Genomic DNA, 115,343 nt, shown 5'->3' on the forward strand with positions numbered 1-115,343 from the left:
CCCGAAGAGCTGACACCGCGCGAGGTCGAGGTGCTCGAGGCCATGGCGTACGGGCTGTCGAATTCGGAGATCGCCGCAAAATTCCACGTCTCCGAAACGACAGTGAAAACCCATGTCGGACGGGTTCTTTCGAAGACTCATTCACGTGATCGTGTGCAGGCCGTCGTCTTTGCCTTCCAGATCGGACTTGTCCGGCGCGCAGATCTCCTCGGCACCGAGGGCTGACGCGCAGCCCTGTTCAGTCCTACCCCGGGATGACACCGGGCTCTCCAAGATCGCCCCGCGCTCCGACGCGGAGACCACTTGCGCTGCAATAACGTCGATTCCGTCATAGCGAGAAGCTTTACGGAGGGCAAAAAATGCATGCGCACACCACGACGGAACCAGCCGCAGTGCCGGCGATCACTGCCCGCGGTGTCACCAAGGTGTACGGCACCGGTGAGACCACGGTTCACGCGCTCGGCGGGGTCGACGTGGACTTCGGTCGTGAGCGGTTCACCGCGATCATGGGCCCGTCCGGCTCCGGAAAGTCGACGCTCATGCACTGTCTGGCCGGGCTCGACACGGTTTCGGGCGGACAGGTTTTCCTGGGCGACACCGAAGTCACGAAACTCGGCGACACGGAACTCACCGAACTTCGACGCGAGCGAATCGGATTCGTCTTCCAAGCGTTCAACCTGCTACCGGTGCTCACTGCTCGGGAGAACATGCTGCTGCCGATGAAGCTGGCGGGTAGTGAACCCTCGCCCGAGTGGATGGACGAGGTGATCGGGAAACTGGGCCTGTCGAAGCGCCTCGACCACCTGCCGCACGAGTTGTCCGGTGGTCAGCAGCAGCGTGTAGCTGTCGCCCGCGCACTACTGCCGCAGCCCGACGTGATTTTTGCCGACGAGCCCACGGGAAATTTGGATTCCCGTTCCGGGACCGAGGTTCTGGGCCTCTTGCGCACCAGTGTTCGGGAGACCGGTCAGACGGTTGTCATGGTGACACACGATCCGGTGGCGGCGTCGTATGCGGACCGAGTCGTGTTGATCGCAGACGGGCGTATTGCCGGAGAGATCGACCATCCCACCGTCGACTCGGTGATCGGTGCCATGCGAGCACTCGGTGCCGACGACCTGGCTGATGTTCCTGCAGTTTCGGGTGCACTGCGATGAGGGGTCTGGCTTTTGCCCAGGCGCGGGCACATGCCGGGCGCTATGTGGCTTCGATACTCGCCGTGGTGATCGCAGTCGGATACATCGTCGCGACTTTGACATTGAGCTCGACGGTCGATGCGAGTGTGAGTAAATCACTTGCGACGCAATACGAAACCACGGATGTCGTCGCCTCCGGTCCAGGCGTGACGGAAGCACTGCTGAGTGCGGTGCCGGGCGTCTCGGCAGTCGCCGACGACGTGTCGACGTATGTTCGTGTCGACTCCGAGGCAAAGGGCGCGTCCTACGGGGATGCTCTCTCGATCGCCGACAATCCCGAATTGCGTTGGGAGAACTTGTCGGAGGGTTCGCTTCCGGCCGGTCTGGGGCAGGTGTTGGTGAGCGTGGACTCCGGGATACCGACGGGTGCCCGAATCACTGTCACGGCAAGGGATTCGACGGTCGGTGCCGCTGCGCCCACCGCGCAGGTGGTCGGACTGGTCGATCTCTCCGGTTCGGCGCAACGACTGGGCGGGATCAAGATATTCACCACCGCCGAGCAGGTGAGCGCGTGGGCCGGGGACAGCGCCAAACGTGAGTTCCGTGTCGCCGGTGACGGTTCGCGCTCTCAGCAACAACTCGTGGATTCGATCGCGAGCGCGTTGCCCGCGGACTCCACCGTGTTGACAGGAGAAGAAGCAACCGACAACGCGGCTGCGGAATACATGGGTGGCACCAAGATCCTCAGCACGGTGTTGCTCGCCTTCGGTGCCATCGCCGTTGTTGTTGCCGCGCTGGTGATCGCCAACACGTTTGCCGTTCTGCTCGCCGCGCGCACTCAGGAACTCGCGTTGCTGCGATGCGTCGGCGCCACGGCCAAACAGGTTCGCCGGAGCATTCGCAGCGAAGCTGCTGCGGTCGGCGTGATCGCCTCGGTGATCGGCGTCGGACTCGGTGTCGGACTTGCCTGGGCGATCGGTCGCGTAGCAACGGCCGCAGATGTGCCGGTGCCTCTTTCGTCACTGAGCGTCACCCCGGTGACCGTGCTGGTCGGTCTTGCCGTTGGCATCGTGATGACGATGCTCGCTGCATCTGCGCCCGGGCGGGCGGCAACGAGGCTCTCCCCGCTCGCGGCACTGCAGCCGATGGAGTCCAAGCCCGAGAGCGTTCAGGTATCGGTCGTGCGCCGGGTTCTGGGCGTCGTGATACTGCTCGCGGGCATCGCGATGACCGTCCTGGGAGTGACGAATCAGCAGGTGCCGGCGGCGACTGCCGGTGGACTCTTTTCGTTCCTGGGGATCGCAGCACTGTCCGGGCGAATCGTGCCCGCGCTGATCAATGCCGCCGGCGGAGTGCTGGCGAGACTGATCGGTCCGGTGGGAAGCCTGGCAGCAGGCAACGCCGGTCGGAACCCACGCCGGACCTCGGCGACAGCCACGGCCCTGTTGATCGGTGTGGCCTTGACGAGCACGCTCGTCGTGGGAATCGCGACGGTCAAGGAAGCCGCACCCGCGGCGATGGACAGTCAATTCCCCGTCGACGTCATGGTGAGCAGTTCCGGTTCGGCACCGCTTCCCGCAGGGTTGGGCACAGACATCGCCGCGGTCAACGGCGTCGGCGCGGTGAGCGGTCTGGACAAGGCCGAACTGACGATCGACGGGCGCGGTTCGTTGACCGGGTTCGGTGTCGACGCTGCTCGGGTGAAAGATGTTCTGCGTACCGAGATCTCGGTACCCGCGGCCGGTCAGTTGGTGCTCTCGCCCGCTGACCTGACCGAATACAAACTCTCGGCGGGTGAGACGGCGACGGTGCGTGGGGATCGCGGTGCCGTGAACGTCAGCGTGGTCGAGGGTGTGAAAGGTCAACCAGCGCTGTTGGATCGAGGCGATCTGGGTGCAGCGGCCACCACGCCGACCACCGATTCCTACTGGGTCAGGTTGGGGACTGACACCGACGAAGAGGCGCTCGCTGCCACCGACCGCATCACCGAACTGGCACGCCAGGAAGCTCCGGGCAGCGATGTTCAAGGAATGACCGAGATGCGCTCGGCGCTCGATTCGATCCTCGACACCATGCTCATGGTGGTTGCCGGGTTGCTGTCGGTAGCGGTGTTGATCGCTCTGATCGGGGTGGGAAACACCATGGCACTGTCGGTTCTCGAACGGCGCCGCGAATCCGGACTGCTTCGCGCACTCGGACTGACCAAGAAGGGAATTCGAGCCATGTTGATCTGGGAAGCACTGCTGGTGGCAGGGGTTGCATCGGTGATCGGCGTGCTGTTCGGGATGGTGTTCGGTGTAGCCGGTACCGCCTCGGTGTTCGGGATCGAGGACGTCGCCCTCAGCGCAGTGCCGTGGGCGCAATTGGTAGCCATCGTGTTGATCGGCGGAATCTGCGGTGTGATCGCGTCACTGCTCCCCGCTAGGAGGGCGGGGCTGGTGTCACCGGTGACAGCTCTCGCGAGCTAGCGTTCAGAACTGCTTCGTGACCTTCTCGGTGCCCACTCGGCGCGCGGTAGCTTCCGCGTCCGGGTGGGCTACCTGCACGAGTGAGGCGCCCGCGGCGAGAACGGCCAGAAGCCCGTCGATCAATTCGTCTGCCGTGTCCCACGTGCGGTTGGAGAGGACACGATCCGTCGACGCCAATTCGACGTTCTTCGCCGATGCCCGTGCGGCGTCGATCGTGTCCGCTACGGACCGGCCTTCCAGCGCCGAACCGGCTCCGGCGCTACGGAACTGGTCCCCGTGGACACGAATGGAGGTTGCGTAGTCGGCGACGCCGAGCGGAAGATCGCTCAAACCTTTGCCGAACGCGTCGAGTGAGAGTGCGGCTACTTCCGGTACGTCCGCAACATCGTCCAGACGGTCGGCAGTGACAAAAGCCAGTTCGGCGTCGGCGTCGGGGGAGAGGACGACCTCACCGCCTGCCCACCACACACCCAGCAAGACGGCGACGCTCTGCCAGTGCGCGGGAAGCAGCACGGCAACTTTGCCGCCGGGCTCGAGGGCGAACTCGTCCCGAACCATGTTCGCTGTCTTTGCCGCCCAGTTGGCCAGAGTGCTCGCAGACAATTCGATGCGCTCGCCGGTGGCGTCGTCGTAGTAGGTCACGCGAGGGCCGGCCGGGTCGGCAGCCAGGATCGGTCCGAGGAGGGCGTCGGTCAGGTTGTCTACAGGCGAAGGCACGTAATCAGCTTACGCAGCCGTTCAGTTCGCACCGCTTTCAGTTGACACAGTTTTCAGTTGACACAGCGCGGGCCGTTGGAGGCTGCGTCGATCGGCGGACCGGGAGGGGCAGGGGTGGGACTGGTCTCGGTGGTGCTCGCCGATTCAGTCGTGCTTGTCGCGCCTTCGGACGGGGATACCGCGTCCGCGGATTGCGGTCCGCTGTAGTCCTCGGCAATGACAACCCGAACCTTGCCCGAGGACAATGACGAATCCGCCTTGACCGTCAGACCGCCGAGTGCCTCGGCCACCGCGAGTGCAGCGTCGTCGTCCGCGGACTTTGCGAACACCGTCGATTCGGAGACGTCGGAGCCGGTGTTGTTGCCGACCTGACCCTCCTTGTACCCGAGGGCACTCAACGCCTCGGAAACCCCGCTGGCCAACCCCGCGATGTCGCTGGCGTTAGCGACGTCGACCGTGATCGAGGATGCATTCACGGTGGTCGGTGCCTCGGAGGTCTCCTCCGAGTCCTCGCTGTCGGCGCCGACCAATCCGGCGATGTACTTCTTGACGGCCTTGGGATCGACCTTGACGATGGACTCGCCGTAATCGGTCATGCCGTTGATGTCGAGAACGGGAATGGTCTCGAATTGCACCTTTCCGCCGGCCAGATTCTGCAACTGCTTGGCGAATTCGATGATGTCCCAGTCGTCGTCGATGACGACGGAGCGCTGAACGGCCGAGGTCAACTGACTGAGCTTGCCCGGGTCGCTGAGGGTTTTTGCGCTGAGCACCTTACTGACGAGGGACGCCATGAACACCTGCTGGCGAACGATCCGGTCCAGGTCGCCGCGAGGAAGGTCGTGTCGTTGTCGCACGAAGCTCAGCGCGTCGGCGCCGTCGAGTGTCTGTTTCCCGGCTGCGAAGTTGGCTCCGGACATCGGTTCGTCGACTGGCGCGTTGAGACAGACGTCGACTCCGCCCACTGCGTTGGTCAGCAGGACGAATCCGAGTAGACCGACTTCGGCGTAGTGATCGACGGTGATGCCGGTCAGATTCCCTACCGCTCCGATGAGCGCGGTCCGGCCGGCTTCCGTCGACTTCTTGTCTGCGTCGCTGTCGGACGACCCGTTGTTGACCAACTTCAGTCGCTCGGTTTCCTTGGTGGCACCGAACGCGGCGTTGATCTTCGACATACCGATACCGGGGACGTTGACGTACGCGTCTCGGGGAATCGAGATCGCGGTTGCCGAACTTCCGTCGTTGGGGACGCGGATCAAGATGATGGTGTCGGTGTTGGACGCAACTTCCTCACCAGCGCGCAACGAGTCGAGCTCGCTTTGTGAGAGCGGGTTGCCGTGTGCGTCGGTGCGACTGTCGGTTCCCACCATCAGAATGTCGATGGCTCCGTCCTTGCCCCCACCGAGGCCGAGTCCGCTTGCAGTGGCAAGGCTGTTTCTCAACGAGTCCACACCCCGCCATGCGAACCCGGTGACCAGCAGTACGAGCACGGAGAGCACCGCGACCGCTATGCGAGCCGGGCTCGTCTTGGTCCGAATCGGCGCAGGTCGTGGACGCGCGCGGCGCTGCGGTTGCTGGTGGGACACCCCTTCAGGTTACTGGTCCGATGCTCGGCCGCGGGTACCTCGACGCGGCGTGCCAGACTCAACCATGTGACGAATATCCTGCTCACCGGCGCCCGAGGGCAGCTCGGGACACGTATCGATGCTCTCGCAACGTCGGCGGGTCACACTGTGACGGCCGTCGGTTCCCGCGAGCTCGACATCACAGACAGCCGCGCGGTCGACGACTTCGTCTCGCCCGATTCGGTGCTGATCAACTGCGCTGCGTACACGGCAGTCGACGCCGCCGAGACCGACCAGGAGGCAGCGAGGGCGGTCAACGAGATCGGACCGCTGAATCTCGCGCGAGCGTGTGCGCGGGCCGGTTCGCGGTTGATCCACGTTTCGACGGACTACGTCTTTCCGGGTGACGCGAGCACTCCATACGACGTCGATGCACCGACCGGTCCCGCGACGGTCTACGGCCGAACCAAGCTGGACGGCGAGATCGCAGTACGAGAGTCGGGCGCCGACGTGGCCGTTGTCCGTACCGCGTGGGTGTATTCGGGTGTCGGTACGGATTTTGTCGCCACGATGCGCAGGCTCGAAGCCGAACGAGAATTCGTGAACGTCGTGGACGACCAGATCGGGTCACCCACGTACAGCGTCGATCTGGCCGGCGGCATCGTCGAACTCGCGCTGCGGGACTTCACGGGTGCGTCGACGTTCCACCTGACCAACGGCGGGCAAGCCAGTTGGTACGAGTTGGCGCGAGCGGTGTTCGAGGAGATCGGAGCAGACCCGGCGCGGGTGCGCCCGTGCAGCAGCGCGGACTTCGTGCGCCCTGCGCCCCGCCCGGCATATTCGGTTTTGTCCGAGCGCGCGTGGGTTACCGCGGGAATGACGCCGCTGCGTCCGTGGCGAGAGGCTCTGCACGCCGCTCTGGCGTGAGCATTGTTCGGGGCAGTGCCCGTGGGCGGCTAGGCTGACCGGCGTGAGTCCCAAGCTGGCCGTGGTAACGGTGACGTACTCCCCAGGCGAGCATCTCGAGAATTTCTTGAGCACGCTCGCCGCGGCGACGACAGAAAAACCCCAGGTCATCATGGCCGACAACGGGTCGACCGATGGTGCGCCGGAGGCGGCGGATGCCAAGTACGAGCATGTTCGTCTGCTTCGTACAGGGGGAAACATCGGCTACGGCGGAGCGATAAATCGGGCTGTGGCGGAGATCGATTCGTCGATCGAATTTGTCGTGATTTCCAATCCTGACGTCCAATGGGCACCCGGTTCACTCGACGAATTGGTCGCTGCGGCAAATCGGTGGCCAAGGGCCGGTGCACTGGGGCCGAAGGTCCTCGAACCGGACGGCAGCGTCTATCCGTCGGCACGAACGGTGCCCGACATCACCTCGGGCGTCGGGCACGCGTTGCTCGGCACCGTGTGGCCGAAGAACCCGTGGACTGCCCGTTACCGTCAGGAGAACGAGGCCGTCACCGAGCGCTCCGTCGGTTGGCTTTCCGGGTCGTGCCTGTTGGTCCGACGTGATGCCTTCGACGCCATCTCCGGGTTCGACTCGCGATACTTCATGTACATGGAGGACGTCGATTTCGGTGATCGCCTCGGAAAAGCCGGGTGGCTCAATGTCTTTGTTCCCTCCGCTGTCGTGACCCATGCCAAAGGCCATGCGGCAGGCCGGCATCCGGAACTGATGCTGCCCGCTCATCATCGCAGCGCATACCAGTTCCAGGCTGATCGTCATCCGCACTGGTGGCAGGCTCCGCTGCGACTTGCCTTGCGCGGTGGCCTGGCCGTGCGGTCCAAGATCGCCGTAGCTTCTGCTGTTCGCGAGCGCGCTCGCACCGACGACTCGACCGACAACCCATCAGTTTCGAACCACGGGGGAAAATGATGTCCGATCCGAATCCGACCGACGCCGTAATCCTGGTAGGCGGCAAGGGCACTCGGCTGCGTCCGTTGACGCTGTCGGCGCCCAAGCCGATGCTTCCTACCGCCGGCCTTCCGTTCCTGACGCATCTGCTTGCCAGGATCGAGGCTGCCGGTATCAAGCACGTGGTGCTCGGAACATCTTTCAAGGCAGAGGTATTCGAGGACTACTTCGGCGACGGCTCCAAGATGGGGCTCGAGATCGACTACGTCTTCGAGACCGAGCCGCTGGGCACCGGTGGCGGAATCCGCAACGTACTCCCGAAGTTGCGCGGCGACAACGTCATGGTGTTCAACGGTGACGTGCTCGGTGGCACCGACCTGAACGCCATTCTCGAGACCCACGAGAAGACGGACGCCGACGTGACCCTTCACCTGGTTCGTGTGGGAGACCCGCGTGCATTCGGTTGTGTTCCGACCGACGAGGACGGACGAGTCTCGGCATTCCTGGAGAAGACCCAGGATCCGCCGACGGATCAGATCAACGCCGGCTGCTACGTCTTCAAGCGCGAGATCATCGAACAGATCCCGGAGGGACGACCGGTATCGGTCGAGCGCGAGGTGTTCCCGAATCTCCTGGCCGAGGGCAAGCGGGTGTTCGGCCACGTCGACTCGTCGTACTGGCGCGACATGGGAACCCCCGAGGACTTCGTTCGCGGTTCCGCCGACCTGGTGCGGGGCATCGCGCCTTCGCCCGCTCTCGAAGGTCCGCGCGGCGAGTCGCTCGTTCACCCCGGGGCGGGAATTGCACCTGGCGCCGTCCTGATCGGCGGCACGGTTGTCGGCCGTGGCGCAGAAGTCGGCGCAGGTGCGCGCCTTGACGGTGCGATTCTCTTCGACGGCGCCGTTGTGGAAGCCGGTGCGGTAGTCGAACGATCGATCCTCGGATTCGGCGTCCGTATCGGACCACGAGCACTGGTCCGCGACGCCGTCATCGGAGACGGCGCGGACATCGGTGCGCGGTGCGAATTGTTGCGCGGCGCACGTGTGTGGCCGGGGGTGACGCTGCCGGACGGTGGCGTGCGCTTCAGCACAGATGTGTGATCGTTAGCTGACCTACTGGAATACTGGCGGGTATGACTTCTCTTCCGAGCCGTTACGTTGCCCTCGGTGACTCGTTCACCGAGGGCGTCGGCGACGCCGACGAACGATTCCCCAACGGTCTGCGCGGGTGGGCAGACCGAGTGGCCGAGCAGCTGGCGGTGAACAACCCCGAGTTCCGCTATGCCAACCTGGCGATTCGTGGTCGCTTACTCGGGCCGATCATCGACGAGCAGTTGGAACCCGCTCTGGCGTTGAAGCCCGATCTGGTGACCGTCTACGCCGGCGGAAACGACATGATGCGTCCGAAGCTCGACATCGACGCGATGGTCGCCCGCTACGATTCGGCAATCGGCCAGCTCACTGCTTCCGGTGCGCGGGTTCTCATGTTCACCGCGTACGACACCGGATGGTCCGCCTTCTTCGGCAAGCTCCGCGGACGCCTGGCGATTTACAACGAGCTCGTTCGCGAGGTAGCGGACCGCCACGGCGCGACCCTCGTCGACTTCTGGCGATTCTCCGAATATCAGGACCTACGGATGTGGGACTGGGATCGCCTCCACATGTCGCCCGCCGGGCACGAGAACATGGCGACGCGGGTGCTCGACGTACTGGGCGTCGACCACGGATTGATCGCGCCCGACCTCGGGCCTGCGCCGGTTCTCACGAAAGCGGAAACTCGTCGCGAGGATCGTCAATGGGCGCGAGAGTTCTTGGTGCCGTGGGTAGCTCGGCGCGTGAAGGGAACATCTTCGGGCGACGGCGTGAGCGCCAAGCAACCCGAGCTGTCTCCGATTCAGTCCTGATTCTTGCGCTGATGGGCGAGCGCTACCAGGTGGTCGATGGTCTCGCGTTCGGCAGTCGGCGGTAGCGCGTCCACCGGCCACCACCGGAGGTCGGTGGACTCCGCGCTGCGGACGATATGTGAATTGTCCGGCGCCACAACAAGAAACCGTAGATCGAGATGTCTGGTCGGGACCCCGAGCGAGCACGTGATCGGATGTGTGTGGGCGGAGAGTAGGTCCGCGTCTATCCGAACGTCGTGAATTCCGGACTCCTCACGAGCCTCCCGCAATGCCGCATCGACTACCGTCTCGTCGTCGGGCTCGCAGTGACCTCCGAGCTGAATCCACCTGCCCACCTTGGGATGCAGGGTCAGTAAGACGTGGCAGCCACTCTCGTCGAGAACCAGAGACGACGCGGTGATGTGTCCTGGGGCATGGCGACGAAGGCAGCCGTCCGGAGCCGAATCGAGGAACGCGAGCATCGTGTGCCGCAGTGACTCGTCCGCTTCGGAGGACGTCGACCAGCCCTCCAGGACGCCCTTGGCGGAGGCGTGCAGCGATTCGGCTGACATGACCTACAGCTCCACCAACGCGTCCCCGGGGGCGGAGACCGTGCGCGGAGTCAGTGGTTCGAGGGGGTACCCGATTGCGACTGCGCCGAGTGGCTGCCAATCGGCCGGGAGATCGAGTTGTTCGCGTACGAGGTCGGCGGCGAAGATCGTCGATCCGATCCAGCAGCTTCCCACGCCGCGTGTGGCCAGCGAGACCAGCAGTCCCTGCACTGCCGCGCCGGCAGCGACGGTGAACATCGTGGACTCCGCCGCGGTACGTCGGGCATCCGGATAACTGTGTGCGCCGTCGGGCACGCAGAAGGGAATGACGACCTCGGGGGCATCGAACAGGATGTTTCCGCGGGCAACCCGCGCGTCGACGGATTCGTCGCTACGACCGTCCGCACGCAGATCGGCGGCCCACTTCTCACGCATCTGCTCGAGGAGCGACGTGCGGACCGACGCGGTCCGCAGCCACACGAATCGAACAGGCCTCGTGTGGTGGGGTGCTGGAGCGGTGAGTGCCTCGGCGATCGAGCTGCGAATGATCTCCGCGTCGACGGGATCACCTGCGAACTGCCGAACCGACCGACGCAACAGCAGCGCCTGGCCGCGGCCCATCGCCGTAGCCTCCTCGGTTCCCAGCCAGAACAGATCGTCCGGGCCGCGACGGATCAGATCCTGGCCACTCGAACCGTCGTCCTCGAATCGGAGTCCTCGCACGACGGCGACGGGAACGCCGCCGAGCTTGCCCTTGACCAGATCGCCCGCAGCGGCGATCTCGTCCGCGATCGCGATCTCGGTGACGATCAGATCGTTGCCCTGGCTGTCCTGTGCCCCGAGGTAGCCGTGCAGGACCGGAATGCCGGAGGAACCGATCGCGGCATCGGTCTGCCCGTTGCGCCACGCACGACCCATCGTGTCGGTCACGACGACGGCGACGGACTTGCCCGTGCTCTCGAGAATTCGGGCACGCAGCCCCGCTGCGCTCGCATCGGGATCCACGGGGAGCAGGGCGAGTTCGGCACCGTCGACGTTGGAGCCGTCGATGCCCGATGCGGCCTGCACGATGCCGAGTTTGTTCTCGGTGATCAGAGTGCGGCCCTTGCGGGCCACGACGCGGACGGCTTCCTGATCCACCAGGAGGCGTCGTGCTGCGTCGCGCTCTTCCGGATCGGTCGGCGAGGAAACGATGCGACCCTCGACTTTTGAGAACACCTTGCTCGTGACGACAACGACGTCGCCGTTCTCGAGCCACGGTGTCGCGTCGACGACAGCGGCGGCCAAGTCGTCTCCGGGTCGGAACTCGGGAAGGCCGAGCACGGGAATGACTTCGATTGCGGCGCCGGGGGAGTGATCGCCGGGGGAGTGATTTCTGTCGCGGCTTGCTTCGGTTCCGGGCTCGGTCACAGTTCGACTCCGGCGATTTCGAAAGCCGTTCGAACCATTTTTGCGGTCTCTTCGGGGGACGTCATCAAGAGTGGGATGCTTCGCACGTCCACCCCGTCGATGTCGGCCGTGTCACCTTCGTCGACGAGCCAGCCGTCGAGAATGCCGTTGATCGAGCGAGCTCCGTAGTGGCGACCGATCGCCTCGGAAGTCGTCTCGACCCCGATCACTTCGAGGCACTCGTCAGCCATGCCGCGCAACGGTTTTCCACCGATGACGGGGGAGAGGCCGACAACCCTGGCCGCGGTGGTCCGCAGGGCTCCGCGAATGCCGGGCACCGCGAGGATCGCGCCGACGCTCACGACGGGATTGGACGGTGCGATCAGCACGATGTCGGCACCGTCGATCGCCTCGACCACCCCTGGCGCGGGCTTGGCCTGCTCGGCGCCGACGTGAGCGAAGCTGTGAGTTTCCACCTGTGCTCGATGGCGTACCCACCACTCCTGGAAATGAATCGCCTTCTGTTCACCGTCTTCCGGATCGGTGATCACAACGTGTGTTTCGCTGCGGTCGTCGCTCACGGGAAGCAGTGCGACACCCGGATTCCAGCGATTGCACAACGCTTCGGTGATCGCGGACAACGGATATCCCGTGCGGAGCATCTGGCTGCGAATCAAATGCGTTGCGATATCGCGATCTCCGAGGCCGAACCAGTCCGGCTTCGCTCCGTATGCCGCGAGTTCTTCTTTCGCATTCCAGGTTTCGCCGGCGTGCCCCCACCCGCGTTCGGTGTCGATACCGCCGCCGAGTGTGTACATACAAGTGTCCAGATCGGGGCAGATGCGCAGACCGTGCATCCAGACGTCGTCTCCGACGTTGACGACGGCCGTGATGCGATGTGGGCCTTCGTATTTCTCGAGGGATTCACCACCGGCGATTCCGAGCGCATTTTGCACACCTTGAAGGAAACGGGCCCCGCCGACGCCGCCAACCAATACAGTCACGTTCACGACAACAGAGCCTAGGCGGTCGGCGCGTCGTCGTGTCTGGCGGGCAGAAGGTCCCGTCAATTGGGGGCCGGAATACTAATGGATTCATCTCGTTTAGCTTGACCGCGACACGCTGGACGTGTGTAATCTCAAATGTGTCATTCCAACCGCTACTTGTGAGTTCACTTGCAGCGGGGCCGGTTTCGAACACAGTTTCGAACGGTCGACGGGGTGGGGTTGAAGATGGAGTGAAAATTCTGCGCTATTACAGGTGAGGAGGCGGAACGATGCCCAATGAAAATGTCGAGATCAGTTCTCTCGCAATGACAGTAAGCGACGAACCGCAGACCGATTCCCGAGCAGGCGCAGCAGAAGGTGCCTGCAGCAGTGAGTTCGACGGTATGAGTACTCGGCCAGTGCTGAGTCTCGTCACCGGCTTCGAAGAATTGTTCGACACCATCGAGGATCAGTGGCAGGAGCGTGCTCTCTGCGCGCAGACCGATCCCGAAGCGTTCTTCCCTGAAAAGGGTGGATCGACGAGGGAAGCAAAACGGATCTGCCTCGGTTGTGAAGTTCGTGACGAGTGCCTCGAGTACGCGCTCGCGAACGACGAACGGTTCGGAATCTGGGGAGGGTTGTCCGAGCGCGAGCGTCGGCGACTCAAGCGGGGGATCATCTGATCTGCTGCTGAATCGGTTCTGTCAGCGTCGGGGCTGACGGGCGGTCTTCGAAAGTCTGACCTGCAACGGGGAATTGCAGGTCAAGCAACGACTGTTTTGTTCTTCGTGTGGATTTACTTCTTCGTGTGACATCAGTTTTTTCGTCTGACGGTGCGTCAGTCCTCGTCGGGCAGTATCAGTGCTCGTCCGGCAGTATCAGTCCTCGTCGGGCAGTGTGGGGTCGATGACCTGTGGGTCGACGCCCAGATACGTGCCGACTTGATGGACCAACACGTCGTGCACCAGATCCGTGAGTTCTTCCGGATCCTTCGCGCGCTGCTCCAACGGGCGGCGAAACAGCACAATTCTTGCGCGAGTCGTATTTCCGTGACGGTCGATTCCGGCGGGTATCAGTCGTGACAGTGGAACCGGGCCGTCTGCGATGACCTCCGGCGGCCATGTGACCGACTCCGGATCGTGCGCGTGAATCTTCGGAACTTCGTCCACCGCGATGTCGAGTTTCGTCAACCGGTCGTGCCACGCGAGGTCGACGGGCGAGAAGGCGTCGAGCACCAGGAGATCGAACTTCTCGGCCCGGGTACGCCTGGCCGGCACCTCCGGGGGAAGTAGTGGTCCGCGCAGGCCACGGCCGTGTCGCTCGATGGAACGAGTGGTGACCGAGCGTCGGCGGCGGGCTTGTGGCATGGCGCCCAGATTACGACAGAAGAAACTGCTCGGTGTGTCCGAGTAGGTTCCGGACGTGGGGAGGGCTAGGCTCCGTACCTGTGAGATCTCTGCGTCGCTGCTGCCGCCCCGGGTGCAAGAACCCCGCCGTCGCGACGCTTACGTATGTCTACTCGGACTCCACTGCGGTTGTCGGGCCGCTGGCAACCGTCGCCGAGCCCCATTCATGGGATTTGTGTGACACTCACGGCTCTCGAATCACCGCCCCCAAGGGCTGGGAACTCGTCCGCCACGAAGGCGGATTCGCGTCGAGCACTCCCGACGAAGACGATCTGACCGCTTTGGCCGAAGCTGTACGTGAAGCCGGTCTCGGAGATCGCAACAAGTCCAACGTCGACGCAGATGAGGACATACGTCCCGCGGTTCCGAGTACTGCCCGTACAGGGCGTCGTGGACACCTCCGCGTACTGCCCGACCCATCCAACTGACGCGAGATTCGTCGCCGCAGACGCTAGGCTCGACCGAGTACTTCCACACCCGAGTACTGCGAATCTCCGGACGCCATGCGCCCGGACGTTCCCGTCTGTGAGGGTGCATGCACAAGGAGAGTTTTCAGTGGGGCGAACAGCCGAGTCGGTTGCTGCAATCATCAAGGCGTACGACGTGCGCGGCGTGGTCGGTGAGCAGATCGACGAAGATTTTGTCCGCGACGTGGGAGCGTCGTTCGCCCGTCTGGTCCGTGACGAGGCCGGCGCAGCCACGACGGTTGTGATCGGCTACGACATGCGTGCATCGTCGCCCACACTGTCTTCTGCTTTCGGTGACGGCGTGCTCGCTCAAGGACTCGACGTCGTCTACATCGGATTGGCGTCGACCGACGAGCTCTACTTTGCATCCGGTTTGCTGAACTGCCCGGGCGCGATGTTCACGGCGAGCCACAATCCGGCCAAGTACAACGGCATCAAGATGTGCCGGGCCGGCGCCAAGCCCGTCGGTCAGGACACCGGCCTGGCAGTCATCTCCGCCGAGGTCGTCTCGGGTGTTCCCGCGTACGACGGACCGGTAGGTACCGCCAGCACGAAGGACGTCCTCGAGGAATACGCGAGCTACCTCCGCGGATTGGTCGACCTGGCTGCGTTGCGCCCGATGAAGGTCGCAGTCGATGCAGGAAACGGCATGGGCGGCCATACCGCGCCGGCCGTATTCGGGCCGATGCCTCTCGAAGTCCTCCCGCTCTACTTCGAGCTCGACGGCACGTTCCCCAACCACGAAGCCAATCCGCTCGATCCGGCCAACCTCGTCGACCTGCAGGCCTACGTGCGTGAGACCGGAGCAGACATCGGCTTGGCTTTCGACGGTGACGCGGACCGTTGCTTCGTCGTCGACGAGAAGGGCGACCCCGTCTCTCCGTCCGCGGTGACGGCACTTGTCGCCAAGCGCGAACTCGCGAAGGAACCGGGCGCGTCGATCATCCACAATCTGATCACGTCGCGGGCAGTGCCCGAACTGGTCGAAGAACTCGGCGGCGTCGCGATCCGTACCCGAGTCGGCCACTCGTTCATCAAGCAGGAGATGGCCGAGACCGGTGCCGTCTTCGGCGGCGAGCACTCAGCTCACTACTACTTCCGCGATTTCTGGGGCGCCGACTCCGGCATGCTCGCGGCGTTGCACGTACTCGCCGCACTGGGCGAGCAGGACCGTCCGCTCTCCGAGTTGATGGCGGAGTACACCCGCTACGCGGCCTCGGGTGAGATCAACTCCACGGTGGCTGACGCGGCCGATCGCACTGCCGCTGTGCTGGCAGCATTCGCGGACCGCACCGAGTCGGTTGATCGCCTCGACGGTGTCACAGTCAGTCTCGAGGGAAATGCCTGGTTCAACTTGCGCGCGTCCAATACCGAGCCTTTGCTGCGACTCAACGTCGAAGCACCCACGTCCGCCGATGTCGACGCATTGGTGAACGAAATTCTGGCGATCGTCCGGGCTTGAATCCGAGTCTGATCGGTTTGTCGGTGAGCCGAAGCCCTGGGATAGTTGGGGGACTATCTCGGGAACGACTGCCTCGGGAACGAGGGCTTTGCCACCACGGACCGCGTAGAGCTGGAATGCTGGATGGTGCGGGAACTGCTAACGGAGAAGGGGGTGCGGTGAGATGACAGCGCCGATGCCGCTTCTCGACCTCGACGACAGCGAGGGTTTGTCGGCTGCCGATTCGGAAGGGCTACTGCGGTCTGTGGCCATGGGGGGCGCACAGATTCGGGCCACCGCATCGGCCGTCGGCGAGGGCGTGATCTCTCGGCTGGCCGGCCTGCGCCCGCGCAGCGTCGTGCTGATTGCCGGTGCCGGTGGCGCTCGGCACGGAGCCAGGATCGCGCTTGCTCTCGTCGGAGATTCGGTCGGTTGTCCGCTCCTCGTACTCGACCGGACGCCGTCGTGGGCCGGACCGTTGGACGTGATCGTCGTTGCCGGTGACGATGCCGGTGATCCGCGCCTGGTCGAATCCGTCGACAGTGCAGTTCGCCGTGGCGCCGAAGTTGTTGTCGCCGTTCCGGACGAGGGGCCCATGCGGGCTGTGGCGGCCGGGCGCACCATGTCGTTGCCGCCGCGGCTCTACGCCTCGCCGAGGCACACGATGACGCGGTTCCTCGCCGTCTTCCTCGCCGTTGCCGCCGAAATCGAGGGCAAGGGATCGATCGAGGACCGTTCGGCGGTGCTCGGTCGGATCGCCGACGCCGTTGATGCGGAGGCGCTGCGGGACGGGCCGGCCAACGAGGTATTCCACAACCCGGCCAAGTCGTTGGCCACCAGAATGAGCGGCCGGCGAGTCGTTCTGTGTGGGAGTGGTTCCGTGACAACAGCACTCGCAGAGTTCTCGAGCGTTTCGCTGATGAGCTCGGGCCTGAATGCCGCTGCCGCCGAGATGTCGGAGGTGATTCGTTCGGCACGAGCTCTGTTCGCGCCGGACGCAGCTTCGCGTGATTCGGTGTTCCACGACCCGTTCTTTCACGATCCGCAACTGGACGGCGCACTGCCGACCCCGCCGGCGCGGGCGTTCGTCTTCGCGACCGAATCCACGCGCGGGGAGGCGAGACGCCGGATGGACGCACTGGCCGACGCCGATCTGGTGGTGGCGGCAGACGAAGACCAGACCAACGTGGTGATATCGGAGATGGAGCAGGTATTCGTGTTGGCGTCTCGAGTAGACATGGCCGCGGCGTACGTGCAGTTGACGGGCGGTGCGAAGTAAGTGCGTGAACTCGAAGGTGCACTTCGTTCTTACGCGTGGGGCTCGCGAACGGCAATTGCCGAACTACGCGGTCTTGCGACCCCGTCGAATCATCCCGAAGCGGAGTTGTGGTTGGGCGCGCACCCGGGTGACCCGGCGCGCGTGATCACCGAATCCGGAAGCGAGTCGTTGCTCGAGGTTCTGCACCGCGAACCCGAGCGAGAACTCGGCCGTGAGAACCTCGATGCATTCGGTGAGCGACTCCCATTCCTGCTCAAGTTGCTTGCGGCGGAAGAGCCGCTGTCGCTTCAGGCGCATCCCAGCGCCGTTCAAGCCGACGAGGGTTTTCGTCGTGAGAACGCACTCGGCGTTCCCATGGAATCGCCGATTCGCAACTACAAGGACGGCAGCCACAAGCCCGAACTCGTTGTCGCGCTGAGCAGATTCGAAGCGCTTGCCGGATTCCGCGAGCCGACGCGGACTGTCAAACTGCTGCGCGCTCTGGCCGTCGACGAGTTGGAGCCGTACATCGGTCTGCTCGAAGGCCAACCCGATTCCGACGGACTCCGGGCGTTGTTCACGACATGGATCACGCTGCCGTCCACGGTGCTCGGGACGTTGCTCCCTGCCGTGCTTGCCGGGTGCATCACCTACGTCGCGCACCACGACGCCGAATTCGTGACCGAGATCCGTACCGCGCTGGAATTGAGCGAGGCGTACCCCGGCGACGCCGGCGTTCTGGCGGCACTACTGCTCAACCGCGTCACACTCGAGCCCGGCCAAGGACTGTTTCTCGCTGCGGGAAATCTCCACGCGTATCTCCATGGACTCGCGGTCGAGATCATGGCCAACTCCGACAACGTGCTGCGCGGCGGGCTGACGCCCAAACACGTCGACGTGCCCGAACTGTTGAGGGTTCTGGACTTCGTCGGGGCCGATATCGACGTGCTCGATCCGGCCCCGTCGCCAGGATCAGGTCAGTCAGGATCAGGTCAGTCAGGGGCAGGCAGATACGAGTACGTCACGCCTGCGCCCGAATTTCGTTTGACGCGTCTGGAGTTCGACTCGAATGCCACCGACCTCGTTGTCGAAGCCGGCGGCCCGCGGATCCTGATCTGCACCGACGGCGCGGTCACTGCGACGTGCGGTGCCGACACTCTCGACCTCGATCGGGGCCGAGCCGCGTGGATTGCTGCCGACGAGCCCGTAGTTCACCTGACCACACGAACCCCGACTGCGCAGGTTTTCAGCGCAGTGGTCGGTCGATAGGAATCTCGGTCGATAGCGAGGAGACATTGTGTCGGCTCATGGTGGCAAGAAGGCAATTCTGGCGGCCCTCGGAGCCAATGCCGGAATTGCCGTAGCCAAGTTCGCCGGATTCTTGATCACCGGATCGTCGTCGATGCTCGCCGAATCGGTGCACTCGGTGGCCGACACGTCCAATCAGGGTTTGCTGCTCCTGGGGCAGAAGAAGGCAGAACGTGAGGCCGATCAACTGCACCCGTTCGGTTACGGGCGCAACCGGTACTTCTATTCGTTCGTCGTTGCACTGGTGCTCTTCACCCTCGGTTCGCTGTTCGCGATCTACGAAGGTATTCACAAGATTCAGCATCCGGAAGAACTCAATTCGGCTTTCGTGGCAATCGCGATCCTGTTCATCGCGATCTGCCTGGAGGGCTACAGCTTCCGGACCGCAGCGAAGGAATCACGACCGCTCAAGGGAAATGTGTCGTGGTGGAACTTCATCCGAACCTCTCGTAGCCCGGAACTCCCGGTTGTGCTGCTCGAGGACACCGGCGCATTGATCGGTCTCGTCCTTGCACTCGGCGGCGTCGGCCTCACGATGGTGACCGGAAATCCGGTCTTCGACGGCATCGGAACTCTGTGCATCGGTGTCCTGCTCGGCGTCATCGCGGTCATTCTGATCATCGAAATGCAGTCGCTGCTGATCGGTGAGGGCGCAACGGCGGTGGAGACCGAACTGATCCTCAACGCACTGGTCGACGGAACTCGTATCGAACGCGTCATTCATTGCAAGACGCAGTACCTCGGTCCCGAGGAGATCCTTGTTGCTGCCAAGGTTGCGGTGCCGGTCGGATCGACGATCTCGGATGTGGCGACGGCGATCGACGAGGCCGAGTCTCGCGTGCGCGCTGCAGTGCCTGCGGCGCGGGTGATCTACCTCGAGCCGGACCTGGATCGTCTCAGCGCAGGAGATCGCCCTGAAACAGATCTACAGGCTCCCGACAAACCCTGAACAAAGCCGCGCCTGCGGGCTTAGGCTGATGCCATCTCTCTACTTGCCCATGGTGGGACCTGCTGGTCCCCAGCAAGGAGGCGGCAATGGCTGTCAAGGACGAGCAGGCCGGATCTGGACGGTCGAAGCTGTTTCGAACCAAATCGATCGAGCAGTCCATCAAGGACACCGACGAGCCGGAGACCAAACTCCGGAAAGAGCTGAACTCGTGGGATCTCACGGTGTTCGGTGTCGCAGTGGTCATCGGTGCGGGCATCTTCACACTCACGGCTCGGACGGCGGGAAACGTCGCCGGGCCGTCGGTTTCGCTGGCTTTTGTCATCGCGGCAATCGCCTGCGGACTGGCAGCGCTGTGTTACGCCGAGTTCGCGTCGACGGTCCCGGTCGCCGGTAGCGCGTACACGTTCTCGTACGCGACGTTCGGTGAATTCGTCGCCTGGATCATCGGCTGGGATCTCATCCTCGAATTCGCTTTGGCGTCTTCGGTGGTGGCAAAAGGCTGGTCGCTGTACCTCGGCGAAGTGATGGGTTCACGCAGCCCGATCGTCGAGTTGGGGCCGATCTCGTTCGACTGGGGTGCGGTGCTGGTGATCGCCGTCATCACGATCCTGCTCGCGACCGGCACAAAACTCTCTTCGAGGGTGTCACTGGTGATCACGGCGATCAAGGTCGCGGTGGTGTTGCTGGTGATCATCGTCGGTCTGTTCTACATCGACACCGACAACTACTCGCCGTACATTCCGCCGTCGGAGCCGGGCTCGACGGGAGAGGGCATCCACCAGTCGTTGTTCTCGTACGTGACCGGGGCCGGTGGCAGCACATTCGGGTGGTACGGATTGCTCGCGGCAGCCAGTCTGGTGTTCTTCGCGTTCATCGGCTTCGACGTCGTCGCCACGACTGCGGAGGAGGCGAAGGAGCCGCAGAAGGCGTTGCCACGCGGCATCCTGGGCTCGCTCTTGATCGTCACGGTTCTGTACGTGGCAGTGACACTCGTGTTGACCGGGATGGTGAAGTACACCGAACTCGAGGGCGATACTTCCAACCTGGCAACGGCATTCGCCTTCCACGACATCACGTGGGCGAAAAACGTCATCTCGTTCGGCGCGTTGGCCGGTCTCACGACCGTGGTGATGGTGCTGATGCTCGGGCAGACCAGGGTGCTCTTCGCGATGGCACGCGACGGTCTGATGCCACGACGCCTGGCGCCGACCGGCAAGCACGGAACTCCCGTGCGGATCACGATCTTGGTCGGCGTTGTGGTCGCGGTGCTCGCCGGAGTGTTCCCGATCGGCACCCTCGAGGAAATGGTCAATATCGGCACGTTGTTCGCGTTTGTTCTCGTGTCGTTGGGGGTTCTCGTGCTTCGTCGGACGCGGCCGGACCTACCCCGCGGGTTCAGGGTGCCACTGGTCCCGCTTATCCCGATCCTGGCTGTCCTCGCGTGTCTCTGGTTGATGTTCAACCTGTCGGTGGAGACCTGGATGAGGTTCGTGGTCTGGATGGCCCTCGGTGTTGTCATCTACTTCGCCTACAGCAGGCAGCATTCGTTGATCGGGAAGCGTGAACGCGGCGAAATCGAGTAAATGTACAAAGATTATGATTTGTCTATCACTTGTACAAATAGCGTAGTACTGTCGACCTCAGGGTGAACTGACTCACAGTTGTCGAGTCGGTCCGAATCGAGGAGGTAGACCGTGTCGACGCACGTGAACTCGCAGTCCGGGCAGACACTCCCGCCCGAGCAGTGGCGTGACAAGAAGAGATATCTTTGGCTGCTCGGCCTGGTGCCGCCGACGGCGGTCTTCATTGCCGTCGGATTGGTCGCGTTGTTCAACAGTCTCGGGTGGAACGCGGTCTCGCCGGTGTGGTGGTGGATCGGGCCGTTGCTCGTCTACATCCTGCTCCCGATCCTCGACATCTTCTTCGGTCCGGACGGCGAGAATCCGCCGGACGAGGTGATGGAGCGCCTCGAGAACGACAAGTACTACCGGTACTGCACCTACATCTACATACCGTTCCAGTTGGCCAGCCTGGTCCTGGCCTGCTATCTCTGGTCGGCGACCGACCTGTCCTGGCTCGGAATCGACGGGGGACTGGGGCTGATCTCCAAGATCGGTCTGGCGATCAGTATCGGTTGCGTCGCAGGAATCGGGATCAACACCGCACACGAACTAGGTCACAAGAAGGACGATCTCGAGCGCTGGTTGTCGAAGATCACTCTGGCGCAGTCGTTTTACGGCCACTTCTACATCGAGCACAATCGTGGACACCACGTGCGGGTCGCCACGCCCGAGGATCCGGCGTCGTCTCGCTTCGGCGAGAGCTTCTGGACCTTCCTGCCGCGCAGTGTGTGGGGATCTCTGCGCTCGTCGTGGTCCCTGGAGAAAGCCAGGCTCGATCGACTGGGTAAGAAGCCGTGGACAATTCGCAACGACGTCCTGCATTCGTGGTTGATGTCCGTCGTACTCTTCGGTGTCCTCGTCGCCGTCTTCGGGCTCTCGGTGCTGCCGTTCCTGGTGCTGCAGGCCGTCTTCGGATTCTGCCTGCTCGAAACCGTCAACTACCTCGAACATTACGGACTGAAGCGTCGCCGTCTGGACAGTGGGCGGTACGAGCGCGCCGCACCGGAGCACAGTTGGAACAGCGATCACATCTGCACCAACATCTTCCTGTATCACCTCCAGCGTCACAGTGACCATCATGCGAACCCGACACGTCGTTATCAGACGCTTCGAAGCATGGACGGTGCACCCAACCTGCCCAGTGGATACGCGAGCATGATCATGCTCGCCTACGTTCCGCCGCTGTGGCGAAAAGTAATGGATCCCAAGGTCCTTGCGCACTACGGCGGCGACATCACCCGCGTCAACGTTCAGCCGTCCAAGCGTGATCGCATCCTTGCTCGGTACGGAGCAGCGTGATGAGCAGCTATCGATGCCCGGTGTGTGAATACGTCTACGACGAATCGAAGGGTGCACCACGAGAAGGGTTTCCGGCGGGCACGCCGTGGGATGCCGTGCCGGACGACTGGTGCTGTCCGGACTGCGGCGTGAGGGAAAAGCTGGACTTCGAGCCGATGCCGGCAACGGCAGGGAGTGAATCATGAACGACTACAAGCTGTATCAGTGCGCGCAATGCGGCTTCGAGTACGACGAGGCAGTCGGCTGGCCGGAGGACGGTATCGAACCGGGAACTCGCTGGGACGACATTCCCGAAGACTGGAGTTGCCCGGACTGCGGCGCGGCGAAGAGCGACTTCTTCATGGTGGAGGTCGAGCGGCGGTGAGTTGCGTCGGCGTCGAACGGACCTGAGCGCGGCGGTAGTGTCGTCACCATGACTTCGACGCCAACTCGTCTGCCGCAGAAAGAAGCGTCGCGCCTGCTGCTGCGTACGTCGGTGCTCGATTCGATGCGTGAGTTGTTGACCGAGCGTGACTGGTCCGAGGTGACGCTGACAGTTCTGGCCAAGCATGCCGGTGTGAGTCGTCAGACGCTCTACAACGAGTTCGGTTCGAGGCAAGGGCTTGCCGAGGCATACGCGCTTCGCCTTGCCGACGGATTCGTCGATGCGGTGGACGAGGCCATGGTGGCGAACGACGGACGTGCAGTCGAGGCACTGACGGCGGGCTTCGGATCGTTTTTCGCCTCCAGCGCAACCGACCCGTTGGTGATCTCTCTGCTCACCGGTGAGGCCAAGCCGGACCTTCTTCGCCTGATCACCACTGACAGCGCGGTCATCATCGAACGCGCGTCGTCGCGGCTTGCGGAGAGCTTCCAGCGAGGGTGGATTCAGGCGTCACCCGCCGATGCCGGGATTCTGGCCAGGGCGATTGCGCGTCTCGGGCTCAGCTACATTTCGATGCCGCCGGAGTCCGAGGTTTCGGTGGCGGAGGATCTGGGCACATTGCTCGGGCCATTCATCGACGTGGCGCGAGAGGGTCGCGCAGTAGAGGGGCGGGCGGGAGAGGGCGTCTAACCGATAGCCTGGTACACCGATAGGCTTGTGCATAGTTTGCACGTCAACCAGGAGAGGCAGATGACGACCTCAGTTTCAACAACGCCCGTGGCCGAGAGCCGTAACGGCATCGACTTCAAAGTTGCAGATCTTTCGCTCGCGGAGTTCGGTCGCAAGGAAATCCGTCTGGCAGAGCACGAGATGCCCGGCCTCATGGCGCTTCGTCGCGAATACGCAGAGGTGTTGCCGCTCAAGGGCGCTCGCGTTTCCGGCTCGCTGCACATGACCATTCAGACCGCGGTTCTGATCGAGACGCTGACGGCGCTCGGCGCCGAGGTCCGCTGGGCTTCGTGCAACATCTTCTCCACGCAGGATCATGCTGCCGCCGCCATCGTCGTCGGTCCGCACGGCACCCCGGAAGAGCCCAAGGGCGTTCCGGTTTTCGCCTGGAAGGGTGAAACCCTCGAAGAGTACTGGTGGGCAGCGGAGCAGATGCTGACCTGGCCGGGCGAGCCCGCCAACATGATTCTCGACGATGGCGGCGACGCCACCATGCTGGTGCTCAAGGGCGCACAGTTCGAGAAGGCCGGCGTCGTGCCGCCGACGGACGACGACCAGGATTCCGACGAGTACAAGGTCTTCCTTGCGCTTCTGCGTCAGTCGCTCGCCGCTGACAAGGGCAAGTGGACTGCGATCGCCGAGTCCGTCCAGGGTGTCACCGAGGAGACCACCACGGGCGTTCTGCGTCTGTACCAGGTTGCCGCTGCCGGCGAACTCACGTTCCCCGCGATCAACGTCAACGACTCGGTCACCAAGAGCAAGTTCGACAACAAGTACGGCACACGCCACTCGCTGCTCGACGGCATCAACCGCGGCACCGACGTTCTGATCGGCGGCAAGGCTGCGCTGGTCTGTGGTTACGGAGACGTCGGCAAGGGTTGTGCCGAGGCACTTCGTGGCCAGGGCGCTCGCGTCGCGGTCACCGAGGTCGACCCCATCAACGCCCTTCAGGCGCTCATGGACGGCTTCGAGGTCAAGACAGTCGAGCAGGCCATCGGCTGGGCCGACATCGTGATCACGTCCACAGGTAACAAGGACATCATCACGTTCGAGCACATGAAGGCCATGAAGCACCAGGCCATCCTGGGCAACATCGGTCACTTCGACAACGAGATCGACATGGCAGGCCTCGAGAAGTCCGGCGACGTCACGCGGATCAACATCAAGCCGCAGGTCGACGAGTTCACCTTCGCCGACGGCCACTCGATCATCGTGCTGTCCGAAGGCCGCCTGCTCAACCTCGGCAACGCGACGGGCCACCCGTCGTTCGTGATGAGCAACAGCTTCTCCAACCAGGTCATCGCACAGATCGAACTGTGGACGAAGCCGGACGAGTACGACAACGAGGTCTACCGCCTCCCGAAGCACCTCGACGAGAAGGTCGCCAAGATCCACGTCGAGGCACTCGGTGGCACGCTGACCAAGCTCACGAAGGATCAGGCAGAGTACATCGGCGTCGACGTCGAAGGCCCGTACAAGCCGGAGCACTACCGCTACTGACCCGGCGATTCGTCGCTGAGAATGGCCGTCCCCCGGTCTGCGCAAGCAGGCCGGGGGATAGGCTTGTCCGCCGTGGGAACACTGGTGGCATTGGAAGGCCTCGACGGAGCTGGAAAGCGAACGTTGATCGGCAAAGTGGAGACCGAACTCCGCCGCGGCGGCACGTCGATCGCGACTCTGGATTTTCCGCGGTACGGAAAGTCGATCCACGCGGATCTTGCTGCCGAGGCGCTCAAAGGATCACACGGAGACCTGGCCGAATCCGTGAACGCGATGGCGGTCCTGTTCGCCTTGGACCGCGCTGGTGCTGCGGATCGGATCTCGGAACTGTTGTCCGCCAACGACATTGTTCTCCTCGACCGCTACGTTGCCTCCAACGCTGCCTACAACGCGGCGCGCGTGCATCAGGGCGTGGACGGCGAGATGGTCGCCTGGATCCGTGAATTGGAGTTGGGTCGACTCGCTCTCCCCGCTCCCGATCTGCAGCTGTACCTCGACGTACCGGTAGCTCTGGCCGAGCAGCGCGCCCGCTCCCGTGAGGCCCAGGACGCGTCGCGTCAGCTCGACGCCTACGAGCGCGACGGCGGTCTGCAGGCCAGAACCGGTGAGCTCTACAAGCAGTTGGCAGCGACGAACTGGGCCTCACCCTGGTGGATCGTGGGGCCGGAGACGGACCCGGCCAATCTGGCACGCAGGCTCGCGGATTTCGCGTGATCGGTCACCCTGGCAGCCGGGATTCGAACTTTCCGGCACAGTAGAGGGAAAGACGCGGCACGCCGCACGGCCTCGTAACGGTCTGATTCATCGCTCCGAGATGCAACGATAGGGATATGAAACCAAGGATTCTGGTTGTCGACGACGACACGGCACTCGCCGAGATGCTCACGATCGTGCTGCGTGGTGAGGGTTTTGATCCCTACGTGGTAGGCGACGGAACCCTGGCGCTCGCGGCAGTGCGTGAGACGCGCCCCGATCTCGTCCTGCTCGATCTCATGCTTCCCGGAATGAACGGGATCGACGTATGCCGGGTTCTGCGTGCGGATTCCGGTGTGCCCATCGTGATGTTGACGGCCAAGACCGACACCGTCGACGTCGTGCTCGGCCTCGAATCCGGTGCGGACGACTACATCATGAAGCCGTTCAAGCCGAAGGAATTGGTGGCGCGAGTTCGCGCTCGCCTGCGCCGCACCGAAGAGGAACCGGCCGAGCTGCTGAGCATCGCCGACATCGTGATCGACGTTCCGGCGCACAAGGTCAGCCGCGGCAGCGAGCAGATCTCGCTCACACCACTCGAATTCGACCTGCTGGTCGCATTGGCGCGCAAGCCGCGCCAGGTGTTCACCCGTGAAGTCCTTCTCGAGCAGGTGTGGGGATACCGCCACGCCGCCGATACCCGTCTGGTGAACGTGCACGTTCAGCGTTTGCGCGCCAAGGTCGAAACTGATCCCGAGAATCCCGAAGTGGTTCTGACGGTCAGGGGGGTCGGCTACAAGGCCGGACCGCCGTGAGCGGAGTTTCCAGGTGGCGTCGTCGTCTCAATCGACGGCTGACGCCATTTCTGCGGTGGTGTCACTCGATGAGCAACACCCTCGCGCACACGTGGCGACGCTCGCTCCAGTTGCGAGTGGTCGTCTCGACTTTGACGTTGTCCTTGATCGTCATCGTCATTCTCGGTGTCGTGCTGACCAGTCAGATCACCGATCGACTGTTGGAAACGAAGATCACCGCGGCGACCGAAGAAATGGACCGTGCCCGCGGCATCGTCGAAGACCAACTCGCGGGTGTCGACGATTCGACGGCGCTCAACGTTCAATTGGAAAGCGCTGCATCCGGACTGACGAGCCGTCGAAACCAGACCTCGGGCCAGGCCTCCGGGTCGGCCGGCACCTTCGATCCGGTGCTCATCGTGCCCGGGGACGGGCCGCGCCAGCCGACGAGTTCGGGACCGGTCGATCAGATCCCCGACAACCTGCGCGAGTTCGTCAAACGCGGCCAGATCAGCTACCAATTCGCGACGGTGTCCAACCCGAACGGTTACTCCGGTCCCGCGCTGATCATCGGTAGCCCCACCGCGTCGTCGATATCGGGACTCGAGCTGTACCTGATCTTCCCGCTCGCAAGCGAAGACCGGAGTCTGTCGCTTGTTCGAAGCACCCTGCTGATCGGTGGAGCCGTGTTGCTGGTGCTCCTGGCTGCGATTTCGCTGTTGGTTGCCAGGCAGGTCGTGCTTCCCATCCGATCGGCCTCACGAATCGCGGTGCGTTTCGCAGACGGCCGACTCAAGGAACGAATGCCGGTCCGCGGCGAGGACGACATGGCGCGCTTGGCCATGTCCTTCAACGAGATGGCCGAGAGTCTGTCCAAACAGATCACCCAGTTGGAGGAGTTCGGCAGTCTCCAGAAACGCTTCACCTCCGATGTCAGCCATGAACTCCGCACACCTCTGACCACGGTCCGCATGGCCGCCGACCTGATCTACGACGGCAGCGAGAACCTCGATCCGATGCTGCGTCGGTCGTCGGAACTGCTTGTCGCCGAGCTGGACAGGTTCGAGGGGCTTCTGGCGGACCTCCTCGAGATCTCCCGCCACGACGCCGGTGTCGCGGAACTCGCATCCGAACAACTCGACGTGCGTATGTGTGCGCGAGCGGCCGTTTCCACGGTTCGCCATCTCGCCCGCGAATCCGGCACCGAACTGATCGTGGACATGCCCGACGAGCCCGTCATGGCAGATGTCGATCCGCGCCGCGTCGAACGCATCCTGCGAAATCTCCTGGCCAACGCCATCGACCACGGTGAGGGGAAGCCGATTCTGCTTCGCCTTCGCGCCGACGACAATGCCCTCGCCTTCATCGTCCGCGACAGTGGCGTCGGGTTGCGTCCGGGCGAGGAGAAGTTGGTCTTCAACCGGTTCTGGCGATCGGACCCGTCCCGCGTGCGCCGCAGTGGCGGCACCGGACTCGGCCTCGCGATCAGCGTCGAGGACGCGAATCTGCACGACGGCAAGCTCGAGGCCTGGGGCGAACCGGGAGTCGGCGCCTGCTTCCGGCTGACGCTCTCGCGCACCCGTGGCAAGAAAGTCGTGTCGAGCCCACTGCCTCTCAAGCCGACGACCACAAAGTTCGTCCGCACCCCGAGCGAAGCCGATATCGTCGCCGATACCGTCGGCGAGGTCACGTCGTCCCTGCCGACTCCGCGCGAATCGGACTCGCGGAACGAGTCCAACGGTGGGGATCGATCATGATCGGAACCCGCCGCCGTCTGGCACTTCTCGCAACAACGCTCAGCGTGCTGTTGCTGACCGGCGCGTGCGCGAGTCTGCCGGAATCCTCCTCGCCGCAGGCAATCGGAACTCTGGCAACAGCCGTGCCCGGAACCTCCGTCGAATCACCGGCATCGGGGCGAGAGCCGGACTTGCTGGTACGTGACTTCGTCAAGGCGAGTACCGATCCGTCCAACCGGCATGCTGCAGCCCGCCAGTACCTCACCAAAGACGCCTCGGCGCGCTGGGACGACGCGGCCAGTGCCGTCATCGTCGACAAGATCGACACCCTGTCGGCGTCGCGAACCAGTTCCGAAGCGGTGTACACGATTCGTGTGAACAAGGTCGGTCGCCTCGACCCCGGCGGGCTGTACGTCCCCGAAGAGGGCAGCTTCGAAGCGAAGATGACGCTGACGTTGACCGATGGCGAATGGCGTATCAGCGATCTGCCACCCGGTGTGATCATGGAGCGCCCGCAGTTCCTCGGCGCATATCAGCGGAAGTCGTTGTTCTTCCTCGACCCGACCAGCCAGACAGTCGTCCCCGACCTTCGCTGGATCTCCGGCGGACAGGACCAGGTGGCAGCTCAGCTGATCGGCCTGATGATCGACGGACCGAAGGCAGCGCTGGCGCCGGCTGTACGAAACGAACTCGGCAATGGCGTGTCGGTGATCGGTCCGATCACCAAGGCCGACGGCAAGCCGGGACAGGTCGGAGTCGGTCTCGGCGGTGTGCGCATCAACTTCCGTCTGGACAACCCGATGGATGCTGCGACGCGCGGTTTGTTTGCAGCGCAAGTCATCTGGACGCTCGCCAATGCCGATGTCGCGGGGCCGTACGTTCTGGAGATCGACGGCGAACCGCTGGACGCTGCTCATGCGGAAGGCTGGACCACCGCCGACGTCGCGTCGACCAACCCGCTGGCCACCACGAGTGCGACCGTCGGACTGCACGCACTGCGCAACGGTTCACTGGTGAGCGTCAGCGAGCAGGAGGCGACTCCGGTGCCCGGTTTCGCGGGCAATGCGGGCAACCTCACGGCGGCTGCTCTCTCGCGGGACGGCAAGTTGGTCGCAGCCGTCGCAGACACCGCTCGGCCGGATCCAGCCACCCGGTTCGACTTGTCGCTCGGTACATACGGCGATGGTTCCGCTCCGGTGCTCGAAGGCAGCGCCATCACCCGACCTTCGTGGGAGCTGGACAACAATGCTGTCTGGGCGGCGGTGAACGGCAATACCGTCGTTCGGGTCGTCCGCGAACCAGGAACCGGTCGGGTGTCGGTCACCAACGTCGATGTCGGGGCGTTGACGTCGGTCGGCTCCACGATCTCGGAATTGCGTCTCTCTCGCGACGGCGTGCGAGCCGCGATGATCATCGACGGCAAGGTCTACCTGGCCGTGGTCGTGCGCACACCCAGCGGGGTCTACGCCCTGACGAGTCCGCGTGCGGTGGCGTCCGGCTTGGGCAGTACCGCGCTCTCACTCGACTGGAGCAACAGCGACACCATCGTGATCGCGCGCAGTGGAGCCGACATACCGGTCGTCCAGGTCGCGATAGACGGTTCACGAATGGACGCGCTGCCGAGTGGAAACCTGACCGCTCCCGTCACCTCCGTGGATGCGTCGCCGACCACCGAGTACGTCGCCGACGCGCGTGCGGTGTTCCAACTGAACAACAACGACCCCGCCGGGGATCGACGCTGGCGTGAAGTGACTGTGCTGACCGGACAGAAGGCGATTCCGGTTCTACCCGGCTGACGTCTCTGTGCTCTGATGCGTGTCGGTGCTCTGATTCATGATTCGGCCATGGGGGACAAGAAATTCGGTGCCGGATTGCTCGATCTGCTGTTGCCACGCGAGTGTGGTGGGTGTGGCCGCACGGGGACGCTGTGGTGCGGTGAGTGCGCGGAACTGCTGCGTGACCATCCGGTTCAACTGAGTCCGCGCGTAGACCCGGGCGTGCCGGTCTGGGCACTCGGCCGCTACGACGGCCCCAGGCGGCGCAGTGTGATCGAGATGAAGGAACGGGGTCGTCGGGACCTCGCGACGCCTCTGGGGATCGCTGTGGCCGGTGCATTGGGCACTCTGGAACGGTGGGGCGAGGTCGGCGGCGGGGGTCGTACGCCGATCATGCTGGTGCCGGCTCCCACACGCGCCCGAGCGGCGCGATCTCGCGGGGGTGATCCGGTTCGCCGGATAGCCGAGAGTGTGCGCGAAAAGCGGGAAGTTGGTTCCGTCGAGGGGCGTCCGGTACGTGTCTGTCCGATTCTCCGGATGACGCGAGGCGTACGTGACTCGGTCGGACTGTCCGCGGCCGACCGGGTGACCAATGTGAACGGTCATGTGTCTCTCGACACCACTGCAGTCTCTTCGATTGTCGGGGACGGCGACATCGTCCTGCTCGACGACGTCCTGACCACGGGAGCGACTGCGGCAGAGTCGGTTCGGGCTCTCGCGCTCAGTGGGATTCGGACAACTCTCGTGCTTGTTCTTGCAGGGGCTTAGATGAATTTCGTTGGAACAGTGGCACTCGCGCGCGTTACGTACTAGCGTCGGCGGCACACCCGAAAATACTGGTAGGAGGTGGTACTTCGATACTGGTGCCGGGCGGATCCCCTCTCGGTACTTGCAGAATTTGCCGCCGCCCACCGTGGGGCGGGGCCGTAATTGGGAGGTACGAGTGACGACCCCTTCGCAAGCCTCGTTTTTCATCGAGGACGCCACCATCGAGCGTTCCGAGAATGCCGCAGCTCCGAGATCCGACGTCGTAGTCAAGGGACGAAATGTCGAGATCCCCGATCACTTCCGAATCTACGTTTCGGAAAAGCTGGCGCGACTCGAACACTTCGACCCCTCCATATTCCACTTCGACGTGGAACTTCAACATGAACGCAACCGACGACAGGCCAAGAGTTGCCAGCGCGTCGAGATCACCGCTCGAGGTAAAGGCCCGGTGGCCCGAGCCGAAGCGTCCGCAGACAGCTTCTACGCCGCCTTCGAATCGGTGATCGACAAGCTCGAAAGCCGCCTCCGTCGAACCAAGGACCGCAAGAAGGTCCATTACGGCGACAAGCGACCGGTGTCCGTCGCGGAGGCAACCGCCTCCCTCGTCGACGCAGACTCACTCGGAGTCACACCGGACATTTCGCCGAACGGCCAAGAGCCGGACGAGTACGACGGCCCGGGACGCGTGGTCCGCACGAAGGATCACCCGGCCGAGCCGATGACCATCGACGACGCTCTGTACGAGATGGAACTGGTCGGACACGACTTCTTTCTCTTCCATGACAAGGAGTCGGACAAGCCGTCCGTCGTCTACCGTCGTCACGCTTTCGACTACGGATTGATCCGCCTGACATGACCCAATCGGTGGTGGGTTTGCTCGCTCGCCGCCGGTAGCGCCTACCATGGAATCCGGCCGGAGTTTTCGGACCCCGGCCGGATTTTCAGTGTGTGACCCCTGTCGCCGAAGATTGAGGACGAAGAAGACTGTGCCGTCGCTGTCGCTATCGAAGCTGCTCCGTGTTGGTGAAGGTCGCATGGTCAAGCGGCTCAAGCACATCGCCGAGCATGTGGAATCTCTGTCGCCCGATGTCGAAGGCCTGACAGACGAGCAACTCAAAGCCAAGACCACCGAGTTCCGTGAGCGCTACGCCGCCGGGGAAACCCTCGACGAGTTGCTGCCCGAGGCATTCTCGGTGGCCCGCGAGGCGTCGTGGCGCGTGATCGACCAGAAGCACTTCCACGTGCAGATCATGGGCGGCGCGGCCCTGCACTTCGGCAACGTCGCCGAGATGAAGACCGGTGAGGGCAAGACCCTGACCTGTGTTCTTCCGGCCTATCTCAACGCGATCGCCGGTGACGGCGTCCATGTGGTCACGGTCAACGACTACCTCGCCAAGCGTGACTCCGAGTGGATGGGTCGCGTTCACCGCGCCCTCGGCCTCGAGACCAGTGTGATTCTCTCGGGCATGACCCCGGCTGAGCGCCGCGTCGCCTACGCAGCCGACATCACGTACGGCACCAACAACGAGTTCGGCTTCGACTACCTGCGCGACAACATGACGCATTCGCTGGACGACCTGGTCCAGCGTGGCCACGCGTTTGCCATCGTCGACGAGGTCGACTCGATCCTCATCGACGAAGCCCGAACCCCGCTCATCATCTCGGGCCCGGCCGACGGCTCCAGCAAGTGGTACAGCGAGTTCGCTCGCATCGCGCCGCTGCTGAAGAAGGACGTCCACTACGAGGTCGACATCCGCAAGCGCACCATCGGTGTGCACGAGGCGGGCGTCGAACTGGTCGAGGACCAGCTCGGTATCGACAACCTGTACGAAGCCGCGAATTCTCCGCTGGTGAGCTACTTGAACAACGCGATCAAGGCCAAGGAGCTCTACACCAAGGACAAGGACTACATCGTCCGCGACGGTGAGGTCATCATCGTCGACGAGTTCACCGGCCGCGTGCTGGTCGGCCGCCGCTACAACGAGGGCATGCACCAGGCGATCGAGGCCAAGGAGAAGGTGGAGATCAAGGCCGAGAATCAGACTCTCGCCACCATCACCCTGCAGAACTACTTCCGTCTGTACGACAAGTTGTCCGGCATGACGGGTACCGCCGAGACGGAAGCTGCCGAGCTTCACCAGACCTACACCCTCGGTGTGATCCCCATCCCGACCAACCGCCCGATGGTCCGAGTCGACAACGGCGACCTCATCTACAAGACCGAGGAAGCCAAGTTCGACGCGGTGGTCGACGACGTCGTCGAGCGTCACGAGAACGGCCAGCCCGTCCTGATCGGTACCACCAGCGTCGAGCGCTCGGAGTACCTGTCCAAGCAGTTCACCAAGCGCGGCGTTGCACACAACGTCCTCAATGCGAAGTTCCACGAGAAGGAAGCGACCATCATCGCCGAGGCCGGTCGCTCCGGTGCGGTCACCGTCGCGACCAACATGGCCGGCCGCGGTACCGACGTCGTTCTCGGTGGTAACCCGGACATCATCGCGGACATCGCGCTGCGCAAGAAGGGCCTCGATCCGGTCACGACGCCGGACGAGTACGAAGCAGCCTGGGACGCAGTCCTGGACGAGGTCAAGGCTGAGGTCAAGGCAGACGCGGAGAAGGTCCGCGACGCCGGCGGCCTGTACGTTCTGGGCACCGAGCGTCACGAATCGCGTCGTATCGACAACCAGTTGCGCGGTCGTTCCGGACGTCAGGGTGATCCCGGCGAATCGCGGTTCTACCTCTCGCTCGGTGACGAGCTCATGCGCCGCTTCAACGGTTCGGCACTCGAGTCGATCATGACGCGCCTCAACCTTCCCGACGACGTCCCGATCGAAGCCAAGATGGTCTCGAAGGCCATCAAGAGCGCTCAGACTCAGGTCGAGCAGCAGAACTTCGAAATTCGCAAGAATGTCCTCAAGTACGACGAGGTCATGAACCAGCAGCGAACGGTCATCTACAAGGAGCGCCGCCAGATCCTCGAGGGTGAGGACATGGAGGGCCAGGTCGAGCAGATGATCACTGACGTGGTCACCGCCTACGTCGACGGTGCCACCGCCGAGGGATACGTCGAGGACTGGGATCTCGAGCAGCTGTGGACCGCGCTCAAGACGCTCTACCCGGTCGGCATCGATCACAAGACGTTGGCAGGGGAGGACGGCGCAGGCATCAACAGTGACCTGAGCCGTGACGACCTGCGAACCGCTTTGCTCGAAGACGCCCACGCGGCGTACAAGAAGCGCGAAGCCGAGATCGATGCGATCGCCGGCGAAAACGGTATGCGTGAACTCGAGCGTCGTGTCTTCCTCTCGGTCCTGGACCGCAAGTGGCGTGAGCATCTCTACGAGATGGATTACCTCAAGGAGGGAATCGGTCTGCGTGCGATGGCCCAGCGCGATCCGCTGGTCGAGTACCAGCGCGAGGGTTACGACATGTTCATCGGCATGCTCGACGGATTGAAGGAAGAGTCCGTCGGATTCCTCTTCAACCTGCAGGTCGAGGCAGCTCCGGCGCAGCCCGCGAGCGGAATTTCCGTCACGGCCGGCTCGGCCGCTGCGGCGTCCGCCACGGCGCCCAAGCCGCTCCCGACGCAGGAAGCCGCAGCCAGGACAACCGGAACTGCTGCCCCGACGGCGTTGCGCGCCAAGGGACTTGACGACGAAGGTCCGTCGCGATTGACGTACACCGGCCCGGACGAGGACGGTAAGGCGAAGGCAACCCGCGACTCGGCCGCCGACTCCGGTGACGGGGCCGCCTCGCGCCGCGAACGTCGTGAAGCAGCACGGACGCAGTCGAAGAGCAATCGAGCTCCGAAGTCCAAGCGCAAGCGCTGAGGTTCAGTACAGCTGAGCTACCAGCGCAGTTAGTACTCAGCAGGCTGGACGGTCACACCACGTGTAGTGCGGTGACCGTCCAGCCTGTTCCGTCTGTATGGTCGATCCGACCCGCGACGGCAAATGTCTGCGTGCCTCGTGTGTACGTCGCACAGACTTCGGCGGTACTCTTCGACACTGCTTGAACGTGGGTGCGGTGAACGGCCGCGCCGCCCAGCTTCCGGGCCGAAAATTCCGAAGTATAAAGTCGCGCAACAACTTCCAGGACGGACGGCGTCAATACGCCCTTGAGTTGCCGCGGATTTCGTCGCCGGTCGACGGTTTCGAGAACCAGGCGAAGTGATCGGTTCCAGAAGATGTCGGCACCCGCCAACTGCGGTTCCAGCACGTGAGTGAAACCGGCACTGGACGACGTCCCGTTGTGTGGTGTCTTTCGTGGGCGACGCAGCATTCGGTCGGTTCGGCACTGCGCTCGGTCGGGTCGGCACTGCGGCCGCGTAAGCGCGACGGTATGCGCGTGAGGCTCGAATTGTGGTGCCGGCTCGAGAATGATTGTGCAGTCCTGCTCCATGACATCCCCCCGGATGATCGTGCGTCCGAGATGGTCGTCTCGGACTTCGCTCCCCCGAGCGATGGTGAGAAGCATGACACGAAACGCTCGAGATGTCGCCGTGATCACCATCGCGACTTAGGGTGATGGCGTGCGGGGACTTCTGTTGGATGTCGGTGGCGTGCTGTTCGGTCCGGGATCGGATCTCGACGGCTTGAGCGCGGTCGTGCGCGCGGTGAAGGCCCGCGGAATCGTGACGGGAATCGTCAGCAACGATCCCGGCGGTGCCAATGCTCAGTGGTTGCGGGATCTCGGAGACGGGGTCTTGGTCGACGACGTGATCTTGTCCGGTGATGTCGAGATGGCGAAGCCCGACGCCGAGATCTATCTGTTGGCGGCGAGTCGTTTGGGCGTCGAGCCGGAGGACTTCGTTTTCGTGGATGATCTCGAAATCAACGTCCGGGCGGCGGTGGCAGTCGGGATGGTCGGGGTCCACCACGTCGGCTCGGAATCGACCATCGAGGAGTTGTCGATTCTGTTCGATCTCGGCGAAGGAGGGGACACGAAGCCATGGTGAACAGACTGACGACTCAGGATGCTGCTTTCTACTTCCTCGAAGCCGGGACGACGCCGATGCATGTCGGCTCGTTGGGGATCTTCCGGCAACTGCGAAACGGGATCGATCACGAGGAATTGCTTCGTCTGGTCGAAGAGCGGCTCGGATCGGTTCCGCGTTACCGCCAGCGAGTGCGTGAGGTGGCGTTCGGCCTGGCCCGCCCCGTCTGGGTGGACGACTCGGATTTCGACATCACCTATCACGTACGCCGATCGGCTCTGCCCAAACCAGGTTCCGACGAACAGCTGATGGATCTGATCGCGCGGCTGACGTCGAGACCCCTCGACAGCACGAGGCCGTTGTGGGAGATGTACCTGGTCGAGGGGCTGAGCAGAAACAGATTTGCCATCTTCACGAAGTCTCATTCGTCGTTGGTGGACGGCGAGGCGGCTCCAGAGATCAGTCAGGTGATCTTCGATCCGGAGAAGAATCGAGCGCCAGGCCCCGAAGAATTGTGGATGCCCGCCAGGCCGCCGAGCGATACCAGCCTGTTGGTCAGTGCAATGGCAGATCTCGTGACGAGCCCGGGGGAGGGGATCGCACGGGCGCGTGCAGCGTTCAACGACGTGACCACATCCGTCACCGAGGCTGTGAGTGCACTCGGGAAACTCGCGGAAGTGGTTCGAACGGCGACCCAGGTGGCCCCGTCGAGCCCGCTCAACGCCACCATCTCGCGCAATCGACGCCTTGCGGTGGCCAAGACGTCTCTCGAGGACTATCGACGTATTCGCGCGCGGTACGGGTGCGAGATCAATGACGTGATTCTCACCGTCATCGCAGGTGCGATGCGGAACTGGCTGCTCTCGCGTGGTGAGCCGGTGACCGAGGCGACCATCGTGCGGGCGATGGTGCCCATGTCGGTGTACACGGACGGCCCCGAGAGTCCCGACGTCGACGATCCGCAGGCGCCGGGCCATGTTTCCTCGTTCCTCATCGACCTGCCTGTCGGTGAACCCAACGCGGTTGTTCGGCTCTCTCACGTGGCGCATGCGACGGAGGCATTCGCGCGTCAGGGTCGGCGGGTCACCGCGCAGACGATGGTGCGAATGTCCGGGTTTGCGCCGGCGACGCTGCATGCGATGAGCTCCCGTGCGGCCAGTAGTCTGTCGCAGCGAATGTTCAACTTGATGATCACCAATGCGCCAGGGCCACAGTTCCCGCTCTACCTCGGTGGGGCTCGGATGCTGGAGATGTATCCGGTGTCGCCACTGCTCAAGAATCAGACACTCAGCATCGCCCTGACGTCGTACGACGGAAATGTCTACTACGGTTTGAATGCCGACCGTGACGCGATGTCGGACGTCGACGTCGTTCGTTCGCTGATCTTCGAGTCACTCGAGGAATTGACGGATGCGAGTCGGTGACGAACGAGCATGAAGGTGGTCTCATGAGGGTGTACGTACCGGCGACGGTCGAGATTTTGCAGAAGTTGGTCGCAGATCAGGAGTTCGACCCGATGAGCCGGACGGCTTTTGCGGTCACCCCGACTCTGCGTGAGTCGTACGCGGCGGGCGATGACGACGAGTTGGCCGAGGTCGCCATGGGTGAGGCTGCGCGTGCGTCGCTGCGGCTGATCGCCGGAACGGAGGGTGACGTCACCTTCCGGCGTGCTGTCGTTGCCGCCGACGTCGACGATGCAGATGTGAAGTTGCGTCCCGATCTCGACGATTCTGTAGTTCGATTGGCGGGTCCTGTGACGATGGCTCAGGTTGCATCTGTGCATGTCGACCTCGAACAGGCAGAATCGGACATCGAGCGCGCTGCTGGCATAGTCGACGCGGCGGATCTCGGTGACGCCGATGCCGAGTTCACGCTCGGCGACGCGGAGGACCACGAGTTGGCGTGGTACGCCGCGCAGGAGTTGCCGTTCTTGCTCGACCTGCTGTGAATGTGCTTACCGTGAAGTAACCTACGGTACCGTAACCTGATAACCTACGGTACCGTAGGCAGTGGGTTCGGAAGGTGAGAGGTGGAGGTCTGATGGGTCTGAAGGACTGGATCGAGGCACCGGCAGCGTCGGTAGTTCCGGCAGCGCGGTCGAAGCTCAATCTGCTTCGTGGTGCGGCGGCTCGGCTGACCACACCATTGCTTCCCGACGACTATCTGCACCTCGCAAATCCGTTGTGGTCCGCCCGCGAACTGCGTGGTCAGATCGTCGAAGTCCGGCCTGAGACCACGGATTCGGCGACCATCGTCATCAAGCCGGGTTGGGGATTCGACTTCAACTACCAGCCGGGGCAGTACATCGGCATCGGTCTGCATATCGACGGCCGGTGGCATTGGCGGTCGTACTCACTTACTTCGCCTCCCAACTGGGAGAACAAGCGCATTTCCATCGCGGTCAAGGCCATGCCAGAGGGCTTTCTCTCGAGCCACCTCGTCAGCGGGGCCGTGCCGTCGGGAACCATCGTTCGACTGGCCACGCCTTCGGGTAACTTCGCGTTGCCGGATCCGCCGCCGGAGAAGATCCTGTTCATCACCGCCGGCAGTGGCATCACTCCGGTCATGGGCATGTTGCGGACGATGAACCGGCGCGGTCAATTGCCCGACGTCATGCACATCCACTCGGCTCCGACGGAATCCGACGTGATGTTCGCCGACGAACTCACGGCACTGCACGCCGAGCACGAGGACTTCGTGAGTCACGTTCAGCTCACTCGCCGCGACGGAAAATTCAAACTCAGTTCTCTCGACACGGTCTGCCCCGACTGGCGTGAGCGCCACACCTGGGCGTGCGGACCCCTTCCGTTGCTCGACGAGCTCGAAGACGTCTGGAAGGCGGAAGGCATCGAGGATCGACTCCATATGGAGCGATTCGCGGTTTCACGCATCGACGCCTCGGCGGACGGCGGCACGGTCACGTTCGAGAAGTCGGGTAAGACGATCACCGTCGACGGCGCGACGACGCTTCTGGAAGCCGGCGAGCAGTCCGGCGCCTTGATGCCCTTCGGTTGCCGCATGGGCATCTGCCAGACGTGTGTCGTGCCTCTCGTCGCCGGCCACGCAATCGACCTACGCTCGGGAAAACAGCACGCGGAGGGCGAGCGCATTCAGACGTGCATCTCCGCTGCCGCCGGCGACTGTACGCTGGACGCATAGCTTCTAGGCACACGGAGGACCACGGTGGCCATCACCGATATCAAAGAGTTTTCGCACCTCACCGAGGCCGATGTCGAAGCTCTCGGACGTGAACTCGATCAGATTCGACTCGACATCGAAGACTCTCGTGGAATCCGGGACGCCCGCTACATTCGTCGCGTCATTCGCGTCCAGCGGGCGTTGGAGCTCGGTGGGCGTATCGCGCTGTTCGGCAGTCGGTACCGACCGGCATGGCTGGTCGGCACGACCCTGCTGAGCCTGTCGAAGATCATCGAGAACATGGAGCTCGGGCATAACGTCATGCACGGGCAATGGGACTGGATGAACGATCCCGAGATTCACTCCGTCTCGTGGGAGTGGGATCAGACCGGTCCTTCCGAGCACTGGAAGCGTGCGCACAACTACCAGCACCACACGTACACCAACGTCGTCGGGATGGACGAGGACCTCGGTTTCGGGATCCTGCGTATGACGCGTGACGAGCCGTGGAAGCCGATCAACCTCTTCCAGCCGATCGCCAACGTGATCTTGGCGGCCACGTTCGAGTGGGGCATCGCGCTGCATGACCTCACGGCGGCAGCCGAGTTGGAGGGCGCGGAAAAGGGGCAACTGAACTCGCAGGCGAACAAAGACTTCGCGCGCAAGATCTTTCGTCAGGTGGGCAAGGACTTCATCTTGTTCCCCGCGCTGACGGGGCCGGCGTGGAAGTCGACCATGACGGCCAATGCCACCGCGAATCTCGTGCGCAACCTGTGGGCGTACGTCGTCATCTTCTGTGGTCACTTCCCGGACGGCGCCGAGAAGTTCACCGTTGCCGAATTCGAGCAGGAGACTCGTCACGAGTGGTACCTGCGCCAGATGCTCGGTAGCGCGAACTTCAATTCGGGCAAGCTCATGGGACTCATGAGTGGCAACCTGAGCTACCAGATCGAGCACCACGTCTTCCCTGATCTGCCGAGCAACCGCTACCCAGAAATTGCTGTGAAGATGCGTGCATTGTGCGAGAAGTTCGATCTCCCGTACACCACCGGTTCGCTCTTCAAGCAGTATCTCCTGGCGCTGCGCACGATCCACAAGCTGGCCTTGCCGGACAAGTGGCTGACTGCGACCTCGGATAATGCTCCGGAAACGTCCTCGGAACTACGGTTCCGTGACTCAGGGTTCCGGGACGCAGCCATGGCGATGGTCGAGGACCTGCGTACCGATCCGGTCACCGGCAAGCGCCTCGGATTGTTGACCGCACTCAAGTCGCAGGCGCGTTCTCGCATGCCGAAGCGCCGGAAGTGATATAGGTTACATCGGGAAAAACCTAACCTACGGTGCCGTAAGTTACGCTACAGTAGGTGCAGTTGATCTGAACGATTCGAAGTCATGATCGTTCTGCACTTACTACTTTGCGCCTAACTCACTGCTAGGAGGCTTTCCATGGCGATTGCAGATGTCAAGGAATATGCACATCTCACGGACGCCGACATCGAGGCGCTCGGCCGCGAACTCGACGCGATTCGTCGCGACATCGAGGAGTCGCGCGGCGAAAAGGACGCGCGCTACGTGCGCAACGTCATTCGCCTGCAGCGTTCACTCGAAATCGGCGGCCGCGCAGTGCTTTTCGCCAGCCGTCGCCGTCCGGCGTGGCTCGCCGGAGTTGGCCTGCTGACGCTCTCGAAGATCATCGAGAACATGGAACTCGGGCACAACGTGATGCACGGTCAGTGGGACTGGATGAACGACCCGGAGATCCACTCCACCTCGTGGGAGTGGGACGTCACCGGCCCGTCTGCGCACTGGAAGCAGACCCACAACTACCTGCATCACAAGTACACCAACGTCCTCGGAATGGACGACGACGTCGGATACGGACTCCTGCGCGTCACCCGCGATCAGCGATGGAAGCCCTTCAACGCCGGCAATCTGGTCTACAACACGCTGCTCGCGCTGTTCTTCGAGTACGGCATCGCCGCACAGCACCTCGAGCTCGGCAAGGTGGCCAAGGGCCGCGCCGACAAGGAAGAGACCCAGCGCAAGCTCCGCGAGGTCGGCGAGAAGATCGGCAAGCAGGTCCTGCGCGACTACGTCATCTACCCGGCCATCACCGGCCCGGCGTGGAAGAGCACGTTGTCGGCCAACTTCACCGCCAACACCCTGCGGAACGTGTGGACCAACGCGGTCATCTTCTGCGGTCACTTCCCGGACGGTGCCGAGAAGTTCACCAAGGAAGACATCGACAAGGAAACGCAGGCCCAGTGGTACCTGCGTCAGATGCTCGGTAGCGCCAACATCGAGGGCAGCGCGCTCATGGACTTCATGACGGGCAACCTGAGCTACCAGATCGAGCATCACCTGTTCCCCGATCTGCCCAGCAACCGCTACAAGGACATCGCGGTCACGGTGCGTCAGCTCGCGGACAAGTACGACCTGCCGTACACGACGGGCCCACTTGCCGTGCAGTACGCCAAGTCCTGGCGCACCATCGCCAAGCTGTCGCTGCCCAACAAGTACCTCAAGGACACCGTCGACAATGCGCCCGAGACGGCGTCGGAGCGGATGTTCGACGGCGAACTGACGTCGACTGTCGATCCCGTGACCGGGCGTCGTAACGGTCTCAAGAGCGCCATCGCACGTAAGCGCAAGAGTGGAAAGCTGCGCAGCCTCCTCGGCCTGCGCTGATTTCCCGCCTGCGCTGACCAGACGCAACAAGCGGCCCGACACCATTCGACATGGTGCCGGGCCGCTTTGCTGTTCTAGCCAAGGGGCGTCGCTCAGTACTGATCGTTGGACTTGATCGCTTCCAGCAGTTGTCGCACAGCGACGACGCGTCGAGCGGATTTGCCCTCCAGCAGGTCGAGCTTGCATTCGGGGTCTGCCGGCGGCCCGAGGTGCGTGCATCCGCGCGGGCAATCCTCGATCGCCGCAGCGAGATCCGAGAATGCAGCCACCACGTTCTCGGGCGAGATGTGCGCCAGACCGAACGAACGGATGCCAGGGGTGTCGATCACCCAACCGCCACCGGCGAGGGGGAGTGCCACCGATTGCGTCGATGTGTGCCGGCCCTTGCCGACGCCGGATACGATGCCGACCGCTCGATTGGCATCGGGGACAAGGCGATTGACCAATGTCGATTTTCCGACGCCGGAATGTCCGATCAGGGCGGTCAACTTGTGCTCGAGGATCTGCGTCAGTTCGTCCAGGGGATCGTCGCGACCGGCGACGACCACTTGGATGTCGAGGTCGGCGAAAGTGCTCGCGAATTCCTCGGGTGGTTCGAGGTCGCTCTTGGTCAGGCAGACGATCGGTGTGAGGCCACCCACGTAGGCGGCGACCAGTGCGCGCTCGACAAAACCGGTGCGCGGTGGGGGATCGGCGAGTGCCACGACGATGAGCAACTGCTCCGCGTTCGCGACGACGATGCGTTCGAAGGGATCGGTGTCGTCGGCCGTCCGTCGCAGAACCGTTGAACGCTCGGAGACCCGGACAATGCGGGCGAGGGTGTCGGTTTTGCCGGACAGATCGCCGACGATGTCCACCTGATCGCCGACGACTATGGGGGTTCGGCCAAGTTCGCGGGCACGCATCGTGACGATCAGTCGGTCGGGATCGCCGCCGAGGACGCAACCCCAACGGCCACGATCCTTCGACACCACCATCCCCGATTCGGCCGAGAGATGTTCGGGCCGAGTCTTCGTACGGGGGCGGGATCCGCGGCCGGGACGTACCCGGACGTCGGACTCGTCGTACTGCCGCGGACTCAGAAGCTTGCCTTCGGTGTCGCCGGCGAACTCTCGAGCATGTCGATCCACATGTTCTCGAAGCCGGGCAGTGTCTTGGCTGTGGTTCCGACATCGTCGACGTCGACGCCGTCGACGACCAGGCCGATGATGGCGCCGGCTGTTGCCATGCGGTGGTCGGCATACGAGAGCCATTGTCCGCCATGGAGTTCCGCGGGAACGATCGTCAGGCCGTCGTCGGTTTCGGTGACGGAGCCGCCGAGCTTGTTGATCTCGTCGGCGAGGGCGGCCAGGCGGTCGGTCTCGTGCCCGCGCAGGTGTGCAATACCTCGTAGATGCGAGGTGCCCTCGGCGAGAGCGGCCAGGGCCGCGACGGTGGGGGTCAGCTCTCCCACGTCGTGGAGGTCGATGTCGATGCCGCGCAGTTTCTCCGGGCCGCGAACGGTCAGCACGCCGTCGGCAAGAGTGACGTCGGCGCCCATCGAGGCGAGGATCCCGCGGATCGCGTCGCCGGGCTGCGTCGTCGACGACGGCCACATCGGGACGCTGACGGTTCCGCCGGTAACAGCGGCTGCGGCCAGGAACGGTGTGGCGTTGGAGAGATCGGGTTCGATCGCCCAGTCCACGGCGCGCACCGGCCCCGGTGCCACCCGCCACGTGTCTGCGTCTCCGCCCGTGGCTGGTGTCGTCACGGAGACTCCGGCTTGGCGGAGCATCTCGACGGTCATGTCGATGTGTGGCATGGACGGGACGGGCTTGCCGTCGTGGTGGACGGTGACACCCTCTTCGAAGGCGGCAGCCGAGAGCAGCAGACCGGAGACGAACTGCGACGAACCGGATGCGTCGATGGTGACCGTTCCTCCGCGTAGGGATCCGGTTCCGGTGACGGTGAACGGGAGTGCGTCACCCTCGATCCGAGCGCCGAGACCGCGCAGTGCCTCCAAGATGGTGCCGAGGGGGCGGGTGCGTGCTTGCTCGTCGCCGTCGAAACGGACGATGCCGTCGGCCATCGCGGCGAGCGGCGGCAGGAAGCGCATCACGGTGCCGGCCAGGCCGCAGTCGACCTCGCCGCCGCGCAGGGGCCCAGGGGTGATGCGAAGCGTGGTCGGATCGCCGGCTTCCTCGACGCCGATGCCGAGGTCACGCAGAGCTGCGATCATCAGGTCGGCGTCACGGCTGCGAAGTGCACCGGTGATCGTGGACGGGCCATCCGCAAGTGCGGCAAGAATCAGAGCTCGATTGGTGATGGACTTGGATCCGGGCAGCGTCACCACTGCATCGACGGGTGCTTGGGCCCTCGGGGCGCTCCACAGACTCAGACTCACATGGTCCATCTTCTCTCATCGGTGGGGGAATGGTCGAAACCGTGCCACCCTGGGTGTCATGTGCGGAAGGTATGCGACCACAGCGGACCCGGCCACCCTGGCGGTGGAACTCGATGCGCTCGACGAGACGGACCACTCGGCGCCCGTCGAAGCCGACTACAACGTGGCCCCCACGACCGAGGTGTTGACCGTCGTCGAACGCCACGATCGGGAAAATCCCGACAGCGATCCGACCAAGAGGATTCGGCGGATGCGGTGGGGATTGGTGCCGTCGTGGACCAAGGAGCTGGGCAAAGGCCCGGTCCTGTTCAACGCCCGCGCCGACTCGCTGGCGGAGAAGCCGGCGTTTCGGACCGCCTTCAAGTTCAAGCGTTGCCTGGTCCCCATGGACGGGTGGTACGAGTGGCAGACCGAGGCCACCGGCGGGAAAAAGGCAGCGAAGATTCCTTACTACATGCACCCCGACGACGGATCACGGCTGTTCATGGCGGGCGTGTGGTCTGCCTGGCGGGACCCGAGGGTCGAGAACACGAGCCCCGTCCTGAGCTGCTCGATCGTCACAGTCGACTCTCTCGGTCACCTCGAGCAGGTTCACGACCGCATGCCCCTCGCCCTGCCTCGTGACCGCTGGGAGGCGTGGCTCGACCCCGACAACACCGTCGATTCGGCTCTGCTCGAACCGGTACCGGACCTCTTCGAGCGGATCGACGTCGATCGAGTCCGGCCGCTGGTCAACAGTGTCAAGAACAACGGGCACGAGTTGATCGAGCCGGACGTCGACCGTGCCGGCGAGCAGATCAGCCTGCTCTAGTGGTCAGCCGAGAGCCCAGGTAACGGTCACCTCGAACGAGACCTGCTGGGTTCCCGGGGCGAGAACCATGTCGGACATCGAGGCGTCGGGAGCGCGCATGGTCTGACCGCCACTCGTGTCGTGTGCCTCGGTGATGGTCACGACGTTCTCGAGCGACGTACCGGACAGATCCGCGTACTGCTCGGCACGGTTCTTCGCGTCCTCGAAGGCCCGGGTGCGAGCGTCGGCCAGAAGCTGAGAGTCGTCGTCGATGGCGAAGGCGACGTTGCCGAGCCGTGCCGCGTTTCCGCCCGCCGCGATGCCGGCGTCCAGGACAGAAGAGGCCTTGTCGAGATCGCGCACGACGATTCGTACCGAGTTGGTTGCCCGGTAGCCGGTCACGTTGCCGCCGACGAACGGTCCGCCGCTGGCGTCGTACTGCGGCTGGACGGACAGATCGCTTGTCTGCACGTCCTCGGGGGCCACACCGGCGGCGACTATCGCGTCGATCATCTGACGAGCCTTGTCATTCGCCTCCGAGACCGCTCCCGATACATCCGGGGCAACCACCTCGATGCCGATGTCGGCATTGAGGATGTCCGGCGCCCCGCGGACCTGCCCTGATCCGACTACCGTGACTTCCTTGGCGGCATTGTCCGAACTCCCGCAGGCCGTCAGCGAGACCGTGAGGGCTGCCGCTGCAGCGGTCAGTGCAAGAGTTTTCAGGTGTGGTCGCATGGTGAGACCGTAGCGACCGGATACTCAGCCCGCCGTGATTTGCGCCGTGACCGCGCCACTCAACTGCGCGAGGTCTGTCGGAGCCAGCTCGATCTCGAGCCCGCGTCGACCGGCGCTGCAGAGAATGCGGTCCCAGTCGAGCGCCGACGCATCGATCACGGTCGGCAGTTTCTTGCGTTGGCCGAGCGGTGAGATACCGCCGAAGACGTAGCCGCTCGAGCGCTCGGCTTCGGCGCGATCGGCCATGACGGCTTTGCTTGCACCGAGGGCAGCGGCTGCGGCTTTGAGCGAGAGCTTGTTCGGGACCGGCAGGACCGCGACGGCGAGCTTGCCGGTGTCGAGTTTGACGACCAAGGTCTTGAAGATCTGTGCGGCCTCGACGCCTGTCGACTCTGCCAGTGCAGTGACCGCCTCGTCGCCGAAAGATTCGGCGCGAGGATCGTGGTCGTAGCTGTGAACGCGGTGCGGTGTCTTCGACTTGTCGAGAAGTACGGTCGCAGGGGTCGCTGTTCCGGCCATGAGGAACACCCTATGTGGATCGCCGACAGGTACATCCGACCAGGCCGGGAACAGAGTCGCAGACTCCCGTGTTGGTACCAGTTGATGAAACTTGTCCCGAGAAGCGAAGGAGCGACCGTGCTGGCTGTGTGTGAGCCACCACCGGCCCGTGGGTCGGATCTTCAGTTGGCGGTAACCTTGATCCCTACGGCTAGTGAAGGGATCAGAGTGCTGGAACACGACCGGCCCAAGGACGAACCGTCAGGGGTAACTGAACCTATCGACGGCGCTGTGTCCGAAACGCCCGAAACTGCGGATGAGTTGATTGCCCGGTTCGAGCGCGACGCGCTCCCGCTGCTCGACCAGTTGTACGGCGCTGCCCTGCGCATGACGCGGAATCCGGCTGATGCCGAGGATCTCGTGCAGGAGACGTACGTCAAGGCGTACACCGCTTTCCGTTCGTTCCGTGCCGGTACCAACCTGAAAGCCTGGCTGTACCGGATTCTCACGAACACCTACATCAACTCGTACCGCAAGAAGCAGCGCCAACCCGCGCAGTATCCGACGGACGAGATCACCGACTGGCAGTTGGCTGCCACCGCCGAGCACACCTCGACGGGGCTGCGATCGGCCGAGGTGGAGGCGCTCGACGCGTTGCCTGACGACGACATCAAGGCGGCGCTGCAGTCGCTTCCCGAGGAATTCCGTATGGCCGTGTACTACGCCGATGTCGAAGGATTCCCGTACAAGGAGATCGCGGAGATCATGGGCACACCCATCGGAACGGTGATGTCGCGACTGCACCGTGGTCGCAAGCAATTGCGTGGTCTTTTGGCCGATGTCGCAAAAGACCGGGGATTCAATCGGGACGGCGCGGTCGACACAGCCACAGTCGCAGCCACCGAGACGGAAGGTGTCACACGATGAGTGAGCAGGACGAATTCGAAAGGCTCGACTGCTCGGCAGTCATCGCCGACGTCTGGTTGATGCTCGACGGTGAATGCGACGATTCAAGTCGTGCTCGCTTGCAGCGTCATATCGACGATTGCGGATCGTGCCTCGAGGCCTACGGGATCGAGGAGAAGGTCAAGAGCCTGATCAACCGTAAGTGCGGTGGAGACCACGCGCCGGAAAGCCTGCGTCAGCGGCTCACCGTCGAGTTGCGTCGGACCATCGTCATAACGACTACCGAAACCGACAGCTAGCCCGTCAGCGAAGATCTGAGCGGCAGCAGTCGGAAGGCAGTAACGCCGAGGGGCGGGGAAGCAATGCTTCCCCGCCCCTCGGACGTTTTGTTGCGCTACATGTCAGGCGTTTGGACGCTTGCCATGGTTAGCGGCGTTGCCCTTACGGCTGCGCTTCTTACGACCACGCTTACCCATGATTGGTCTCCCTTCTGTTTCTTTCGCGTCATTGTTTCACGCCGATGCCGGTGTGGTTCCATTGGCAGGTCGATCGAGTGATCCGTCGACGTATTTTCGTGGTCAGAGTGCAGTTCCGACAGAAGTGAGGTTCACGATGGCAGAAGACGTGCGCGCCGAGATGGTTTCGACGGTCTACCAGGTCGTCGTGAGCGAGGGGGACGTCGTTGCGGACGGCGACACCCTGGTCATCCTCGAATCCATGAAGATGGAGATTCCCGTCCTGGCCGAGGTTCCGGGAACGGTGACGACGGTGGGCGTCAAGGTCGGCGACGTGATTCAGCAAGGCGATCTGATCGCCGTGATCTCCTAAGCCGGACGATGTCCACTCTCAGTGACCTCCTCGCCGAACACACCGATCTTCCCGGTGCGGCGGTCGACCATCTCCAGCGCGTCGTGGGGGAGTGGCAACTGCTCGCCGACCTCTCCTTTGCCGACGTTCTCCTATGGGTGGGCACCGAATCGGAGAAGAACCGATCCGAGGGGACCGTCATCTGCGTCGCGCATTGCCGGCCGACAACGGCATCGACGGCTTTTCCGGAGGACGCGGTCGGAACGGTCGTTTCCGAGTCCGAGCACCCGCAGGTTCTTCGCGCTCTCGTCGAGGGCCGCGTCGTGCGCGGGGAAGACGAGACGTGGCGTGAAGGAATGCCGCCGCGTCGGGAAGCCGTTCCGGTGCGTCTGGACGGGCGAGTCATCGCGGTTCTGAGCCGCGACACCAACCTGTCGCACCAGCGAGCGCAGAGTCCGCTCGAGCTCGCGTATCTCGATTGCGCCGAAGACCTGTGTCAGATGATCAGCGACGGAACCTTCCCGATCCGAGAATCGCGCTCCGACACGAACTCGAGCCCACGTGCGGGCGACGGCTTCATCCGTCTCGATACCGAAGGCACCGTCGTCTATGCCAGCCCGAACGCGCTCTCGGCCTATCACCGGATGGGTCTGAGTTCGGATCTGGTGGGCCAAGACCTCGCGGCGTTGACCCGTTCGTTGGTCACCGACCCGTTCGAGTCTCAGGAAGCTGCGGGATACATCCGAGATACGTTGGCGGACAAGCCCGGTCGCCGTATGGAGATCGAGGCGCGCGGGGCGACCGTTCTGCTGCGAGCCCTGGTTCTCAAGCCGGGCGGCCGGCATGTCGGTGCGGCGGTCGTCGTCCGCGACGTCACCGAGGTCAAGCGTCGTGATCGCGCTCTCCTGAGCAAGGACGCAACCATCCGCGAGATTCACCATCGAGTGAAGAACAACCTGCAAACCGTCGCGGCGCTTCTGCGTCTACAGGCCAGGCGAACCGGCAACGACGAAGCGCGACAGGCGTTGACAGAGTCGGTGAGGCGCGTGACGTCCATCGCCCTCGTTCACGACACCTTGTCGATGTCGGTGGACGAAGAGGTGGATCTCGACGAGGTGATCGACCGGTTGGTTCCCATGCTCTCCGATGTCGCGGGAGTGGGTGTGCCGGTGGCGATTCGGCGTGAGGGCAGTTTCGGAGTGTTCTCCGCCGAGCGCGCCACCCCGCTGGTCATGGTGCTGACGGAGTTGGTGCAGAACGCGATCGAGCACGCTTTCGATCCGGGAGTGACCGGCACGGTCACACTCAGCGCCGAGCGTTCTGCGCGCTGGTTGGACGTGATCATCCACGACAACGGGCGCGGCCTGCCGGAGAACTTCGACCTCGAGAAGTCCGATCGGCTCGGACTCCAGATCGTGCGGACTTTGCTGGGCGCCGAACTCGGTGGCTCGCTCGGATTGCACCCGGGAAGCGGTGGCGGCACCGACGCGGTTCTGCGTGTGCCGCTCGGTAGACGCACTGCGCGTTACTGATTCGAGCAGCGTTAGCGATTCGAGCAGACAAAAAGCCCGACACCATGTGGTGTCGGGCTGTCGTCTTCGACTGTGCGGAGGGGCTGTTCTCCGCCGCGAGTCGAACGTCTCGGTTCTACCTAGACGGAAGTGCGTGCACGGGTACGTGCGTTACGACGCTTGAGTGCGCGGCGCTCGTCTTCGCTCATTCCGCCCCAGACGCCTGCATCCTGACCGGACTCGAGAGCCCAGGACAGGCACTCGGCGGTGACGGGGCAGCGGTTGCAGACAACCTTGGCATCAGCGATCTGAGCGAGGGCCGGTCCACTGTTTCCCACCGGGAAGAACAGTTCGGGATCCTCGTCGCGACAGATTGCGTTGTGGCGCCAGTCCATCTTTTTTCGCTCCTTAATTGGGTGTGTATTCACACCATTTGGTACCAATGAGTTTGTGTGTGCGTCATCAATGTTTCCGCACTGTTACTTGTGAATGCTTTCACGAACTCGCGGTATGTCAATAGGTTTGAACGGGTTCGTGGGCCAACTCACTAATTTGTGACACACCTGACGGCCACCTGGGCGTCACCGGCATTTTACCCGATTTCGACTATTTGACACCAGAGTTTTTGCAGGTCAAACGTGTTGCCTGACTCACGTCGGAATCGGTGCGAACACTTCCAGTGCATCCGGGACCGAGGTGAATTCGACTTTTTCGCGAAGTCCGATGTAGTCGCCGTCCATCTGCAGTCCGATCGGTCGCGACGATTCGATGGTGATTGTCGGGACGTCGTCGGTGCGTAGAAGGACCTTCGATTTCGGTTCTGCGCCGCGTGCGAGGAGCTGTCGCACAACCCGCAGAGACGGTAGGACTTTGGTGCTCGTCATGGCGAAGATGCCGAGTCCACTGTCGAAGGTCGTTCCCGGATTGGTGTGTACGGGACGCTCTTCCAGATATGTCCACGGGCTCGAGTTCGACACGAACGCGTAGTGGACTCCGGAGACGGGATCCTGATCGGGGAGGTGGACTGTCAGGGCGGGCTCGGCTCGCTTGGCACGGAAGAACGCCGCGATTGCGGTTCGGACATACCGGGCGGGTGTGGCGGCGTCACCGTTCTTACGGCTGGCGTCGACGGCCTCGCATACATCGGCGTCGAGGCCCATTCCGGCGTTGAACGTGAACCAACGGTTGTCGCAGTGTGCGAGCCCGATTCGGCGTCTCGTTCGTTCCGAGAGTAGATCGACGAGTTGGTTTGTGGCGTCGATCGGGTCGGCGGCAATACCGAGTGAGCGCGCGAAAACGTTTGCCGAGCCTCCCGGGACGACAGCGATCGTCGGGATCGGACCGACCGAAACCGATTTCATCGACGCGGGATGCGGTGACCCGAGCAGTCCGTTGACCACTTCGTTGACCGTTCCGTCGCCGCCGTGGACGATCACCGAGCCGAAGCCGTCTTCGTGGGCTTCGCGCGCCAGTTCGGCGGCGTGTCCCCGATGTGTGGTGTGCGCCACAGTAAGTCGCACCCGACTCTCGAGGGCGTGTGCCAACAGGTCACGACCGGCAGCAGTGGTGGAGGTGGCATTGGGGTTGACGATCAGCAGTGCGCGCACGGGGCATGAGCCTATCCGGTGTCGTGTTCTAGGCTGGCCTCGTGCCGAATACCGCCAGTCCGAACGCCCTGCCCAAGACAGTCACATGGGCAGGTGCCCTCGTGACGCTGCAAGGGCTGGTTGCCGCCGGGTTCGCGATCGTCGCAGTGATTCGCGGCGCGACCGGTCACGATCAGAGCGTCACCAACGGATACGGATTTGCCGCCTGGGTCGCGATCCTCGGCGGCGCGGTGTTGGCTGCCGGTATCGCTTTGCTGACGGGCCGCCGGTGGGGCCGGGCAATCGCCGTCGTCGCGCAGTTGCTGCTCCTGCCGGTCGCCTGGTCGCTCCTGACCGATTCGCATCAGGTGCCGCTCGGCATCGTTCTGGGTGTCGTCGTTCTCGGCGCTCTGGGCTGCCTGTTCTCGGCTCCGACGTCTCGATGGATGGCAGCGGAGTACGGAGCGTACGCAGACGAGGTGTCGCCGGAAGAGGGACACCCGGACGAGACCGAAGAGCCGCGGGACAAGTAGGACGGAACGCCTACCCTGCTTCAGTCCTACTCAGCTTCGGCGGCAAGAGCTCCGAGGTGGGTGCCGGTCAGGCGATACGTGGTCCACTCCGTCTTCGCGTCGGCACCGAGTGACTCGTAGAACTTGATCGAGGGCGTGTTCCAGTTGAGCACCGACCAGGACAGCCGGGTGTAGTCGTTGTCGGTGCACTCCTTGGCGAGCGCGGCCAGAAGAGCCTTTCCGTGGCCTGATCCGCGCTGGCTGGGCTTGACGTACAGGTCTTCGAGGTAGATGCCGTGGGCGCCGTCCCACGTGGAGAAATTGCGGAACCACAGCGCCATGCCGACGACGTCGTCAGCCGAATTCACAGCGACGTGCGCGAAGGCCGTCGCGGCCGGCCCGAACAATGCCTCGCCGATCTGTTCCGCCTTCACGGTGCACTCGTCGAGGGCCTTCTGGTAGTCCGCCAACTCGTAGATCATGTCGGTGATCGGCTGGACGTCTGCGGGCGTGGCGCGTCGGATCATGGGGAGAATCTTAAGCCTCAAGCCTCCACTAGCGGCGGCACGTTGTGATGGACGAGGTGGCTGGCGCCGTGCTCGTAACCGAGAACCGTGTAAGCGCCCGGGAACAACGCGAAACGCTTTCCTTCGGTGACCGGGAGCTCGAGCCAGCGGGCGATGAGCGCGCGTGAGAAGTGGCCGTGCCCGATCAGGATCACGTCCCGCTCGGGTAGCTGCGAACGCACCATCGACAGCACCATGTCGGTGCGGGCATGGATCTGATCGGTCTGCTCGCCGCCGGGGCACGGGTGTGTCCAGACGGTCCAATCGGGCACCGTTGCGCGGATCTCGGGCGTCGTGAGGCCTTCGTAGTCGCCGTAGTCCCATTCGGAAAGTGCATCCCAGGTTCGCTCTTCCGGCAGGCCGGCGAGATCACCCGTCAACTGTGCGCGCAGCCGCGGACTCGTCAGAATCATGGGGTTCCGGAGGTCGAGGGTTCGCAAGCGATTTCCGGTCGCGGTTGCCTGCATCTCGCCGAGCGGAGTCAGCGGAACCTCGGTCCGGCCCGTGTGTTTCCCGGTGCGTGCCCACTCGGTTTCACCGTGGCGCATGAGTACGACGCGAGCACCGAGGGGGATCGACGAGGGGGCGGACTGGGAGGTCATGTCGACCATCATTGCAGGCTGCCTCGCGTGTGTAGCTCGCCTCCTGGCGCGAAGTGCGCAAGGATCTACGTGTGACGACGGTTCTCGCAGTGGCGAATCAAAAGGGCGGCGTGGCTAAAACCACTACCGTCGCTTCTCTCGGTGCGGCTTTGTCCGCGCTCGGACAACGAGTTCTGGTGGTGGATCTCGACCCGCAGGGCTGCCTGACGTTCTCGCTCGGACACAACCCCGATCGCCTCGAGCGTTCGGTCAACGAGGTCCTGGCGGGTGATCTCGACGCGGTCGACGCCGTGCTGAAAACGGACGACGGTATGGATCTCCTGCCGGCCACCATCGATCTCGCGGGCGCCGAAGCGCTGCTCCTGATGCGACCCGGTCGAGAGTTCGCGCTCAAGCGGGCGCTGTCTCCGCTCCTGGGTTCTTACGACGTCATCATCATCGACTGCCCACCGTCGTTGGGTGTGCTCACACTCAACGGATTGACTGCGGCGCAGTCGGTTCTGGTTCCACTGCAATGCGAAACCCTCGCACACCGCGGCGTCGGACAGCTGCTGCGTACGGTTCGTGAAGTCCAAGCGATCACCAACCCGGATCTTGTTCTGCTCGGCGCACTTCCGACTCTGTACGACGCTCGAACCACGCACAGTCGCGACGTACTCGCTGACGTCAGTGACCGCTACTCCCTCGCCGTTCTGGCGCCGCCGATTCCACGGACCGTCAAGTTCGCCGAGGCCTCTGCTTCCGGCGCGACGGTCCTTGCCGGGCGAAAGAACAAGGGCGCGGATGCCTATCGAGAACTCGCCGACAATCTCGTAAAGCATTGGGCTGGAAATGAAGTCGTGACTTTCGCGCCGGAACTGGCGCTCTGAGGAAGGCGAGAGCTTCTAGCGCAGCGCGAACAAGGTATCGCCGCGCTGTTCCAGAATCGTCTCGCCCGCACTGGCGAGCACGATCGGCGTCGTCGTCTCACCGCGGTCGACTGCGATCATGCGCTGCACCGCTCCGTCCGACGGGCTGACGGCTGCAATGCCGCCCGGAACGGGGATGAGCATCTGACCGGCGACCATGCTTCCGGGCCCGGACGTTCCGTTGACTATCCACGTCGGAGCCAGATCGCTCAGGCGGAGGTTGACGGTCTGCGAGCCGGTCCACCAGGTGATCGAAGCTTTGTCGGCGTGGGTGCGGGCCCCTTCGGTCACCGCTCCCTCGATCGGATAGTCGACGATCGGATTGCCGGTTCCGTCGAAAATGGTGATGCGAGAAGCGGTTCCGTTGGCGGCAGGGAGGTAGACGGCCGTCTTCTCGCCGGCCACGGCAAGCAGGCGGGCGCCTTCGGAGTCGAGGAGAATCGAGGATCCGTACTCTTCGGGTTCCTGGGCGTCCTTCGGTGCGGGGTTCATCACCGTCAACCTGTTGGAGGCTTCACCCGGGCAACGCTCGAGTACCGAGACTCGGTTGGCGCTCGACGCAGCGTCGAGCAGCGTGCATCCGGTGCGGGGTTGCTTGTTCGGATTGACCTTCGCGTCGACCCTGCCGTACTCGAGAGTTCGGACGAGGTCCGAGCGCCACAGTTCCATTCGCTCACTGCCGCGTGAGATCAGATAGGTGCCGTCCGCCGACAAGGTGACCGCGGAATCGGCGTCGCTGTTGCGCTGGTCCTTTCGGGCGCCGGTGTCGGCGACCAGTGACGTGACCTGAGAGCAACCGCGATTGTCCTGATAGACGCTGACGACGCGATCCCACGAACCGATCGCACCGCACAGGGGAATGTTGCGCGCGTATCGCCACACTTCTTCGCCTGTTGCCGGGTCGCGGCCGATCACGTCGGAACCGTCGGCGGTGACGACGGCATTTCCGACGGTGATCGGTGCCGTCGAGTCGGCACTGGGAGATTCCCACGTCTGCCTCAGGATGTCGGGTAACAACACCGACGTCGACAGAGGTGGGAGTGGAGATTCGGCGGTGACCGAGGTGGTTCCGCGCGCATCACTGCGCAACCACACCACGGTCACCGCCACGATTACGGCCAGCGCGATTGCCAGCGCACCGATCACATCTGAGCGAGTACGCCTTTCGGGAGCCAGCACATCGGCAGCTTACTCTGCGGCGCCTGCCGTCGCGGAAGCCGCGGGCCGACGACGCCGACGGCGACGCGGCTTGGCCGCTCCGTCTTCGTCCGAGTTCTCGGTAGCGGTTGCCGCCGGTGCCGAAGGGGGAGCTGTGGTGGCGCCGGCGATGGTGGACGTCGCGGCGTCGGTCGAAGCACCGGCGCGGGTACGGCGGCGCGTCCGGTTGCGACGAGGCGCGGTCTTCTCTTCGTTGCCGTCGGCGTCGGCCGTCTTCGGCGCGTCTGCTTTGTCCGTTGCCGCCTTGTCGGTTGCAGCCTTCTCAGGGGCGGGCTTGGCCTTGCGAACAGTGCCCTTGGCGTCGGCCGGAATCGACAGCTCTTCGTAGAGGTGCGGCGAGCTCGAGTACGTCTCGACCGGATCGGGGATTCCGAGGCTCAGTGCCTTGTCGATGAGCTGCCAGCGAGGAATGTCGTCCCAGTCGACCAGCGTGACAGCGATGCCGGTGCGTCCGGCGCGTCCGGTACGACCGATGCGGTGGACGTAGGTCTTCTCGTCCTCAGGGCACTGGTAGTTGATGACGTGGGTGACATCGTCGATGTCGATGCCGCGTGCGGCGACGTCGGTGGCGACCAGCACGTCGACCTTGCCGTTGCGGAAGCCCTTCAGGGCCTTCTCGCGGGCAATCTGTCCGAGGTCACCGTGGACGGCACCGACGGAGAAGCCGCGCTCGGCGAGATCGTCGGCGACTTTCTGGGCTGTGCGCTTGGTGCGGGTGAAGATCATCGTCGCGCCGCGGCCTTCGGCCTGCAGAACACGGGCGACCATCTCGGCCTTGTCGAGAGCGTGCGCACGGTAGATGTGCTGGCTCGTGCGGTCGTGCACGGCGGAGGATTCGGCTTCCTCGGCGCGGATGTGCGTCGGCTGCGTCAGGAAGGTGCGAGCCAGGGTGATGATCGGGCCGGGCATCGTGGCGGAGAAGAGCATCGTCTGACGCTTGTCGGGGACCATGCCCATGAGGCGTTCGATGTCGGGGAGGAATCCGAGGTCGAGCATTTCGTCGGCCTCGTCGAGGACGAGAACGCCCACTTTGCCCAGGATCAGGTGTGACTGGTTGGCGAGGTCGAGCAGGCGACCCGGGGTGCCGACGACAACGTCGACGCCCTTCTGCAGTGCCGAGATCTGCGCCTCGTACGGCCGACCGCCGTAGATGGGCAGAACCTGGAGACCTCGGTCGCCGACTCGGAGGTACTTGCTGGCGTTCTCGAGGTCGCGAGCGACTTGGATGCACAGCTCGCGGGTGGGAACGATGATCAGAGCGCGAGGCGTGCCGTCGAGGACAGCCGTGCCGTTCTCGGCGGTGACGATGCGATGCAGGAGCGGGACGCCGAAACCGAAGGTCTTGCCCATTCCGGTGCGGGCCTGACCGATGAGGTCGTCACCGGCGAGAGCCAACGGAAGGGTGAGTTCCTGGATGGCGAAGGTGCGCTCGATGCCGATCTCGTTCAGTGCGCGGACGATTTCGTCGCGGACACCGAGTTCGGCGAAGCTCGGGGGTACATGGGTGTCGTCGAGCTGGACGGAAACGGTGTTCTCGGTTGCTTCGTCTTCGTGGTCGACAGTGATCTTGCTCAGGGGACTAGCCTTTCCTCGTGGCGGTACGCACGCACAAGGTAAGGGGCCAGGCCGTAAATCGGCCGATGTCGATGCCCTCTTTTTCTTCGGTCATGCCTACGCCTCAGCACTGAATTCCACTCGGACGAATTCGAACCGTCCGGAGATCTCGGCGAAGCGGGCAACAACCGTCGATGCAGGTGCGCGCACATTATCGGTGGGGTCCGCGTGAGCACAGTCGTGTCGGCTGACCTAAAGCAGCCGTCCCGGCTAACCATAAGAGCCGGGGGAACTGGCGAACTCCCAAGACCATTGTAGCTGCACGTTGTCCGCCCCTCGCGATGACATGTCGAAGATCACCGAATCGGACATGCGGTCCTTGGCGGTCGCGTCGGCCGTCGAAGCACTACAGTTCGTAGTCATGGGCGCACACGATCTTGATGCTTCGACGGACGCTGGAACCGGAGGCCGAGTCGCTTCCGATCACCCCGGCGTGATCGATTTGTTTGCCGTTCTCGCCTACGGCGAGATTTCGGCGTTCTACCGGTTGGCGGAGGACGCACAAATGGCACCGGACCTGCGAGGCAAGGTGGCGTTCGCCAGCATGGCCGCCGCCGAGATGGACCACTTCGAGACTCTGGAAACGGCGCTGACGGAACGTGGCCACGAGATCTTTGCCGTCATGGACCCGTTCGTTCGTGCTCTCGACAACTATCACGCGTCGACGACACCGTCGACGTGGCTGGAATCGCTCGTGAAGGCGTACGTCGGCGACGGAATCGCTGCCGATTTCTACCGCGAGATCGGGCACTCCCTCCCGGCGGATGTCGCCGAGATCGTCGAGGACGTGCTTTCCCAGACGGGCCACTCGGAGTTCGTGGTGCTCGAGGTGAAGGCAGCAGTGGAGGCCAGCACCCGCGCCAAGGACCGGCTGATGTTGTGGGGACGCCGTCTACTGGGTGAAGCAATCACGCAGGCACAGTTCGTGCTGGCACAGCGTGATGACCTCACGGATCTGGTGATCTCGGCCTCGGGTGACCTCAACGGAGTTGTCGCGTTGTTCGACGGTATGCAGGCAAAGCACGCCGAGCGGATGGCGATTCTCGGACTCGTCTAGGTGCCTGTTCGCTCTGGGCACAGCGTGCAGAGGAGCGTGGGCGGTCGCTGCTGCATTAGCCTTGCGTCGACAACGGATGTAATTCACGAACAGTTCGGAGGTTGACCGTGGAGGTCAAGATCGGTGTAATCGACAGCCCGCGTGAGCTCATCGTCAACAGCGAACAGACCCCTGACGAGGTCGAGACACTGGTCGCGGCTGTCCTCGGTGGCCGCGAGCCGGTTCTGGCTCTCGTCGACGACAAGGGCCGCAAGTTCCTGGTGCAGGCTTCTCGCGTGGCGTACGTGGAGATCGGTCCGTCCGATATCCGCAAGGTCGGATTCGCGCCTACCGTCTGACGCGTAGCTGTAACAGCAGAATGGGCGGGCAGTCGTGAGACTGCCCGCCCATTCTCGTTCGGGTTCCGGTTACTTGGTTTCGGCCTGCAGCGGCACGTGTGAGAGACCGCCCCACGCCAGTGTCACGGTGATTTCCACGGCCTCTTCCTTGGGGATCGGCCGCGCGGCTTCGAGCCAGTACCGCGCCGTGAACTGGCTGGCACCGACCAGACCGACCGCAAGAATGCGCGCGCGGTACGGATCGAGTCCGGAATCCTGACTGACCAGGTCGAACACGGCGTCGACGCAGGCTTCGGTGGCTTGTTCGACGCGTGTCTGGACCTGAGGTTCGCCCATGATGTCGGACTCGAACACCAGGCGGAAGCCCTGCGAGTCGTTGTCGACGAAGTCGAAGAACGCCTGGACTGCGGCGCGGACACGCTGTTTGTTGTCCGTCGTCGATCGCAGGGCCTGGCGTACACCCGAGATGAGGCTGTCGACATAACTCTGCAGGACTGCGACATACAGTTCGAGCTTGCCTGGAAAGTGTTGGTACAGGACTGGCTTGCTGACACCGGCGCACTCGGCGATCTCGTCCATGCCGGCCGAGTGGTACCCGTTCGCGACGAATACCTCACTTGCAGCTGCGAGGAGCTGGAGGCGGCGCGCATCGCGGGGGAGTCGGGTGCTGCGACGTGTTCCGGCAGGCTTGCCAGCCGTTGTACCGCGATCGGAGTCTGTCCGATCCGCGAGTTCTGTCATGTCGCTTCCAATCTGAGCAAAAGTAAATTCGGTCGGCGCGCGGATCCGCGAGTCGCGTGTGCGTACCCGCCAGTATCCTCCGTCACACCGGTCGTAGCCGAATGAACGATACCGTGTGTCGCCCGGGCGAGTCGCGCGTGCCTCGGTGAGCGAGACCAGCGGTCTTTCTCGTTACAGGACGGGTTGCCATGACACGCCAGGACCAGCATGTTTCGGTCAGCCCGGGCGAGCGACTTGCCGTGTGTGAGATTCTGGACGACGTGACTGACCCAGGGGGACCGCGCATGCGTGGACGAACTACGCAGAACCCTGAACGTGAGGAACGTCGAATGCGTAGCGGAACTGGAGCGCCCCGCGACGAACGTCGGCCAGAGGTGCCGGATGATCGTGCCTACGGCGAACGCGACTATCGCGGCATTTCCTCCCATCAGCCCTTGCGTGCCCAGTGGGATCCGACCAAACGAGAAGTGGGCCGAACCCCGCGTAATCCGCGGCCGGACCGGGCAGCGCGAAAGCAGAGCAAGCTCGGGCGCTTCGTCTCGACATACGGTTGGCGGGCCTACGCGATTCCGGTTCTCGTGGTGCTTACCATCCTTGTGATCGTCGACGCAGTACGTCCGGACGCCACGGACACCGCGAGCAAGACGTCGGCCACTGCCGACCTCGCCCACAGCACCGACGGAACCGACGTCATCGGTGCGCCGCCGGCCGGAGACGGAACCTTTGCGTCGTCGGTACCGTCCGGTGCTCTCCCCGACGGTGGTCCGTTCACCGTCGCGGGCGGCGGAACGTGGCACGTCGTACCGGGTACGACGGGCAAGGTCGGACAGGGAACCGAACGCGAGTTCACGTACACGGTCGAGATCGAGGACGGCGTCGACACGACCGGTTTCGGCGGTGACGAATCGTACGGACGCATGGTCGATCAGACGCTGGCAAATCCGAAGAGTTGGACCAATGATCCCAAGGTCGCGTTCCGGCGCGTCGACGCGGGCGAGCCGGACTTCCGGATCTCCTTGACCTCGCAGATGACTATCCGTGAAGGCTGCGGATACGAGATCGAACTCGAAGGATCCTGCTACAACCCGAGCATGGACCGAGTCCTGCTCAACGAACCGCGCTGGGTGCGAGGCGCCATTTCGTTCCAGGGTGACATTGGTTCGTATCGGCAGTATCAGATCAATCACGAGGTCGGCCATGCCATCGGATATGCCGCCCATCAGCCGTGCGAGACCGAAGGTGGACTCGCACCGATCATGATGCAGCAGACCTTCGGAACCGCGAACAACGACATCGCTAGGCTTGATCCCGAGGGCGTCGTTCCGATGAACGGACTCACGTGCCGCTTCAATCCGTGGCCGTACCCCCGAGCGTGACCGGATCGAGAATCCCTGATCTCGTCTTGAACTAGGAGTGTTTTGCGGTGTCTGCAACACCCGTCGTATTGCCACCACTGGTGGAGCCGGCAGCCGAGTTGAGCCGGGAGGAAGTTGCCAGATACAGCCGGCACCTGATCATCCCGAACGTGGGCATGACCGGCCAGAAGCGGCTCAAGAATGCGCGAGTCCTGTTCATCGGCGCCGGTGGATTGGGTTCGCCTGCACTGCTCTATCTCGCGGCCGCAGGAGTGGGCACCATCGGGATCGTCGAGTTCGACGAGGTCGACATGTCGAACCTGCAGCGTCAGGTGATTCACGGACGCTCCGACGTCGGACGCCCGAAGGCGGTCAGCGCGAAGGAGTCGATTCTCGAGATAAACGAGCACGTCGACGTCCGGTTGCACGAATTCCGCCTGGACAACTCCAACGCGGTCGAACTGTTCTCGGAGTACGACCTGATCCTGGACGGTACGGACAACTTCGCGACGCGGTACCTCGTCAACGATGCCGCCGTCATCGCCGGAAAGCCGTACGTGTGGGGCTCGATCTACCGCTTCGAAGGGCAGGTCTCGGTCTTCTGGGAAGACGCCCCGGACGGCGCGGGACTGAATTATCGCGATCTTTACCCGGAGGCGCCGCCGCCCGGCATGGTCCCCTCGTGCGCCGAGGGCGGTGTTCTCGGAGTCCTGCCTGCGACCGTCGGTTCGATCATGGCGACCGAGGCGGTCAAGCTCATCACGGGGATCGGCGAACCGCTTCTCGGGCGCCTGATGATCTACGACGCTCTTGCGATGACGTTCCGGACGATCCGCCTTCAGCGTGATCCGACCCGCGTGCCGGTCACCGCCTTGATCGACTACGACGCGTTCTGCGGTGTCGTGTCCGAAGAGGCGAGCGCTGCTGCTGTCGGCTCGACGATCACGGCGCCGGAGCTGGAGGCCATGATCGGCGAGGGACGATCGATCGAGCTGGTAGACGTACGAGAACCGGTTGAATGGGACATCATGCATCTGCCGGGGGCGGTGCTGATCCCGAAAGACCGCATCCTTTCCGGTGAAGCTCTGGCGACGTTGCCGCAGAACAAGCAGATAGTTCTGTACTGCAAAACCGGCATTCGTTCGGCTGAGGCACTGGCCTTTCTCAAGAACGCCGGTTTCTCCGACGCAGTTCACGTTCAAGGCGGCGCGATCGCCTGGGCGAACCAGGTGGATGCGAGTCTGCCGGTCTACTAGGCGCGCCTCGCGGGAGGCGGCGCCGCGCACCGGTAGCGTTGGGGTGTGAGCACAGGCCAACCTCCCCAGCACGTGTGCTCCACCTTCGGCCTCCGTGAAGTCGATCCCATCCCACTCGGTGCGGATTGGGACGGCGGGTGGCTGTGTGGAGACGTCGTCCTTTCAGCAGTCGCGGATCATGCCCGCGCAGCGTGGTCGGCGAAGGTGCGAGAGAACCTCGAAGTCGACGGCGTTCGGTTGGCTCGACCGGTGCGTTCGACCGACGGTCGTTACGTCGTCTCGGGCTGGCGTGCCGACACATTCATCGTCGGATCGCCGGAACCACGTCACGACGAAGTGGTCTCGATGTCCTGCCGACTGCATGCGGCGACGGCCTCGCTCGAGCGCCCGCGCTTCCTTGCACAACCGCCGGTGCCGCCGTGGGCCGAGGTCGACGTATTCGTCGCCGCTGATCGCGCGGCATGGGAAACGGTTCCGCTGAGGATCGCGAAGGGCGTCGAGCAACTCGAGACGCCCACTCCGGACGGTCGCAAAAGTCTGGAACTGATTGCCGGGCTCGCTACTTTGCGGAAGCCGGTGCAGAGCCCGGACCAGCTCGTGCACGGCGATCTGTTCGGGACGGTGCTGTTCTCGGGCAGTATGGCCCCCGGAATCACCGACATCACGCCGTATTGGCGACCGGCTGCGTGGGCCGCCGCCGTCGCTGTGGTCGACGCGATCTCGTGGGGCGGGGCAGACGAGGCACTGGTCGGCCGGTGGGAAGATCTCCCCGAGTGGCCGCAGATGCTTCTACGCGCGGTGATGTTCAGGTTGGCAGTTCATGTTCTGCATCCCCGCTCGACGGCGGACGCGTTCCCGGGGTTGGCCCGTACGTCCGACATCGTGCGCTTGCTGCTCTAGATCGGGGCGCCGGTACCGAAGTCCGAGACCAGGCCCTCGAACAACTCGCGTGCGGCGTTCGAGGCCGCCACGGTGTTCCCGTCGACGACAGCGTTGACGAGGTTCGCGTGCTGCGAGTGGAACCCTTCGCCGGTTGCATCGATGTGCTGTTGGATCGTGGTCTCGATGACCGGGAGCAGGGAGTCGTAGAACTCCAGGTAGACCTCGTTGTGGCTGGCCGCGACGATTGCTCGGTGCAGGGCGACGTCCGCGGTGGTGGCAGCGTCGATGTCCTGACCCTCCCATGACGCGGTGCGAAGCTCGAGTAGTCGCGTCAGTTCGGCGATGTCGTCTTCGGTTCGCCGTGCGGCGGCGAGGGTGGCCGCGGTGATGTCGAGTGCGCGCCGAAGTTCGAGTACATCCCGCTGGTGGGCGCCGGCAAAGTAGTTGCCGAGAGTGCCACCGAGGTCGGAGACAGCAACGACGTAGGTGCCCGATCCCTGACGACGTTCCAGCATTCCGGCGTGAACGAGCGCCTGGACCGCCTCGCGCACGGTATTGCGACCGGTCCCGGTCAGCTCCGACAGTTCCGGTTCGGTGGGGATTTTGGAACCGATCGGCCAGGTTCCGCTCCGGATCTCGTTGCGGAGTTGTTCGGTGACCTGCGAGATGAGACTTGCGCGTCGAACGGGTTGCACGTGGTTGTTTCCTCGGGTCCGGGTAAGTGGTGTGAATGTGACGTTAGATTACCGCGCTTGTGCGAGTTCGTCCGGTCATCCTATGATTTCCCGGTGACTGCTCAACTGGAGAGAACCGAAACCCGCTCGTTGATACAAGGCCGTGTGCTCGTCTTCGCTGCGATTGCGATGTCTGCGCTCGTACTTCGACTTGCGGTGACCTCGTTCTCGCCCTTGGCGGCCGAGATTCGCGACGAGATCGGCTTCTCCGCCTCGATCGTCGGTGTCTTCGGCATGGTTCCGACCGCAATGTTCGCCATCTTCGGTCTCATCACTCCCGCCATCGCGAAACGTATCGGGCTCGAGCGAACGGCCCTCGTCGCGATGCTCATGGCCGGCGTCGGAATGCTGTTGCGCGCCATGATGTCTCAGACATGGTCGTTGCTGGCCCTCTCGGCTCTGGCACTGGCAGGTATGGGAATCGGCAATGTCGTGATCCCACCGTTGGTCAAGCGGTACTTCTCGGATCGCCTCGCCACCATGAGTTCGGTCTACATCGTGGCCGTGCAGATCGGCACCATCGTTCCGGCGTTCGTCGCAGTCCCGGTTGCCGACGCCTTCGGGTGGAGGTTCTCGATCGGCTGGTGGTCCGCCTTCGGCTTCGCCGCAGCCGTGCCGTGGTTGATCACCCTCGCTCGCTCGCGCAAGGCTCGCGCGAACGAAGCCGGGTCCGTCGAGAATGCATCGGATTCGGTTGCGGCAGTGGCAGAACAGCCACGCGGTCAGGTCTGGCGTTCTCCCGTGGCCTGGGGGATGGCCGGCATGTTCGGCATGACCTCACTGATCACGTATTCGATGTTCACGTGGATTCCCTCGATCCTTCGTGACGCCGGAGCCAGTGATGCGTTCGGCGGAACGATGGTCGGAATGTTCTCGGTGATCGGGCTCGTCGCGGCGTTCGGTGCGCCGACCCTGTGCGCCCGCATGGCCAATCCCTTCCCTGTCGTGATTGCGTGTGCCGTCTGCTACCTGGTCGGCATGGGCGGGCTGTACTTTGCCCCGATGGCGGCGCCGGTCGTGTGGGTTGTCGTCCTGGGCCTCGGTCCGAGCACGTTCCCGATGTCGCTCACGCTGATCAACCTGCGTACTCGTTCGCACATCGGTTCCTCGGCACTGTCCGGCTTCACCCAGGGCATCGGCTACTCCGTTGCCTGCCTCGGTCCGCTCCTGTTCGGCGTTTTCCACGACGTGTCCGGTGGATACGCTGCGCCGTTCGGCCTGCTCGTCGTCGCGGTGATCGTGGTGCTCCTGGGCGCCTATCAGGCATGCAAGCCTCGGATGCTCGAGGATTCCTGGCACGCACCTGCGAAAAACTAGCTCACACCCGGTCTTGTTACCGGGTGAGGATCAATTGACTTCGCGGTCATCGCACGCAGCACCGGCGCAATAACCGTTTTCTACCTTTGGGTCTCCAACATATTCAGGAGGCCCTGGTGAGTCATTACATCGAGCATTGGGATGCAGAGGACGTCGACGCCTGGGAATCCGGCGGCAAGGACATCGCGAAGCGGAACCTGATCTGGTCAGTGGTAGCCGAACACGTCGGCTTCTCGATCTGGTCGATCTGGTCCGTGATGGTGTTGTTCATGCCGACGGATATCTACGGCATCGACGCGGCCGGAAAGTTCTTCCTCGTCGCAGTGCCCACACTTGTCGGGTCGGTCCTCCGCATTCCATACACGGTTGCCACCGCACGGTTCGGTGGTCGCAACTGGACCGTCATGAGTGCGCTGTTCCTCTTCGTACCAACACTTCTCACGCTCTACCTGATGATGAACCCGGGTGCGTCGTACACCACGTTCATGTTGGTAGCGGCCACTGCAGGTATCGGCGGCGGCAACTTCGCGTCGTCGATGACCAACATCAATGCCTTCTACCCGCAACGCCTCAAGGGGTGGGCGCTCGGTCTCAATGCCGGCGGCGGCAACATCGGTGTGCCGATGATCCAGCTGATCGGTCTGCTGGTGATCGCCACCGTCGGTAACCGTGCTCCGTGGATCGTGTGTGCTGTCTATCTCGTGTTCATTGCGGCCGCGGCCGTCGGTGCCGCGCTGTTCATGGACAACCTGGGCAACCAGAAGTCGGACCTGCGCTCGATGGCCAAGGCACTCAAGTTCTCCGAGTCGTGGGTGATCAGCTTCCTGTACATCGGTACGTTCGGTTCCTTCATCGGATTCAGCTTCGCCTTCGGTCAGGTTCTGCAGATCAACTTCCTCGCCGGCGGTGCCACTCCGGCCGCGGCCGCGCTGCATGCAGCACAGATCGCCTTCATCGGTCCGCTCCTCGGTTCGATCGCCCGGCCCCTCGGCGGCAAACTGGCCGACCGGATCGGCGGCGGCAAGATCACCATGTGGACGTTTGTCGCCATGGCATTCGCTGCATCGATCCTCGTGACGGCCGGAACGATGGACGACAACACCGCGGGCGTCGCCAGCGCCGGAATCATGGTGACATTCGTTCTCGGATTCATCGCCCTGTTCCTGCTCTCCGGCTTCGGAAACGGATCCGTTTACAAGATGATCCCGGCGATCTTCGAGGCGAAGGCTCAGAGCTTCGACCACATGGATCGAAGCGAGAAGGCAACGTGGTCGCGCAGTATCTCCGGTGCTCTCATCGGATTTGCCGGTGCGGTAGGCGGTTTGGGCGGCGTCGGCATCAACCTGGTGCTGCGCGCGTCGTACAGCAGCCCCGCGAAGTCGGCGACCATGGCCTTCTGGGTGTTCCTGGCCTTCTACATCGCCTGCATCGCAGTCACCTGGTTCGTCTTCCTGCGCAAGCCGTCGACGCTGACCACAGACGTCGACGAGGCGAAAGTCGCAGTCACGGCGTGAGCGGTCCGCAGAATCTCAGAACTATCTCGTACCTCAGGAAGTAGGCGTCATGAGCAAGTCGGTTGTTGTCATCGGACACGGAATGGTCGGACACCGATTCGTCGAGGCACTGCGTTCGCGCGACGAAGCGAACAACTGGTCGGTGACCGTACTCTGCGACGAGCAGTACGCAGCGTACGACCGAGTCGGGCTGTCCTCGTACGTCGGAGCGTGGGACCCCAAGGAATTGGCACTGGCCGGCAACGATTACGTCGGCGACAGCCTGGTCGACCTCCGAGTGGGGGAAGGCGCGCTCTCGATCGACAAAGATGCACGCACGGTCACGACGACAACCGGCGAGACGATCTCCTACGACGCTCTGGTGATGGCGACCGGTTCGTATCCGTTCGTGCCTCCCGTACCGGGGCACGACGGCGACGGATGTTTTGTCTACCGCACCCTCGACGACCTCGACGGTATCCGGGCCGCCGCCGAGAAGGCGGGTCCTGGCGCTGTCGGCGTCGTGGTGGGCGGCGGTCTTCTCGGACTCGAGGCCGCAAATGCTCTCTCGCTCATGGGAATGACGGCACACGTCGTCGAACACAATGCGCGATTGATGCCGATGCAGGTCGACGAGGGCGGCGGCGCACTGCTCGCTCGCCTCGTCACCGAACTCGGGCTCACCGTTCACACCGGAGTCGGGACGGCGGGAATCTCGCAGGCCGACAACGGAATTGTGGTCGAACTCTCCGACGGCTCCACCATCGACGCGTCGCTGCTCGTCTTCTCCGCCGGAGTTCGTCCGCGAGATCAGCTGGCCCGCGACGCCGGCATCGCAGTGGGGGAGCGCGGCGGCATCCTGACCGACCTCGGCTGCGTGACTTCGGACGAGAACATCTATGCCGTCGGAGAATGTGCTGCGGTGGAAGGCCGTTGCTACGGTCTGGTTGCTCCCGGCTACACGACGGCCGAGATCGTGGCCGATCGTCTGCTCGGCGGCGCCGCGGATTTCCCGGGCGCCGACATGTCCACCAAGCTCAAGCTCATGGGCGTCGACGTCGCCAGTTTCGGTGACGCGATGGCGACCTCACCGGGAGCTCTCGAAGTTGTCCTCAGCGACGCGTCCAAGGGGACATACGCGAAGCTCGTGGTCTCCGATGATGCGAAGATCCTGCTCGGCGGCATTCTTGTCGGTGACGCATCGGCCTACGCGTCACTGCGCCCGCTGGTCGGTCGCGAACTACCCGGTGACCCGGCGACATTGATCTCGCCTGCGGGGGAGAAGCCGGGTGCAGGCTCGCTGCCCGACGATGCCGAGGTGTGCTCGTGCAACGCGGTGACCAAGGGAGCCATCTGCGGCGCAATCGCGGCCGGCGCATGCGACATTGCTTCGGTGAAGGCGTGCACCAGCGCCGGAACCACCTGTGGCGGTTGCCTTCCCACTGTGAAGCAGCTGCTGGCCGATTCCGGCGTCGTGATGTCGAAGGCACTGTGCGAGCATTTTGCGCAATCGCGGGCCGAGTTGTTCCAGATCGTCCAGTCGACGCAGACCAGAACCTTCTCGGCGCTGATCGCCAAGTACGGCAAGGGCGCCGGTTGCGACATCTGCAAGCCCGTAGTCGCTTCGATTCTGGCATCGACGGACTCCGATCACATCCTGCACCGCCAGCAGGCGTCGTTGCAGGACACCAACGATCACTTCCTCGCGAACATCCAGAAGAACGGTACGTACTCCGTGGTACCTCGTATGCCTGGCGGCGAGGTCACGGGTGAGCAGCTCATCGTCATCGGTGAGGTGGCGCGTGACTTCGGCTTGTACACGAAGGTGACCGGCGGTCAGCGCATCGACTTGTTCGGGGCTCGTGTCGAACAGTTGCCCGCGATCTGGAAGCGTCTCGTCGACGCCGGGATGGAATCGGGTCAGGCGTACGGCAAGTCCCTGCGGACGGTCAAGAGCTGCGTCGGTTCGAGCTGGTGCCGCTACGGTGTTCAGGACTCGGTGGGAATGGCCGTCGACCTCGAGAACCGCTACCGCGGCCTGCGTTCGCCGCACAAGATCAAGTTCGGCGTCTCGGGATGTGCTCGTGAATGCGCCGAAGCGCGTGGCAAGGACGTCGGCGTCATCGCGACGGAGAACGGTTGGAATCTGTATGTGGGCGGCAACGGCGGACAGTCGCCCAAACACGCTCAGCTGCTTGCCGGAGGCCTCGACGACGCAACCTTGGTCAAGTACATCGACCGCTACCTCATGTTCTACATCCGCACCGCCGATCGCCTCCAGCGCACGGCGCCGTGGGTCGAATCACTCGAAGGCGGACTCGATCACCTCAAGGCCGTTATTTGTGAAGACAGCCTGGGAATCGGCGAAGAACTCGAGGCTCTGATGGCCAAGCACGTCGAGGGCTACCAGGACGAATGGGCTGGTGTGCTGGGTGATCCGGAGAAGTTGTCGAGGTTTGTCTCGTTCGTCAACGCACCGGAAGAAGCCGACCCGACGGTTGTGTTCGACGAGACCGGAGTGCGCAAGGTTCCAGTCCTGATGGGTATGCCGAGCATCCCTACGCGCCGGTAATAGTCGCGTAACCCGTGGGAAACACGGGGTCCGTAGAAACGTAGACAAGAACCCGCGCGACGTTGTCGCCGGATCGACAGGAGGACTTCGATGAGTGTCATCGATGCGCAGATCGCCAAGCTGGATTCGGATCGACTCGAATGGACGTCGGCCTGCCCGCTGAGCCATCTGATCCCTGGGCGCGGGGTCGCCGTGCTTCTTCGCGGCGGCGAGCAGGTGGCGCTGTTCCTGCTAGAGGACGGCACACTGCGGGCTGTCAGCAACTTCGATCCGTACGGCCGCGCCGCGGTGATGTCACGCGGACTCGTCGGCGACCGGGACGGTGAACCGATCGTGGTCTCGCCGCTGCTCAAGCAGGCGTTCTCGCTGGTCGACGGCCGAGCGCTGGACGACTCCGCGGTCGCGCTGCCGGTATACGGAGTTCGCGTGTGGGCCGGCGTCGTTCAGGTACACAGCCTTCAGATGCAGGGCGTTCGCTCGACTGTCGCCGATGCAGTCTCGTGAGTGACGACATGCCGTTGGCTGGATTCACGGTAGGTATCACCGCTTCGCGCCGCGCCGAGGAATTCGCGACGTTGCTGACTCGTCGGGGAGCGGACGTCGTTCACGCTCCGGCGATTCGGATCATCCCTCTCGCCGACGACCGCGAGCTCGAAAGGGTGACACAGCAGATCATCTCGGATCCTCCCGAGGTGGTTGTCGCCACCACCGGGATCGGATTCCGGGGTTGGCTGGAAGCAGCCGACGGGTGGGGTGAGGCGGAAAATCTCGGATCCGCGTTGGGCTCGGCTCGTCTGCTCGCGCGCGGACCCAAGGCGAAAGGGGCAATCCGCGCGGCCGACCTTCGTGAAGAATGGTCTCCGGCATCCGAGTCTTCCGCCGAAGTGCTCGAACATCTTCTTGCAGAAGGTGTCTCGGGAAAACGAATCGCCGTTCAACTGCACGGCGCCACTACCGAATGGGAGCCGATTCCCGATTTCTGTCAGGTGCTGCGCGACGCGGGCGCCGAGGTCATCGCGGTCCCTGTCTATCGATGGGAACCGCCGGAGGATCCGACGCTGCTCGACCGGATGATCGACGCCATCGCTTCAGCTGGAATCGACGCCGTCAGCTTCACCAGTGCACCGGCCGTTGCGTCGATGTTGATGCGCGCCGACAAGACCGGGGATCTCGGCGACATTCTCGACGCGATGCGGGGTCCGGTGGCGGCAATGTGCGTCGGCCCGGTCACCTCGGCGCCGCTCGAAGCCTTGAATGTACCGACCACAGCCCCGGCGCGGGCGCGTCTCGGGGCGCTCGCGCGACACATCGTCGACGAACTCCCGCAGCGAGCCAACAAGATTCAAGCCGGTGAACACGAAATCAGCATCCGCGGCGGTTGCGTCGTCGTGGACGGTGAAGTGAAGCAATTGCCGCCGGCTGCGATGTCGTTGATCCGTACTCTCGGTGCCAGCCCCGGCCGAGTCGTCTCCCGCGACGAACTTCTGGCATCTCTTCCCGGAGGCGGCGGCGACACCCATGCCGTCGAGACCGCCGTCGCCCGATTGCGCGCGTGCCTCGGTGCGCCCAAAGCCGTTCAGACCGTGGTCAAGCGGGGCTATCGACTTGCCCTCGACCCCGGCGACTACGTACAGAATCCAGGTGACTATGCAACGCGATGACGATGTACTCGTACTGGTAGCTCACGGCACGCGTAGCCCACGCGGCGTGGAAATGGTTGCCGCCCTGGCCGAAGCCGTCGGCACGCGCGTCGGGCGCACGCGCGTTGCCTTTGTCGACGTGCTCGGTCCGTCACCTTCTGAAGTCCTCCGGGACACTCCGGGGCGAGCGATTCTCGTACCGGCCTTCCTGGCGTCCGGCTACCACGTTCACACCGATGTTCGACGCGAAGTGGCGATCAGTGAGCACTCGGCTGTGACTGTGACGCCCGCACTCGGACCCGATCCGGCGCTTGCGCGCGTGCTGCTCCGACGCTTGACCGAAGCGGGGTGGAGTCCAGGCGACGCGATAGTGCTTGCTGCCGCCGGGTCCTCCGATGCGCGGGCGCTGCGAGACGTCGAGCGTGCTGCGCTGATGCTCGCCGAAGCGGCGGGGATCCGGGTGGACATCGGATACATCGCGACCGGGGAACCGAAGGTAGCCGATGTCGTTGCAGCAGCACGCGTTCGCGGCGCGAAGCGAGTGTTCGTTGCCTCGTACCTCCTCGCACACGGACTGTTTCACGAAAGATTGCACGCTGCAGGAGCCGATGGTGTGACCGAACCGCTCGGCGTCGATCCGGGAGTGGTGGACCTTGTCGTGAATCGGTATGAGAGTGCGCGAAGGGAACTAGTATCGCTGCATGACGTCTCACTCCGTAACGCCGACGTATGCCGACCTGGTCGCCGCAGTTCGTGAATCCGACGTCAAGGCACAGGCTCTCATCGGTGCACTGACCGAAGAGCAGGCGCGTGAGCCCTCCGGGCTCCCCGGGTGGAGCCGGGGACACGTCGTGACGCACATGTCGCGCAACGCCGACGCGCTGGGCAGATTTGTCGCCGGAGTGCAGGGCGGCGAATCGGGGGAGATGTATCCCGGGGGACCGGACGCGCGCAATGCTGCAATCGAGGAAGGTGCAGATCGCCCGGCTGAGTTGTTGGCTCTCGACTACCGCTTCTCGGGAACGAGACTGGTCGACGCGTTGTGCGAGATCCAGGCAGATCGACTGGACACGCCGGTGCCGTGGCGCAAACCTGTGACGGCATTCGATCTGCCGATTCTGCGCTGGAACGAGGTCGAGATTCACCTGATGGACCTCGACATCGGCTACACCTGCCACGACTGGCCTGCCGAGTTCGTGGAATTCACTCTCGCCCGTCAGTTGGGCGCACTCGAGACAGCGGTCCCGGGTGTACGTGTTCCTTCGCTGTCGGATGCGGAGACCTTGGCCTGGTTGGTCGGGAGGCCGACGAGGGTGGGGCTGCCTACCCTCCCTGCCTGGCCTTTCTGAGACACGGCCTTTCTGAGACACGGCCTTTCTGAGAGTTAGAACAGGGTGGGGGCGCTGACGTCGTTGCGTGCTTGGGCCAACCGCGCACTCCACCGTTTCACCAACCACATCTCGACGATCTCGGGTTGGGTGCCGGCGGCATAGGCCCAACTGTCGAGCAGTTCGCAGTACCGGCGGTAGCGACGCGTCGTGAAGCCCGTGACGGAAGGATCCTCGAGCCAGCCCTCGTGGATGAGTGTCGAGACGCCGTACTGATCGATCATCTGAGCGCGTCGGCCTTCGTCCTGTACGCCCACCGCCCACATGAAAGCGGCCATGAGTGATACCCCCACGCCGGGCGTGAGTGGCCACCCGGACCAGGTGTCGCGCCGCACGACCGGCATCGACTTGTTTTTCGAACAGTGATCGAGAATGGCTGTGATCTGGGTCAGCGGATCCTCGTCTTCGCGGTGATGCGGATTGAAGACGTTGGGGAACCGCCGCGTGAACCGTCTGCTTTCGTGCGAGCCTTGCCAGGCCGCGCAGAGAAACAGCAGTCCGAGGCCGTCGTGCTGGGCGACAACGAGGTCGCTCGACGGGCGAAGGTCGTTGCGTTGAACGATGGCTCGGCCTTCGGTGATCACTTTGCCGTCGAGATCACGCCCGCGCAGGCTGATGGTGTGGCCGGCGTCCTTCAGGTGCGCATTCCACCAATCCAGGTCGACGGTCGCTTCGTCGTCGAGGACGTGCAGTGGAAAGGTGCGGGAGCGGCACCACTCGACCAATGCGTCCGGCGGTTCGAATCCTTCGTCGACACGATTCATGGCGCGATGATCCCACGAGTCGCCGACAGGGATTCGTCCGACGCGCAGGTCACCGAGATGGAACCGGACACTCGCGGTACGCTCCGCTCATGAAATTGGCGTCCTCGCAGGTGCGGCCGGCGCTGTGGACGGTAGCCATCGCCTTGACGGCCACGGGTCTGAGCGGATGCATCGGTGCCGTCGATCGGATGGATTTCGACAACCAGATGCGCGAACGTGGCGGTGGGATGACGTCGGAGTTGGTGCGAGGCGGGTTCGACAGCCTCGCACATAGATACGGCGTCGACGCGATATCGGTGACCAGCATCGACATCAGCCCGATCGAGACGCTCGGGGTCACCGTTCGTGACCCCGGGAAGCCGTCACAGCTCGACAGATTCTCTTTCGACGGCGTCATTCTCGGCGAGCCCATCCCCGTGCAAGTCAGTGTCACCGACGATCTCGATGCGCGATCGTTCACGCTGGATCAAGTGCCGGCATTGGCGAATGTCGAGAAGTTGGTCGACGACGCGCTGGCGAGCAGCGGAGTCGACGACGGCGAAGTCTCCGGGATCTCGGTCAGTCGCACCGAGTCGATACACGCCTCCGTGATGGTGGAATCCCCACGCTCGCGAGTACTTGTGGTCTTCGAGCCTGACGGAACTCCCTTTCTGGTGCAGCCGCTGTGAGCCGCCGAATCGCTCCGTTACTGATCTCGGTAGCGGTGATCGTGGTCGTGGGAATCTTTGCCGCACTGCTGTCTTCGGTGATCTGGCCCGGCCAGGTCGCGCACTTGGCGCCGATCTTCTGTGAAGAACCGACATCGAGCGCGATGGTCGTCTCGGATTCCTTTACCGACGGCGACGGTACGTCCACCAATTTCACGCTGTACTGCGTCGGACCGCGCGGTCAGACCGTTGATGCCGGCTGGCTGCTGCCGTTCTTGGTGCTGTGGGGCGTGTATTCGCTGGTGCTCGCGATCGTGGTCGGCGTGATCGTGCTGGCGGACGTCGGCCGGCGCGGGCGCCGAAACCGCTGACCCCGTCAGCGTGGGAGGACGACCAATTCGGCGACGGCGCCGTCGCCGGAGTGTGCCGGTACGAGTGCAAACGCCGAGCGTTCGATCAACCCCGCAAGGTGCGCGGTACGTACAGACGGATCGGCGCGCCAGCGACCGTCTTCGGATTGTGTCACCGGCAACAGGCGTACCGCATCGGAACTCACCGCAGCGGCGTTCTCGATGATGCCGAGTAGTGGCGGCGGCGTGTCGCTTCCGGTCAAGGCGGCCACGACGGTGGGCAGCATCGTCAACAGGGTGGTCACGGCGGCATACGGATTGCCGGGGAGGCCGAGAACCACCAGACCACTGGGCAGGACGGCCGTTATCTGAGATCCGCCGGGGCGCGAGGCGACTCGCCCGACAATCGTGCGAGCGCCGAGTCGATCGAGCGCACTGCGCATTTCGTCGGCAGCGCCGCCTCCCGTCGCACCGATGACGACGAGTAGATCGGCTTCCTGGTCGACTCCGTCTGCGAGCACCCGCTCGAAACTGTCCGCAGTGTCTCGCAGGTGCGAATTCGCCACGCACCGTACGCCGTTGCTTTCCAGTAGGTAGGGGAGAATCCCGCCGACGGAGTCGCGAGTCTGACCTTCACGCAGTGGACCGGTCCGCCGGATCTCGTCGCCGGTGACTATCAGGCGTGCCCGTACCGGACCACGGACGAGGGCGTCGAACACTTCACCGCTGGCAGCTGCGGAGATCACCGCCGGAGTCACCGCGGTACCTGTCGGGGCGATCGTGAATCCGGTGGTCCAATCTTCCCCTCGTGGTCGAGCGTCGTTGCGGTGCGGCGCATCCGGCAGTCTCCGTACCATCCGAGATGGCTCGTCGACGGACAGATACTCGTCACGAATTACCGAGGTGGCGACGAGGGGCAGGTGTGCTCCCGTGGCAATGCGAATCGCTTCACCTTCGCCGAGTTCGAGTTGCCCGTCGGCGCCCGCGATGCGGATCTCGGTGCGGATTCGCCAGGGGCCCTCGCCGGAGACCGCGTACCCGTCCATCGCCGAAACGTCTGACCTGGGAAGATCACCCAGGGCGACCAGAGGCTGCGCGAGCGTTGCTCCGAGGCTGTCGGCGAGATCGGCACGGTGCGGCGGCAATGCTGTCAGCGAGTTCCTGACGGCGGCGCGGGCTTGATCGACCGTCAGCCGCGGATGGCTTCGCGCGCGATCGATGTCTTCCGGTGTGTCGCAGTCGGTCGTACCAGCGACACTCAGCGTCGAGAACGGCTTGGTGACAATCGCTTTCATAGGTTGGTTCTCCAGCCCCGAACTCTCCCGCAATGTGGACAGGCGTTGCCGGAGTTCGCGAAATGTCCATGCGGAGAACAAGAATTGGGTTCGGTTGTTCTCGTCCACGGCACACGTCACCGGATTGTCCGTCGACGTGGCAGCGATCAAGGCGTCGACTGATTCGGCCTCGATGTGCGGCAGGTCGGACGCCAGCACCACCACCACGGCGTTATCGGGTAACCGGGTCGCACACAACCCGGCCCAGATCGCCTCGACAGGGCCGGCTCCGGCCGGAGATTCCTGAGTTTGGGTGATTCCAGGATCAAGTTCAGGTCGATGCGGGCCGACCACGACGACGGCGTCGAGATGCGACGTTGCTGAAAGCGCGATGTCGAGGAGCCTGCGACCGTGTACGAGAAGGCCAGGTTTGTCGACACCACCCATTCTGGTCCCGCGACCACCCGCCAGAATGACGGCGGCGGTCGGCGGCGTGGTGGTCATGCCTCCATGCTGCCCCATCGCCGGGGTGAGGACGACCGGTGACACGGGATCAGAAGTGAAACCGTGCCTTCTTCAGGTCGATCCGACCCTCCTTGATCGTTACCCCTTCGAGTTCGAGCTTGGCGATCTGACGATGAGCCAGGTGCGCCGACGGTTTGCCGGAGGCGCCGAGAACCCGATGCCACGGCAGGTCGGCAGAGTCCGTCCGCATGATCCAACCGACCGTGCGAGCACTGGAAAGTCCTGCAGCATCAGCGATATCGCCGTACGTCGCCACGAAACCGGCCGGAATCGACGCGATGAGTCGCCGTACCTCTTCGATCTGCTCTTCGGTGGTGGCTGCCATGTCGGTTCCTTCAGAGCACGCTGCGAACGAGGGCGGCGACTTCGTCGGCCCGCACGTGCGGGACCATGTGGTCACAGTCGAATTCGACGCTGGTCAGATTTTCACCGAGGTGCTCGGTGAGCGCTGCCCGGAACTCGTCGGTGACGTACGGAGGCTGGACTTTCATTGCTTGAACCAGCACGGTCGGCATCGAAGGCGGTGGCAGCACGATCGGGCGAGCGAGTTCGCCCCACCCGGTCACGATTGCGGGCGTGGACAGGCGCCAGTTGACGCGCCCGTTGCCCAGTTGAATCAGGTGCTCGGCCATCTCGACGTCGAGGTCCTGGGTGGGAACCTCACCCCACGAGCCGTGAATCTTCTCGGAGTACGCCTCGGCCGCATCGGTGTAATCCGGTGAGCCGATTGTGAGTTCGGCCACTTCCTGCATGAAAGTCGGATCCAAGCCGATCGCTGGATCGAGCAGAACGAGCCCACGAACGCGTTCCGGCGCGGTGGCCGCGAGGTGAAGCGCCAGCATTCCGCCGAACGAATGCGCGACGATCACCACCGGTCCGTTTGCATGTTCGTCCAGTGTCTCGAGCAGGCTCTCGACGTGGGATTCGATGTTCCACGGGGGAGCCCAGGTCGAGCGCCCGTGACCGCGCAGATCGGGCGAGATCCAGCGCGCTTGGGGCAGTTGGTTCTCGGCCATCGACTGCCAACGGCCGCCGTGACCGGTCAGACCGTGCAGCGAAAGGATCTCCGGCGCCCCGACGGGTCCGTAGAGATACGTATGGAGTGCAGACACGAGGTCAATCATGCCGGATGCAGGCGATGTGTGAGTTGTCGGTGCGCTCTGGTGGAATGCCTGGGTGAGTGAGACGGCAACACGCAGCAAGGTCACCATTCCGCGGGCGCGGTTGGTGCACCGAACTGCGCCGTCTCCGATACCCCGAACGTGGGATGAAGGGACGACGCGGCTCTTCGCGCCGCCGTCCGAGGATCCGTTCCAGCTCGCGTTCGGCCCTGTTTCATTCGGTTCGGCAGCGGCTTGGAATCCCTGGCAGGTACTCGGCAGTCCCGGAACCGGCAAGACGTCCCTTCTCGTGGATCTGGCAGTGCAGAAGATCTCGGGTGGCGAAGATCCTGAATCGGTCCTGGTGCTCACCCAGTCACGCCGAGCCGCGACGCAGGTCCGCGAGCAGATCACCGCTGGGTTGCTCGGGTACCAACAGGAACGCGGACCGCAGGCAACCCGTGAGCCGCTGGTACGCACCGTTCACTCTTACGCCTTTGCCGTTCTCCGGCTTCAAGCCGCAGCACACGGCAACGCGCCGCCACGCCTGATCACCGGCGCCGAGCAGGACTCGGTGCTCCGCGAGATGTTGCGCGGCGACATCGAAGACGGTGCGCTCCGGTGGCCGGAGCGCCTGCGACCCGCATTGGGTTTGAACGGCTTTGCCGTCGAACTTCGAGATCTGATGCTGCGAGCCAACGAGCGCGGGCTCGGCCCCGAAGATCTGGTCAAGCTCGGCAAGAAGCGTGGCCGTCCGGAGTGGGTGGCGGCCGGGCGGTTCGCCGAGGCCTACGAGCAAGGCGTGCTGCTGCGCGGCAGTGTCGGTGTCGAGGCTCCGGAGGCGACGGCGCCGGCACTCGACGCGGCCGAGTTGATCGGTGCGGCCTTGACCGCGTTCGCCACCGATCCCGAATTGCTTCGCTCCGAGCGCGCTCGGATCCGGCACCTCCTTGTCGACGACGCACAACATCTGGATCCGCAGGCGGCGCAACTGGTTCGGTTGATCGGAACCGGAACTGCGGGCACGGTCATCGCCGGTGATCCCGATCAGTCCGTCTTCGGATTCCGCGGTGCGGATTCGGCGTTCCTGCTCGGACTGGCCGAGCGCGGAGACGAGCGCCAGATCGTTCTGCCCGTCACGTATCGCAACAACGCCGACGTCGCGTCGATCGCGGCCAAGATCGCTGCGCGGCTTCCTGGCAACTTGGCTCATCGCATCGCGGTTCCATCCGATCTCACCGATGAGAATCCGGGACGGGCGTCGGTGCGGGTTCTCGGTACGACGGCCAAAGAGGCGGCAGTCGTCGCAGATACCTTGCGCCGGGCGCATCTGCTGGACGGGATTGCGTGGTCCGACATGGCCGTCATCGTGCGGTCGGTCCCGCGCACTCTCGCCCCTCTCCGGCGAGCCCTGCTCGCGGCGGGGGTGCCCGTCACGACCGCAGCCACCGAATTGCCGCTCGCGCGGCAACACGGAGTGTCCGGCCTGCTGCTGGTCCTCCGGGCGCTCGGCGGCGATCAGTTCACCGGCGAGGACGCGCTTGCCCTGATGGCCGGTCCCATCGGCGGCGCCGAACCGGTCACCCTGCGCCGGTTGCGTCGTGGCCTGCGCCGAGTCGAGTTGGCATCGGGAAGTGATCGGGACTCCTCGGAGTTGTTGCGGCTCATACTGATCGACGAGGATCGTGCGCAGTCCAAGCGCCTGATGGGCAAGCTGACAGACGTCGAAGCTGCGGCCCTCAATCGCGTGCTGTCGGTCCTTCGCAAGGCCCGAGTGCCTCTCGAGCGTGGTCTCGGGGTCGAAGAAGTTCTGTGGGCGGCCTGGCAGGCGACGGGGCTGGAACGGCGCTGGGCGGCTGCGTCGGCGCGCGGCGGACCGATCGGCTCACAAGCCGATCGAGACCTCGATGCCGTAGTCGCACTCTTCGACGCGGCTGCCAACTACGTCGACCGGCTGCCGCGTTCGCAACTCTCCGGTTTTGTCGACTACTTGACCAGCCAGGAGATACCGACCGACTCGCGGAGCCGATCGGTCATCGCTCCCGACGCCGTCACCGTGGTCAGCGCTCACGCCGCGGCGGGGCGCGAATGGGCGGTTGTGGCGGTGGCGGGTGTGCAGGAGGGGCTCTGGCCGAGTTTGCGGGCACGCGGCTCGCTACTGCGTACCGAAGCACTTATCGACCTGGTCAACGGAGTCTCCGACGGCAGTGACTCGGCTGCCGAACGACTCTCGCGAACCGCGCCGCTTCTGGCCGAAGAACGCAGGTTGTTCCTGGTCGCCTGTAGCCGTGCTCGTCGCCGTCTGCTGATCACCGCAGTCGAATCGGCTTCGGGGGACACCGACTTGGTGCCTTCGCGGTTCGTGGACGAATTGATCCGTGGTGACGCGTACTCGGACGACCCGTCCTCCGATCTCGACGTCGTTGCACCCGAGACCGGGGATACCCGGGTTCTGTCGCTGCCTGCACTGGTCGCACAGCTTCGCAGCGTGGTGTGTGATCCCGACATCGCGCATTTCGACCCCGAGAAGCATTCTCGGGCTGCTCGCCAGTTGGCGCGTCTGGCTGCGGCCGGAGTACGAGGCGCGCATCCGGATCAGTGGTACGGCACAGCCGAGCCGAGTACCGCTGCTCCCATGTGGCAGCCCGAGGACGGACCGGTTTCGCTGTCCCCGTCCACCATCGAGCTTCTCGAAACATGTCCTCTCCGATGGGTGTTCGAGCGTCATGGTGGCAGCGACGGAGACAACACTCATGCGATCGCCGGTACGCTGGTCCATACCTTGGTGCAGGCACTGGCCGGCCGGATTCCACCGGATCAGGTCGAGAAGGCACTCGAAAATGCCTGGGAATCCATCGATCTGGGATCGCAGTGGTACTCGCGCCGTGAACTCAATCGAACTCGGGAGATGCTGGCGACGTTCACGGCCTGGATGAACGCAACTCGCGGTGAGCTGACCGAAGTCGGCGTCGAGGTCGCGGTCGAGGGGGTCCTCGAACCGCGCGAAGAAGGAGCGCCTGCGGTCAAGCTACGTGGCCGGATCGACCGGCTCGAGCGCGATACCGAAGGTCGCCCGGTGGTTGTCGACGTCAAGACTGCGCGAAACCCCGTCAGCAACGAGGCCGCGCAATCTCATGCGCAGTTGGCGGCGTACCAGGTCGCAGCGGCCGAAGGTGCGATTGCCGGCGAACCGGCCACACAACCCGGCGGTGCACGCCTGGTATTCGTGGCCAAGTCCAACAAGAAAGACGGTGCGGCGCAGCGAGTTCAGCCGCCGCTGACGGCCGAAGCTGTCGAGATGTGGCGAGACGTCATTCACAACGCAGCGGCAGCGACCCAAGGGCCGCAGTATCTGGCCAGGGTCAACGACGGATGTAGACATTGCCCGGTGCGTTCGAGTTGCCCGGCACACGACGAGGGACGACAGGTGAGTAACTAAGTGGCTGCCGCGACGCAGAAGGCACGCCGACCGAAGATCGACCCTGTCGACCTGGCGGTCGCGCTCGGTCAGCACCCTCCGACGCCCGAGCAGGCAGCAGTGATCGCCGCACCGCTCGGTCCGACATTGGTGGTCGCCGGCGCCGGTGCCGGAAAGACCGAGACGATGGCTGCTCGCGTCGTGTGGCTGGTGGCCAACGGCTTCGTCGACCCCGAGGCGGTTCTCGGCCTGACCTTCACGCGCAAAGCGGCGCAACAGCTCACGTCGCGAATCCGCAAGCGGTTGGCGCGGCTGGCGGGTTCGGACGTTCTGCGGGCACTCGACCCGACCGGCGGAGTGCGTTCCCGGATTCTGGCCGGCGAACCCGAAGTCAGTACCTACCATGCTTACGCGGGACGGTTGCTCTCCGAACACGGACTGCTGTTGCCCATCGAACCCTCGGCGACGTTATTGTCCGAGACCGAACTGTGGCAGGTTGCGCACCGCGTCGTGAGCGGCTGGGACAGTGATCTGGACACCGACAAGAATCCGGGTTCGATCACCGAAACCGTTCTGGCCCTTGCCGGTCAGTTGGCGGAGCACCTGGTCGATCCCGAGCAGTTGCTCGAGGCACACACCGAGCTGGACAAGCTGATTCACACTCTGCCCGCCGGCCCGAAACAGCGGGGTGGACCGAGCAAGGAGCTGTTGAATTACCTTGATGTGCAACATAAGCGCATCGAACTGTTGCCTCTCGTCGCCCGGCTGGGTGAGACGCTGCGGCGTGAAGGCGCATTGGATTTCGGCAGCCAGATGTCGCTGTCTGCCCGGGTCGCCGCCGAGCATCCCGAGGTCGGGCAGACCGAGCGTGAGCGCTTTCGGGTGGTTCTTCTCGACGAGTACCAGGACACCGGTCACGCTCAGCGAGTGTTGTTGTCCTCGTTGTTCGGTGGGGGAGCCGACGGCCGTTTGGCGCTGACGGCCGTCGGCGATCCGATGCAGTCGATCTACGGTTGGCGCGGCGCGTCGGCGGCCAACCTGCCCCGGTTTGCAACCGATTTCCCGCTTGCCAACGGAAAACCGGCTCCGACGCTCGAACTGCTCACGAGTTGGCGTAACCCGCCGGAGGCTCTCGAGCTGGCAAACCTGTCGTCGGCACCGTTGCGTCGACGCGGCGTGGCCGTCAGTACCCTGCGTGCGCGGCCCGGAGCCGTCGCCGGAGACGTTCGACTGGCGTTGCTGGGAGACGTCGAACAGGAACGTCAGTGGGTGGCGGAGAAGATCGCCGGAGAATACGAGGCGGCACGTGCCGAAGACCGCCCGACGCCCACGGCAGCGGTGTTGATCCGCCGGAACGCCGATGCCGCTCCGCTGGCCGAGGCCTTGCGGTCCAAAGGTCTGCCGGTCGAAGTTGTCGGGCTCGGTGGGCTCCTGCACACACCCGAGGTTGCTGACGTGATCGCCATGCTCCGGGTGGTCGCCGATCCACTTGCAGGAAGCGCAGCTGTTCGGCTGCTCACCGGCGCGCGATGGCAGATCGGCGCGAAGGATCTCGCCGCACTCTCTCAACGCTCCCGCGAACTTGCCATCTCCGCGGGATACGGAACGGCGGGTGCGGTCACCGACGCCGAGGCGCTTACCTCGGCGGTCCACGATGCTCTGCCCGGGGAGAACGCCGAGCAAGCAGGATTGGTCGACTCGATCTCCGATCCAGGCCCGGCAGAACGCTATTCGGCTCTCGGGTACACACGCATCAACGCGATAGCGGCAGAGTTGGCGTCGTTGCGCGAACGTATCGGCCAGCCGCTCACCGAATTGGTGGCGGAGGTCGAGCGGGTGCTCGGGATCGGAATCGAGGCGGGCGCGCGGACCCGCGTCGGCGTCGTCGGGACCGCGGGCCGCGAGCACCTCGACGCATTCGCCGACGTTGTCGCCAACTACGCGACGCGTCCAACTGCCAATCTGACCGGGATGCTGGCTTTCTTCGCGGCAGCCGAACAGATCGAAAAGGGCCTCACGCCAGGCGAAGTGGAGGTGGCGCCGGATCGGGTCCAGATCCTGACCGTGCACTCGGCGAAGGGGCTCGAATGGGAAGTAGTGGCGATCCCGCATGTCAGCGACGGGGTGTTCCCCTCGTCCACCGCGTCCGGATCGTGGCTCGGGGCGCTCGCCGAACTGCCACCGTCGTTACGTGGTGACCGGGCGGTCGACGCGGATTCGGCCGACGGAGTTCCGGTGCTCGACCTCGAGGAGCTCTACAACCGCAAGGACCTCGAGAACGCGATAACGGCGCACAAGAAGGCCTTGTCCAACCGTCGACTGGACGAGGACCGGCGGTTGTTCTACGTCGCGCTGACCAGAACCGAACGGGCGCTGTTCATCTCGGCGCATCACTGGGCGGAATCCGGTGCGGAACCGAAGGGGCCTTCGGAGTTCCTGGACGAGCTGCATCAGATGGTCACGGCCGACAACGATGCCGATGAGGAAGACTCACGCGGTGCGATCGGCGTCGTGGAGGAATGGGCGCCTGCACCGGAACCCGATACCGAGAACCCGTTGGCCGCCACTCCCCGTACGGCGCAGTGGCCGCCGGATCCGCTGGGTGCGCGGCGCGGCGCCGTCGAGGCCGGAGCCGCGAGCGTCCTGTCCGCACTCGCTTCGCTGCCGCAAGACAGCGAAGAGGCGGAAGAACCGGAGGACGATCCGGAGAACTGGGCCTCGGACGTCGACGTTCTCCTGGCCGAGCGCGAGGCCCGCGCAAACGCGCGTGCCGAAGTGATTCTCCCGGCGCAGCTTTCGGTGACTCAGCTCGTCGACCTCAAGGCAGATCCGGATGAACTGGCGGCTCGCCTACGTCGTCCGCTGCCGTATCCGCCCAACCCGTTGGCTCGTCGCGGAACCGCTTTTCACGCCTGGATCGAGCGAAGGTTCGGTGCGACTCGGCTGTTGGATCTCGACGAGCTACCCGGCGCCGCGGATACCGGCGCGGGTCCCGAGACCGACCTGGTGAAACTTCAGGATGCGTTCTTGCGGTCCCCGTGGGCCAATCGCAGCCCGATCGAAGTGGAAGTTCCTTTCGAAACATCCATTGCCGGAACGGTTTTGCGAGGTCGGATCGACGCTGTGTTCGCCGATCCCGACGGCGGATGGACGGTGATCGACTGGAAGACCGGTGCCGAACCGTCGACCGCCAACGAGGACGCTGTTGTGATGCAGTTGGCCGCGTATCGGGTGGCCTGGGCCGAATTGATGTCAGCGAGAGCTCGTTCGGCGGGGCGCAACGAACAGTTTCCGGCCGACAAGGTGCGGGCGGCGTTTCACTACGTTCGATCGGGTCGCACCATCGCACCCGAGAACCTGCCGGACGGTGAGGCTCTCGCTCGCCTCATCCGAACGGCAGGCGCGCAAGATTAGCTTGCGTTTCGACGAGCCTTGAGTGCTTCGGTCACCAGCGGAACCTGCAGGGGGAGACGTGCGATCGAACCGATCTTCTGCGGGGTGGACGTCTTCGGGCTTCGGCACCAGTCGATCGCCATCTGGATGTTGGCGGGGAACACGGCAACAAAGAGCGCGGCGGCAAGGCCCGCGCCGAGCTTGCGGGTCTTCGGCACGGCCAAGGCAGCGCCGATCGCCAGTTCCGCGACGCCGGACACCTGGGTGTAGGTGCGGGCCTGTCCGGGAAGCTGGCGGGGAACGGTGCTGTCGAAGAACGAGGGCGCTGCAAAATGCATGGTGCCGGCGCCGAGAAGGAGGGCCGACAAACGAAGAGCGGCCGCTTGGCTGGGAGTGGACGTCGAACCGGTGAAAGGCATTTGCCCAGCCTGCCTCACGGTGGACCTTCTTGCCACTACCGGCGCCACGACCCGCGCGCTATTCGGCGCCCGAGTTCCGAAGTCGATCTTCGAGGGTTACGCTGCCTGCCGATGTCCGTGTAGGTATTTCGTAAGTTCGAGTGAGAGAGTCGATGTATGGCCGGTAAGCTCCGGGCGCGTTTGACCAGGTCGGAAGCATTGACCGATCAGCCTGACTTCGCCCTTGTCGGGGTGCTGCGCATTCCCCAGCTACAGACAAGTCCGGCGCGGGCCATCTACAAGCGAGTTCTCATCGCGTTGGGTGCTCTCGGCGCAGCCGTGTTGATCGTCTACATCGATCGCGCCGGATACCGAGACGCACAGGACAACGAGCTGTCGCTGCTCGACTGCATCTACTATGCGACGGTTTCGCTCTCGACCACCGGCTACGGCGATATCACTCCGTTCACTCCGTCGGCGCGCCTGGTCAACGTCCTGTTGATCACGCCACTTCGAATCTTCTTCTTGATCGTGTTGGTCGGAACCACACTTTCAGCTCTGACCGAGAGTTCGCGTCAGGCGTTCAAAATTCAGCGTTGGAGGCAGCACGTGCGTAATCACACCGTCGTCGTCGGATACGGGACCAAGGGGCGGACGGCAATCGAAGCAATGCTCGGTGACGGTGTACCGGCGTCGGAGATCGTGGTCGTCGATACCGATCAGACAGTCCTCGACTCCGCGGCGAGCAAGGGCCTGGTGACGGTGTTCGGTTCGGCGACGAAATCGGACGTACTTCGGTTGGCAGGTGCGCAGAATGCGTCGTCGATCATCGTCGCCACGAATCGTGACGACACCGCAGTGCTCGTGACACTGACAGCCCGCGAAATCGCGCCGAAAGCCAAGATCGCCGCAGCCATCCGTGAAGCCGACAACGCGCATCTTCTGCGTCAGTCCGGCGCAGACTCGGTGGTCGTGTCCTCGGAGACGGCAGGTCGACTCCTCGGCATCGCGACCACAACGCCCACTGTCGTGGAGATGATCGAAGACCTTCTGACCCCGGAAGCCGGATTCGCGATCGCCGAGCGCGCAGTCGAACGTGACGAGGTCGGCGGCTCTCCGCGTCATCTCTCCGACATCGTGCTCGGGGTAGTTCGCGACGGCCGTCTGGTTCGCGTCGGTTCGCCCGAGGTGGACGCCGTCGAGGAGAACGATCGCCTGCTCTACATCCGCCGCGTCACGAACTGAGTGCTGCCGAGCTTCGTGCGCGCAGTAATGTCGTGAGCGTGAACGACTTCCAGCTGACCGAAACACCGCTGCTCTCACGCTCGAGCGTCGGCCGCGCCGAGGAATTGCGGTCGGATGCCGCCGCACTGACCACGGGTTGGGCGGACGCGCTGCTCCTCCGTGTGAATTCACGGGGTCAGGTCAAAGTCTCGCCGGAAGGTCAGTTGGTCTTCGCCGAGGCAACCGAACTGGGTCCGGAACCGGTGCGCGGTGCAGTGTTCCTGGGAATTCGGGAGAATCGCCACGTCTGGGCGGTGCGGGTGTCGCTGCTGGCGGGCACGTTGTCCGAGTTGCGCATGCTCGGCGGAACACTCGACGACGCCGACGCCGGTTTGTTGACCGGTGCCGTCGCGATTCTCAACTGGCACGACAGTGCCGGATTCAGCGCTATCGACGGCGCACCGAGTGAACCCACCATGTCCGGCTGGTCACGCATTTCCACGTCCACCGGCCACGAGGAGTTTCCCCGAACGGATCCGGCGGTCATCTGCCTGGTGCACGACGGCGGCGATCGAGTTCTACTCGCTCGTCAGCCGACCTGGCCGCAGCGACGTTTCTCGATTCTCGCGGGATTCGTCGAGGCCGGGGAGTCGCTCGAAACGTGCGTTGTCCGCGAGATCAAGGAAGAAGTCGGCATCGACGTGCACAGCGTTCGATACCTCGGAAGCCAGCCTTGGCCGTTCCCTCGCTCGGTGATGTTGGGCTTCGCCGCAATCGGCGACCCCGCCGCTCCGCTTCTGTTCGCGGACGGCGAGATCGCCGAGGGCACCTGGTTCACGAAGGACGAGGTGCGTGCCGCTCTCGAACTCGGCGACTGGGGTTCGGAAGCGGACGCGCCACTGCTGCTGCCCGGCTCGATCTCCATCGCTCGCGGAATGCTCGAGAGCTGGGTCAAATAAGTGCTGGGTCAGACAGCTGCCTGAAAGGCTCTAAAGACCCAGGGCCTGCTTGACCTGGTTGAGCGACGGGTTGGTCGCGACGCTGCCGTCGCCGTACTTCACGGTCGGAACGACGTGATTTCCACCGTTGACGCTGCCGACGAAATCGGCTGCTGCCGGATCGTTCTCGATGTCGATCTCGGTGTACTCGATCCCCGACGCGTTGAGCTGCGTCTTGAGGCGGCGGCAGTAGCCACACCACGTGGTCGAGTAGATGGTCAGGGCAGGCGCATTTTCGGTAGAAGTCACGGCCGATATAACACCACGACCGAGAGCGTTGTTCCGTATCGGCCCGTGTTCTCTTGCCCACATACCGTCGGGCGCGGCGAATGGCGTGTCGGAACGTCCTGCCATGATGGTCCCCATGCCTGCGGACACCGGACTGGATCCAGAACAATCGGCCGCCGTGCTCGCGCCACGCGGCCCGGTATGTGTCCTCGCGGGCGCTGGAACAGGCAAAACCCGCACCATTACCCGCCGGATCGCGCATCTGGTTGCCGACGGTCATGTCTCCGCCGGCCAGGTGCTTGCCGTGACATTCACAGCGCGAGCGGCCGGCGAAATGCGTGGACGGCTTCGTGAGCTGGGGGTTGGTGGAAGTGGGCCGCAGGTACAGGCTCGCACCTTCCACGCAGCCGCTCTTCGTCAACTCAAGTACTTCTGGCCGCAGGTGATCGGTGACACCCCGTGGCGTCTGCTCGATCGGAAGTTCGCGGTTGTCAGCAGTGCCGCCGCTCGTGTCGGGTTGTCCACCAGTACGGAAAGCGTGCGCGACCTCGCCAGCGAAATCGAGTGGTCCAAGGCCTCACTGATCGCGCCCGAGGACTACCCACGCGCGATAGCCAAGATTCGTCGCGAGGCGCCGGTCGATGCCACCAAGGTTGCGCAGGTCTACGCGGCATACGAAGAGCTGAAGGCACGTGGCCAGGACGGAATGCTCCTCGATTTCGACGATCTCCTACTTCACACCGCGGCTGCGCTCGAAGAGCATTCGACGGTTGCCGACGAGTTCCGCGAGCGGTACCGCTGCTTCGTGGTCGACGAGTATCAGGACGTCACCCCGCTGCAACAGCGTGTGCTCGACGCCTGGCTCGGCGACCGCGACGACCTGACCGTGGTGGGCGATGCGAATCAGACCATCTACTCCTTCACCGGCGCCACCCCGAACTATCTGTTGGACTTCTCGCGGAAATTCCCCGAAGCGACCGTCGTCCGGCTTGAACGGGACTACCGCTCCACCCCTGAGGTCGTGTCGTTGGCGAACCGCGTGATCGGTGCAGCGCGCGGACGGATCGCCGGGACGCGTCTTCAGTTGATCGGGCAACGCGCTCCGGGGCCTGAGCCGGAGTTCATGGAGTTCGACGACGAGCCTGCCGAAGCGCTCGGCGTTGCGCGGGCGATCAAACGGCTGATCGCGGCAGGCACTCCAGCGGCCGAGATCGCTGTTCTGTATCGGATCAATGCTCAGTCGGAGGCGCACGAGCAGGCACTCACCAAGCTCGGCATTCCGTTCCAGGTGCGTGGTGGAGAGGGCTTCTTCACCCGCACCGAGGTCCGTCAGGCAGTGGCGGCGCTGCGTCAGGCCGCCGGACGAGACGACCTTCCCGAAGGCGCAGACAACGGCGAAGCGCTGGTTTCACTGGTTCGCGCTGTACTCGCGCCACTCGGTCTGACCAACGAAGAACCTTCGGGCACGCAGGCCCGCGAGCGCTGGGCGTCGCTCTCGGCTCTCGTGGCGCTGACCGAAGAACAACTCGTCCACGAACCCGAACTGTCGCTCACCGGGCTTCTACAGGAGCTAACAGCCCGAGCCGAGGCGCGGCACCCACCGACCGTGCAGGGCGTGACGTTGGCTTCGCTTCACGCGGCCAAGGGGCTCGAATGGGATGCGGTGTTCCTGGTCGGCCTCAACGACGGCACCCTGCCGATCCAACACGTTCTCGGCGACGCCAATTCGGGCGCCGACGACGTCGCGGTGGAGGAGGAGCGTCGGCTTCTGTACGTGGGTGTTACCCGCGCCCGCGAGCATCTGCAGCTGTCTTGGGCATTGGCTCGCAATGAGGGGGGACGCAAGTCCCGTCGCCGGTCGAGGTTCCTCAACGGGCTCATCCCCGAGGACTCACCGGCTTCGCGCGTTGCCGCGCCGTCGTCGGGGAACAAGAAGCGTCCGCGCTGCCGCGTCTGCGGCAAACCGTTGATCGGGACGTCGGCGACAATGCTCGGGCGCTGCGAAAAATGCCCGTCCAATGTCGACCTGGAATTGCTCGAGCACCTCAAGGCCTGGCGTCTGGACAAGTCCCGAGAACTCAAAGTTCCGGCCTATGTCGTCTTCAGTGACAACACACTGATGGCTATTGCCGAACAACGACCACAAGACAATCGTGGGCTGGTTTCGATCCCTGGAATCGGGCCGAAGAAACTCGACAACTTCGGGGAAGACGTACTAGCTGTCATTCGCGGCGAACTGCGTGCGGCAACACTCGATATCTGAAATGCATCCGAATCGACAACGGTGAGTTACATAACCGCAGGTCAAAAATAGGTTGTGCAGATTCGACGGATTCTCTACTCTGGTTTTCAGTGTTACGGGGCAACCTGTGCGCAGAAACTATCCGGACCGACACGAAATGGAGGTGGCAAATAAATGACGAACTTGATCTCGTATGAAGCGTGCGCAAGCGCAAAGTTCGCTGTTGCCGCCCCCATGCTGCCGCGTGCAGCGGGATGGGCGCAGCATGCGTTCCGCCTGCGCCCTCAAGCAGCAGCAAAGAAAGCAGCTGTCGAGTCCGTGTTCTTAAGCCATCGAGGTATTTCTCGGTAGGACACATCCGTTCACTTACGGCCACGGACCCGCAGCCCCTGCGGACCGTGGCCTTTGTGTTGGATACCCCTCTTCATCCGGTTTCCGACTCGGCTCAGGTTCGCACCCATCGAACCCATATCGTGCGACACAGTTTCGCATCCGAGCACTAGGAGACCGAGTTGTCTGCCCAGACAATCCGCGTGGAATCCGAAAACTCCACCACTGCAGTAACTTCCACCGACGTCACTTCGGCTGCAGTCACGTTCATCGAGGTCGCGTCCACCCGCCGCGACCTGCCGTGCCGGGCATCCAACCCCGATCTCTGGTTCGCCGAAGCTCCGGCCGAACTCGAGCAGGCGAAGGCACTGTGCGCGCAGTGCCCCATCCGTTCCCGTTGTCTCAGTGCGGCTCTCGACCGCGCCGAGCCGTGGGGGGTGTGGGGAGGCGAGATCCTCGATCAGGGGGCCGTCATAGCGCGCAAGAGACCGAGGGGGCGCCCACGCAAGCAACTCGTGTGCGCGTGAGGGCTCTAGTCGGCGGAGCCGGTGTCATCAAGAACTGGCTCCGCGAACCCTGGCAACCAACGAGTCAGGATTTCCATGTACGGGGCATATGCGTCCAACTGGGCGCATATGCCGACCGAACCGAGAAGAACTCGGAAGATCATCAAATACTCGGCCGGAAGGTTGAGTGCACGGGCCGTTCGGAACTGCGCACTGTTGAAGTCAGTGGCGGTTCCGGCGGCCTTTTGCAGCCACGACCGAGTGAAGTGAAATGACTCGGTCTGGATCGGGTCGGTGAAGGGTCGCAGGTAATCCGCGATCTCCTTGTCGGTTACCGTGCGTCCGGGAATCACGAAACCGTTGGCGCGCAACAACTCCGTCAATTCGTCGAATTGTTCCTCGACAGCCAAGCGCACCATCGTGCCGAGAACCCGTGGCAGTCCGTTCGGGAACGGCGCAGCCGCACCGAAGTCGATGACGCCGAGTCGGCCGTCCGCGAGAAGCATGAAATTGCCGGGGTGCGGGTCGCAGTGGAGCAAGCCGACACGGGCCGGAGACGCGAAGTGGAATTCGGCGAGTAGTGCACCGGCAGCATTGCGCTGCTCCGGCGTTCCACTTTCGATGATTCTGGTCAACGGGGTTGCCGTCATCCATTCGGTCACGACCACTTTCGGCGCGCTCGCCACGACGTGCGGGATCACGAATTGGGGATCGCCGTCGAATTCTTTTGCAAAAGCTCGCTGATTGTTCGCCTCGATCCGATAGTCGAGTTCTTCCTCGGTGCGCGCGGTGAACTCCTCGATCACGGGGCGCACATCGACACCGGGCATGACCGAACCGAAGAGACCGGCAAATCTGCCCAAGGTCTTGAGGTCGGCGCGTAGAGCTTCGTCGGCGCCGGGGTACTGAACTTTCACGGCCACGTCGCGGCCGTCCGCCCAGACCGCACGGTGAACCTGCCCGATGCTTGCCGACGCGGTCGGTTCGTCGTCGAACGACTGGAATCGGTCGCGCCATTTGGTTCCGAGTTGCTGATCGAGCATCTTGTGTACTTGCTTGGTCGGCAGCGGCGGGGCGGCGGCTTGGAGCTTGTTCAGCGACTCGCGGTACGGCTCCGCGAATTCCTCCGGAATCGCCGCCTCCATGACGCTGAGCGCTTGGCCCAGCTTCATCGCGCCGCCCTTGAGTTCGCCCAGCACCGCGAACAGTTGCTCGGCGGCCTTCGCGCTCAACTGCGCGTCGATCTCGCCTTTGTCGCCGCCGGCGAGCTTGCGTCCGAAGCCCATGGCGGCGCGACCGGCCATCCCCAGGGGGATGCTCGCGAGTTTGGCAGTACGGGCAGAACTCTTGCGTGGGATCTCGGACACCACACCATCATGTCTGACTGGGGCGTCCTTTGCCCGAAACAGGTGCCAGGTATTGGCAACTGCAAGATATTTGCCGAGGCCAGCGCCTGGTTGTGATCCGATACGGACGGAGCGCGATCTCGAGCGTCGACGACAGACTCGCCGCATGCGTCGCCGCTGTCTCGGATAATGCGGAGTCGATCTCGGCCAGGGCCAGCGCGACACTTGCATGGATCATCGCCGATTCCGCGTGGCCGGCGCTGCCGAGTAGCTGCGCGGACAGATGAAGCCAATGAGGGTCGAGTTCGGATCGGATGATGTCGGCGCATCGCAGGCAACTCGACTGGCCCGGCACGACAAGAGGACCGATCACGCCGTTGCCGTCGCGGATGCGGACTGAAAGGTGGGGGAGTCCGCAGCGAACGAGATCGCTGACCAGGCGAGGATCAGTGACAACGTCGTCGGCCAGGACCACCAGTTGTTCGTTCCACGTGCGCACGACGTCGGTGTTGCGATACCCGCGCGAGCGACGCGTGCTTACCCCGCCGGTGACCAGGGCGCGCTCGACGGCGTCCGAGAGTGGACCGACACCGTGGATCCGGACGGACACGGTCCTCCTGGCGGCAGTGTGGACGAATCCGGAATCGGTGAGTTGCTCGAGCAACTTCTCCGTCACCGACGTCGAAATCCCGCGCGTCGATGCTTCCCACAGGATGGTCGCGCGGGATCTGGAGCCGTCCATTTTGCGGAGGATCGACTTCACCGCGCGCGCATCGACCCCGACAGGCAGCGTCAGCAGGACGGCACGTCCGGGTGTCCATCCCAGCTGCAGCCGACCGTCCGGGCGCGACAGAACAGCGATCCGCGGGTCCCATCGGGGTCCCGCGGATCGCTGTGACGTGCTGTTCTGTGTGGTGTCGTCTTGCGTGTCACCGGTCATCGTTCGATGCTGGCACGGCGGGCCGTCGGCGAGTCCGCGTCAGTGACAGTTATCCACAGGACGTCAGCATGGCTGAACTGCGAAAATGTGTCGAGAAGGAATTATTTCTCTTCGTCGTCCTCGCGGGTCTTGTCCATCGCTGCCTCGGCCGCACGCTCTTTTGCCTCGACGGCTTCGAGCTGGGCGATCGGGTCGTCGAAATTGCCGGCTTCGCCGCCGCCGAGGACCCGGGCGACAAATCCGTCCGGTGCGTCGAGATCGCTCGAATCGGGCATGAGGTCGGGATGTGACCAGACGCCGTCACGAGTGTCCATACCGGCTTCCGCGGTGAGCTTCTGCCACAACCCGGCCGCTTCACGGACCTTGCGAGGACGAAGTTCGAGTCCGACCAGCGTCGCAAAGGTCTGTTCGGCGGGGCCGCCGGTGGCACGGCGACGCCGCAACGTCTCGCTCATCGCGGCAACACCAGGCAGTCGCTCGCCGAGTGCGGCGGTGACGACCGTCTCCACCCAACCCTCGACCAGCGCGAGCAGAGTCTCGAGCCGTTCGAGAGCGGCTTTCTGCTCCGGGGTGTTCTGCGGCTCGAACGTGCCCTGCTGCATCAGTGCTTCGAGCTTGCTCGGATCGGTGAGAGCGGACGGGTCGAGGTCCTTGGCAAATTCTTCCATCGCCGAGAAGTCCATCGTGATCCCGCGGGCGTATTCCTCGACTGTGGCGAGAACGCGCTGTCGCAGCCACGGAACGTGACTGTAAAGGCGCTGATGAGCTGCTTCCCGCGCGGCGAGGAACACCAGAACTTCCTGATGCGGCTGTTCGAGACCCTCACTGAACGCCTGAACCGCAGCGGGGAGAAGGGCCGCGGTGCCCTCTGGTCCGAGGGGCAAGCCGATGTCGGTGGAGGAGAGCACCTCGGTGGACAGTTGGCCGAGCGCCTGGCCCAATTGCGAGCCGAACGCGAGTCCACCCATCTGGCCGAGCATGCCCAGCATCGGGCCCGCCATCTGCTGTGCTTCGGCGGGAAGTCCCTGGACCCACATGCCCGCCACCTTCTCGGCCACCGGATCACAGAGTCGCTTCCACGTGTCGATCGTGTTGTCGAGCCAGTCGTTCGGAGTCCAGGCGAGAGTGCGGCTCGCTCCGGCCGGAAGCGTCGTTGCGGCGTCCAGCCACATCTCGGCCAGATGTGCGGCGTCGGCGATCGCCTTGACATTGCCCTCGGTGATCGGTGTAACCGATCCGATCTGTTGGCGTGCCAGCTTCTTGGCGATGTCGTAGTTCACCGGACCGGAAGTACCGCCCTGGCCCATCGACGAACCCATCCCGCTCAGCATCTGACCGAACTGGGTGAGCATCTGGCCGAGCTGAGCCGGATCGAATCCCTCACCGCCCGCGCCGAACCCGAACGGCGTGTCACCACCCCCGAACGGATTGCCACCCGCCGCGTTCTTGTCGCGATCGGGATCGTCGTCGGAGTTGGAGAAGCCGAACGGCATATTGCTCATACCTCAACGGTACAAGGCTCGAGCGGTCGGAGTCGCCCTCCGAGTCACGCTGACGGCGAACACGCACGGCGCTCAGGCGGTGCGATCGGTGCTCCGGCGCCTTCGCGCTTTACTCTGGATCAGGTGAATCGACGGATAGTGACGCTCTTGGCCGCACTCGCACCCATCGTCGTGTTGGGAGTCGTCGGAACAATGGTCACTGTTCCTTATGTCGCACTCGGCCCTGGCCCCACCTTCAACACCCTCGGCGACGTCGACGGTAAGCCCGTCGTCGACATCCAGGGGACCGAGGTCGATCCCACCGACGGCAACCTCAACATGACAACGGTGTCGGTTCGCGACGGCCTCAACGTCTTCGAAGCGTTCGGACTGTGGGCGAGTGGCAGCAACGGACTCGTCCCTCGCTCGGAGATCTATCCGCCTGAGAAGTCGAAGGAAGAGATTCAGCAGGCCAACACCGCCGACTTCCAGCAGTCCGAGGACAGTGCCGAGTTGGCTGCACTGCACTTTCTCGGCAAGCCGGTGGCACTCACTGTCTCGAAGGTGACCCCGGACGGCCCCGCTGCGGGTGCCCTGCAAGAAGGCGATGTCCTGGTCAAGATCGGCGACACTCCGGTAACCACCATCACCGGCGTTCAGGACACGGTCGGTGCGATCGCGCCAGGCACCGCGATCGACGTCACCGTCCTTCGCGAGGGTGTGGAGACCGTTGTGCCGGTCACCGTCGGGGCGCGGCCCAACAAGCCCGAATCGGGTTACCTCGGCGTCACGCCCAACGAGGTCCCGGACGTTCCCTTCACCGTGCAGTTCAACCTTGCCGACATCGGCGGTCCTTCTGCCGGACTGATGTTCACACTGGCCTTGGTGGACAAGCTGACTCCAGGGGAGCTCAACGGCGGAAAGTTCGTGGCCGGAACGGGCACCATCGACTCCGACGGCGAGGTCGGTCCGATCGGCGGTATCAGGTACAAGTTGATCGCCGCCTCCGAAGCCGGTGCTGAGACCTTCCTCGTGCCGGCCCAGAACTGTGACGAGGCGAAACAGAATGCGCCGGACGGGCTTCGACTCGTCAAGGTCGACAACCTGCCCGGCGCAGTGGACTCACTCGAAAGCCTCAACACGGGCGGCGACGCACCCCGCTGCTGAAACCTGCCTTGCCGAAGACAGGCTCGGTCAGTCTTCTTCTTTCAGTCTTCTTCGACCTCGTCGAGCGTCGCGTACAACGCGTGAACCAGGTGAGGTGCAAGACCGTCGTAGGTGAGCAGTTCCAGGTCGCCGTACGGATCCGCATCTTCGTCGGGACGCATCTGCAGAAGCGACAGCGAAGGACCGTCACGGAGCACGCCGACGAACAGTCGAGCCTCGCGTCGATCGGGATGCGCGTTGGCCGTCAGTCGCGCGACCTCGTCGGCAGCATGTTGATCGGTCAATACCGGCGCCGTGGCGTGATCGAGATCCGATTCCGCCTCGGGCGGCAGGACGACGATCTCCTGAACCAGGATGCAACCCTGCACCGACTCGGGCCAATGCGTCGTTGCCAGGAACTCGTCGAGTGCCCGTGAACCGCCGATGATGTCCTCGGGAAGCGATTCCTGTTCGATCGGTGTGTATTCGGCGCCCTCGGCGAGTTGGTCGAGCAGTCCGGGTTCGGCCGCGGCGAGCATTTCGGTAGGCACCAACGCGTACAGCTTCGGCGGTTGATCCCAGCCTTCGGCGTCGATGTGGTCGACAACTTCATGAACGCACCGGGCGAGGGCACTCGGTGATCTGCTCATATTCTCTTCACTCACACGTTCATCCTCCCACCTTCTGTCCGGCTCCCTGCTCTCCGTGTTGTCAACCCGTGACCGTTGTTACGTAGAGTGGTCGGAAACGGCCAAGTCCACTCGGGCGTGGCCGCAGTGATCGATGCAATCGGTTGCGACGCCACGGCGTCGCCAAATCTTGGAGCGTGGCACGTGGGCATGCGGCCCCCCGCAGGTTTACCCTCTCTGTCCAGACGCAGTCGAATCTTGTTGGTGGTGGCTGTCGTAGTGGCGGCCTTGCTGCTCGTGGGGCCGCGACTGATCGGCATGTACACGGACTGGTTGTGGTTCGGAGAAGTCGGCTACCGCGGTGTCTTCACCAAGGTTCTGCTGACGCGATTCGTGCTCTTCCTCGTGGTCGGAATTGTCGTCGGAGCCATCGTGTGGCTCGCGATGGTTCTCGCGTACCGCGCACGTCCGGTGTTCGTTCCGGTCTCCGGACCCAATGATCCGATCGCGCGCTACCGCACGACCGTCATGTCGCGACTTCGTCTGTTCGGCGTGATCATTCCGGTCGCGATCGGCATTCTCTCCGGTCTCATCGCGCAGGCCAACTGGGTCACGATCCAGTTGTTCCTCAACGGTCAGCCGTTCGGCATCACCGATCCTCAGTTCAACTTGGACGTCGGCTTCTACACGTTCGATCTGCCGTTCTACCGCTTCGTTCTGAACTGGTTGTTCGTCTCGATTCTGCTTGCCTTCGTGGCAAACCTGGTTACCCACTACGTTTTCGGTGGGATCAAGTTGGCCGGGCGCGCTGGCACATTCACGACTGCCGCACGTGTTCAACTGGCTGTCATCGCCGGCACCTTCGTGCTCCTCAAGGCGGTGGCGTACTGGTTCGATCGGTACTCGTTGATGTCGAGTAGTCGTAAGGAACCGACGTTCACCGGTCCGGGCTTCACCGACATCAATGCGGTTCTGCCGGCGAAGCTGATTCTGTTGTCCATTGCGGTCATCTGCGCCTTGGCGTTCTTCGCCTCGATCTTCACGCGGGATCTTCGGATACCGGCCATGGCAGTCGCTCTACTGGTTCTTTCGTCGGTGCTCGTCGGTGCGGTCTACCCGATGATCGTCGAGCAGTTCTCCGTCAAGCCCAATGCGGCGCAGAAGGAGAGCACGTACATCGAACGAAACATCGAAGCGACCCGTCAGGCGTACGGGATCACGGAAGAAAACGTCGACTACGTCGACTATCCGGGAGTTGGCACCAAGCAGCCCCAGGACGTTCCGGCCGACCGGACCACGATCGCGAATACCCGACTGCTGGATCCGACGATCCTGTCGCCGACGTTCACCGCTCAGCGTCAGCTCAAGAACTTCTACGGGTTCCCGCAGACGCTCAACGTCGACCGCTACGAACAGGACGGCCAGCTGCGCGACTTCGTTGTCGCAGCGCGTGAGCTGTCGCCGAACAACCTTTCCGGGAACCAGACGGACTGGATCAACAAGCACACGGTCTACACGCACGGCAACGGTTTCGTTGCGGCCCAGGCGAACGAAGTCACGGCCGTGCAGGGCGACAGTCAGAACAACACCGGTGGTTACCCGATCTACTCGGTCAGCGACCTGACGACCACGCCCGAGAACGAGAACCTCAAGGTGGACAATCCTCGGTCGTACTACGGCGAGGTGATCAGCCAGTCGGACGCCGATTACTCGATCGTCGGTTCCGTCGACGGCGAGGGACCTCGTGAGTACGACACCGACACCTCGAAGTACACCTACACCGGTTCGGGTGGTGTCTCGATCGGCAACTGGTTCAACCGTCTTGCATTCGCGGCGAAGTACACCGAGCGCAACATCTTGTTCTCGAGTGCAATCGGCTCGAACTCGAAGATCATCTTCAAGCGTGATCCGAAGGAAAGGGTCGAGGAGGTCGCGCCTTGGCTGACGACCGACGGCGCTGCCTACCCGGCAGTGGTCGACGGCAAGATGCAGTGGATCATCGACGGCTACACCACCGCCCAGGACTACCCGTACGCGCAGCGCAGTTCGCTCGACGGGTTGGTCGAGGACAGTATCGACCAGACGACCGGGCGCCTCATTCCGCGCCAGGAGTTCTCCTACATCCGCAACTCCGTGAAGGCCACGGTCGACGCCTACGACGGCACGGTCACGCTGTACCAGGTCGACGAGCAGGATCCGGTTCTGAAGGCGTGGATGGGAGTCTTCCCGAACACGGTGAAGCCGAAGAGCGAAATCTCGGACGACCTGCAGGCACACTTCCGCTACCCGGAAGACATGTTCAAGGTTCAGCGAGAGATGCTGGCGAAGTACCACGTCGACGATCCGAGTGAGTTCTTCACCAACAACGCGTTCTGGTCGGTTCCGAGCGATCCGACGATCGACACGTCGGCCAACCAGCCGCCGTACTACGTGCTGGTGGGCGACAAGGACACCGCGAAGGCGGATTTCCGTCTGACCAGTCCGATGGTCGGGTTCAGTCGTGAGTTGCTGTCGGCCTACATCTCGGTGGCGAACGACAAGGAGAACTACGGCAAGTTCACAGTGCTGCAGCTGCCGACCGATACGCAGACTCAGGGTCCACAGCAGGCTCAGTCTGCGATGACGTCGGATTCGCGTGTTGCTTCGGAAGTGTCACTGCTCAAGCAGTCGAACAAGATTCAGTACGGAAACCTGCTGACTCTGCCGATTGCCGAGGGCGGAATCCTCTACGTCGAACCTTTGTACTCGCAGCGAAACTCGCAGAACGCGTTCCCTCAGTTGGCGCGTGTGCTGGTGAGCTTCAGCGACACCAACGGCATTCGGATCGGTTATGCACCGACCGTCTCCGAGGCGATCAGTCAGATTTGGCCGGGCGCAGGTTCGGCAGCGACTGTCACCCAGCCGGCACCCGATCCGGATACCGGAGCGCAACCGGAAACGCCGACTACTCCGACGGCACCGGCCCCGCCGGCTTCCTCGGATGACGTCACGAAGGCGCTGGCCGAGGTCAATTCGGCAATGGCGGCATTGAAGTCGGCGCAACAGAGCGGTGACTTCACCAGCTACGGTGCTGCGCTCGACCGCCTGCAGAAGGCTGTTGACGCGTACCAGGCGCTGCCGAGGTAAGCGGCGTCAGTTCATGAATAGCAGAAGGCCCACCATCCGATCGGATGGTGGGCCTTCTTGTGTGCTCAGTGAAGCTGTATGAGCTGAATCAGCGCAGTGCTGCAACGATCGGTGCGTTGGCGTCGGAGAGCTGCTGGAACTGTGCGGCGAATCCGTACTGGCCGGCGAGGTCACGAGCGGTGTCGTAAGCCTGCTGTGCGGCGGGCTTGAGCTCGGCCGGGATTTCGACGGCGGGAGCAACTGCGGGTGCCTCGGCGACGGGAGCCGGTGCTGCGGCGGGAGCCTCTTCGACTGCCGGCTCGCTTGCGACGGTCAGACGCTGGCCGCAGACGGGCCATGCGCCGGGGCCCTGGCTCTGCAGGGTGTTCTCGGCGACGCGGATCTGCTCTTCCTTGGAAGCGTTGGCGGGCGAGCCGGTGCCACCGTTGGCGGTCCAGGTGCTCTGCGAGAACTGCAGGCCGCCGTAGTAGCCGTTTCCGGTGTTGATGTTCCAGTCGCCACCGCTCTCGCACTGTGCGACGCCGTCCCAGTTGTGGGTGGCTGCGGAAGCGGTGCCGGTGCTCATGGTGAGGGGCACTGCGACAAGTGCGCCGGCTACTGCCAATGTGCCGAATGCACGCTTGCTGATGCTGGTGTACGTCATGTCGGGGTAAATCCTCTCCGCGCTTGCTGACATCGGCGGGCCTGCGGGTCGGCGATGATGCTGACTTTCCCGGGCGCTTGTCTCTCCGTGTCTCTGCCCCTCGAAGGTTTCGGGGGTTCCGATCCCGCGGGGCAGAGTGGAGCAGCGGCGGGTCGGCGTTCGCCCGGTTGATTCGGGCCGGGACCGACCGTACGGGAGCGCTGAACGAGGGTCGATTCGCGATTTTCCGGACCACCTGGTCTTCTCCCATCCAGGATTTTCGGCGTTTGTGCTGGTAGAGCCTTTCCGATGCCGTTTCGAGGTACGTTCGTTACATGCTTGTTATGTGTTGATGCTCACGGGCATTTTGTGAACCCAGTCACCCGATTCTTCGACTTTCAGGCGTGTATTTCGCTCCAGCGCAGGCGATTTGCGTTCCGTTCATCTGCTCGTGTAACTTTGTCAATGCATCGCGGGGTGGAGCAGCTCGGTAGCTCGCTGGGCTCATAACCCAGAGGTCGCAGGTTCAAATCCTGTCCCCGCTACTAGAAAAGGACCGCCGCACTGGATTCCAGTGCGGCGGTCCTTTTTGTGCGCAGCCGTCGTAGGGTGGCGACGTGCGACTCTCGAAGATTCTTTTGGCGATGGCGGTGACTACTTCGCTGGTGACCACCGCTCTGGCGTTCTCGGCAGGAAGCGCTGCCGCCGGTGGGCGGATCACAGATGCGAAGCGCGTGGTCTTCATCGTTCCAGGGCAGCAGCTCTACAACTCGGGAGAAACGAACCAGGCGACCTACCGCGCCCTCGACGAGGCACTGAGCGCTGCGGGCTACGAGACACACTTCGTCGACGCACCCGGCAAGATGATTGCGGCCGACGCCGAGCTGATTGCCGATTCGATTCGCTCCTACGCTGCCGGCGCTGACTCCGTCGGGGTGATCGCGCACAGTGCGGGTGGACTGAGCTCCCGGTACTACGCGAAGTTCCTCGGTGGCTCCGAAGTAGTGGATTCATTCGTCGCCATCGGTGCTCCGCAGTACGGTAGCCCCGGTGGCTGCGTACAAGGCCCTGCCGACGGTTACGACACCTGCATGTTCTCCGAAGTTCTCGCCAAGCTCAATGCCGGTGAGGACACTCCTGGATCTGCCTACTATTCGGTGGTGCAGAGCTCGGGCGAGTGGGCGGACGGTCGGTTGGACGGGGGCCAGTGCCGGGTGTACGTCGATGGCGTTCCCGGGGTCGGAACCGGAGCAGACCATCTCACCGAGCTCGAGCATCCAGAGGTCATCTCGGGAGCGATCAGCGCTTTGGGGCGCGACTGTGTCGGTACGTTCGTGGACGAGAACGACGGCGACATCACCTGGCCTGACACGTTGTTCCCGTCATTTCGGTAAAGCTTCAGGTCCGGGTTGTTCGGACGAGTAGACCGGCCACATGCGCGCTCGCGGCAGTTCTCGCTCCCAAGGCGTCACCCGATTCGATTGCCGCGACTATACGAGCGTGCTCGGTGACGGCGATCCGCCGATTGAGCTCGAGGCTCCACATGTCCGAACGGTAGAGATGTGACTGTCCGTCGAGACGATGTAGGGCTTCACTGAGCGGGTGATTGCATGCAGTCTCACGAATCAAGGTGTGGAACTCGAGGTCCAGCGTCGAATCGCGACGCTGATCCGGCGGGCTCTCGAGAAGTTCGCGTTGCACCTGCACCATCTTGTTCAGCTGTGACACGGTTTCATGCGTGGCATTGGCCGTCGCGTTGAACGCCGCGAGACCGTCGAGTACCTCACGCACCTCGAAGACCGCGCGCAGAGACTCTGCGTCAAGCGAATCGACTTTTGCACCAGCATTTCGGGTGTGGACCGCGATGCCCTCGTAGATCAACTGCTGCACGGCCTCGCGGACCGGCGTTCGACTGACATTGAGCTTGCTCGCCAGCGCGGGAACACTCAGTGGTGTCCCCGGCGCCAGCTCTCCCGAAAAGATCAGTTCTCGAAGCGTCTCGTGCACGGACTCGGTGAGCAAAGCTCGTTCGGTGGTGGTCATCTTGTCCTCACTTCGATCCTGCACGATATCGACGGTACCCGGGAGCGCTATCCGGCGGCGCGCACCCGGTCAGCGCTGCGACTGTCGACCTCGGGCGCCGTCGCGCCTTTCAGTCCGGCCACTTTGGCCGCGATGTTCTCGGCGATCGTGATCGGCGGGTATCCCACCTCGCCCGGTTCGAGAGTCCCTGGCAGTGCTTCGATGACGGCGTCGTAGTTTCCGTCGAAAAAGAATGCGGCAGAGCGACGTCGGATGATCTGACCATCGACGATAGGTGGGTCGACGCGGTGCACTGTCGAGCGCCATCGGTCGTTCGTCCAGCGTGCCATTGCGTCGCCGAGGTTGATCAAGAGTGCGCCGTCGGCAGGTTGGACGTCGTGCCATACGCCATCGGCACTCAGAACTTGAAGGCCCGGAACTTGATCTGCCCACAGGATGGTCAAGATTCCGAAGTCGGTGTGAGCGCCCATTCCCGTCATGTCGCCGGAGATGCGGATCTCGCCCTCAGGCAGTGCGTAGTTGTTCATCTTCATCGCGTCGATCGAATGGTCGAGCATCGAATCGAAGTACTCGGGCTGCAATCCGAGGGCGTCGGTAAAGGCGCACATCAGGATTCGTGCCAAGCCCTGGGCATGACGGAAATACTCTTCGATTGCCGGTCGGAATCCGGGCGCGGCCTCAGGCCAAGTGTTGGCGGCGTAGCTGGACTCGGGTAGGTCGACGCCCGGATAGTCGCTCACCTCTGTGCCCACGACTATTGCTTCGTAGAAATCGTTCATCTGGTTCGCAGCGGCGACGCCCAGGCTCATGCTGAGTGATTCCGACTTCGGTGGAGAGTAGCCACGGTTCTCGGACGAGGGACGGCGATAGTTGTTCTTCACCGTCAGTGGGAGAGCAAAGAACTCGTCGAGAGCGTCGGCCAGTCCGTCGGTCGCCGATCGTGGAATGCTGTGTCCGACAATCTGTATGAATCCGACCTCCCGGCACGCGCGATCGAGTTGAGCTGCCACTTCCGCACAGGCAGTGCTGTTGGTGGCGTTTGCAGCCGATGCCTCGCCGGTGAGGTACGGGCTGATATCGATCGTAGGGATTTCGAAGGCGGGAATTTCGTGGGTCATTTAAGGTCCTTGCGGCCGGACGTGTGCCACTTACCGACGAGCACACGTGAGAGGAATCCAAAGGCAGAGAAGACGAGGACGCCGAACACCGACGCGATCACGATCGCGGCGATCAGATCCTCGGACTGAAGGCGGCTTCGGTAGACGTCGAGCAGGGTCCCGATCCCGGGTTGTCCTTTGGCGAAGAACATGTCGCCGATGATGGCACCGACGACAACAAGGCCGGAGGCGGTGCGGATGCCGGTGAGAATGGCCGGCATTGCCGCTCGCAGTTCGAGTTTCACCAGTCGATCCCAACGCGAGGTGCGGCCGAGGGTGAAGAGTTCGTGCAGTCCGCGATCGACCGATTGCAACCCGAAGTGTGTGTTGGTGATGATCGGGAAGGCTGCGATGAGAACGCACACCAGGGTGCGCGCGGTCATGCCGTAGCCGAACCAGAGCCCGATGAGGGGGACGATGGCGAGGATGGGAATGACCTGCAGCACAACGGCATATGGATAGACGATCCGCTCGATCCACTTGGCCCTGGCTCATCAGCACGCCGGTTCCGACGCCGACTGCCACCGCGACGACGAAGCCGACCAGCGCAACCTGTGCCGTCACTGCGAGGGCTTCGAGCATGGGAGAGAGGTGTTTCCAGTCGAGTAGCGACTTCGTCAGTACTTGACTCGGCGGCGGAAGGAGAAATCGACGTTCCGGGGAGAGAACGAGGTAGCTGACGATCGACCACGCTGCGACCGCGCCGGCAAGTGAGAGCAGCGGATAGAGCAGGAAGGTGCCGAGCGCTCTCATTCGAGAGGGCCGTCCGGACTGTGCCTGTGCTTGCGCCGTGGTCGCAGAATCAGTACGAACGGCGGTATTGCGTACAGTGGTGCCCTGTTGTACTGCAAGGACTTCGGTCATCGTGAGCTCCCATGGAGGCTGGCCGAGATCTCGGCGACGTGTTCGGTGTATCGGGCGTCGTAGCGCAGTTCCGGGCTACGCGGGTACGGGAAATCGATGTCCACGACCGAATGTATTCGTCCAGGCCTGGCGGTCATGACGACCACCTTGTTCGCGAGGTACACGGCCTCGGATACCGAGTGCGTGATGAACATCGAGGTGAACCCTTTGTCGGTGTAGAGCCTTTGGAGCTCTACCTGCATCTCCAGTCGTGTCATCTCGTCGAGCGCACCAAAAGGTTCGTCGAGCAGCATCACAGCAGGTGCGAGGGTGAGCGCACGCGCCAACGAGACACGCATCTTCATTCCGCCTGACAGTGCATTGGGCAGTTGTTTCGCAAAGTCCGCAAGGCCGACTGCGCGGATTGCCTCGTCGGCGCGCAACTTTCGCGCTGCTTTGTCGCCGCCACCGAGTTCGGCCGATAATTCGACGTTGGCCTGCACGGTTCGCCAGGGGAGGAGAGTCGGCTCCTGGAAGATGAAGCCAACTGATTCGGTGTCGAGGGCAACCGCACCACTGGTCGGTCGCTCGAGGCCGGCCGCCATGCGCAACAAAGTCGACTTGCCACAGCCGGAGGGTCCGACCACGGCGACGAAGTCTCCTCGCTCCACGTCCAGATCGATGCCGTCCAGCGCGACAGTGCCGGTATCGAACTTCTTGACGACATCGGAAAAGACCATCTGCATCGGCGCGGTGAGCTTGCGAGCGTCGGCATCCTGCATCGTGTTCGCGAGTTCCATCTGAGCCTCCGGTTCGGTAATGCATGCAAAAGTTCTTCAATATGTAGGAACTATCTTGAATTGCATGTATGTCGCCTAGATTGCTGAATGTAAATGTGAGGTGACATTGCAGGTGAAGCGAGAATCCTGGCGCGCGTTACCTGATGGAAACAACGAGGCGATTGCATGTAATCCACGTGCTGCAGAGTGTGCTCATCGGATCGCCCTTCTTGGTTCGCCCACATCCCAATTGTTTTCACGAAGGAGACGCTGTGTATTCAAATCGCAAGGTGCATTCCAATCGCAGAAGTGTGGGAGCGGCGGGCGCGGCACTGGCCATCTGTGCAGCCATCGGATTGACTGCGTGCAGTTCCAGTGAGGCTGAGACGGCGAAAGCCGAATCTCTCGAACCAGCTGCCGAGGCGCAGAACCTTGCGGGTCTCTGTCCGGAAAACGTTGTGGTTCAACTCCAATGGCAGCCACAGTCGGATATGGGAGCGCTCTTCGAGATGCTCGGTCCCGGCTATTCGGTCGACACCGACGACAAGTCCGTCAGTGGGACTCTTGTCGCCGGAGGGAAGGACACCGGAGTCGACCTGACCTTGCGGGCCGGGGGACCGGCAATCGGGTTCCAATCCGTCAGCTCCCAGATGTACGTCGACGATTCCATCACTCTCGGCTTGGTGCACGGGGATCAGGTGATCGCGGCAGCGGCAAGTCAGCCCGTTGTGGCCGTCACGCCATTGCTCAAATACAGCCCGGCAATCCTCATGTGGGACGAAGAGTCTCATCCGGACTGGACGAGTGTTGCCGATATCGGCAAGTCCGACGCGAGTGTCGTCGTTTCCAAGGAGCAACTCTTTCCGCAGTGGCTCGTGGCGAAAGGACTACTGAAGCAGTCTCAGCTCGACACGAGCTACGACGGAGCTCCCTCGCGATTTGTCGGTGACCCGACCATCGCTCAGCAAGGATTCGCGAATTCGGAACCGTACACGTACGAGAAGGAGACGCCGGCGTGGGACAAGCCGGTTTCCTATGACCTGCTGAAAGATTCGGGTTTCGACATCTACGCGTCCAATGTTTCGGTTCGTGCCGACAAGGTCGACACACTCTCGCCGTGTTTGAGCAAGCTGGTTCCGATCATTCAGCAGGCCACCGCGGACTACATCACTGCGCCGGATGCGGCGAATGCTGCCATTGTCGACGTCGTCTCGCAGGACGTGTCGTTCTCTCCCTACACCGAGGGTGAAGCAGCATTCAGTGCCCAGCTCCTGAAAGAGAAAGGCCTGATCGCGAACGAGGCAGACGGATCCGTCGGCACGTTCGACATGACGCGAGTCGCTCACACCGTCGAAGAACTGAAGCCCATCCTGAACGCCGGGGGTGCGGCGATACCGCAGTCATTGACTGCAGAAGAGATCTACACCGACAAGTTCACCGATCGGTCCATCGGAATCCGCTGAAGGAGCTCACAGCAAATGACGTACGACATGACAGAACTCAACCGCGAGACCCGCATGGGTGGCCTGGGCACGGAGACCACCGACCGCGAGGTCCGAAGAATCGATCTCTCGGATTTCGAGAACCGGCGCAGCGAGATCGCCGAGGAGTTGTGGTCGGCAGCGACCGACATCGGATTCTTCCAAATCGTCAATCACGGAATCGATCTGGACCAGGTCCGCGAGGCTTTCGCGGCGGCCGAGCGATTCTTTGCACTGCCCAGTGAGGTCAAAGCGCAGTATCCGCTCAAGAAGGGTTTCAACTCCGGCTGGGAGAGCATGACGCAGGTGCGTCCGTCCATCGGAACACCTGATCAGAAAGAGTCCTACCAGGTGACCCGCCCGCATATGGGTGATCTGTGGCCCACTGCAGACGAATTGGGTGGATTCCGCGAAACGATCCTGGACTTCGAAGCCAAGTGCTGGGGCATTGCGATGGAGCTGTTGTCGTGCTTCGCCGAGAAGCTGGGCTTCGAACGAGACTTCTTCACCAGGGCACATGACCCGTCGGTGGCCACCTACCAGAGCACACTGCGACTACTCCACTACTTCCCCCTTGCCCCCGACGCAGATGTCGAAGGGATGTGGCGTGCCGGAGCGCACACCGATTTCGATTGCCTGACATTGCTTTTCCAGCGTGACGGTCAGGGCGGGTTGCAACTGTGCCCGGGCAAGGAGATGGACACCCAGGAATGGACGTCGGTGGTGCCGGCCGAGGAAGCGATCACCTGCAACATCGGCGACATGCTGATGAGATGGAGTGATGATGTCCTGCCGTCGAACTTCCACCGGGTCAAGAGTCCCGGAGTCACCGACTATCGGGGAGCCCGCTACAGCCTCGCGTTCTTCGCTCAGGCGAACCGCGACGTGACCATCGAGGGGCCGGCGGGCAAGTACCCGCCGATCACCGCCGAGGACTACATCGACCAGCGAGTACGCGCGAACTTCGCGCGTTGATCCGTATCCGTTCCGTCACACACTTTCAGGAGAACTGGCGATGACTACCGCGCCCAAGAACATGACCGACGCGATCATCCGGGACGTGACGTTGTACAGCGGCGGGCAATGGCTGACCGGCCGCGACGTCGTCGTCTCGAATGGGGTGGTTGAATCGATCGAGAAGTCGACCGGCACCGCCACACCTGGAAGTGTGGACGGATCGGGGGCGTATCTGATCCCTGGGTTCGTCAACACCCATACGCACCTTCAGCAGTCACTGATGCGGGGGATCGCCGAAGGGACACCGCTTCTCGAATGGCTACTCGCGGTCGCAGAAGAGTCGGTTCAGATCACTCCCGAGCGCGCATACACGGCCACTGTCGCAGCCTCGCTGGAGGCATTGCGCAGCGGTACGACGACCCTGGTCGAACACATGTGGCCGCACCCGTCCAGCGAGGTTCACGATGCCGTGATCCGGGCGTTGCACGACACCGGGATTCGTGCCGTGCTGGGACGCGGAACCGCAGACCGGGCGGACAAGACGAGGAAGTGGGGCTTCGATCCGCGGCTCATGCAACCACTCGGAGATGTTCTCGCACATACGGATCAGATGATGCGGGACGTCGCCGGTTCCCGCATTGACGTGGCAGTCGCGGTACCGAACCCGCGCTCGCTGACCCCGGACGGGATGTCGGAAGTGCGTGAGTTCGCGCAGGCTCGCGACCTGACGGTCTCGATTCACCTGCTCGAGACGCAGACCGACAACACGATGTGTACCGAACACGTGGGCATGAACGCGGTCGACTACCTCGATTCCCATGGGTTCTTGTGGGACCGGGTGCTGGCGGTCCACTGCGTGGAACTCGACGACCGTGGTCAGAAGGTGCTGGCGGAACGCGGCGTCGGAGTGTCGTACAACCCCGTCAGCAACATGCGCCTCGGTAGCGGAATCGCGCCCGTCCCGAGTTTCGTCGACGCGGGGATCGCGGTGGGGTTGGGTGTGGACGGCGCAGCCAGCAACGACACTCAGGACATGCTCGAGACGCTGCGCACCGGCGCCTACGTGCAGCGAGCCGCGCGCGGCCGCGCCGACCTGCTCGGCTTCGAAGCCATGATCGACATCGCATCCGGCGGTGCAAACGCAGCACTCGGTCTGCCGGCCAGGTCTGGCGGGATCTCCGTGGGCGATCCCGCCGACCTCACCATGATTCGGTTCGAACGCGACTTCGGTTGCCTCCCGGTGCGAGATCCGGGCGCGTCCATTCTCACGACGGGCAGTCGTCAGATCGTGGACACGGTGTTGGTTGCGGGCGAGGTCGTGCTCCGCGACGGGCACTCAACTCGCGTCGACGAGGCGGAACTGATCCGGACGCTCAGCGCTTTGTGACTGTGCTCAGTCTTCGCTGATCTCCATCTCGATCAGGACGCGGCGCAACAGCTTTCCGGTGGCGTTGCGGGGAAGTTCGTCGATGAAGACGATCTCGCGGGGAACCTTGTAGCGCGCGAGATTCGACCGGACGTGATCCTTCAGCTCATCGGAGTTCTGGTCGGCGCCGTGGGCGACGACGACAAACGCTCGCAGGCGGTGCCCGAAGTCGGCGTCCTCGACTCCGATGACTGCCGCTTCCAAGACGTCCTCTCGATCGGCGAGCAGGTTCTCGACTTCGAGCGGGTAGACGTTCTCGCCACCGGAGACGATCATGTCGTCGTCGCGGCCGTCGACGAAGAGGAGGCCGTTGGCGTCGAAGTGTCCGACGTCGCCGGTCGAGAGAAGTCCGTCGATACGTTCCTTGTCACGCCCGTCGGTGTATCCCTCGAAGCTCAGCCCGCTGGCGACGAAGATTCTGCCGATCGTGTGTGGGGTGGTGATCTTCTTGTTGTTCTCGTCGAACAGTTCGACGTGACAGGTCACCGGCGCGCGGCCCGCGGTTCCCGGCGCAATGGTCAGATCCTCGGGAGTCGCGACTGTCGCCACCGCGACCTCGGTGGATCCGTACAGGTTGTAGAGGACGTAGCCGAACGAGGCCGTGACTCGCTTGCACAGATCGGGTGAGAGTGACGAACCTGCCGAGAAGATGATCTTCAGGTTCGACGTGTCGTACTTGGACAGCACGTCGGGACCGAGGTCGATGATCCGAGTGAGCATCGTCGGGACCACGACCAGACTGTCGCACTTGTATTGTGCGACAAGTTTGATCGTGTTCTCCGGGTCGAACTTTCGATGCATGACGACGGTCTGGCCGAGCGCCAACGCGAGAGCGAACTGCGAGACGCCGGTTCCGTGGAAGGCGGGGGCCGCCATCATCATGGTCTGTCCGCGGCGCAACGGCACGCGGTCGAGGAACTGTGCCGACGCGAGAGGGGAGGTGTGGCCACGCGGCGCGCCTTTGGGAGTTCCCGTTGTGCCGCTGGTGAGGAGGACGAAGCCACCGTTCTTCTCGGGTGCCGGCACCGACGACGTGGTGCGTCCGGCGATGGCCTCGTCGAGAGTAGTTGCCGTGGAACCGTCCGCGGCCGTGCCCTCTGGCCAGGAACGATAGACGACGACGTCGTCCGGCAAGGCATCGGCGATGTCCGCGAACTCGTCGTCGTAGACAAAGGCGACCACCTTCTCACGCGCGGCGACGTCCACGAGTTGGGGCCGTGCGAAGCCCGTGTTCATGAGAACGAGCTTTGTTCCGTTCTTCGCTGCCGCCAGCATGGTCAGGACCAAGCCTCGATGGTTACGGCACATCGCACCCATGACCGAGTCGGACGTGATGCCGTCGGCCTGCCACGCCCGGACCAACGCGTTGCTCTGACGCTCGAGCTCGGCATAGGTGATGGGTCCGCGCTCGTCGATGATCGCCACCGCGTCGTAGCCGTTCTCGGCGTGTGCATGGACCGGCCCGGCAAAGGGTCCGTACTTGTCCACGGCTGCAATGGATTTGAGACCGCGATCAAGGCGAGGGAACGGGACGAGTCCGGCTCGGAACATGACCCCCGCCGCGCCGATGGTGTCAGTGACCTTGGTGACCAATCCGGGCATACGTGAACCTCTTCCGAGCGTCGTTGTAGGACTGATTACACACTAATGGGCAATCAGGTTTCGGTGGTGAAGTTTCACGATGGCGACCGAGCAGTCCGCCCCGCCACCTCGAAAGGTGGCGGGGCGGAGTGTTTCGGGATCGGGTCTGTGCGACCGTCACTTCAGTGCGACCGTCACTTCAGTTCGGCGGACGACTTTCCGAGCAGGCGGCGTGCGACGATCAGCTGCTGGATCTGCTGGGTGCCCTCGAAGATGTCGAGAATCTTCGAGTCGCGGCCCCACTTCTCGAGCAACGGGCGCTGCGAGTAGCCGTAGGTTCCGGCCAACTCGACTGCCTTGAGCGTCACGTCGGTGCCGGTGCGGCCGGCCTTCGCCTTGGACATGGACGCTTCGAGCGAGTTCGGCTTCTTGTTGTCCGCCATCCACGCCGCGCGCAGAGACAGCAGGTACGCGGCCTCCCAGTCGGCTTCCAAACGGATGAACTCGGCTGCAGCTGCATGCTGGTTGTAGACCGGTGTGTCGTAGGAGATCTCGACACCGGCTTCGGTCAGGATGCCGCGCAGTTCTTCGAGAGCCGCGCGTCCGACGCCGACGGCCATGGCTGCAACGAGGGGCCGGGTGTTGTCGAACGTCTGCATGACGCCGGCAAAGCCCTGCTCGACGTTGACCTCCGGGCTGCCGAGGATGTTGTCCGCGGGAATGCGGCAATCCTGGAGCAGGAGTACTGCGGTGTCGGAGGCCTTGATGCCCAGCTTGTGCTCGAGGCGAGCAACGCTCAGGCCCGGTGCGTCACGCGGAACGACGAACGACTTGATGGCCGCTCGGCCCTTCGACTTGTCGACCGACGCCCACACGACGATGTGCGTCGAACGCTCACCGGCGGTGACGAAGATCTTCTCGCCGTTGAGAACCCACTCGTCGCCGTCGAGAACGGCGGTGGTGGTCACTGCGGCCGAATCGGAACCGAAGCTCGGTTCGGTGATGGCCATCGAGGCCCACACCTTGCCGAAACGTTCGAGCTGTTCGTCGGTGGACACTGCGGCAATCGCGGCGTTGCCGAGCCCCTGGTAGGGGATCGAGAGCATGAGTCCGACGTCGCCCCAAGATGTTTCGAGCGAGTTGAGGAGCGCAGACATGTTGCCGCCGTTGGCGTTGCCGCCCTTGGCGCTCGCGTCGGACCGTCCGCCGCTGGCGCCGCCGATGTCTCCACCGGAATCGGAGAGGCCTTCGACCATGGCGGCCATGGTGTCGAGCTCGACGGGATACTCGTGCTCAGCGAGATCGTACTTACGTGAAATGGGTCGGAAGATCTGCGCCGCGACCTGATGTGCCTGGTTCGCTGATGCTTTGAGCTTCTTGGGAAGTTCGAGGTTGATCATCGTGGTTCTCCTGGAAGTTCAGCGGCGTCAGATGAGGACGATGCCCTCGGCAACGCCGATGGCACGGAGGTCGCGGTACCAGCGCTCGACCGGGTGTTCCTTGGTGAACCCGTGTCCACCGAGGAGTTGCACACCGTCGAGGCCGATCTGCATGCCCTTCTCGGAAGCCAGCTTCCGGGCCAGAGCGGATTCGCGAGCGAAGGACAAGCCCTGCTCGGCGCGTGAAGCGCCGCGAAGCGTGACCAGACGCAGTCCGTCGAGTTCGATGCCGATGTTGGCGACCATGAAGGCAACCGCCTGGCGGTGGCTGATCGGCTCGCCGAACGCTTCGCGCTCGTTGACGTACGGAATCACGTAGTCGAGAACTGCCTGGCTGGTGCCGACGGCCATGGACGCCCAACCGAGGCGAGCCAGGCGAATCGCGTCGGCGTATTCGGCCTTACGCTGCTCGCCGTCACCGTCGCCGAGCAGTGCGGACTCCGACACAGCGACGTCGGTGAGGATCAGGCGACCCAGGCCGGCGGCGCGCAGACCCATGCTGGGATCTGCTTCGACGACGAGTCCCTTGGTGTCGGATTCGACGATGAAGAAGGACGGCTTGCCGTCGAGTTCCGCGGCGATGACGAAGAGTTCGGACGTAGCCGCAGCGGGCACCAAGCTCTTGACGCCGTTGAGCTTGTAGCCGCTGGGGGAGCGCACTGCCTTGGTCTGCAGGGCAAACGGATCGAACAGTGCGCGTGGTTCGTTGACCACCACTGCTGCGCCGGGGACCTGCTCGCCGGTGAAGGCCGGAAGGTAGGTCTTCTGCTGCGCGTCGGTGCCCCACTGCGTCAGTGCAACTGCAACACCGCTCGGTGCGAGGATCGGAAGTGCAAGTCCCATGTCTCCGTGCGCAAGTGCCTCGGCAACAAGAGAATTGGTGACTGCGCCGCGATCGGCGGCTGCTCCGTCGAGTTCTTCGGGAACGTTGATCAGCGTGATACCGAGCTCGGCCGCGCGCTTGGAGAGATCGGCGGGGGCCTGAGCTGCGCCGTCGGCGTCGTAGGCCGCGGGACGCAGGATTTCGGCCGCGAACTCACGCACCGTCTCGACGATCATCTTCTGGTCGTCGTCCGGGGTGAGATCGAAGTAGTCGGCGTTCTTGCTCGGGTTGTCGGGCAGGCGCTTGGGTGCACCGTTGCCCGAGACCTTCTGGAATCCTCGAGTGGCGGCACCCAGGGTTTTGAAGCCCGTCTTGGTGCCCTCGTAGGTCACGCGATCGATGGTCTGACGCAGATTGAACTTCTCGGCCAGTTCCGAACCGGTGATCTTGGTAAGCACACGCATGGCTGCGCCCATGGCGTCGCGTTTGATCGGGTTCAGGCCGACGGCGGACGTGTCGCGGGGCGCACCCTTGGCGCCGCCGCGCTGCGCGCCCGATTCGCTGCGCTGAGCGCTCTTGTCGGGGGCAACACTGTCTTGCTTGGTCATGATCACCAGCTGTTTCTCGGTGTTGGGGCGTTGGACGATTTTTATCTTACTCATCAGTAAGGTCTGTTGTCGAGAAACCGCGAAATGATGCGCGTCATAGGCTCGAGGGGTGAGCCGGACAGAGGTGCCAGATCGGATACAGCGATATATGCGCTACGCGCCGTTGGTGGTGGTCCCGTGCCTGTTGATCGCCAGCACGTATCCGGGGGAGTATCGAGTTCCCGTCACCTACTGGATACTGTCGATGCTGTCGGCGCTCGCCTTCGTCGCCGGCCGTCGATGGCCGGTCTTCGCGTCCCTGGCCATCTCGGCGCTCGCCGTTCCGATGTTCGTCGCCGACGCCTGGGGGCTGTCCGAACTTGTTCCGTATCTCGGAGCTGTCGCCGTCGTCGACGTCACGATGCGGGCCGAGCGCAGAGAAATGGTTGCCGTATCGGCAGCAGGATGGTGCGGTTCGGTGCTCGCGGGGATCTGGTTCGAATCTCACGAAGCATTCTTCTCGGTCACCACGGCTGTGAAAGTGCTTGCGTACGTGGGGTTGCCACTGCTGCTCGGACTGTATCTGCGCTCGCAGCGTGAATTGGCCGCGAACAATCTTGCGCAGACCCGCGCTGCGGAGCGCAGTGCGCTCGCCCGCGAACTGCACGACCTGGTTGCACACCACATGGCATCGATCGTCCTGAGAATCGGCGTGGCTCAACATGTCTTGGCGCCCCAGGACGAGGCCGTGCGTGAGGTCCTCGCGGATGTGCGTGCGACGGCGTCGGATGCGTTGGCCGATATCCGTCGGCTTCTGGTCGCACTTCGTGATCCTTCGCTCGGTGAGGTCGCTCTGGTCGAGCCGGATGCCGTCGACGCGGAAATCGGGGCGGCGATAGATCGTGTGCGTGCGGCGGGTTTCGAGGTGCAGTCGGTCTTCGACACGCAGGGGAATGCCGAGTCAGGCGCAGCCGATCTCGATGCGATCGGCAGGCTGACGCTGTTGCGGGTGATTCAGGAATCACTGACCAACGTCATGAAGCATGGCGACAAGAAGGGGCTGGTATCGGTCTCGGTCGGTCGCGATGACAACCGGGTGCATGTCAGGGTTGTCAACGACGTCGAGGGATCGCCCCGGAATGCAGGTCATGGCCTGGTGGGAATGCAGGAGCGCGCGGAGTTGGTCGGCGGCGAGATGACCGCCGGCACGAACAGTGACGGGAAATGGGAAGTGCACGTGAGTATTCCACTGGTTGTCTCGGGCGGTGTCTCGTGATCAGCGTGCTGATCGTCGACGACCAGCGACTGGTGCGCGCCGGTTTGCGGATGCTGTGCGCGGCAGCCGAGGACATGACCGTGGCCGGTGAGGCGTCGAACGGCGTCGAGGCGGTAGCACTCGCTGCCGAATTGGATCCCGACGTGATTCTGATGGACTTGAGAATGCCCGGGCTGGACGGGATCGGTGCCACGCAGCAGATCGTCAAGGCCGGTCGAAGAGCACGCATTCTCGTGCTGACCACCTTCGACGACGACGATCATCTGTATCCCGCCCTCGCCGCGGGGGCTTCGGGGTTCTTCGTCAAGGACACCGAACCCGCCGAGCTGCTCGGCGCCATTCGGCGGGTCGCCGAGGGCGAGATGGTGTTCACTCCGGAACTTCTCCGCCGCGTTGTGGATCGAGCGGTGATCGGTGGTATCGGAGACACTGCGGTGACAGCGAGGGTTCCGCTGACCGATCGCGAATCGCAGGTCCTCGCACTGGTGGCAGAAGGGAAGAGCAATCAGGAGATCGCAGACTCACTGCATCTGGGTGTGACCACGGTGAAGACGCACGTGGCGAACCTGATGTCGAAGACCGGTTGCGACAATCGGGTTCGCCTCGCTGTGTACCACTTGCAGAACTCTCAGTGACCGGAGTGCGAACCAGGCATCGGCATGTCCATCGGCATGTCCATCTGCATCGGAGCCGCCTTCTGTCCCGGTTCGAGGACGAGGAATTGGCCCATCATCCCTTGGTCCTCGTGCATCAGCAGGTGGCAGTGGAACATGTACGGGAACGTGGGATCGGTGTACTCGGTCCACTGCAGTGCGACGCGAACCCTGCTGCCCGGCGGTGTGTAGACGGTGTCCTTGAGTCCGCGCAAGTGCGGCGGGGGAGTGCGACCGTCGACGTCGAGGATCTGGAACTGTACGTCGTGGACATGGAAATTGTGTGGCCAGTTGTCCTTGTTGGTGATCGTCCACACCTCGATCGCGCCGACCTCGGCCTCGAAGTCGATGCGGTTCATGTCCATTCGTTGCCCGTTGATCATGTACCACTGCAGATCGAAGGTTCGGGAAACGCTTGCCTTCGACGGATCGAGACGCGGCAGTACGGCCAACTGCGCCGGGAGAGTCGACCGTGACGCACGGCTGGCAACCCCCCGCAGCTCGATGATGTCGAAGCGGTCGTTCATGCCGAAGTTCTCGGCGTCGGAGGAACTCACGCCACCGCCGTCCTCGATCGGGAACGACACCAGTGTGGTCGTCGCACCGGGGTCGACGCGAACCACGATCTCGGCTCGTTCGCCGGGGCTGAGCTGAATCCGCTTGATCGCAATCGGTGATTCGAGCAGTCCGCCGTCGGTGGCAATCAGATCGAACGTGCGGTCGTCGGGGAACCCCAGGTTGTAGAGACGGCCGGAAGAGCCGTTCAGGATGCGCAACCGGACGACTCCGGTGGTGACGTCGAGGTAGGCGTCGGAGATGCCGTTGGTGACGATCGTGTCGCCGAGCAGGCCGATGTCGGTCGGATCTGATTCGTCGAAGCTGCCGTCGGTGAAGAATCGACGATCCTGGATTATCAGCGGAACATCGTCGACACCATAGGTTTTGGGGATGTCCAGCGCCCGCGTGTCGGCATCGTCGATCAGGAACAGTCCGGCAAGACCGCGCTGCACGTGCCGTTCGGTGGATCCGTGCGGGTGTGGGTGATACCAGAGCGTCGACGCCGGCTGACCGATCGTCCACGCCGGTTCCCAGCGTCCCCCGGCTTCGATGGTCTGGTGCGGGCCACCGTCGTATCTGGCGGGCAGATGCATGCCGTGCCAATGGACGGTCGTGGGCTCTGCCAGTGTGTTGTCGATCGTGAATGCGACAGATTCTCCGCGTTCGGCGCGGACGGTGGGCCCCAGAATGGATCCGTTGAAACCCCAAGTGTCGGTGAGTTTTCCCGCGACGATCTCGGTGGTTCCGGTACCGGCACGAAGTGTGAAGTGGCGAACACCTGCGTCGTCGACGGTGGATTCGGCAAGGGGCGGAATCGGTAGCGGACGCGAAGTTCCGGCCACCGCCAACGTGGCGCTCTTCGCTGCCGGGTCGGCGCCGCAGCCCACCGCGAGCCCGAGGGGCGCTGCGGCCAGACCGAACAGAATCGTGCGCCTGGAAATCCGGTTCATCGTTCTCCTGGAAGTAGTGCGTGATCAACTACTTCCAGTCAACGGGCCGAGATGTCGTGCCGAATCCTGCCGACGGGCCTGTCGGAACTCCTCCCTCGGACCCTTGCGGCGGGTGGGATGTTCTGGTACTCGGGTGTTACCGCAGGCGGGCCAGAACGTCTTCGTGCAGCAGTCCGTTGGTGGCGACCGCGCTGCCGCCGTGCGGACCTGCGCCGCCGTCCAGATCGGTGAACGCGCCGCCGGCCTCACGGACCAATACGTCGAGCGCTGCCAGATCCCACAGGGAAACCTCGGGTTCGGCAGCAATGTCGACGGCGCCTTCGGCCACGAGGCAGTAGGAGAAGAAGTCCCCGTAACCGCGCACGCGCCAGACGTGGTCGGTGAGTTCGACGAACTGATCGCGAATTCCGCGGTCCTTCCACCCCGAGAGGCTCGAGAAGCTCAAGCTCGCTGACTCGCTGCGATCGACGGCGGATACCTGGATCGCCCGCGCATCACTGTCCCCGAAGGACGTATGTGCGCCCAAACCTGTTGCAGCCCACCATCGCCGATTCAGGGCGGGTGCACTCACGACGCCGATGACGGGGACGCCGTCCTCGAGCAAGCTGATCAGCGTGGCCCACACCGGTACGTTGCGGACGAAGTTCTTGGTCCCGTCGATGGGGTCGACCACCCACTGCCTGCCCTCGAAGACTGCGTCGCCGCCGAATTCTTCGCCCAGTACGGAATCCTCCGGTCGGTGCTCACCGAGTGTCGCGCGCACTGCACGCTCGACAGCGAGGTCAGCGTCGGAGACAGGGGTGAGGTCCGGCTTGTCGTCGACTCGAAGATCGAGCGCACCGAAGCGGGCGCGAGTGATCGCGTCAGCCTCGTCGGCGATACGGAGGGCGAGTGCGAGGTCGGATGCGCGATCGGTCACGGGTACACAACCTACCGGCTCAAACGGGGAGGACTTCGTTCAGCTTTCCGGTGGCGACGTCGAAGACGAATCCGCGTAGGGAGGTCGTCGCGGTGACGAACGGACTGTTCTCGATGCGCTTCAACGACTGACGGACGTCCTCGTCGATGTCGGGGAACGATTCGGCAGCCCAGTTGGGTTTGATGCCGATCTCGTCCTGGATGGATCGCTTGAAGTCGTCGTCGGTGAACGTCAGCATTCCGCAGTCGGTGTGGTGGATGAGGATGATCTCGGTAGTTCCCAGCAGACGCTGGCTGATGGCGAGGGATCGGATCTCGTCGTCGGTGACGACTCCACCCGCATT

107 protein-coding genes, 1 tRNA gene and 1 pseudogene (2 of these 109 cut by a window edge) are annotated in these 115,343 nt (G+C 63.5%); 68 read left to right on the forward strand and 41 right to left on the reverse strand.

Going from position 1 to position 115,343, the window contains the following annotated elements; translation table 11 throughout:
- The 3 genes from B0E55_RS11595 to B0E55_RS11605 form a co-directional block, all read left to right on the forward strand.
- Window positions 1-225: the end of a response regulator gene (locus B0E55_RS11595; RefSeq protein ID WP_021332552.1), read on the forward strand. 468 nt of this gene lie to the left of the window's left edge; 225 of the gene's 693 nt are visible here — the last part of the coding sequence; the start codon falls outside the window, past its left edge; its stop codon occupies window positions 223-225.
- A gap of 134 nt (window positions 226-359) precedes the next feature.
- On the forward strand, window positions 360-1,157 hold the full coding sequence (locus B0E55_RS11600) for an ABC transporter ATP-binding protein (protein ID WP_019747760.1): 798 nt from the start codon (window positions 360-362) through the stop codon (window positions 1,155-1,157).
- Window positions 1,154-3,604, forward strand: a complete 2,451-nt coding sequence (locus B0E55_RS11605) for an ABC transporter permease (protein ID WP_080909739.1) — start codon at window positions 1,154-1,156, stop codon at window positions 3,602-3,604. The genes B0E55_RS11600 and B0E55_RS11605 overlap by 4 nt, the downstream gene beginning before the upstream one ends.
- 3 nt (window positions 3,605-3,607) lie before the next feature.
- Here the strand turns inward: B0E55_RS11605 and B0E55_RS11610 are convergent, their stop codons facing one another.
- A complete protein-coding gene (locus B0E55_RS11610) occupies window positions 3,608-4,321 on the reverse strand; it encodes a TIGR03089 family protein (protein ID WP_080909740.1) in 714 nt (237 codons plus the stop codon).
- A gap of 53 nt (window positions 4,322-4,374) precedes the next feature.
- Window positions 4,375-5,907, reverse strand: coding sequence for an LCP family protein (locus tag B0E55_RS11615; protein WP_274534439.1), 1,533 nt, complete (start codon window positions 5,905-5,907; stop codon window positions 4,375-4,377).
- 66 nt (window positions 5,908-5,973) lie between these two features.
- Here B0E55_RS11615 and rfbD point away from each other — a divergent pair, with 66 nt between their 5' ends.
- Genes rfbD through B0E55_RS11635 form a run of 4 tightly spaced genes read left to right on the forward strand, consistent with a single transcriptional unit; the run spans window position 5,974 to window position 9,653 of the window.
- Entirely contained in the window at window positions 5,974-6,813 is an 840-nt protein-coding gene (gene rfbD / locus B0E55_RS11620; RefSeq protein WP_020907092.1) for a dTDP-4-dehydrorhamnose reductase, read from the forward strand.
- A gap of 43 nt (window positions 6,814-6,856) precedes the next feature.
- Window positions 6,857-7,771 (forward strand): glycosyltransferase family 2 protein, encoded by a 915-nt coding sequence (locus B0E55_RS11625; protein WP_019747765.1) that lies wholly within the window; start codon window positions 6,857-6,859, stop codon window positions 7,769-7,771.
- On the forward strand, window positions 7,768-8,850 hold the full coding sequence (locus B0E55_RS11630) for a sugar phosphate nucleotidyltransferase (protein ID WP_019747766.1): 1,083 nt from the start codon (window positions 7,768-7,770) through the stop codon (window positions 8,848-8,850). The genes B0E55_RS11625 and B0E55_RS11630 overlap by 4 nt, the downstream gene beginning before the upstream one ends.
- 32 nt (window positions 8,851-8,882) lie before the next feature.
- Entirely contained in the window at window positions 8,883-9,653 is a 771-nt protein-coding gene (locus B0E55_RS11635; RefSeq protein WP_021343710.1) for an SGNH/GDSL hydrolase family protein, read from the forward strand.
- Here B0E55_RS11635 and B0E55_RS11640 read toward each other — a convergent pair.
- From B0E55_RS11640 to cofD, 3 genes are read right to left on the reverse strand one after another with little or no spacing between them, the layout of a single operon-like run.
- Window positions 9,644-10,204, reverse strand: a complete 561-nt coding sequence (locus B0E55_RS11640; RefSeq protein ID WP_019747768.1) for an NUDIX hydrolase — start codon at window positions 10,202-10,204, stop codon at window positions 9,644-9,646. The two genes, B0E55_RS11635 and B0E55_RS11640, sit on opposite strands and share 10 nt — an antisense overlap.
- 3 nt (window positions 10,205-10,207) lie before the next feature.
- A complete protein-coding gene (locus B0E55_RS11645; RefSeq protein ID WP_070386883.1) occupies window positions 10,208-11,593 on the reverse strand; it encodes a coenzyme F420-0:L-glutamate ligase in 1,386 nt (461 codons plus the stop codon).
- Window positions 11,590-12,582, reverse strand: a complete 993-nt coding sequence (cofD, locus tag B0E55_RS11650; protein ID WP_080909741.1) for a 2-phospho-L-lactate transferase — start codon at window positions 12,580-12,582, stop codon at window positions 11,590-11,592. Before cofD ends, B0E55_RS11645 begins: the two co-directional genes overlap by 4 nt.
- Window positions 12,583-12,962: 380 nt before the next feature.
- Between cofD and B0E55_RS11655 the strand changes: the two genes are divergently transcribed.
- A complete protein-coding gene (locus B0E55_RS11655) occupies window positions 12,963-13,241 on the forward strand; it encodes a WhiB family transcriptional regulator (RefSeq protein ID WP_020907098.1) in 279 nt (92 codons plus the stop codon).
- 195 nt (window positions 13,242-13,436) lie between these two features.
- Here the strand turns inward: B0E55_RS11655 and B0E55_RS11660 are convergent, their stop codons facing one another.
- Window positions 13,437-13,925 (reverse strand): metallopeptidase family protein, encoded by a 489-nt coding sequence (locus tag B0E55_RS11660; protein ID WP_003940797.1) that lies wholly within the window; start codon window positions 13,923-13,925, stop codon window positions 13,437-13,439.
- An 80-nt stretch (window positions 13,926-14,005) separates the two neighbouring features.
- Here B0E55_RS11660 and B0E55_RS11665 point away from each other — a divergent pair, with 80 nt between their 5' ends.
- The 18 genes from B0E55_RS11665 to secA all read left to right on the forward strand — a co-directional run bounded on the left by B0E55_RS11665 (window position 14,006) and on the right by secA (window position 34,497).
- Window positions 14,006-14,392, forward strand: coding sequence for a DUF3499 domain-containing protein (locus tag B0E55_RS11665; RefSeq protein WP_198538411.1), 387 nt, complete (start codon window positions 14,006-14,008; stop codon window positions 14,390-14,392).
- A 127-nt stretch (window positions 14,393-14,519) separates the two neighbouring features.
- Window positions 14,520-15,893 (forward strand): phosphomannomutase/phosphoglucomutase, encoded by a 1,374-nt coding sequence (locus B0E55_RS11670; RefSeq protein WP_080909743.1) that lies wholly within the window; start codon window positions 14,520-14,522, stop codon window positions 15,891-15,893.
- Between the two features lie 163 nt (window positions 15,894-16,056).
- Window positions 16,057-17,151 (forward strand): hypothetical protein, encoded by a 1,095-nt coding sequence (locus B0E55_RS11675; RefSeq protein WP_021332559.1) that lies wholly within the window; start codon window positions 16,057-16,059, stop codon window positions 17,149-17,151.
- Window positions 17,152-18,399 (forward strand): mannose-6-phosphate isomerase, class I, encoded by a 1,248-nt coding sequence (gene manA / locus B0E55_RS11680; RefSeq protein ID WP_080909744.1) that lies wholly within the window; start codon window positions 17,152-17,154, stop codon window positions 18,397-18,399. It begins immediately after the preceding gene.
- 28 nt (window positions 18,400-18,427) lie between these two features.
- A complete protein-coding gene (locus B0E55_RS11685; protein ID WP_080909745.1) occupies window positions 18,428-19,387 on the forward strand; it encodes a cation diffusion facilitator family transporter in 960 nt (319 codons plus the stop codon).
- An 86-nt stretch (window positions 19,388-19,473) separates the two neighbouring features.
- On the forward strand, window positions 19,474-20,970 hold the full coding sequence (locus B0E55_RS11690) for an amino acid permease (protein WP_019747776.1): 1,497 nt from the start codon (window positions 19,474-19,476) through the stop codon (window positions 20,968-20,970).
- 111 nt (window positions 20,971-21,081) lie between these two features.
- A complete protein-coding gene (locus tag B0E55_RS11695; protein WP_020907102.1) occupies window positions 21,082-22,308 on the forward strand; it encodes an alkane 1-monooxygenase in 1,227 nt (408 codons plus the stop codon).
- Entirely contained in the window at window positions 22,308-22,493 is a 186-nt protein-coding gene (locus B0E55_RS11700) for a rubredoxin (protein ID WP_003940827.1), read from the forward strand. Before B0E55_RS11695 ends, B0E55_RS11700 begins: the two co-directional genes overlap by 1 nt.
- Entirely contained in the window at window positions 22,490-22,672 is a 183-nt protein-coding gene (locus B0E55_RS11705; RefSeq protein WP_003940894.1) for a rubredoxin, read from the forward strand. Before B0E55_RS11700 ends, B0E55_RS11705 begins: the two co-directional genes overlap by 4 nt.
- A 48-nt stretch (window positions 22,673-22,720) precedes the next feature.
- Window positions 22,721-23,362 (forward strand): TetR family transcriptional regulator, encoded by a 642-nt coding sequence (locus B0E55_RS11710; protein WP_021332563.1) that lies wholly within the window; start codon window positions 22,721-22,723, stop codon window positions 23,360-23,362.
- A 60-nt stretch (window positions 23,363-23,422) separates the two neighbouring features.
- Window positions 23,423-24,901: an adenosylhomocysteinase gene (gene ahcY, locus B0E55_RS11715; protein WP_021332564.1), complete on the forward strand. Its 1,479-nt coding sequence runs from the start codon at window positions 23,423-23,425 to the stop codon at window positions 24,899-24,901.
- A gap of 72 nt (window positions 24,902-24,973) precedes the next feature.
- Entirely contained in the window at window positions 24,974-25,615 is a 642-nt protein-coding gene (locus B0E55_RS11720; protein ID WP_080909746.1) for a dTMP kinase, read from the forward strand.
- 116 nt (window positions 25,616-25,731) lie between these two features.
- On the forward strand, window positions 25,732-26,409 hold the full coding sequence (gene mtrA / locus B0E55_RS11725) for an MtrAB system response regulator MtrA (protein WP_003941013.1): 678 nt from the start codon (window positions 25,732-25,734) through the stop codon (window positions 26,407-26,409).
- Window positions 26,406-28,145 (forward strand): MtrAB system histidine kinase MtrB, encoded by a 1,740-nt coding sequence (gene mtrB / locus B0E55_RS11730; RefSeq protein WP_019747781.1) that lies wholly within the window; start codon window positions 26,406-26,408, stop codon window positions 28,143-28,145. Before mtrA ends, mtrB begins: the two co-directional genes overlap by 4 nt.
- Window positions 28,142-29,920: an MtrAB system accessory lipoprotein LpqB gene (gene lpqB / locus B0E55_RS11735; protein ID WP_020907106.1), complete on the forward strand. Its 1,779-nt coding sequence runs from the start codon at window positions 28,142-28,144 to the stop codon at window positions 29,918-29,920. Before mtrB ends, lpqB begins: the two co-directional genes overlap by 4 nt.
- A 15-nt stretch (window positions 29,921-29,935) precedes the next feature.
- Window positions 29,936-30,667, forward strand: a complete 732-nt coding sequence (locus B0E55_RS11740) for a ComF family protein (RefSeq protein ID WP_080909747.1) — start codon at window positions 29,936-29,938, stop codon at window positions 30,665-30,667.
- Between the two features lie 175 nt (window positions 30,668-30,842).
- Window positions 30,843-31,523 carry a ribosome hibernation-promoting factor, HPF/YfiA family gene (hpf, locus tag B0E55_RS11745; RefSeq protein WP_080909748.1) on the forward strand — a complete coding sequence of 227 codons (681 nt, stop codon included), beginning with the start codon at window positions 30,843-30,845 and terminating at the stop codon, window positions 31,521-31,523.
- A 130-nt stretch (window positions 31,524-31,653) separates the two neighbouring features.
- The gene (secA, locus tag B0E55_RS11750) at window positions 31,654-34,497 is read left to right on the forward strand and encodes a preprotein translocase subunit SecA (protein ID WP_019747784.1); all 2,844 of its coding nucleotides are present in this window, start codon (window positions 31,654-31,656) and stop codon (window positions 34,495-34,497) included.
- Window positions 34,498-34,549: 52 nt separating this feature from the next.
- Here secA and B0E55_RS11755 read toward each other — a convergent pair whose 3' ends face one another.
- Window positions 34,550-35,143: an Rv3235 family protein gene (locus B0E55_RS11755; protein WP_020723642.1), complete on the reverse strand. Its 594-nt coding sequence runs from the start codon at window positions 35,141-35,143 to the stop codon at window positions 34,550-34,552.
- Window positions 35,144-35,198: 55 nt separating this feature from the next.
- On the opposite strand from B0E55_RS11755, the gene B0E55_RS11760 reads away from it, so the two are divergent.
- From B0E55_RS11760 to B0E55_RS11785, 6 genes are all read left to right on the forward strand, one after another.
- Window positions 35,199-35,624 (forward strand): HAD-IA family hydrolase, encoded by a 426-nt coding sequence (locus B0E55_RS11760; protein WP_020969221.1) that lies wholly within the window; start codon window positions 35,199-35,201, stop codon window positions 35,622-35,624.
- The gene (locus B0E55_RS11765) at window positions 35,618-37,027 is read left to right on the forward strand and encodes a WS/DGAT/MGAT family O-acyltransferase (protein ID WP_020969222.1); all 1,410 of its coding nucleotides are present in this window, start codon (window positions 35,618-35,620) and stop codon (window positions 37,025-37,027) included. Before B0E55_RS11760 ends, B0E55_RS11765 begins: the two co-directional genes overlap by 7 nt.
- 23 nt (window positions 37,028-37,050) lie before the next feature.
- Window positions 37,051-37,551 (forward strand): DUF6912 family protein, encoded by a 501-nt coding sequence (locus B0E55_RS11770; RefSeq protein ID WP_020969223.1) that lies wholly within the window; start codon window positions 37,051-37,053, stop codon window positions 37,549-37,551.
- Window positions 37,552-37,643: 92 nt separating this feature from the next.
- Window positions 37,644-38,762 (forward strand): ferredoxin reductase, encoded by a 1,119-nt coding sequence (locus B0E55_RS11775; protein ID WP_003940928.1) that lies wholly within the window; start codon window positions 37,644-37,646, stop codon window positions 38,760-38,762.
- Between the two features lie 24 nt (window positions 38,763-38,786).
- Window positions 38,787-40,049: a fatty acid desaturase family protein gene (locus tag B0E55_RS11780; RefSeq protein WP_020907111.1), complete on the forward strand. Its 1,263-nt coding sequence runs from the start codon at window positions 38,787-38,789 to the stop codon at window positions 40,047-40,049.
- Window positions 40,050-40,187: 138 nt separating this feature from the next.
- Window positions 40,188-41,429, forward strand: a complete 1,242-nt coding sequence (locus tag B0E55_RS11785) for a fatty acid desaturase family protein (protein ID WP_019747790.1) — start codon at window positions 40,188-40,190, stop codon at window positions 41,427-41,429.
- A gap of 92 nt (window positions 41,430-41,521) precedes the next feature.
- Here the strand turns inward: B0E55_RS11785 and rsgA are convergent, their stop codons facing one another.
- Entirely contained in the window at window positions 41,522-42,559 is a 1,038-nt protein-coding gene (rsgA, locus tag B0E55_RS11790; RefSeq protein ID WP_007731200.1) for a ribosome small subunit-dependent GTPase A, read from the reverse strand.
- The gene (gene aroA, locus B0E55_RS11795; RefSeq protein ID WP_020969225.1) at window positions 42,508-43,821 is read right to left on the reverse strand and encodes a 3-phosphoshikimate 1-carboxyvinyltransferase; all 1,314 of its coding nucleotides are present in this window, start codon (window positions 43,819-43,821) and stop codon (window positions 42,508-42,510) included. The genes rsgA and aroA overlap by 52 nt, the downstream gene beginning before the upstream one ends.
- Window positions 43,822-43,870: 49 nt before the next feature.
- Between aroA and B0E55_RS11800 the strand changes: the two genes are divergently transcribed.
- Window positions 43,871-44,623 carry an SOS response-associated peptidase gene (locus B0E55_RS11800; RefSeq protein ID WP_070386889.1) on the forward strand — a complete coding sequence of 251 codons (753 nt, stop codon included), beginning with the start codon at window positions 43,871-43,873 and terminating at the stop codon, window positions 44,621-44,623.
- A gap of 3 nt (window positions 44,624-44,626) precedes the next feature.
- Here the strand turns inward: B0E55_RS11800 and B0E55_RS11805 are convergent, their stop codons facing one another.
- Together B0E55_RS11805 and ybaK are read right to left on the reverse strand one after the other, a co-directional pair.
- Window positions 44,627-45,340: an SIMPL domain-containing protein gene (locus B0E55_RS11805; protein ID WP_021332569.1), complete on the reverse strand. Its 714-nt coding sequence runs from the start codon at window positions 45,338-45,340 to the stop codon at window positions 44,627-44,629.
- 24 nt (window positions 45,341-45,364) lie between these two features.
- Entirely contained in the window at window positions 45,365-45,859 is a 495-nt protein-coding gene (ybaK, locus tag B0E55_RS11810) for a Cys-tRNA(Pro) deacylase (protein WP_031330963.1), read from the reverse strand.
- 207 nt (window positions 45,860-46,066) lie between these two features.
- Between ybaK and B0E55_RS11815 the strand changes: the two genes are divergently transcribed.
- On the forward strand, window positions 46,067-46,765 hold the full coding sequence (locus B0E55_RS11815) for a sigma-70 family RNA polymerase sigma factor (protein ID WP_019747795.1): 699 nt from the start codon (window positions 46,067-46,069) through the stop codon (window positions 46,763-46,765).
- Window positions 46,762-47,043 (forward strand): mycothiol system anti-sigma-R factor, encoded by a 282-nt coding sequence (rsrA, locus tag B0E55_RS11820; RefSeq protein WP_003940722.1) that lies wholly within the window; start codon window positions 46,762-46,764, stop codon window positions 47,041-47,043. The genes B0E55_RS11815 and rsrA overlap by 4 nt, the downstream gene beginning before the upstream one ends.
- 102 nt (window positions 47,044-47,145) lie before the next feature.
- Here rsrA and B0E55_RS32635 read toward each other — a convergent pair whose 3' ends face one another.
- Window positions 47,146-47,220 carry a 50S ribosomal protein bL37 gene (locus tag B0E55_RS32635; protein WP_022597109.1) on the reverse strand — a complete coding sequence of 25 codons (75 nt, stop codon included), beginning with the start codon at window positions 47,218-47,220 and terminating at the stop codon, window positions 47,146-47,148.
- Between the two features lie 136 nt (window positions 47,221-47,356).
- On the opposite strand from B0E55_RS32635, the gene B0E55_RS11825 reads away from it, so the two are divergent.
- Complete coding sequence (locus B0E55_RS11825) at window positions 47,357-47,572, forward strand: biotin/lipoyl-binding carrier protein (RefSeq protein WP_007731208.1); 216 nt, start codon at window positions 47,357-47,359, stop codon at window positions 47,570-47,572.
- Window positions 47,573-47,580: 8 nt separating this feature from the next.
- Complete coding sequence (locus B0E55_RS11830; protein WP_019747797.1) at window positions 47,581-49,083, forward strand: sensor histidine kinase; 1,503 nt, start codon at window positions 47,581-47,583, stop codon at window positions 49,081-49,083.
- 119 nt (window positions 49,084-49,202) lie between these two features.
- Here B0E55_RS11830 and B0E55_RS11835 read toward each other — a convergent pair whose 3' ends face one another.
- Both B0E55_RS11835 and B0E55_RS11840 read right to left on the reverse strand, forming a co-directional pair.
- Window positions 49,203-49,457: a WhiB family transcriptional regulator gene (locus B0E55_RS11835; RefSeq protein ID WP_003940950.1), complete on the reverse strand. Its 255-nt coding sequence runs from the start codon at window positions 49,455-49,457 to the stop codon at window positions 49,203-49,205.
- Between the two features lie 255 nt (window positions 49,458-49,712).
- On the reverse strand, window positions 49,713-50,669 hold the full coding sequence (locus tag B0E55_RS11840) for a diacylglycerol/lipid kinase family protein (protein WP_080909749.1): 957 nt from the start codon (window positions 50,667-50,669) through the stop codon (window positions 49,713-49,715).
- Between the two features lie 41 nt (window positions 50,670-50,710).
- On the opposite strand from B0E55_RS11840, the gene B0E55_RS11845 reads away from it, so the two are divergent.
- Entirely contained in the window at window positions 50,711-51,181 is a 471-nt protein-coding gene (locus B0E55_RS11845; RefSeq protein WP_020907115.1) for a hypothetical protein, read from the forward strand.
- A 26-nt stretch (window positions 51,182-51,207) separates the two neighbouring features.
- Here B0E55_RS11845 and B0E55_RS11850 read toward each other — a convergent pair whose 3' ends face one another.
- Window positions 51,208-51,687 (reverse strand): GNAT family N-acetyltransferase, encoded by a 480-nt coding sequence (locus tag B0E55_RS11850; RefSeq protein WP_003940724.1) that lies wholly within the window; start codon window positions 51,685-51,687, stop codon window positions 51,208-51,210.
- A 17-nt stretch (window positions 51,688-51,704) separates the two neighbouring features.
- Window positions 51,705-52,328 carry an acid phosphatase gene (locus B0E55_RS11855; RefSeq protein WP_019747801.1) on the reverse strand — a complete coding sequence of 208 codons (624 nt, stop codon included), beginning with the start codon at window positions 52,326-52,328 and terminating at the stop codon, window positions 51,705-51,707.
- A 71-nt stretch (window positions 52,329-52,399) separates the two neighbouring features.
- Here B0E55_RS11855 and B0E55_RS11860 point away from each other — a divergent pair, with 71 nt between their 5' ends.
- Entirely contained in the window at window positions 52,400-53,197 is a 798-nt protein-coding gene (locus B0E55_RS11860) for a ParA family protein (RefSeq protein WP_003940948.1), read from the forward strand.
- Window positions 53,198-53,212: 15 nt separating this feature from the next.
- Here B0E55_RS11860 and B0E55_RS11865 read toward each other — a convergent pair whose 3' ends face one another.
- Window positions 53,213-54,415, reverse strand: a complete 1,203-nt coding sequence (locus B0E55_RS11865) for an Rv3212 family protein (RefSeq protein WP_198538412.1) — start codon at window positions 54,413-54,415, stop codon at window positions 53,213-53,215.
- A 9-nt stretch (window positions 54,416-54,424) separates the two neighbouring features.
- Window positions 54,425-56,029, reverse strand: coding sequence for a DEAD/DEAH box helicase (locus B0E55_RS11870; protein ID WP_080909751.1), 1,605 nt, complete (start codon window positions 56,027-56,029; stop codon window positions 54,425-54,427).
- A gap of 400 nt (window positions 56,030-56,429) precedes the next feature.
- On the opposite strand from B0E55_RS11870, the gene B0E55_RS11875 reads away from it, so the two are divergent.
- Both B0E55_RS11875 and B0E55_RS11880 read left to right on the forward strand, forming a co-directional pair.
- A complete protein-coding gene (locus B0E55_RS11875) occupies window positions 56,430-57,125 on the forward strand; it encodes a ferritin-like fold-containing protein (RefSeq protein ID WP_080909788.1) in 696 nt (231 codons plus the stop codon).
- 107 nt (window positions 57,126-57,232) lie between these two features.
- Window positions 57,233-57,463, forward strand: a complete 231-nt coding sequence (locus B0E55_RS11880) for a DUF3107 domain-containing protein (RefSeq protein ID WP_003942312.1) — start codon at window positions 57,233-57,235, stop codon at window positions 57,461-57,463.
- 69 nt (window positions 57,464-57,532) lie between these two features.
- Here B0E55_RS11880 and B0E55_RS11885 read toward each other — a convergent pair whose 3' ends face one another.
- Window positions 57,533-58,204, reverse strand: coding sequence for a TetR/AcrR family transcriptional regulator (locus B0E55_RS11885; protein WP_003942309.1), 672 nt, complete (start codon window positions 58,202-58,204; stop codon window positions 57,533-57,535).
- Between the two features lie 329 nt (window positions 58,205-58,533).
- On the opposite strand from B0E55_RS11885, the gene B0E55_RS11890 reads away from it, so the two are divergent.
- The 3 genes from B0E55_RS11890 to B0E55_RS11900 are packed head-to-tail and all read left to right on the forward strand — an operon-like array spanning window position 58,534 to window position 61,715.
- Window positions 58,534-59,580 (forward strand): DUF3152 domain-containing protein, encoded by a 1,047-nt coding sequence (locus B0E55_RS11890; protein ID WP_419789802.1) that lies wholly within the window; start codon window positions 58,534-58,536, stop codon window positions 59,578-59,580.
- 47 nt (window positions 59,581-59,627) lie between these two features.
- Window positions 59,628-60,815 (forward strand): adenylyltransferase/sulfurtransferase MoeZ, encoded by a 1,188-nt coding sequence (gene moeZ / locus B0E55_RS11895; protein WP_019747808.1) that lies wholly within the window; start codon window positions 59,628-59,630, stop codon window positions 60,813-60,815.
- A gap of 45 nt (window positions 60,816-60,860) precedes the next feature.
- On the forward strand, window positions 60,861-61,715 hold the full coding sequence (locus B0E55_RS11900; protein ID WP_007731227.1) for a TIGR02569 family protein: 855 nt from the start codon (window positions 60,861-60,863) through the stop codon (window positions 61,713-61,715).
- Here the strand turns inward: B0E55_RS11900 and B0E55_RS11905 are convergent.
- A complete protein-coding gene (locus B0E55_RS11905; protein WP_020907120.1) occupies window positions 61,712-62,392 on the reverse strand; it encodes a FadR/GntR family transcriptional regulator in 681 nt (226 codons plus the stop codon). The genes B0E55_RS11900 and B0E55_RS11905 overlap by 4 nt on opposite strands.
- A 93-nt stretch (window positions 62,393-62,485) precedes the next feature.
- Between B0E55_RS11905 and B0E55_RS11910 the strand changes: the two genes are divergently transcribed.
- The 7 genes from B0E55_RS11910 (at window position 62,486) to B0E55_RS11940 (ending at window position 70,802) form a co-directional block, all read left to right on the forward strand.
- Window positions 62,486-63,748, forward strand: coding sequence for an MFS transporter (locus B0E55_RS11910; protein WP_019747810.1), 1,263 nt, complete (start codon window positions 62,486-62,488; stop codon window positions 63,746-63,748).
- Between the two features lie 113 nt (window positions 63,749-63,861).
- Window positions 63,862-65,262, forward strand: a complete 1,401-nt coding sequence (locus B0E55_RS11915) for an MFS transporter (protein ID WP_108912710.1) — start codon at window positions 63,862-63,864, stop codon at window positions 65,260-65,262.
- Between the two features lie 49 nt (window positions 65,263-65,311).
- A complete protein-coding gene (nirB, locus tag B0E55_RS11920; RefSeq protein WP_020907121.1) occupies window positions 65,312-67,813 on the forward strand; it encodes a nitrite reductase large subunit NirB in 2,502 nt (833 codons plus the stop codon).
- A 90-nt stretch (window positions 67,814-67,903) separates the two neighbouring features.
- Complete coding sequence (nirD, locus tag B0E55_RS11925) at window positions 67,904-68,317, forward strand: nitrite reductase small subunit NirD (protein ID WP_019747813.1); 414 nt, start codon at window positions 67,904-67,906, stop codon at window positions 68,315-68,317.
- Window positions 68,314-69,474: a uroporphyrinogen-III synthase gene (locus B0E55_RS11930; protein ID WP_019747814.1), complete on the forward strand. Its 1,161-nt coding sequence runs from the start codon at window positions 68,314-68,316 to the stop codon at window positions 69,472-69,474. The genes nirD and B0E55_RS11930 overlap by 4 nt, the downstream gene beginning before the upstream one ends.
- Window positions 69,461-70,210 (forward strand): sirohydrochlorin chelatase, encoded by a 750-nt coding sequence (locus B0E55_RS11935; RefSeq protein ID WP_019747815.1) that lies wholly within the window; start codon window positions 69,461-69,463, stop codon window positions 70,208-70,210. The genes B0E55_RS11930 and B0E55_RS11935 overlap by 14 nt, the downstream gene beginning before the upstream one ends.
- Window positions 70,155-70,802, forward strand: a complete 648-nt coding sequence (locus B0E55_RS11940; protein WP_080909753.1) for a maleylpyruvate isomerase family mycothiol-dependent enzyme — start codon at window positions 70,155-70,157, stop codon at window positions 70,800-70,802. Before B0E55_RS11935 ends, B0E55_RS11940 begins: the two co-directional genes overlap by 56 nt.
- Before the next feature lie 35 nt (window positions 70,803-70,837).
- On the opposite strand, the gene B0E55_RS11945 is transcribed toward B0E55_RS11940, so the two are convergent.
- Window positions 70,838-71,605, reverse strand: coding sequence for an 8-oxoguanine DNA glycosylase OGG fold protein (locus B0E55_RS11945; protein WP_003942311.1), 768 nt, complete (start codon window positions 71,603-71,605; stop codon window positions 70,838-70,840).
- A gap of 89 nt (window positions 71,606-71,694) precedes the next feature.
- On the opposite strand from B0E55_RS11945, the gene B0E55_RS11950 reads away from it, so the two are divergent.
- Both B0E55_RS11950 and B0E55_RS11955 read left to right on the forward strand, forming a co-directional pair.
- Window positions 71,695-72,273 (forward strand): hypothetical protein, encoded by a 579-nt coding sequence (locus tag B0E55_RS11950; RefSeq protein ID WP_029255052.1) that lies wholly within the window; start codon window positions 71,695-71,697, stop codon window positions 72,271-72,273.
- On the forward strand, window positions 72,270-72,623 hold the full coding sequence (locus tag B0E55_RS11955) for a hypothetical protein (RefSeq protein WP_020907125.1): 354 nt from the start codon (window positions 72,270-72,272) through the stop codon (window positions 72,621-72,623). The genes B0E55_RS11950 and B0E55_RS11955 overlap by 4 nt, the downstream gene beginning before the upstream one ends.
- 5 nt (window positions 72,624-72,628) lie before the next feature.
- On the opposite strand, the gene B0E55_RS11960 is transcribed toward B0E55_RS11955, so the two are convergent.
- From B0E55_RS11960 to B0E55_RS11970, 3 genes are read right to left on the reverse strand one after another with little or no spacing between them, the layout of a single operon-like run.
- Window positions 72,629-74,380, reverse strand: a complete 1,752-nt coding sequence (locus B0E55_RS11960; protein WP_080909790.1) for an NTP transferase domain-containing protein — start codon at window positions 74,378-74,380, stop codon at window positions 72,629-72,631.
- Between the two features lie 49 nt (window positions 74,381-74,429).
- The gene (locus B0E55_RS11965) at window positions 74,430-74,726 is read right to left on the reverse strand and encodes an MGMT family protein (protein WP_080909754.1); all 297 of its coding nucleotides are present in this window, start codon (window positions 74,724-74,726) and stop codon (window positions 74,430-74,432) included.
- Between the two features lie 10 nt (window positions 74,727-74,736).
- Window positions 74,737-75,525 carry an alpha/beta hydrolase gene (locus B0E55_RS11970; RefSeq protein ID WP_080909755.1) on the reverse strand — a complete coding sequence of 263 codons (789 nt, stop codon included), beginning with the start codon at window positions 75,523-75,525 and terminating at the stop codon, window positions 74,737-74,739.
- Between the two features lie 52 nt (window positions 75,526-75,577).
- Here B0E55_RS11970 and B0E55_RS11975 point away from each other — a divergent pair, with 52 nt between their 5' ends.
- Together B0E55_RS11975 and B0E55_RS11980 are read left to right on the forward strand one after the other, a co-directional pair.
- Window positions 75,578-78,940 (forward strand): ATP-dependent helicase, encoded by a 3,363-nt coding sequence (locus B0E55_RS11975; protein WP_080909756.1) that lies wholly within the window; start codon window positions 75,578-75,580, stop codon window positions 78,938-78,940.
- On the forward strand, window positions 78,941-82,333 hold the full coding sequence (locus B0E55_RS11980) for an ATP-dependent helicase (protein ID WP_080909757.1): 3,393 nt from the start codon (window positions 78,941-78,943) through the stop codon (window positions 82,331-82,333).
- Here the strand turns inward: B0E55_RS11980 and B0E55_RS11985 are convergent.
- Window positions 82,330-82,731, reverse strand: a complete 402-nt coding sequence (locus B0E55_RS11985) for a DoxX family protein (protein WP_019747824.1) — start codon at window positions 82,729-82,731, stop codon at window positions 82,330-82,332. The genes B0E55_RS11980 and B0E55_RS11985 overlap by 4 nt on opposite strands.
- A 156-nt stretch (window positions 82,732-82,887) precedes the next feature.
- Here B0E55_RS11985 and B0E55_RS11990 point away from each other — a divergent pair, with 156 nt between their 5' ends.
- Together B0E55_RS11990 and nudC are read left to right on the forward strand one after the other, a co-directional pair.
- On the forward strand, window positions 82,888-83,955 hold the full coding sequence (locus B0E55_RS11990) for a potassium channel family protein (protein ID WP_003942296.1): 1,068 nt from the start codon (window positions 82,888-82,890) through the stop codon (window positions 83,953-83,955).
- Window positions 83,956-83,993: 38 nt separating this feature from the next.
- Window positions 83,994-84,893: an NAD(+) diphosphatase gene (gene nudC, locus B0E55_RS11995; RefSeq protein WP_007731249.1), complete on the forward strand. Its 900-nt coding sequence runs from the start codon at window positions 83,994-83,996 to the stop codon at window positions 84,891-84,893.
- 30 nt (window positions 84,894-84,923) lie between these two features.
- Here nudC and B0E55_RS12000 read toward each other — a convergent pair whose 3' ends face one another.
- Window positions 84,924-85,181 (reverse strand): mycoredoxin, encoded by a 258-nt coding sequence (locus B0E55_RS12000; RefSeq protein WP_003942350.1) that lies wholly within the window; start codon window positions 85,179-85,181, stop codon window positions 84,924-84,926.
- Between the two features lie 103 nt (window positions 85,182-85,284).
- Between B0E55_RS12000 and B0E55_RS12005 the strand changes: the two genes are divergently transcribed.
- Both B0E55_RS12005 and B0E55_RS12010 read left to right on the forward strand, forming a co-directional pair.
- Window positions 85,285-87,423 (forward strand): ATP-dependent DNA helicase UvrD2, encoded by a 2,139-nt coding sequence (locus B0E55_RS12005; protein WP_029537946.1) that lies wholly within the window; start codon window positions 85,285-85,287, stop codon window positions 87,421-87,423.
- A gap of 512 nt (window positions 87,424-87,935) precedes the next feature.
- Window positions 87,936-88,259: a WhiB family transcriptional regulator gene (locus tag B0E55_RS12010; protein WP_003942321.1), complete on the forward strand. Its 324-nt coding sequence runs from the start codon at window positions 87,936-87,938 to the stop codon at window positions 88,257-88,259.
- A gap of 5 nt (window positions 88,260-88,264) precedes the next feature.
- Here the strand turns inward: B0E55_RS12010 and B0E55_RS12015 are convergent, their stop codons facing one another.
- From B0E55_RS12015 to B0E55_RS12025, 3 genes are all read right to left on the reverse strand, one after another.
- Window positions 88,265-89,608: an ABC1 kinase family protein gene (locus B0E55_RS12015; RefSeq protein ID WP_198538413.1), complete on the reverse strand. Its 1,344-nt coding sequence runs from the start codon at window positions 89,606-89,608 to the stop codon at window positions 88,265-88,267.
- A 4-nt stretch (window positions 89,609-89,612) separates the two neighbouring features.
- On the reverse strand, window positions 89,613-90,524 hold the full coding sequence (locus B0E55_RS12020) for a hypothetical protein (RefSeq protein ID WP_053062054.1): 912 nt from the start codon (window positions 90,522-90,524) through the stop codon (window positions 89,613-89,615).
- A gap of 101 nt (window positions 90,525-90,625) precedes the next feature.
- Complete coding sequence (locus B0E55_RS12025; RefSeq protein WP_024487215.1) at window positions 90,626-92,026, reverse strand: zinc-dependent metalloprotease; 1,401 nt, start codon at window positions 92,024-92,026, stop codon at window positions 90,626-90,628.
- Between the two features lie 123 nt (window positions 92,027-92,149).
- On the opposite strand from B0E55_RS12025, the gene B0E55_RS12030 reads away from it, so the two are divergent.
- Window positions 92,150-93,172 carry a YlbL family protein gene (locus B0E55_RS12030; RefSeq protein ID WP_042951437.1) on the forward strand — a complete coding sequence of 341 codons (1,023 nt, stop codon included), beginning with the start codon at window positions 92,150-92,152 and terminating at the stop codon, window positions 93,170-93,172.
- Window positions 93,173-93,213: 41 nt separating this feature from the next.
- Here B0E55_RS12030 and B0E55_RS12035 read toward each other — a convergent pair whose 3' ends face one another.
- On the reverse strand, window positions 93,214-93,816 hold the full coding sequence (locus B0E55_RS12035; protein WP_019747831.1) for a PPA1309 family protein: 603 nt from the start codon (window positions 93,814-93,816) through the stop codon (window positions 93,214-93,216).
- A gap of 174 nt (window positions 93,817-93,990) precedes the next feature.
- Between B0E55_RS12035 and B0E55_RS12040 the strand changes: the two genes are divergently transcribed.
- Complete coding sequence (locus B0E55_RS12040; protein WP_241896055.1) at window positions 93,991-96,906, forward strand: UPF0182 family protein; 2,916 nt, start codon at window positions 93,991-93,993, stop codon at window positions 96,904-96,906.
- An 88-nt stretch (window positions 96,907-96,994) separates the two neighbouring features.
- On the opposite strand, the gene B0E55_RS12045 is transcribed toward B0E55_RS12040, so the two are convergent.
- On the reverse strand, window positions 96,995-97,549 hold the full coding sequence (locus B0E55_RS12045) for a transglycosylase family protein (RefSeq protein ID WP_019747833.1): 555 nt from the start codon (window positions 97,547-97,549) through the stop codon (window positions 96,995-96,997).
- A 450-nt stretch (window positions 97,550-97,999) separates the two neighbouring features.
- Here B0E55_RS12045 and B0E55_RS12050 point away from each other — a divergent pair.
- Both B0E55_RS12050 and B0E55_RS12055 read left to right on the forward strand, forming a co-directional pair.
- A tRNA-Met gene (locus B0E55_RS12050) sits at window positions 98,000-98,073 on the forward strand.
- Window positions 98,074-98,145: 72 nt separating this feature from the next.
- On the forward strand, window positions 98,146-98,922 hold the full coding sequence (locus tag B0E55_RS12055; protein WP_080909759.1) for an esterase/lipase family protein: 777 nt from the start codon (window positions 98,146-98,148) through the stop codon (window positions 98,920-98,922).
- 4 nt (window positions 98,923-98,926) lie between these two features.
- Here B0E55_RS12055 and B0E55_RS12060 read toward each other — a convergent pair whose 3' ends face one another.
- The 4 genes and pseudogenes from B0E55_RS12060 to B0E55_RS12075 form a co-directional block, all read right to left on the reverse strand.
- Window positions 98,927-99,571 carry a GntR family transcriptional regulator gene (locus B0E55_RS12060; protein WP_020907137.1) on the reverse strand — a complete coding sequence of 215 codons (645 nt, stop codon included), beginning with the start codon at window positions 99,569-99,571 and terminating at the stop codon, window positions 98,927-98,929.
- Window positions 99,572-99,618: 47 nt separating this feature from the next.
- Window positions 99,619-100,689: an isopenicillin N synthase family dioxygenase gene (locus tag B0E55_RS12065; protein ID WP_080909760.1), complete on the reverse strand. Its 1,071-nt coding sequence runs from the start codon at window positions 100,687-100,689 to the stop codon at window positions 99,619-99,621.
- Window positions 100,686-101,592: pseudogene (locus B0E55_RS12070) on the reverse strand (ABC transporter permease). The gene B0E55_RS12065 and the pseudogene B0E55_RS12070 overlap by 4 nt, the downstream one beginning before the upstream one ends.
- Complete coding sequence (locus tag B0E55_RS12075; RefSeq protein ID WP_019747838.1) at window positions 101,589-102,371, reverse strand: ABC transporter ATP-binding protein; 783 nt, start codon at window positions 102,369-102,371, stop codon at window positions 101,589-101,591. Before B0E55_RS12075 ends, B0E55_RS12070 begins: the two are co-directional and overlap by 4 nt.
- Window positions 102,372-102,661: 290 nt before the next feature.
- Here B0E55_RS12075 and B0E55_RS12080 point away from each other — a divergent pair, with 290 nt between their 5' ends.
- The 3 genes from B0E55_RS12080 to B0E55_RS12090 are packed head-to-tail and all read left to right on the forward strand — an operon-like array spanning window position 102,662 to window position 106,175.
- Window positions 102,662-103,813: a nitrate ABC transporter substrate-binding protein gene (locus B0E55_RS12080; RefSeq protein WP_443216808.1), complete on the forward strand. Its 1,152-nt coding sequence runs from the start codon at window positions 102,662-102,664 to the stop codon at window positions 103,811-103,813.
- 15 nt (window positions 103,814-103,828) lie between these two features.
- Window positions 103,829-104,806 carry an isopenicillin N synthase family dioxygenase gene (locus B0E55_RS12085; protein WP_080909761.1) on the forward strand — a complete coding sequence of 326 codons (978 nt, stop codon included), beginning with the start codon at window positions 103,829-103,831 and terminating at the stop codon, window positions 104,804-104,806.
- 40 nt (window positions 104,807-104,846) lie between these two features.
- The gene (locus tag B0E55_RS12090) at window positions 104,847-106,175 is read left to right on the forward strand and encodes an amidohydrolase family protein (RefSeq protein ID WP_080909762.1); all 1,329 of its coding nucleotides are present in this window, start codon (window positions 104,847-104,849) and stop codon (window positions 106,173-106,175) included.
- Between the two features lie 6 nt (window positions 106,176-106,181).
- Here B0E55_RS12090 and B0E55_RS12095 read toward each other — a convergent pair whose 3' ends face one another.
- The 3 genes from B0E55_RS12095 to B0E55_RS12105 form a co-directional block, all read right to left on the reverse strand.
- Complete coding sequence (locus B0E55_RS12095) at window positions 106,182-107,816, reverse strand: acyl-CoA synthetase (protein ID WP_080909763.1); 1,635 nt, start codon at window positions 107,814-107,816, stop codon at window positions 106,182-106,184.
- Between the two features lie 173 nt (window positions 107,817-107,989).
- Complete coding sequence (locus tag B0E55_RS12100; protein ID WP_003942363.1) at window positions 107,990-109,195, reverse strand: acyl-CoA dehydrogenase family protein; 1,206 nt, start codon at window positions 109,193-109,195, stop codon at window positions 107,990-107,992.
- Window positions 109,196-109,222: 27 nt separating this feature from the next.
- Window positions 109,223-110,671 (reverse strand): acyl-CoA dehydrogenase family protein, encoded by a 1,449-nt coding sequence (locus tag B0E55_RS12105; RefSeq protein ID WP_080909793.1) that lies wholly within the window; start codon window positions 110,669-110,671, stop codon window positions 109,223-109,225.
- A 142-nt stretch (window positions 110,672-110,813) separates the two neighbouring features.
- Here B0E55_RS12105 and B0E55_RS12110 point away from each other — a divergent pair, with 142 nt between their 5' ends.
- Window positions 110,814-111,920 carry a sensor histidine kinase gene (locus tag B0E55_RS12110; RefSeq protein WP_046378357.1) on the forward strand — a complete coding sequence of 369 codons (1,107 nt, stop codon included), beginning with the start codon at window positions 110,814-110,816 and terminating at the stop codon, window positions 111,918-111,920.
- Window positions 111,917-112,555, forward strand: a complete 639-nt coding sequence (locus B0E55_RS12115; protein ID WP_021334335.1) for a response regulator — start codon at window positions 111,917-111,919, stop codon at window positions 112,553-112,555. Before B0E55_RS12110 ends, B0E55_RS12115 begins: the two co-directional genes overlap by 4 nt.
- Here B0E55_RS12115 and B0E55_RS12120 read toward each other — a convergent pair.
- The 3 genes from B0E55_RS12120 to B0E55_RS12130 form a co-directional block, all read right to left on the reverse strand.
- A complete protein-coding gene (locus B0E55_RS12120) occupies window positions 112,549-114,081 on the reverse strand; it encodes a multicopper oxidase family protein (protein WP_080909764.1) in 1,533 nt (510 codons plus the stop codon). The genes B0E55_RS12115 and B0E55_RS12120 overlap by 7 nt on opposite strands.
- Before the next feature lie 136 nt (window positions 114,082-114,217).
- A complete protein-coding gene (gene hisN / locus B0E55_RS12125; protein WP_019747847.1) occupies window positions 114,218-115,000 on the reverse strand; it encodes a histidinol-phosphatase in 783 nt (260 codons plus the stop codon).
- Between the two features lie 19 nt (window positions 115,001-115,019).
- Window positions 115,020-115,343 carry the 3' portion of a beta-class carbonic anhydrase gene (locus B0E55_RS12130; RefSeq protein WP_019747848.1) on the reverse strand. It continues 171 nt past the right edge of the window, so only the last 324 of its 495 coding nucleotides appear in the window; its start codon lies off the right edge, out of view; it ends in the stop codon at window positions 115,020-115,022.

Origin of the sequence: Rhodococcus sp. 66b (assembly GCF_002076325.1) — a bacterium.
GTDB lineage: Bacteria > Actinomycetota > Actinomycetes > Mycobacteriales > Mycobacteriaceae > Rhodococcus_F > Rhodococcus_F erythropolis.

Excerpts from the sequence above, each read along its gene's own strand:
- B0E55_RS11835 (WP_003940950.1), bottom strand. The coding sequence starts at position 49,457 with ATGGACTGGCGCCACAACGCAATCTGTCGCGACGAGGATCCCGAACTG.
- B0E55_RS11965 (WP_080909754.1), bottom strand. The coding sequence starts at position 74,726 with ATGGCAGCCACCACCGAAGAGCAGATCGAAGAGGTACGGCGACTCATC.
- B0E55_RS12095 (WP_080909763.1), bottom strand. The coding sequence starts at position 107,816 with ATGCCCGGATTGGTCACCAAGGTCACTGACACCATCGGCGCGGCGGGG.
- B0E55_RS11875 (WP_080909788.1), top strand. The coding sequence starts at position 56,430 with ATGGGCGCACACGATCTTGATGCTTCGACGGACGCTGGAACCGGAGGC.
- B0E55_RS12085 (WP_080909761.1), top strand. The coding sequence starts at position 103,829 with ATGACGTACGACATGACAGAACTCAACCGCGAGACCCGCATGGGTGGC.
- B0E55_RS11635 (WP_021343710.1), top strand. The coding sequence starts at position 8,883 with ATGACTTCTCTTCCGAGCCGTTACGTTGCCCTCGGTGACTCGTTCACC.
- B0E55_RS12110 (WP_046378357.1), top strand. The coding sequence starts at position 110,814 with ATGCGCTACGCGCCGTTGGTGGTGGTCCCGTGCCTGTTGATCGCCAGC.
- B0E55_RS11885 (WP_003942309.1), bottom strand. The coding sequence starts at position 58,204 with ATGACAGAACTCGCGGATCGGACAGACTCCGATCGCGGTACAACGGCT.
- ybaK (WP_031330963.1), bottom strand. The coding sequence starts at position 45,859 with ATGGCCGGAACAGCGACCCCTGCGACCGTACTTCTCGACAAGTCGAAG.
- B0E55_RS12025 (WP_024487215.1), bottom strand. The coding sequence starts at position 92,026 with ATGAGCAATATGCCGTTCGGCTTCTCCAACTCCGACGACGATCCCGAT.
- B0E55_RS11935 (WP_019747815.1), top strand. The coding sequence starts at position 69,461 with ATGCAACGCGATGACGATGTACTCGTACTGGTAGCTCACGGCACGCGT.
- B0E55_RS11660 (WP_003940797.1), bottom strand. The coding sequence starts at position 13,925 with ATGCCACAAGCCCGCCGCCGACGCTCGGTCACCACTCGTTCCATCGAG.
- B0E55_RS11960 (WP_080909790.1), bottom strand. The coding sequence starts at position 74,380 with ATGACCACCACGCCGCCGACCGCCGCCGTCATTCTGGCGGGTGGTCGC.
- B0E55_RS11970 (WP_080909755.1), bottom strand. The coding sequence starts at position 75,525 with ATGATTGACCTCGTGTCTGCACTCCATACGTATCTCTACGGACCCGTC.
- B0E55_RS11710 (WP_021332563.1), top strand. The coding sequence starts at position 22,721 with ATGACTTCGACGCCAACTCGTCTGCCGCAGAAAGAAGCGTCGCGCCTG.
- B0E55_RS12075 (WP_019747838.1), bottom strand. The coding sequence starts at position 102,371 with ATGGAACTCGCGAACACGATGCAGGATGCCGACGCTCGCAAGCTCACC.
- B0E55_RS11740 (WP_080909747.1), top strand. The coding sequence starts at position 29,936 with ATGCGTGTCGGTGCTCTGATTCATGATTCGGCCATGGGGGACAAGAAA.
- B0E55_RS11890 (WP_419789802.1), top strand. The coding sequence starts at position 58,534 with ATGCGTAGCGGAACTGGAGCGCCCCGCGACGAACGTCGGCCAGAGGTG.
- B0E55_RS11990 (WP_003942296.1), top strand. The coding sequence starts at position 82,888 with ATGGCCGGTAAGCTCCGGGCGCGTTTGACCAGGTCGGAAGCATTGACC.
- B0E55_RS11985 (WP_019747824.1), bottom strand. The coding sequence starts at position 82,731 with ATGCCTTTCACCGGTTCGACGTCCACTCCCAGCCAAGCGGCCGCTCTT.
- B0E55_RS12100 (WP_003942363.1), bottom strand. The coding sequence starts at position 109,195 with ATGATCAACCTCGAACTTCCCAAGAAGCTCAAAGCATCAGCGAACCAG.
- B0E55_RS11700 (WP_003940827.1), top strand. The coding sequence starts at position 22,308 with ATGAGCAGCTATCGATGCCCGGTGTGTGAATACGTCTACGACGAATCG.
- B0E55_RS11605 (WP_080909739.1), top strand. The coding sequence starts at position 1,154 with ATGAGGGGTCTGGCTTTTGCCCAGGCGCGGGCACATGCCGGGCGCTAT.
- B0E55_RS11675 (WP_021332559.1), top strand. The coding sequence starts at position 16,057 with ATGACAGCGCCGATGCCGCTTCTCGACCTCGACGACAGCGAGGGTTTG.
- ahcY (WP_021332564.1), top strand. The coding sequence starts at position 23,423 with ATGACGACCTCAGTTTCAACAACGCCCGTGGCCGAGAGCCGTAACGGC.
- B0E55_RS11850 (WP_003940724.1), bottom strand. The coding sequence starts at position 51,687 with ATGATCCGACGCGCCACGCCCGCAGACGTCCAGCCGATCACCGACATG.
- B0E55_RS11770 (WP_020969223.1), top strand. The coding sequence starts at position 37,051 with ATGAGGGTGTACGTACCGGCGACGGTCGAGATTTTGCAGAAGTTGGTC.
- B0E55_RS11950 (WP_029255052.1), top strand. The coding sequence starts at position 71,695 with ATGAAATTGGCGTCCTCGCAGGTGCGGCCGGCGCTGTGGACGGTAGCC.
- B0E55_RS11765 (WP_020969222.1), top strand. The coding sequence starts at position 35,618 with ATGGTGAACAGACTGACGACTCAGGATGCTGCTTTCTACTTCCTCGAA.
- B0E55_RS11705 (WP_003940894.1), top strand. The coding sequence starts at position 22,490 with ATGAACGACTACAAGCTGTATCAGTGCGCGCAATGCGGCTTCGAGTAC.
- mtrA (WP_003941013.1), top strand. The coding sequence starts at position 25,732 with ATGAAACCAAGGATTCTGGTTGTCGACGACGACACGGCACTCGCCGAG.
- B0E55_RS11945 (WP_003942311.1), bottom strand. The coding sequence starts at position 71,605 with ATGAATCGTGTCGACGAAGGATTCGAACCGCCGGACGCATTGGTCGAG.
- rsrA (WP_003940722.1), top strand. The coding sequence starts at position 46,762 with ATGAGTGAGCAGGACGAATTCGAAAGGCTCGACTGCTCGGCAGTCATC.
- B0E55_RS11690 (WP_019747776.1), top strand. The coding sequence starts at position 19,474 with ATGGCTGTCAAGGACGAGCAGGCCGGATCTGGACGGTCGAAGCTGTTT.
- B0E55_RS12045 (WP_019747833.1), bottom strand. The coding sequence starts at position 97,549 with ATGACGTACACCAGCATCAGCAAGCGTGCATTCGGCACATTGGCAGTA.
- aroA (WP_020969225.1), bottom strand. The coding sequence starts at position 43,821 with ATGGACCATGTGAGTCTGAGTCTGTGGAGCGCCCCGAGGGCCCAAGCA.
- lpqB (WP_020907106.1), top strand. The coding sequence starts at position 28,142 with ATGATCGGAACCCGCCGCCGTCTGGCACTTCTCGCAACAACGCTCAGC.
- B0E55_RS11805 (WP_021332569.1), bottom strand. The coding sequence starts at position 45,340 with ATGCGACCACACCTGAAAACTCTTGCACTGACCGCTGCAGCGGCAGCC.
- B0E55_RS11800 (WP_070386889.1), top strand. The coding sequence starts at position 43,871 with ATGTGCGGAAGGTATGCGACCACAGCGGACCCGGCCACCCTGGCGGTG.
- B0E55_RS11775 (WP_003940928.1), top strand. The coding sequence starts at position 37,644 with ATGGGTCTGAAGGACTGGATCGAGGCACCGGCAGCGTCGGTAGTTCCG.
- B0E55_RS11755 (WP_020723642.1), bottom strand. The coding sequence starts at position 35,143 with ATGCTTCTCACCATCGCTCGGGGGAGCGAAGTCCGAGACGACCATCTC.
- B0E55_RS12040 (WP_241896055.1), top strand. The coding sequence starts at position 93,991 with ATGCGGCCCCCCGCAGGTTTACCCTCTCTGTCCAGACGCAGTCGAATC.
- B0E55_RS11640 (WP_019747768.1), bottom strand. The coding sequence starts at position 10,204 with ATGTCAGCCGAATCGCTGCACGCCTCCGCCAAGGGCGTCCTGGAGGGC.
- B0E55_RS11655 (WP_020907098.1), top strand. The coding sequence starts at position 12,963 with ATGAGTACTCGGCCAGTGCTGAGTCTCGTCACCGGCTTCGAAGAATTG.
- B0E55_RS11785 (WP_019747790.1), top strand. The coding sequence starts at position 40,188 with ATGGCGATTGCAGATGTCAAGGAATATGCACATCTCACGGACGCCGAC.
- B0E55_RS11855 (WP_019747801.1), bottom strand. The coding sequence starts at position 52,328 with ATGACCTCCCAGTCCGCCCCCTCGTCGATCCCCCTCGGTGCTCGCGTC.
- B0E55_RS11830 (WP_019747797.1), top strand. The coding sequence starts at position 47,581 with ATGTCCACTCTCAGTGACCTCCTCGCCGAACACACCGATCTTCCCGGT.
- B0E55_RS12005 (WP_029537946.1), top strand. The coding sequence starts at position 85,285 with ATGATGGTCCCCATGCCTGCGGACACCGGACTGGATCCAGAACAATCG.
- B0E55_RS12120 (WP_080909764.1), bottom strand. The coding sequence starts at position 114,081 with ATGAACCGGATTTCCAGGCGCACGATTCTGTTCGGTCTGGCCGCAGCG.
- B0E55_RS12060 (WP_020907137.1), bottom strand. The coding sequence starts at position 99,571 with ATGACCACCACCGAACGAGCTTTGCTCACCGAGTCCGTGCACGAGACG.
- B0E55_RS12090 (WP_080909762.1), top strand. The coding sequence starts at position 104,847 with ATGACTACCGCGCCCAAGAACATGACCGACGCGATCATCCGGGACGTG.
- nirB (WP_020907121.1), top strand. The coding sequence starts at position 65,312 with ATGAGCAAGTCGGTTGTTGTCATCGGACACGGAATGGTCGGACACCGA.
- B0E55_RS11600 (WP_019747760.1), top strand. The coding sequence starts at position 360 with ATGCATGCGCACACCACGACGGAACCAGCCGCAGTGCCGGCGATCACT.
- B0E55_RS11630 (WP_019747766.1), top strand. The coding sequence starts at position 7,768 with ATGATGTCCGATCCGAATCCGACCGACGCCGTAATCCTGGTAGGCGGC.
- B0E55_RS11825 (WP_007731208.1), top strand. The coding sequence starts at position 47,357 with ATGGCAGAAGACGTGCGCGCCGAGATGGTTTCGACGGTCTACCAGGTC.
- B0E55_RS11940 (WP_080909753.1), top strand. The coding sequence starts at position 70,155 with ATGACGTCTCACTCCGTAACGCCGACGTATGCCGACCTGGTCGCCGCA.
- nirD (WP_019747813.1), top strand. The coding sequence starts at position 67,904 with ATGAGTGTCATCGATGCGCAGATCGCCAAGCTGGATTCGGATCGACTC.
- B0E55_RS12020 (WP_053062054.1), bottom strand. The coding sequence starts at position 90,524 with ATGACCGGTGACACGCAAGACGACACCACACAGAACAGCACGTCACAG.
- B0E55_RS12065 (WP_080909760.1), bottom strand. The coding sequence starts at position 100,689 with ATGACCCACGAAATTCCCGCCTTCGAAATCCCTACGATCGATATCAGC.